The following is a 111,285-nucleotide window of genomic DNA, read 5'->3' as shown; positions in this document are numbered from 1 at the left end:
ACCTCAGGATACACGCCGCTTTTCTCTTTTTCCACACTTTTTGAGGGTACCTCCGCGCCGGTCTCTCCTTCGCCAACCTGGCCGGAGTCTTGTGCCTGATTCTCTTCTCCTGCAGGGATTTATTCTACTGGCTGCAAGAACCTTTCGATACTCCGCCGCTGGTTCCTGAATTTCGACAATTGTTACTTATGGTCTGCTGAAAAAACAATTCAGATTTTAACGGAAGCGACAGGGGATCTGGACGTGTCATTTTCTTCTCTCTTTTTCTCCTGGTCCCGATCTCTTTACGCCCTCCTCATGGCGGTTATCAGGTTCATTCCAGGGAATCCGAGCCTCACCCACGTTTCTCCGCCCTCTTCTCCCGCATACCGGATACGGTCCAGCCCATAGTACTCCTTGGCGCACCCAAACGCACCCTCGATCCGGTTGCGTTCTCGCTGTTTCTTCTTTCGCCATCGCGTATGGTTTTGGGCGTCTTCGTTTGGACGCCCCAAGGGTAAAAGGGCGCTGCGTATCCCTTTCTCTTTGAGCATCGTTCGGTTATCCCGGTTTCCATAGATCCGGTCAGTGGTTACGCTGGGAGGGCTCTTCCCGAATCGACGCTCGTAGGCTTTAACCTGCTCCGGTAGGACCGTCGCTTCAGAGAAGTTGGCGTAGACAAACTCATCCACAAAGGTAAAGCCACCCACATGACTTACCGCGACCTTGGGACCATACTCCACCTGCTTCCCCCCTCCCTTCCCCCGTACCATGGGACGGGCATAGGGCTTGTGGAGGCTTACGATCCGATCCTTGACTTCGATTACGTACGGCCGTGTACATCTCCTTCTGCTGGGCGTAGAGACGCTGCGCATCCAGAAACCGTCCCACCATCCAGGAGGCCACCGCCACACCCTTGTCCCGGGCCATCGCCACACCCTTGTCCCGGGTCATCGCCATGGCTTCCCTGACCTGCTCCAGATTGCGCCCGAGGTACTGAAGCATCGACTTCGTGGCCTTGCAGATCTCCTTTTTCGTCTTGCGCTTCTTCTTGCTGAAGGCAAGATACTTCTTCCGGGCCTCACGGGGGCGAGTCCGGAAGCTCTTCCCGATTTTCTTCCCGATCGTCTTCACGATCGCCACCATCCGCTCCCGGGCCCTATTCAACAGCCCCACATCATTGGGATAGGCGATCGATACTGAGATCACCGTTCCGTCCACCAGCATGCCCCCCGGCTTGATGACCTTCTTCTCAATCAGAACCCCGTAGCACCGCTCTTCCAGCTCCTTGAAAAACTCTACGCCCACACGCTTGCGCACACGGCTCAACGTGTTCGCATGAATCACTATCCCCGTCAGAAACTGCTCCTACCCGCAGAAGTATTGCTGGTACGGGTTTTCAAGCATCGACTGCATCACCCCCTTATCGCTCAAACCCGTCATGTGCTTTAACAAAATCAATCCAATCACCAATCGACCATCTTTCGCAGGACGGCCACGATCAGAAAAGTGACGACTGTAAACAAGAATAAGATCATCTCAGAGGATCAGCTTCTCTATCTTCAACCACCGATTGGCAGGGTCAAGGTGACCCCCTAATGGAAAAAGGTCGGAAAATAGCGATTTCGTCTTATGGTCTCTTCCGTGATACATGATCTCCACCGTTCAACTGCAAGGGTTTTTGGACTTTTGAGCTGGTTTTTGTGCATTTTGGAATCGTTTACCCGACCATGATACCACATTAACCCTATATTTACCAACTACATAAGGTTAACATTGGACATTCTCAGTGGACCCACTGATGTGACGCCTTTTGGGATAGCTATGGAGGAATTCACAAGGGAACCCCATCTGAAAATCCGGGTTTTCGCGTCCAAAACCCCTTATATTATCGAGGGGTGAAGAGAAATGTATATGTTATTTTGGACAGCACTTTATAGGGATGGAGGTATGGTACACATTCTCCTTGCTCCTGGTTTATTTAATTATGCTAATATGCAAATCATGCTAGATTGGAGTCATCCAATTAGTGGAATAATCCTTCAGCGGTTGACGGGTGCGCCCTTATACCGACAGGTGGCGGATGCCTTGGAGGATATTATTATTAAGGGTATCATGTCTGTAGGAGAAAGACTTCCTTCTGAAAGAGTAGCTTCGGAGATGTTAAAAGTGGATCGGTCCACTGTGACGGCGGCCTACCGACTGTTAAAGGAAAAGGGCCTTGTAGAGTCCAGGGTGGGTTCGGGTGTCCGGGTTGCGGAAAGCAGGGCTTCCAGCCCCCTGGTCATCAATGCGGCTACGGAACGGCTGATCGAACTAATGACTCGGCCTTCGGGATCGGTTGCTGTTCCCATGATTGCAGACTTCGAATATGTCGTTCCCAATTTGGATGCCCTGCCCATGAAGCTCATTCGCTCCATCATGGATGATGTCCTTCGAGAAGAAGGTGATCAGCTCCTGCAGTACGGTGATTCTCTCGGATATTCACCCCTTCGAAAAACACTAGGCGAACGCCTTGGTGTGCCCGCCGATCGAATTCTGATCACCAGCGGTGCACAGCAGGCACTGGCTCTGGCCTTTGGGGTTCTATCTGAATCTCAACGTACAATCGGCATTGAAGCGCCGACCTATTCAGGGGCGGTTCAGCTGGTGAAGTACCATGGTCTGCGTTCCGTGTCTGTTCCCGTGACGGATGAGGGCTGGGATATGACGGCATTGGAACAGAGGCATACAAACCTGGTTTATATCCAGCCCTGTCACCAGAACCCAACCGGTAGAACAATGGGTAAAGATGATCTGGATCGTATCTTTCATCTGGTCAGACGGCACTCCCTGACGGTAATCGAAGATGGCGGGGACGCCATTTTCTGGGGAGGAGAGCCTCTTTTCCGTCGTCTGCCCCGGAATAGTACGGTGCATATCGGAAGTCTGTCGAAGTTTATTCTTCCAGGGCTTCGGATTGGATGGCTTACGGGGCCTTTACCCTTTGTTTCAGCGGTCCGGATGCTGAAAGGGGCAACCGATGTTCACACCTCCCATCTTCTCCAGGCTGTCCTGCACCGTCTGCTTCATTTTCCAGAGTTGACAGATGCTATTCATAAGGAAATGGAACATCAGATGGAAATCTGGAAACGGGCCCGAAACCTGGCGAAACGCCTCCTTCCCGATTCGGTCCGTATCGTTTCAGGAGAAGGCTCTTCATGGATGTTTCTGTACCTCCCGGAAGGCATGACGGCATCCCATGTTGTTCAGGATCTCCTGAATCGAGGGGTTCGTGTTTCAGTGGGATCGTACTTCTTCGCCCATCGTCCGGCCCCCGAGGCGGTGAGGCTTGCTCTTGGAGCCATGGATCCAAAGTCGATGGAGAAAGGTTTTCAGATTCTGGGAGAGGTTCTTGAAGATCGCAGCCGGCAGTCCCTTACGCAGACGGCCGGATTACCCCCACTATAACAAGGAGGATTCAGATGATCAGTTTCTTACAGACAGAGGAGTTTCGAGTCAAAGTCGGCCTGGCGGAGATGCTCAAAGGCGGAGTGATTATGGATGTTACCGACGCGGCGCAGGCCAAGATTGCCGAGGAGGCCGGCGCGGCTGCCGTCATGGCGCTGGAGCGTGTACCTGCCGATATCCGAAAAGAGGGAGGGGTGGCACGAATGGCTCCGATTTCCAAGATCCGGGAAATCATGGAAACTGTTTCCATTCCTGTTATGGCGAAATGCCGTATCGGTCACCTTGCGGAAGCGCGGGTCCTGGAAGCCCTGGGTGTAGACTTCATTGACGAGAGTGAAGTTCTTACTCCTGCGGATGAGGAAAACCATGTCTGGAAGCACACCTACAGGGTTCCCTTTGTCTGCGGATGCCGAAACCTGGGAGAGGCTCTGCGGCGTATCGGCGAGGGAGCAGCCATGATCCGCACCAAGGGAGAAGCAGGATCCGGGAATATCGTTGAGGCCGTAAGACACATGCGGGCTGTCCAGTCGGACATGAAACGGATCCGTACCCTTGAAATGGATGAGCTCATGCATGAGGCCAAGGGTATGGGGGCTCCCTTTGAACTGGTCCTTTACGTCCATGAGCATGGGAAACTTCCCGTCCCCAACTTTGCTGCGGGGGGTGTGGCTTCTCCTGCCGATGCCGCGCTTGTCATGATGCTGGGAGCCGAGGCCGTATTTGTAGGTAGCGGAATCTTTAAATCCTCCGACCCTGAGAAGAGAGCCCGGGCGATTGTCCAGGCGGTTACCCATTACAGGGACCCGGAAAAGCTCATGACCATCTCTGCGGATCTCGGCGAGCCGATGAAGGGTCTGGAGATTTCTTCGATACCTGAAGGTGAGCTGCTGCAAAAACGGGGATGGTAATCCATGCCTCACCCTTCGGGGAAGGGTAACCCGGGAAAGAAGGATCTGATGGTCGGAGTGCTGTCTCTGCAGGGGGATTTTGAACGGCATATCGCCCTGCTGCGCGATCTTGGTGCAGCCACGCGGGAGGTTCGGACCCTTGAAGAGCTGACGGACCTTTCGGGTCTGGTGATTCCCGGCGGGGAGAGTACGACGCTCTTAAAATTCTTCGAGAGCGAACCCTGGATCGAATCCCTTCAGTCATTTGGTTTCAGAGCCCCCATCTTTGGGACCTGTGCGGGGGCAATTCTTCTGGGGACACGGGTAGAGCACCCGGCACAGGTCTCTCTTGGTTTGATTCCCATGACAGTCCAGCGGAATGCATATGGACGGCAGATTGATTCATTTATTACGGATCTTGAAGACCATTCTCTGGAGGGGGATCCCCTTCCCGCGGTGTTTATTCGTGCACCCCGAATTGTCGAGGTGGGTACAGAAGTGGTAATTCTTGCGCGTTATCAGGGTGAAGCGGTTCTCGTACAATATGGACATTTTCTCGCGGCGACCTTTCACCCGGAACTGACAGGGGATCACCGGGTTCATCAGCTCTTTCTCGATAGGGTTCAAAACGGGGTGAAATCATGACGGGCTCAACGAAGGGGGGTATTCCGTTGCAGGAAAAGTATGACGATATTGAAACGCCTGTTTTTATCCTGGAGCGGCTTCCCGTAGGGGATGCGGTATTCTGCAGGCTTAAGTGTCCGGACTGGATCAATGTGATTCCCCTGACCCGTGATGGGGATGTCATATTTGTCCGTCAGTATCGGCACGGCACGGATGAAGAGACACTTGAGATTCCGGGCGGTCAGATGGATCCGGATGACCGGGATCCCCTCGCTGCCGCCGTGCGGGAACTCAGGGAAGAGACCGGGTACGGCAAGGGAGAGTGGACGACTCTGGGATGGGTTCATCCCAACCCGGCCATATTAACGAACCGCTGTCATCTCTTTCTGGCGGAAGGTGTGGAAGAAGTGGGAGAGATATGCAATGATGCCCATGAACACACGATTGTCGAGCGTTTTCCTCTGCAGGATGTACCCGAGCTGGTCCTCTCGGGCAGGATTACTCACGGCCTTGTCATTAATGCGTTTTCCGCCCTGGCTCTAACCCGCCCCGGGCTCTTTCCATGGAGGATCAATTCAGAAACGCCCGTGAAGGAATGAGAACGGGTCCAATCCTGTTATCCTGATATAGATGGGTCCCAACCCCTATCCACTTCTATCTAAGGAGGCTGTGTCATGGGCCGCGTTCGAGATCTGGTAGCCAAGAGAAAAAATCATGAGACCTTCTTCATAAATGAAAACGATAATGTTCGCGATGCCATCCGTTCCATGGCGAAACTGGGTGTGGGTGCCATAGGTGTCGTGGGAGAAAGTAAGCAGCTGGTCGGAATCTTCTCAGAGAGAGACCTTAGCCGGAGAGTCGTCCTGGAAGGATGCGATCCCGATACGACGAAGATTAAGGATGTCATGACCCGCACTATCGTGGCTGTGGGGATGGATGACGATCTTGAGCAGTGCCAGTCAACCATGTTCCAGGCCGGCATTCGTCACCTTGCCGTAGTTGAGGGTTCCAACTTCCGCGGGCTGTTAAGCCTGCGAGACTTTCTGCACCACGACGTGGCGGAAAAGGAAGATACGATTCGCTATCTTAAAGACTACCTTTTCTATGTTCCGGACGATGCCCTGTAGGAGCTACTGATCCTGATCCTGTTCCGGTCGTGCTTTCTTTTTCTTCTGATCCCGGAACTTCTGAAAATCTTCGTTAGCTTTGGAATTGTTGTCCTCGGTTACCAGATCCAGCTTGATATTCGTTTTCGGCTTGATCCGCAGTTCCGTAGTCAGGAATTTCCTGAATTCCTTGTGGAGCCGGAATGAGAACTGGTCCTGTGTCATGAAAACAGCATCGGCATCATTACAGGCGGGGTTCCGCTCTTCGGCCCTGAGCACATTCTGAACCCTGCAGAGGGTATGCAGCTGGTAGTAACATTCACGGATTGAGCCCATGTTGGACTCCATCGTGGCCGCAATGGTCTCCGGTGCGGGGTCCAGGCCCGCATCCGTCATGGCATCCGTATAGGTGAGTGCAATAAGAGGTTTTGCGATCATCGTGCAGGCTGTGTCGAATTTCAGAGGTGCAAAATCTTCCCGGGTTGCCATGTCAAGCTTCAGTTTCAGGTAGAGAATCGTTAATCCGTAAACTTCCTTGTCCCGGGTCGTTGTCGCCGCCTCAAACAGTCTGATCTTGTTATTCAGCATTTCCTTCAGCGCATAGTTGTCCTGCGAATAAATCTTAATTTCCACGAGCTGGTTCACAAGGTCGTCACAACAGTCACTGAACGCCGGCAAAGCCGTAAGGGAAAGAAGAATGAAAGCAATCAGGGATCGCATGGGAACCTCCATTGGTTACTTTTTAACAATTTCACCATCGAAATCGACGGTGAGGACCTTGAATCGATCATCCGGAGCGTTGGTGTGGATTTTCAGCGTACCCAGGAACGGACCTTCGGGAGCTGTTTCTGGAAGTGTAATCTTGATCTGGTACCGGCTTTCCGCCGGTATGGGAGTGATTTCCGTCTGGATGAAGGGATTCTCGTTTTCAATGCGTATGACTGTAAAGTCGGGAATCTTTTTTGTATTATCCGACACCCAGACCAACCGGTTCACCGGGAGCTGATCCTGTGTGAGACTGCCGAAATGAATGTCGAACGGGGTTGCCATGACATCGGGACGAAGCATCGTAGATACGAACATCCGCTTGACGGGTTGTTCCTTCACATTCGTGTGGATTAAAAGGGTACCCTTCTGGTATCCAACAGGTGCGCCCGGTTTGATTTTGAGGGTCAGGAGATACTGTTTGTTGGGAAAGGGGCCGAAACGTTGATCCTGGGGGAGAACGGATGAGATGGCCTCAATAAATGGCAGCGAGCATTCTGTGGAGGTGATTTGAAATTCCTTGTCCTCCATTTCGGTCACGACGTAGACCGATTTTTCGTTTTCTTCCGACAGGAGCTGGTTAAAAACCAGGAATGGCTTGGGGAGTACCTGCACCCAGGCTTTAACGTTGCCGGAAAGGTACACATAGGTCTCGGGCGCGGATGGATCATTGGTCGATATGAGAATCCGCTTGTTCACTACACCGCTTAAATCCATCGTATCCATGGTGATGTGGATTTCTGCGGTGGCGCCCGGTGCTACCTCGGAAGGGGATTCCGCAACTGTACATCCACAATCGGGATGAACATTGTGAATAATGAGAGGTGCATTTCCGTCATTTTTAATCTTGAAGCTGTGGGTGATGGTTGTACCCTGGGATACGGTTTTAAAATCGTAAATCTCTTCCAGGAGAACAATCTTTGCCGTGCCTTCCTCGGCGGTGATGGTCACGATGGGGAAGGTCATGATCAGAGAGACTATGCATAACAGGAATGCGGGAGATTTCATCGAACGATCCTCCAATTTGATGCGTTATCGATTCAGCTTGTTCAACTGTTGTTGTACGAACGGAACATCCGGAGCGTTGGGAAACTTCCGGATATACTCCTGCATTTTCATCCGGGCATCGACCACCCTGCCGAGCTCCAGGAGGATGCCGATCATGGCCTTAATGGTCTTTCGATTGTCCGGCTCCAGTGCATAGGCCTCATCCAGCATTTTTATCGCCATCTGAGGCTGCCTTTTCAAATGGTAGAGGTACCCAAGGTTTGCGTAAGCAATGACAGAGTTCGGGCTTAGTTCGATCGCTTTCTGGAACGCAGCCAGTGCAGCGTTCAGGTCGCGATCTTCCATGTGGATCAGCCCTCTGGCAACTTCGGTATTTCCGTCCACCAGGTTGTTCTCGGTTGCAAATGCCAGAACTTTCATGGCTTCTGTCTTCTTTTTATCCATGATGAGTGCCTGCGCATAGTAGCCGAGGACTTCAATATTATACTGATTCAGTCGGTAGGATTTCTCAAAGTAGTCAAGACCTTTGCGAAGATCCCCCTGCTTGTAATAGACGACTCCCAGCTTTGTAAGGATGTAGTAGGTGTTGGGAGAGAGCTTGTCGGCTTTGGTCAGGACCCGTTCTGCTTCTGTAAGCTTGTTCTGTCCGATATAGGCCGATGCGAGAAATTTCATGGCGGAAACATTCTGACGGTCCCGGCGGAGGACCTCCAGCATCATAGGCTCCAGTTCCTCAAACTTGCGCTCATCCATTAATTCGGGAGCTAAAATAATGATCTTGTGGGAGATGTCGACAAGGTCCTTTGGATCCGGAAGGTCCCGTGCCGGTTTGGAGGAGGGTGATTTTCCTCCCTGAAGGTAGCCGAGACTCTGAAGCTTTTTGAGCTCTTCGGGAGGGAGTTCAACAGGTGCAGTTTCAACGATGCCGCCATAGGGTTCCGGACTTACCTCTGAGATCTTTGTTTTGAGCCTGGACAGAATTTCCGGCTTTTTTTCGATGATATTTTTTAATTCTCCAGGATCGTGCTCCAGATCAAAGAGCTCTTCCCTGGGAGATTCGAGATATTTCCATCGGCCGTTCGTGATTCCCCGAATCGGGGCCCAGTCAAAACTGTAATAGGGAAGAAAGGTTTCCAGGTAATACCATTCCGCCGGCGCGTTTTTCCCCTGGATCGATGACCAGAGGGATGGGACATCAAATGACTGGTCACCGATCGACAGGCCGGCGGCTTCAAGGATCGTCGGCGTCAGAGAGGTAATAGAGACCGCAGTATCAACGATATGCGGAGTTGTCACTCCCTCACCGTATACAATAAACGGAACGTGTACGGTGGAATTATAGAGAAGAACGCCGTGCTCTTCTTCTCCGTGATCCCCCAGGCCTTCGCCATGGTCCCCGAGGATAAAGATCAGGGTGTTCCTTCGTTGACTCTCGGGAATGGCCTGAATCAGACGTTTGATCTGTGAATCGGTATAAGCGATCTCACCGTCATAAGGATCGGAAAAATCTTTGTCAAAGGGAGGGGGCGGATTATAGGGGTGGTGGGGGTCATAGTAATGGGTCCACAGAAAAAAGGGAGACCGCATGCTCTTCAGGAGTTCAATGGATCGATCGGTTACAACGTCGGCTTTTCGCTGGTTTTTTCCTTCATCCATCGATTGATCATAAACATCGAACCCGCGAGCGAGGCCAAACCGCTCGTGGAGAATAAGGCTTCCAATGACGGCTGATGTCGAATACCCGGAGGATTTCAGTCGTTGGGAAAGGAGGATCACGTCCTCGGGTACGGCATTGAGAAGATTATGCCTGACCTTTGTATGAAAAGGGTAGAGTCCCGAAAACATGTTGGTATGAGAGGGCAGGGTCGTGGGAACACTGCACAGTGCCTGTTCAAAACGAACGCCTTTTTCCGCCAGTGAATCGATAAAGGGGCTCGTGGGTTTGCCATAACCATAGGAACTGAGATGATCAGCACGCGTGGTGTCCATGGTGATGACGATGATATTGGGAGATTTCGCAAAAAGCAGCGGAGCTGCAAAGAGAAGCAGGAAAAGGAATCGTTTCATTTGGACGTAAGGGTCTTCTGGATGTCCCCGCAGGACAGAGTTTGAATTCCAAAAGCGTGGTTTTGCGGATCAAAGATTTTCGCCCAGTAGGTATCCCCATTACCACGAAGCAGGTAGATGGCTTTGGATTCGAGGGCGACAAAGGTCAGCATGTGACCCTGGTCATTTACCTTTACCAGATAGGGAACGATCTTTTTTGTAGGTCGAATTCCCAGGAAAATGGCATAGGTGTCCTTCCCGCAGGAAACGTAGGAGGAGAGAGCCAGAGTGGTGACAATCGGTGTCAACTGGGTTGGTTTTATCTTCATGGAAAGGTCGCGTACCTTGCCGTTTTCCACAAAATACACGGTCTGAGCGTAGGGATCCACCAGGTAAGAGGTTTGGTCGGAGAGGGAGCCCATGGTGTAGTAGGGGAGAGCAAGAGCATATTGGCTTGATTCTACCTTTCCATACGAAACGGGGGGCATGAGATCCCGGACAAAACCGCCCTCTTTTGTGTATTCTTTCAGATAGAGGTCAAGCTCTCCTGGAGCTTCGTTACGGAGAAGGGCAAGGTAGAGCGTGGCTCCCTTCAGGTAATGAGCAACGGGGTAGGCATCCCCGGTATCCCATGAAGAAAGAAGGGTTTCGTTGGGTCCAAAAAGGGTGACAAATCCGGTCTGATGGTTTTCATCTTTCCGTATCCCGGTAATGACATAGGGGTTGGATCCGGAAAGGGAAGTTACAGAGTAACTTTTGCCTAAATAGGAGGTAATCCCCTGGAGGATCGTTCCTTTGGATGGATCAGAAGCTCGGAAAGCCAGAACGGTATGGCCATCAGAAACCAAAGCACCGTGATCGGAAATTCCGACAAGATCTCCGGGTTGAATGGGCGCAATCATACCGGCAGTGCCCAGTAGTGAGGCCAGAAACAACGCTGGGATCATCGGATAATGCTCTGGAAGAGTGTCCTCAACCGTTCTTCATCAAGGCCCTTAAGCTGGGTATAACGAGGCATGGACCAGAGTCCGCTGCAGTAGAAAACATAGGCCATACTGGATTCAGTTTCCCAGTAAAAAACGATACGGTCCGATGAGGTGTAGACACTGTGAACCGAGGTGGAAGTGTCAATGAAGGCGTTGATCGTAATAAAGGAAGCAACACCAATGTCCGGAAAGTGGGCTCTCTGGTCAGACTCAATGTCAAGGGGCAGATTATCGTAATCAACATTCAGGATTGCATAGTAGCCGCTCTGAGGGGAAGGGACTAACAGTGACACCCTGTTCCCTTCCGAGGCGGACCAGATATTAGGGTAACGGTAAGAAGAGGGGGGATAGGTGTAGTCGACACTCGAATCGGTGATGATGTACGGTGCCATGGGGTGTACGGCCTTACCGCTGTAATTCAGATCCTGATCTCCAAAGGGGATCACGCAATACACGGTATCGCCGTAAGAAGTGTCATACTCTTCCCACCAGATAACATGGAAGAATCCCGTGTTATCACGACCCGTGGTGAATATGGAATTGGCATGGAAACGCTTCACGAGAGATCGATCGGAGAGCAGAATGAAATCAGACCACGATCCCGAAGGAATGTCATAGGAAATAAGGGTGACGTTGCGAAAGTCTCCGTCTCCAAAGGTCCAGGTAATGTAAAGCTTTTTAAATCTGGGAATGTAAAGAATAAAAGGATCTTCATCGACCCTCTGATCGTAGGTGCCCGGAACAATTGTACTTTCAACTGTTCCATTGGGAGATGTTATTTCAAAGATCAGAAAGGAAGCCTGCTCATCGGCTGCAGATTTAACGGAATAAAATTTCCCTGTTTCATCGATGGCAACCTGAGCCGCCCAGATCGTTGCAGCAAACCAGAGAATGGAGGTGAAAATCAGTAACTTTTTCATAGGCGTAAATTCACCACCTTTCTGACGTTAAAGGCTAAGAGAAAATCAGACGCCGTTGTCACGCCGGGATAGAAAGAGGCAAGTTCTCCGTAATAACTCTGGGCGCTATCCATATCCTCCAGCGCCATCGTGCAGTCTCCAAGGAGGAGAAGAAGATTCTTTACAAGATTATCCTGCTTGATCGTTTCGGCTTTAAGAAGGGCACGTTCGCCGTATTCTTTTGCGCGGGCGGGTTCATCCATTTCCAGATATCCATAACAGAGATCCATTTCCGGATATACGAGATACGCAGGTCCGGCCTGCAGGCGTTCGAGACGTTCCAGGGAAGATTGAACGGCTGCAACGCCTTCCTGAATTTTTCCCTGCATCATCTGGCAATAGCCCCAATTGTCCTCGATCAGAGCAAATCGAACCGTTTCGGAGGCCTCATGGAGAATGCCCATGGCTTCCGTATAAAGCCTGGATGCTTCTTCAAAGTGACTTTCTGCGACCAGAAGGTTGGCCGTCTGGTTCAGGGAGGATGCCAGGTAATCACTGCGACCTAACAGTCTGGATTTTTCAAGTGAAATTCGGGCGTAAAAAAAGGCTTTCTTGAAGTCCTTCTGAATTTCATACATGCGGGCAAGGTGATAGGTTGCAAGACGGGCAACCTTGGGATGGTTGGTCCGCATGAACATCTCTTTAAGTTCTTTTACCTTATCGTCGTCTGAAATTCCACGCTCGATCCGGCATGCTGCAATGTTGCAGACGGCAATATCGCGCAGGTAATCGCTTCCCGATTGTTCCGCCAGATAGAGGCTCTTTTCAAAAAGGGACTCAGCCTGGCGGAAATCTCCATGGGAGACCCGGTCAAACCCGCGGGCTCTGTAATAGTAATAGCGCCCTTTAATCGTCTTCATTCTCTTGTTGTTCCTCCTTCATCCTTTTGAAGCGAATGAATTCAAGAACTTCGTCCTTGTCGCTCTCGCTGAGGGCGTTAAACGCGGAAAGAACTTTCTGCTCTTTCCGGGAAGCACCTGCAGTTACGACCTCACCGAAAAATTCAGACATGGACATCTCAAAGACCTGTAAAATCTTAAAAAGCGTATCCAGGCTGACCCTGTATTCCCCTTTTTCCATCCGGGAAAGGTCAGACTGCTGCACGCCTATTTTAGTCGCAAGCTCGACCTGTGTCAAGTGACGGGATCTGCGCAACTGACGAATCTTCTGCCCGATAAATCGGGCCTGGCGAACGCGATTCATTGTACCTCTTATTATAATCGAAATATGCTAAAATGTCAATTCGTATGCTGAAACAGAATGTATTTCTCGTAAAGCAACTTGTTCTTAAGGACTTACGCTCCCGTTATGCGGGGAGTACCTTCGGTATCCTCTGGGCGTTCGCAACACCCCTGTTACAGCTTCTTCTCTTTACCTTTGTCTTTTCCACCGTGCTGCGGATCCCCCTCACAGGGGAGCGCGGCGTGGATTCCTTCCCACTCTTTCTCTTTGCCGGTTTACTGCCCTGGATCGCCATTCAGGAATCCCTGATGCGCTCCACGACCGGTGTTCAGGATAATGCTCCGATTATTCAGAAGGCTTCCATTCCCCCCGTGATTCTTGTGGTGACGGTGATCTTTTCCGCCATCCTTCATGAAATATTCGCTCTGATTGCTTTTCTTGCCATCCTTACCATCCTTGGAAAGGCAACCCTTGCATGGTGTCTTCTTCCGCTGGTTCTTGCGGTGCAAATTGTCATGACCTTTGGAGGGGGGTTGATTCTCTTCTGTGTCCAGGTCTTTTTCCGGGATACCGTTCAGATTGTGAATTACGTGCTGATGGCGTGGTTTTACTTTACACCCATCGTTTATCCGCTCTCGCTCGTACAAAAGGGAGTGGACGGACATTCGATTCCTCCCGGTGTACTCACAGCGTTGCGCATGAATCCCATGACCGGAATCGTGGAAGCTTACCGGGACGTCATTCTGCGCGGGGAAATTTCCGGAATCGGCACGTTGTCCATCTTGACTTTAGGTGGGATTGCGCTATCATGGGTGGCCTTTCACTTATACGGCCGCCTCAGACCCCACTTTGCGGACTCGATATAGACTCCGAAGAGGTTTTGAGATCCAGATAACGCGACTCACCCTTTCTGATTGGAGGACAATCATGAGAAGTTTGGCCCTGGCTTTAATCCTTTGCGTTGTTCTGGTTGGATGTTCAACCGGAGACAAACCTTCGGGAAAGACAATGCCGCAGGACTGGAACCCTTATACGGCCACGCTGCCGGATGACCAGATTCCCCCCATCGTAGTTCCCGATGGACGCCCGGAAACCCTCATGCCAGAGGATGGAGCCCGGGTTGTGCTGACTTCGATCAGCGAAGGCCTTCCGGAATCAGGCCTCTGGAGACAAAACCTGGCCATTGCCGACATGAACGGTGACGGGCACCTCGATATCATTGCGGGTCCCCCCCGTGGTGGAACCTCGGAAAAGAAACCCTTTGTCTTTTTAGGAGACGGAAAGGGTTCGTGGAGTGCGTGGAATGTTGAAATGCCGCATGCTTACTATCAATATGGAGGAGTCGATGCTGCCGATATCGACGCCAACGGTCTCCTGGATATTGCAATAACGGGACATTATGCTCCGGTATATGTTCTTCTGCAGACGGCACCGGGTGTATTTGAACTGATGTCAAAGGGGCTTCCGGATGGGGCCGGGTTTTCCAGCCGCACCATAAAAGCCGCAAACCTCGATGATGATCCATGGCTTGAGCTGGTCCTCCTGGCGGACACCAATATCGACAAGGCTCAGCGCCCCCTGGAGGCTGCCCTTCAGCGGATCTTTGACTGGAATCCGGAGCAGGGTACCTGGGTGAGTGAACTTGAAGGATTGAACGATAGAGCCTTTGGAGATCGTCTTGTCGTCGCCGACTTTAATATGGACGGAAGACCTGACTTTGCGGTTTCCAACCACGTTCAAAAAGGAAAGAACGTGCTCTTTTACCAGACGCCCCGGGGCTGGCAGAACGCATCAATTTACTCCCTCTTCGCCAATGCCTACACATTCGATGTTTCCCTGGCCAATTTCAACGGGGATGATCGTCCAGATCTCCTTTTCTCACAGCTGGTTGTCCTTCCGGTAGTCAGCCCCAAGACGACTCGAAAGCTCTATCACCGGGCCGTCCTGGTCGCCTGTCTGAATACTCCGGACGGATGGGAGGTCCGAGAACTTGCCTATCTCTCCTCTCATCTCATGTTTGAGGCCGTGGCGGCTGCGGATTTTAACGGGGATGGAACCGATGATGTTGTCGGGTTGCAGAGGGATGGCTCCCTCTACCTTCTTCTCAGCGAAGGGGATGGGTTCACCAGGGCGAGAATTGAGGATTGGAACCTGAAGGGGCGTCCCTACTGGGCTCAGGCCGCCGATGTCAATGAAGACGGTCGCCCCGATCTCTGTGTGGCATTTGGAGGAGAAGAAGGAAAGAGTGGGATCTATTGTTACTCGCTAAACATGAAATAAAGTCTATGTTTAGAACAGGTTACGATGTTTTCATGCTTCAGGAGCATAAACGGCTTGACAAAGCCGCATAAACGGTGTATTGTAAGGACTGGAATGGCAGTGAGTCTGCCAAACCCAAGTGGAAAGGAGGTGAGGACGGACCTTTACGTCGGACGGAATCACAGTGAGATGTACCTTTACCACAACACTATAAAAATTTCGGAGGTTTAAGTATGAACAAGTGGTTTTTCATGTTCACGATTCTGGTGGCTGGCACGATGCTTGCTGTCGCGCCGACCCTTCCGCCCGCGCCCGTAGTCAATTCCGGCGCCATGTGCGATATCGGCCCCAACAATGCCGCCACCCTGTTGATCCCCTACTTTGAGGTCGATTCCATCGACACGATGGGCCTGAACACCCTGGTCGCCGTCACGAACGTGACCGCCGATCCGGCGATTGCCCACGTCACGCTGTGGAACGTGGACTCCGTCCACACCATCGACTTCAACATCTACCTGACCGGATACGATGTTGCCACCTTCAGCGTTCGTGACATCTTCACCGGCCATCTGCCCAACAACGGCTGCGCCTCTGCCACATCCTCCATCATCGATGGCTGGATTGACTGCAACCGTGATGGCTTCTACTTCAATCAGACAACGGCCAACATGGGCGGCTTCGGCCCCCTGTTCCAGCAGATCATGCAGCTGAACTGCGGCGGCGCCTGCGACTTCGCCTGCTACGGCCCGCTGGATCCCGGCCTGCTTGCCTATCTGAAGTACATGCACACCCAGTGCTCCTATGATTGGCCCACGCTCAACTACGTCGGCTACATCACCATCGATTACTCCTACACCTGCCAGGGCGGATTCCCCGACGAAGTCAGCCCCTACTGGTACCCCTACTTTGACGTGCAGCAGACTGCCAATGCCAACGCGACCTTCGAGCAGGACATCTCCGCTCCTGGTTTCTCCAATGCGTTCATCGGCGACTACTTCTACATTGACTTCTCCAACAACTTCGCTCAGGGCGAAACCGCTGTCCACATTGAAGCTTTCGGCTTCGGCCCCAACCAGAACCCCTCCGGCTTCCTGGCAGCGCAGTACTATGGTATGACCAACGCCGACTGGCTGGCCATTCCTCTGGCTACCTACTACGGCCGCGTTATGCCCTTCTCCGGCTTCCTGCCTCAGCCCGCCGGTCAGGATCAGCGCGAAGCTCTGCCTCTTTCCTGGGGCTTCCGTTACCTCGAGAACGCCGTTTTTGACGGTGGTTCCGATGCCCTGATCTGGAGAGGTCACAACTGGTATGAGGGTCCCTGGACCTTTGGTGATACACAGTACGCTGACTGCCACTCCACCATGTATGACTACTGGGGCACCTACGAGTACAAACTGCCCGATCCCTTCGTCTCCTTCTGGGATGAAGAAGAAAACACTGTGACCGCCGGCGGCGGCCCCTCTCAGCCCCCGGTTCAGATCGGTGTTGAGGTTCCCGTCGAAACCGGTCGGTATCACATTGTTGACATCCTGGGCACTCCCTTTGAGTCCGGCTGGGTTGCCATGAGCTTCGCCACCGACGCTCGTGCCAACGGCCTGCCCCTTGCTCCGAACCAGTGGTTTGGTGCATTTGACCAGTCCTGGGTCTCCGTTGTTTACCAGGCCATGGGCAAGTTCTCTGTGGGCTTCTCCGGCGTTTCCTGGGAAAACAACTGCCGTCACGATTACACCGGCGGTGTTGTTACCATCATTCCGAACGACGTCTGATCTGTCCTTGCTGTTCCCGTCAGGGGGAGGTACGCCTCCCCCTGACTTTCTTCATGATTCTTATATGCTAGGAGAGTGTCCTTCATGAGACCAAGGCTCCTTCTTTTTTTTATATGCCTCCTTCCCGTCAGCCTCATTTTTGGCCAGTGCACGATTTCCCAGGTTAAAACCATTTCTCCATCGAGCGGTACGTTAGATAAGATGGAGATCATCACCGTCAATGGGATTAATTACCTCTTTGTGAAGGAGTCGGTTCTCGTTGAGTTTTTCAACACAGGCACCGCGTCCAGTCCACAAAAGGTAGGAAGTACGTCCAACCTGACCGGGGCATGCGGTGCGAACCTTGAAGTCGTCGGAACCTACGCCGCTGGAAAATCGGATAACGCCATTTTTGTCTCGAAAAAATGTGGGGATATTCTTTCCTACGACCTTTCGAACATGCCGAATGCACGGGAAACCGCTTCAATCCCCGGCGTATCTGTGGATGCCATGGCCGTGTATCGCACCACGACGAAGCGATACCTGCTCGTCGGTGGGAATGGAATCAAATATGCGGACTACAGTTCCATGGGAAGCAGTTCCGATACCCGGAGCCTGACCACGCTGATCAGCGGTGTCATGCCCACCAGTATTCGGGTGACCGGCAACTACCTTGTCGTCGGCACGGCTTCCTCGGCGAATATCTACAACATTTCTGGCATGCCTTCCTATTCGACTGTGGCTGCCTGCAGCGGCTATTCCCCGTTTGATGTTTACTACGATCAATCCTCGGGCCTCATGTACGTCGCCGACGGAGATGGGTACCTTAAGATCGTCAATCCCTCCTCCTGCCAGACGCTCGGGGAAGTGTATCTGCCGACCTCGTCGGTATCGTTTATTGATCTGCGGGATGACCTTCTCTTCATCGCGCTGGGTACGTACATCCAGTCGACGGGACAGGGCGGGTTCAGGATTGTCGACGTAAGCAATCCGGCCGTGCCCGTGGATGTCACCGGAAACGGATCGGACTTTTTTACCGGAGAAGCCGCCATCGCGGTTCATCCCAGTGCCAATTATTTTTATGTGTCCAGCGGATCTCCCATCGTCTATTCCTTTACCAACTGTTCCGCCGTACAGGGACCGAACATCGACATGTACGGAACCCCGGTTGTGTCGGATGACCATCCCACGGGCGGACCCGCCTGTGCCACCAATCCGGATCAGGGCCCCTTCTCCTGTGATGGCAACATCGACTCCGGAGAAGTCTTCAAGCTGAAAATTGATGTGAAAAATACCGGAACAGCCTCGGCCTCCACCGTTACGGGCACGCTTGCCTACAACGGAATCGATGGTTCTGTTACCGTTACCACGCCCACGGCATCGTATGGAACGATCGCGGCGGGAGCCACGGCGACCCAGTCCCAGCTGTATGTGCTGGAAGTATCGCCCACGGCCAATACAACCTCAAGCCCCATCACGAAAAACTTTACCCTGACGGTAAAGGACGCTACGAACACCACCTGGGACCTTGGTTTTACGTTAACGATCCAGGGATCCCGCGCAGTACTGCAGCGCACCGTGAACCATACTGCAGGTCAGGTGACCGTGCAGTACGAAAATGTGGGAACCCTGGCCAGTTCCTCCTTTACGCTGGGCCTGGAAAGCTCCACCCAGGGCATTACCTATGAATCCACGGTTCGCTCCGTACCCAGCCTGGCTGCCAATGGGGGCCTGTCCTCCGTGCTTCCCTACACTTACACCAACTCCAGCACGTGCGGGTCGCTAAACTATCTGGCCACCCACTTCATTACCTCCCCGGCGACGATCGATCCCAACCCACCCTACGCGGGGGTTCCGATTGGCTCGTACTCCGGTGCGATGCCCTATGTGGTGGAGCAGAATTCCTCCGCTTTTTCCAAAGCCAAAACCACGGGGACCACCTACAACGTCTTTTTCACCCTGGCCAACAAAGGAACCGACAGCGCCTCGAATGTGACAGCCACCCTGTCAGTCGATCGGACCGATATTATTTCCCTTTCTGACAATACGGCCTCCTTCGGGACAATCTTTGCCGGGGGAACCAAAACCAATTCGGGAACCGATCCCTTTGTCCTGGATCTCTCGGATACCGCCACGGGTTCTGCTGTGTTCACCCTGACGATCACCAGTGATCAGGGTTGTTTTGAGGCGGTTTTTGCGGAAGCCGACATGGCCACCTGGCTCCAGGATCTCAATCTGGACTATATCGGCTGGAAGGCCTACGGATGTGGAACGACACCCCTGCCGGGTGCTCCAGCTCATCCCGACCTGTACGAAGGCAACTGCTACACCTTTAAATTCACCCTTCAGAACGACGGATCCTCTCCGGCAACCAACCTTGAAGCGACAGTGACCAGCAGTAATGCAAAGGCCATTGTTTTAAACTCCGTCGACTACTACAACATTGGAGCCAACGGAGACCAGGCGGAAAACCTTTCGGGGTTCAGTGTCGATCTTGCGGACGATTACTGCACGGGCACTACCTGCCCCTCCCTGACATTGACGCTCAATGTTCCGGACGCCGGTTTTTCCCAAAACCAACCTCTGACAATCCACGATTCTTCGACGACCACGAACGACCCGATCCTTGTCTACCAGAGCAACACGATTACATCGGATAACAACAGTAACGGTCAGGCTAACCCCGGTGAGACCGTGTACTTCAAGATTACGGTCAAGAATTCCGGCACAGGAAACGCAACCAACGTGCAGGCCTCCATTACTTCGTCCTCTGGCGATGCAACGGTCAATACGGGTCAGATTTCAATGGGTACCATCAACGCCGGCGCTACGGCGACCTCGACCAGTACGTTCAAGGTCACCTTTTCATCGGGCATCACAGGGAATCAGACCTTCACCTTCCCTCTGACGTTAGCCGCAACCGAGGGTAATTGGAGCGGCAGCGTCAAGATCACGGTGATCGATCCCTCCGCCGCCCCGGCATTTTCTTACGTTGGATACTCCTTTTGCGACGACACCTATGGGAATGGTGATGGAGTCTGGAATCCTGGAGAACGGGTGCCTCTGGCCGTTCGAGTCCACAATGGCGGCACAACGGCTGCCGTCAATGTGGTTATGACCCTTGCCACGGCACTCAGTGGAGTTACGATTCAGGATGACACGATAACCGTTTCCAGAATTATGCCAAATGCGGACGCCGATGCCATCTTTCTCGTGGATCTGGCCTCGGGCGTTTCCTCTACATCCCTTCCCTTCACCATTACTTCCAACGATCCCGCTTTTTCCCAGGGCTTCACCGTAAATACAACCATAGACAATAACGATAATTGTGGAAGCGGAGGCTCTACCGGAAGCCCGACCGCGAATTTTGCCTGGATACCTTCGGAACCCAAGACCGGAGAGACCGTCTATTTCACCGATCAATCTTCCGGCGGACCCACATCCTGGTCCTGGAACTTTGGAGACGGAGGAATTTCCGCGATCCAGAACCCGAACCACGTCTTTTCAGCTCCCGGATCCTATCAGGTGAATCTGACTGTGGCGAACGAATCCGGATCAAACTCCCTGACGAAAACCGTTGTGGTGAGTCAGAGCGGTACCATACCCTCGAATAAGAGTTATGTCCTTCCGGTCGTGGCCCGGTTCCACGGAAATTATGACTCTTTCTGGGTCTCGGATGTTTTTCTCCATAATCCCAATTCGAACAGCGATCTGATCATTAATTTCCGATACAGTTACATCTTTGCAAACGAAGGGCACACGGTTGAGTCTCCGTTCAGTCTGACACTTAACCCGATGCAAACCATCATCATTGAAGATGTGCTGACGCTTCAATTTCCGACATCGGGACTTCCCGAGGATATCAGTGGAATGCTGATTGTCGATTTCTCCGGATCTGCCTCTCTCCCGCCGCTAGTGGCCGGCAGAATCTACAACAAACAGGCGGATGGCACCTTCGGGCAGTACATCCCTGCCATATCCCTTCTGAATCCCATCCGGGACTATACCGATGATGTGATCCTGTACGCCCTGGAACAGAATGCCGCTTTCAGGACACAGCTGGGTACAACCAACCTTTCTTCGGAGCCCAATACCGTGACGTACACGGTATATGATTCTTCGGGGCGCGATGTAAAACAATTCCAGAGGACGATCGGCGGACTCTCCAATGACCAGGTCTCCCTCTATGCCTATATCACCGATGAGGGTCCTTTTACGGTAAAGATCCACAGCGAAAGCGTGCTGCCTTTTACATCCTATGCATCCGTTTCGGACAAGATTACCAGCGATGCTGTTTTCCAGCCCGATGTCCGGGATTCCGATGAAACCCTCTTTCTCCCGGGTGTTACCCATGCCGCCGGTTCTTTTGGCAGTAACTGGCGTACCGATCTTTATATGCATAATCCCACACCGGCTCAGATGGTCATTGCGACCCTTCTCTATCCAAATTCAGAGACGACACCACAGGGATTTACGGCAACAAAGAACTATACGCTGAATGCCGGAGAAACAATTGTGATTCATGATGTGGTCACCGATATTCTTCCTGATCTTACGGATGATTTTGTTGGATACATCATTTTTAAGAAGATTCTGGGATCTGAAGATGAAAATCCCTTTATCGGTTCCCGCACCTATAATCTCTCTCCGGAAGGGGGAACGTTCGGGCAGTACATCCCTGCGCTTTCCCAGGGAGCGGACTTTGGCGCGGGACAGATTCTTTATCTAACAGGACTACGACAGGATGATGAGTGGCGGACAAATATTGGTTTTGTTAACGTATCCAGCACTACCCCGCTGGTCATGAATCTGACCCTGTACGATCCGGAAGGGAATCCGGTTCGGATCAGCCAGGGTTATACGGTAGATCCTCTCTCTGCCCGCCAGGCAAAACTGACGGATATCTTCGGAGAAATCGATGTTCTGGCCGGAACCGTTCGGGTTGAAGTTACGTCCGGACAGGGAGGGTACCTTTACGCTTCAGTGGTGGATAACGGTGTCAATGATGGTATCTTTATCACCGCGCTGAAGGAGCCGCCAAAGGTAAACTGAGGTTGAGCGGGAGTGGTATTAGAGCTGGTTGACGTCTCGAAAACTTATCGTATCTATCCAAAGCCTCGGGATCGAATTCTCGAGGTTTTTTCTTCAGTTAAACGCCATCAGGAGATCTGTGCCCTGAAGGATGTCACATACGCATTGTCCCATGGTCGCAGTCTCGGCCTGATTGGTGTAAACGGTGCCGGAAAGTCGACGTTGCTGAAACTGATTGCGAAAACGTCATTTCCAACTTCGGGTGAAATACGGATTCAGGGGAGAGTGGCGGCAATCCTGGAGCTGGGAATGGGATTTCATGGTGAATTTTCCGGACGGGATAATGCCGTGCTGAATGGGGCCATGCTCGGTCTGACCGAAGGTGAGATCCGGAAACGGCTTCCGAGCATGGTCGAATTTGCAGAGCTTGGGGATTTCATTGACAGGCCGGTGAAAACATACTCGACGGGTATGGCTATGCGCCTTGCCTTTGCGGTGGCCACCCACGTAGATCCCGATATTTTGATCATTGATGAAGCTCTGGCGGTTGGGGACGGGTATTTTCAGAAGAAATGCGTTGATAAAATCCGTCAGTTCCGTGAAATGGGACGTTCCATTCTACTTTGCACCCATGCGCTCTACTATATTTCCCAGCTCTGCGATGAAGCCCTGTGGCTGGATGGCGGCATGGTACGCATGGCGGGGAAAAGTGATGATGTGGTGGTTGCCTATGAAACCTACCTCAACTCGCGCCGTCAGGCTCTTGAATCGGGCGGCAGGGATACGCTATCCGATCTTCCCGCAATGGTTACCTCTGTTACGATCGAAGGGGAGGGGCGGCCGGGAGACAGACTGTCCATCCATGTACAGTGGAAATCGAAGGATCCTGACCTGAATTTCCGTCTTGGCATTGTTCTTGATCATTCTGCGGGATTGCCCGTTTTCTCAACGACTACGCCTTCCGTCTATTCTGGACGAGATCATTATGAAGCAACGCTTGTGATCGATAAGGTTCCCTTTTTAAAGGGCAGTTTTGATATCACCGTCTTTCTGGTTGATGAAGCGGGCTTGAACGTCTTTCATCAGGTCAGGGAAAAGGGAATCTTTCAGGTTAAACATGAAGACTATCCCGTGGGATTTCTTACCCTTTCCCATCGATGGCTGGAGTAGCCCATATTTCTGTGTCCCGGGATGGAGTCAGGATTGCATCGCCCATCTACATGGAGGATATTGTGGCCTTTCCAATCAGGCAGGCCTATTCTTCAGTCCGTTCGACCTCTCCGATCATGGGAACAAAACGAACCGGAATGACATCCTGAACCATGGCGTCGCCCTCTTCCTTTGTGACCACTTTGAGCTCCTGAACATATCGCCCAACGGGAATTACCATTCTTTTTCCGACCTTGAGTTGTTGAAGGAGCGGTTCAGGAATCTTGGGTGAAGCTGCCGTGACGATGATCCCGTCGTAGGGCGCCGCTTCAGGGTATCCCTTATACCCGTCACCGACCAGGACCGTGACGTTGGGATAGTTCAAAGAGGCTAGAATTTCCTTTGCATGGCGTGCAAGACTTGGCAATATTTCAATGGTATAGACTTCCACACCCATCTCAGCCAGAATGGCGGCCTGATAGCCCGATCCTGTTCCAACCTCTAAAACGCGGTCTCCTTTATTTACATGAAGCAATTCCGTCATCCGGGCAACGATATAGGGCTGGGAAATGGTCTGACCTTCCCCAATAGGAAGCGGGTAATCGGCATAGGCCTCGGCCCTGAAGTTTTCCGGTACAAACCTGTGTCGGGGAACAACCTTCATCGCGCGAAGAACATCGGGATCTTTTACACCCCTGCGAATGATCTGTTCTTCCACCATTTCTGTCCGCTGTTGAATTGAAGTGTCGATCATTTTCCTCTCATGGTTGGAAGATGCCGGGCTGCACGCCATCATCAGAAGCAGGAGACACAGAAAGCGCATCACCACTCACCTCCATGGGTAATTGTACCATTAGCAAGGGTGAGCCGGCATCGGGCCACGGACACGGTCGCGGGATCAGAGACGAAATCATGGTCAAACACTGAAATGTCCGCACTGGCCCCCGATTCAATTCGTCCCCGAAGCCTTTCCTGGCGTCCGGCTGACTGGGCTGTCAAGGTGTAGGCACAGAGAGCCTGAGCGGCAGAAATCCGATGGGGTCCTTCCAGGGAAGCCTCAAATCCCTGAAGCGGATCGGGAGATTCGACGGGAGCATCGGAACCAAAGCATAGAGGAATCTGGTTTTCAAGAAAGAGATTCCATGCGTAGGCATAGTCCATCCGGTCTCCTATCCGATCCGGGGCCCAGGGACGGTCAGAGACATAGTGATAGGGTTGCATACTGGCATAGATCATCCATCGCTGAAACACGGGAAGAGCCTCGGGAGTAATCACCTGGGCATGCTCAATCCGCCATCTGGGATTCGGGTCCATTTCTTTGATGGAATCCGCGTAAATGGTAATCACTTCGTCCACAGCACGATCTCCAATGCAATGGGTTGCCACCTGGAAATTGTGCCTGGATGCCATTTCGCATACGGTGCGGATATGTTCGAGAGGAGTCACCATCAGGCCCATGTATCCCGGGCGATCTTTGTAGGATTCATGGAGCCAGGCTCCCCGGCTTCCCAGAGCCCCGTCTGCGTATAATTTGATAGTTTTGATCCGTAACCATCGATCTTCATAGGGACCTCTTTGAAACCAGGAGTCCAGGAGTTTCGGATTATCATCCAGCATGAGATTGGAAAATACCTTCATCTTTCCCTCTCGCGCGAGAGCGAAATAGGCATCCAGGATCACTTCATCTACACCCGCATCATGAACAGACGTGACACCCAGGGAGGCATAGAAATCCATAGCCTTCCGAAGGTGATCCATCCTGTCTTCGATCGTTGGAGGAGGAATAAGCATTTCAACCAGCTCCTGGGCCCTGTCAATCAGAATTCCTGTGGGGATGCCCTGCTGATCCTTAAGAATTTCCCCGCCGTCGGGAGAAGGTGTATCGGCATCGATCCCGGCAAGATGAAGTGCCTTTTGGTTTACGAGGGCAGCATGACCATCAACACGTTCCAGAAAGACGGGTAGATCCGTGATTTCTTCCGATAAAAGCCGGTTATCCGGCATCTCCGGGTTTTTCCAGAGATTCTGATCCCATCCGCGTCCGACAACCCAGTGATCGGTATCGATTGTTTGAGCATACCTGCGGGTGCGCTCAACAAGGTCCTCCAGACTTGGAACACCTCTCAGGTCCAGCTGTGACATGGCTTTTCCCAACCCTGCCGGATGGGCATGTGCGTCAACAAAGCCAGGAAAGACGGTGGCTCCGTGGAGGGATAGGACGCGACAGCCGGGAGGCGCTTCCAGATCGGAGCCCACTCTGGAAATGGTGGAACCTGTGATCAGGATGTCCAGGTTCCGGGGAGGTTCTGCGGGGTTGGTGTAAACCCTGCCATCCTGAAGGAGAAGAGTGGCCGTAGGCTCGAGCCGGTTGCATGAAAGAAAGAACATACTGCATATCCACAGGAAGGAGACCAATCGTTTCATATTCTCATCATACCCCAGGTCCCGGAGAGCGCCAACCACAGAACGAACACGAAGGGAAGGACATCGAGCGTTCCATCTGATACAATAGTTTGAATCCAATCATGGAACGATTCTACCCCGGAAGCATGGTTACAGATCTCTATGTAAGAACCGGTTCACGCCAGGTGATCCGGGGTTCTGCATCATTTCTCCTGCCCGTTTTCCCCATTTTGGGAGATGGTGCCCTGTGAAACCGTCGGAAATCAGCCCTCTGAAAATTGTCGCTTTTATTGTTGATTATTCAAACGATCCGGTACCGGAAAAAATTATTCGTGAACGATTTGATACGGATCGTGAAACCATAAAGGAACTCGTGAACCGTATGTCCCGGGAGGGTATTCTCGTTGTCAAGAAAAAGGGGAGACAGAAAATGTTCAGCCTTCCCCCCGTATCGGAACAAAAAGAGCTTTCCGTTTTTTTTAATAATCTTGTCACGCTGGAGGAGGAATGGCGTGAGCGGTTCTCCGATGAGGAATCGTCAGGGATCACTTCGCCCGTTACAGAATCCTCAGGGTCCATCTCCAGGTTCCTCGATCACATGGTGTTTCTCGAAGAAACAGCATCCATCATCCTGACCAGTCTGGAAAAATTGGACTTCAGCAAAGTATTCCTGGAATCATTCAAACGTCTCTTTTCCGCCGTGGATTATGATATTGGCATCGCTCTTACGGTAGGAGCGGAGCTGAAAGTTTACCTTCTCAGTCGGACAGGTGTTTCTCCTGAAGTCAAGAGGGAGGCAATCCGCTCAGCTCGGGAGCTGATGAACCTTGTTGTTGCTCTCCCCTTTGTACCAACTGAATTTTCCATCGAACTGGATCTTGAGGAAATGGAGCCCTGCCGGGGAAAGGCGATTGTCGATCGAATCGGCGTTTCCTTCGAGCGGGATCGGATGACACCGGGTCTGCTGGCGCTGTTTCGACTCAGTGATTCCCCATTTCTTGCGGATGAGAAACAGGTCCTCGATGTTCTCAGCTCTCAGATCTCTCTCGCATGTATCAACATAAATGCGATGGAGAAAATACACCAGCAGGCTGTTACCGACGAATTGACCGGAATCAGTAACAAGCGTGATTTCCGGCAGAGGTTTGTCTCGGAATTTGAACGGGCCAAAAGGTACAGTTACCCGCTGTCACTGTGCATGATGGACCTGGATTATTTTAAAGCAATTAACGACCGGTATGGCCACCAGCAGGGGGATGTCGTTCTTTCGGAGGTGGCCGCCCTGATCCTGCGGACGGTAAAGGTACGGGTTTCCGATATTGTCGCCCGTTACGGGGGCGAGGAATTTGTTTTGCTGCTCCCCCATACCGGGATTGACAGAGCCAGGGAGGTGGCGGAAAAAATCCGTGCGTCGATCGAAGGCTTTGATTTTCCCGGGGAAGCTGCCTCGATTCGCTGTTCGATCAGCATCGGTGTAGCATCCCTCTCCATGGGAGATCATGGTCCGGATGAGTTGCTCGCCCGTGCTGATCGTCTCCTCTACCAGGCAAAGGCCCGGGGTAGAAATCTCGTCATTTCCGAATGAATACAGCGGATCTCCTGGTCGTCAACCCAAAAGGGGGAGGGCCGTGGCGAAGGGTTGTTAAGCGGGCACGCCGGGAAGTTCCCGGGCTGACGATTGTTATTCCAGAATCCCGAGATGAACTCAGAGACGAGCTGACCCGGGCTGCGGAAAAAGGCTTGTCCCGTATCCTTATCCTTGGGGGAGATGGTACTTTTTCTGAAACGGTCAATGTGGTGTACCGGCTTCAGCTTCCCCTGTCGCTCGGGTTTCTGGCGGGGGGTCGAGGAGCCGATTTCATTCGCAGCCTTCATATTCACAGGAGGGCTGGAACACAATCCCCATTGTTTACCTGTGATTGTTTTCGTGTGGAGAGCGATCTCGGAGCCCGCTATGGATTAAACGTTGTATCAACGGGTCTTTCCGGTGCGGTTGTGGAGCGTATTCAGAGTAAGGTGCCCCATCTTCCCGCCTCTCTTCTCTATATCGTTACGGCCATTCGCTGTTCGCTGAAATTTAAAGCATGCGAATTGAACCTTCGTATCGACGGGGAGAAGTATACGCATGAGCGAAGCCTGGTTGTCGCGATTGCGAATGGACGTTTCTTTGGTGGAGGAATGCCCATTGCCCCCGAGGCAAATATCTCAGATGGTATTCTGGAGGTGGTCACCCTTCCCTGGCGGCCCTACCCCGCGATTCTCAAGCTGGCGGTCGATCTCTATCGGGCCCGTCATCCAGGACGGAATGATGTGAATGTCAGAAAAGGGAAGAGAATTTCCATCGTAACGTGTGAGGGAGCTCATCTGGAAATTGATGGGGATCCCTATGGAACGTTACCGGCTCATATCGAAGTCATTCCCGGCGCGATTTCAACCTGGAATCCATCCTGGTAGCTGAATCCTTCGGGAAACTGAACTTCCTCTACACTTCCACAGTCTTCTTTTGTTGACACTTACGGTCGAGTTTGGCATACTCAATCGAATCCTGATCTAGGAGGGCTATGTGTATCCGATTGTTCGGAAAGAGGTTTTTTCACCCGTTACCTTTCTCTGGGAAGTCCGTGACCCGGACATGGCAAAGGCCGCAAAACCCGGCCAGTTTCTCATGGTTCGCCATAAAGAAACCGGCGAACGGATTCCCCTGACCATCGCGGATTTTGACATGGAGCAAGGTACCATCACGGTTGTTATTCAGGCTGTGGGTAAGGATACCCGCGAAATGATGGAGTTCAAAGAGGGAGACTCTCTCCTGAACTTTGTAGGCCCACTGGGCATTCCATCCCATGTCGAAAATTTCGGGACCGTTGTCATGGTGGGGGGCGGACTGGGAGTCGCCCCGATATTTCCTCAGCTTCGCGCCTTCAAGGAGGCCGGAAACAAGACCATCTCCATCATCGGGTTTCGATCCAGGGATCTGATCTTCTGGGAGGACAAATTCAGGAAGTACAGCGATGAACTGATCATCACCACTGATGATGGCTCCTTCGGAGAAAAGGGTCTCGTTACAAATCCTCTGAAGCGCGTCCTTGAGGAGATCAAAGTGGACCTGGTGGTCGCCATCGGGCCCCTGATTATGATGAAGGTCTGCAGTGACGTGACAAAACCCTTTGGTGTCAAAACAATCGTTTCTCTAAATTCCATCATGGTTGACGGTACCGGAATGTGCGGAAGCTGCAGAGTCACGGTGGGAGGAGAAATGAAATTCGCCTGTGTGGATGGTCCCGATTTTGACGGTCACCAGGTGGATTTTGATGAACTCATGATGAGACAGAGACGCTTTGAGAAATTCGAGAAGAAATCCCTTGAACTCTACGAGCATGAATGCCAGCTCACGAAGAAGCACGGGATCTAGGAGGTATCATGTCTGAGAAGAAGACAATTAAGACAATTCAGCCAACTCGAACTCCGATTCCCGAGCAGCCCGCTGAAGTACGAAGGACAAATTTCGAAGAAGTTGCGCTCGGATACAGGGATGCGCATGCTGCGGATGAATCCAGGCGTTGTCTTCAGTGCCCGAAACCTCTCTGTGTTCCCGGTTGTCCTGTAGGCATTGATATCCCGGCCTTTATCAAAGCAGTGGAAGAAGGCGATTTCAAGAAAGCCTATGTCATCCTGACCGATGCAAATCTGCTTCCTGCGATCTGTGGACGGGTTTGTCCCCAGGAAACTCAGTGTGAAGCCGGTTGTATCGTGGGGAAGAAACTGGAACCGGTAGCCATAGGCAGACTCGAACGCTTTGTCGGGGACATGGCCCTTAAGAACCGGTGGGTTGAAATCCCCAGGATAACCCCAAACGGAAAGAAGGTTGCCATCGTAGGTTCCGGACCTGCCGGGCTGACCTGTGCGGCGGATCTTGCAAAGGCCGGATGCGAGGTGGTTATCTATGAGGCCCTTCATGTTCCGGGTGGAGTCCTCATGTACGGGATCCCGGAGTTCAGACTTCCAAAGGAAATCGTACAGCAGGAAATCGATACCCTCAGAAAAATGGGTGTTAAGATTGAGGTTGACCGGATCATCGGAAAGATTTTCACAATTCCCGAACTGATTCACGAGCGTGGGTTTGATGCCGTCTTTGTCGGGACTGGAGCCGGTTTCCCGAAGTTCATGGGAATTCCGGGTGAGTCTCTGAACGGTGTTCTTTCCTCCAACGAATTCCTGACCCGGGCAAACCTGATGAAAGCCTACGAATTCCCTAAATATGACACTCCGGTGGATATGGGAGAGAATGTCGCCGTCATTGGATGTGGAAACACGGCAATGGATGCTGCGAGGATTGCCCTTCGACTGGGTGCGAAAAACGTCTACATCGTGTATCGGCGATCTGAAAAGGAGAGCCCTGCCCGTATCGAAGAATTACACCACGCAATGGAAGAAGGCGTTCAGTTCCATTGGCTGACCGCCCCCGTTGCTCTTCATGGAGAGAACGGATGGGTGGCCAGGATGGAGAACATTAAAATGGAACTGGGTGAGCCGGATGACAGTGGACGAAGACGTCCCGTACCCAAGGAGGGCTCCAATTACTTCCTTGACGTGGACACGGTGATCTATGCCCTGGGCACCAAGGCCAACCCGATTATTGCCCAGACCACACCGGGTCTGAATCTGAACAAATGGGGCTACATCGAAGTCGATTCCGACACGCAGATGACATCCTATCCCGGTGTTTTTGCTGGAGGAGACATTGTCACCGGGTCCGCTACCGTCATTCTGGCCATGGGTGCGGGCCGCAGAGCCGCTGCCGGCATCCTTTCTTATCTAAAACTCAACTAGGAGGCAAACCATGGCTACCCAGTGTCCAAAGTGCCACGAATTTGTAGATGATGATGCAATCTGTTGCGCGGGAATTACCTTTACCTGGAAGTGTGACCAATGCGCAAAGGTATCTGAAGGTTTTTCCGTCCCTTACGGTCGTTGCCATCTTTGTGGCGGGAAGCTTACCGTAATTCAGAAGCCACAGGATGTCGATTATGAAAAGATGGAGCCCATTCAAAAGGGATTGGAGCTCGAAAGTAATGCCTACCATTTCTACCGCATTGCGGCTGGAAAGGTGTCCGACCCTGAGGTTCAGGAAGTCTTTAAGGACTTTATGGAAAAGGAAATCGAGCACTTTAACACGATCGCTCGACGGTATCACGTGCATGAAGATCTGGATATTGATCGACGATTCGATGAGAGTGTTATCAACTGGTTAATGGATGGGATCGATTTTTCCGACTCGAAGGGATCCATCCGGAGCCTCTACAACAAGGCCATCCAGATGGAAATCAAAACGCGTGATTTTTACCGGGAGTGCCAGGCCATCGTGAAGAGTGAGGTGGAAAAGGATATTTACAGGGAGCTTGCGGCAGAAGAAGATGATCATGCCGCAATCCTGGAAACGGAACGTGATGCCTTTTTTGGACGGGAGAGTTAATCGATTTCGTTCTTTTCTTCTGGCAAGCCAGGCAGGGACCCGCTCTCGCGGGTCCTTTTTTTATTCCTGTACATCTGCTGATCGGCCTTTTTCAGAGCTTCCTCAGGGGAATCCGGACTTTGTGGATTCCAATAGGCTCCACCGAGCGAGAGGGTGACGGGGGATCCGGCAATATCCGAGAGCAGGGAATTGTTTTTCATTTCGTCCAGAATATTCTGTCGTACCACCTCCACGGCATCCCCTGTATCTGGAAGAATGACGAGAAACTCGTCTCCGCCGTATCGGACAACCGTGTCCACCTTTCTGACCCGTTTCAGGATTACAGCAGCTACCGCTTTCAGGATTTCATCTCCTGTATGGTGACCGTGGCGGTCGTTAATGTCCTTGAAGAGATCGATATCTGCCATAAGAAATGCGAGAGGTCTTCGATTTCTCATGGCCCGTTCGACTTCCTTTTGAAGGATGTGGAAGAAATATCTGCGGTTGTAGACACCGGTGAGAGGATCCCGCACGGCCTGGTCTCTCAGTTCCTGTTCCAGCCTTAACCGGTTCAGGGCTTCTCCTGCGTGACCCAGGAGAAGGGCTACCGTGCCGCGGTCCTGTTCTCCAAGGAGCCTCTCTTCCCGGGCCAGGACAAAGAGAATCGCATCTTCACCCAGGAGTCCCGATATCATAGATCGAAATTCCGGCCAGGGTTCAGGGCCCGCCAGGCGCTTGCGGATATCCTCGAAATAGGTCGTATCCTCTTCATCGGAGGGAAGAAGATCTTTCACGTCCTTCAAAAAGATCGTTTCAGGCGAGAGAAGTGAAAGATCGGACGATACGGCTGTGCGCTGGAGGATATCAACTTCGATCCAGTAGACCGAAACGTAGTTCAATCCCAGGATGTTCTGTACTGCAGAGATTACGAGATCATAAACCTTCTCTTCGGATTCAGCAACTTCCAGCTGACGTGCTACGCTCAGGAGCTGTTCCAGGGTGATCTTGGCCTGGGTCAGGGCCCGCTCGGCATTCCGCATTTCAGTGATGTCCCGGAAAAACCACACGCGTCCATGATACCGCCCCTCCTCATCTACGAGAGGTGACGAATACCGATCAAATACCCTGCCGTCGTTGAATGGAATCTCATCCCGGCTGCAGAGTTCTTTGTCGCCGTACAGAGCACGGACCTTTTCCAGAAATCCCTCCCGGTCCTTCAGCTGACTCTGAACATGGTCCAGGAGTTTCTGATCATCCCGGGTGGAAAGAATTTCCTCAGGAATATTCCACAATTTTGCAAATTGTGAATTGCAGGAAATGACGCTTCCATCCGGAGCAACGACAAGAATCCCTTCGATCGAGGTTTCGGACTGAGCCTTCAATAGAGTGGTTTTGAATCGCAGTGTGGTTTCAGCCCTCTGGCGTTCTTCGATCTCAAGATTCAACTGCTGATTGGCCCGTGCAAGTTCCCGGGTTCGTTTCTCCACCGTTGCTTCAATATCCGCACGGGTTCGCTGCAATTCAGCTTCTGCTCTTTTTCGATCCGTAACATTGAGAATTGTGGCCACGACAATCCCGGGAGAGGTTTGGAAGGCATGAATTTCGCACGCTTTGACAATGGACCCATCCTGTTCTTCAATATGCTCCACCTTGAGCGGGGTTCCCTCTCTGGCGATCTTCAGATAGGTATCGGGCAGAGATGTATCTGAAAGGCCCGGAAAGGCTTCCAGGATCGGTTTTCCAATCAGATTGTCGTGAACGACTCCGAGAATGCAGTCTGCTGCAGGATTGGCGCCCATAAGGATAAGCTCACCGGATGACGTGAGTTTGAACATCTGCATGCCCATAGGGGCTTCGTTAACGATGTTTCTGAATCTCCGCTCAGAGTCACGAAGACTTTCCAACATGAGCTTATGGGAGATCATAAATGTCCCTGGCTTCGATCCGCTGGTCGGTCAGTCCGGTTCTGTCCCATTTCAATCCTTTTATCGCGTCGTTGACTCGTAGGGCTTCGCAGTCCATTTTCCCAGAATCGCACCATTCCGTCAAACTTCCTGCGCTATAATGAAAACATGGACGAACATAATTCTTTTCAGGGAATGGTGGCCCTGGTTACAGGGGCATCCTCCGGCATTGGGAAGGCGACAGCCATCGCCTTCGCCCATAGAGGAGCTGACCTCGTGATTTCGGGACGGAATCGGGGGCGCCTTTCGGATACGGAAGCGAGGATTCGAGCAATGAAACGCGAGGTAATCGCCCTCGCGGGGGATCTGAAGGAAGCCTCCTTTCGCCAACAGTTGGTCGGGGAATGTGAATACCGATTTCACCGGCTGGATAGTGTCGTTAATGCCGCAGGCATTATTGGGAGCGGTACCCTGGAATCGACTTCCATTGGCGTTTTTTCTGAAATGTTTGAAATCAATACCACATCGGTTTTTCACATTATGCAGTTAGCCCTTCCACTCCTGCAACAATCATCAGGGTCCGTCGTCAACGTTTCAAGTGTCACAGGCCTGAGATCCTTTCCCGGAGTCCTGGCCTACTGTGTTTCGAAGGCCGCCGTCGACCAGCTGACCCGGTGTGCCGCACTGGAGCTGGCTCCTCATGGAGTGCGAGTCAACGCTGTCAATCCCGGAGTGGTAGTCACCAACCTCCATCGAGCAGGGGGAATGGACGAGCCGACGTATAAGGCATTTCTGGAACGATCCAGAGATACCCATCCATTGGGCCGGGTTGGAAGCCCGGAAGAGGTCGCGGAGCTGATCCTGTTTTTGGCATCCAGAAATGCGGGGTGGATCACGGGTGAGACGATTTCCATCGATGGAGGCAGAGCTCAGACCTGTGCGCGTTGACCTGCACAGAAAGGATCAGCAGCTCAAGAGAAGGCTGAGAAGAGCCAGGAGAAAGCCCGAGCAACCGCAGCAGGAACAACAACCGCACGGCTTTTGGACCGGTATGGGGGATCTCCCCCTTTGCGTGGTCGGTGAAGCAATTTTTTTCGTTCTTCCGACGACTTCATTACCGCGAAGCAGGGAAGGATCGACGGGGTGTTCATGCAGAAAGGAACGCACCGCGTTCCTACGGTCGAGGGGAGAGGGGTGGGAGGCCAGAAACGCCATATATTGAGATGAAGGCTGTAGAGCCGCGAGGCGGTCAAAAAAGATTGCCGCGTGGGTGGGATCATATCCCACATCCAGCATGAGCCTCATCCCCATCTTGTCGGCCTCCGTCTCATGCTGTCTTCCATAGCCCATTTTCTCTGCATCCAGGAGAACATTGACAAAGGGGATCAGAAACCAGGCTGCACCGCCCGTTATCAGAAGAACGGCAAGGTTAGCCAGAAAACGGATGGGAGCCATCTTTTCCCTGTGCTCCAGGTTCAGGAGCCCGTGGCGCATGCAGATATGGCTCACCTCATGGGCCAGGACAAAGACGATCTCTCCCTCCCGCTCAACGAAGTCGAAAAGCCCCGTATTTACAAGAATGATACCGCCCGGAATGGAGAGTGCATTGGGTTCCGGATCCTGAACGAGAATGCAGGAATAGGGAAGGTCAGGTCTTGGGGATTCACTGCCGAGAAGGGAAACAACGCGATTTAACCATACGACAGTCGGACCCTGAGGAATTACGGTTTTGTTTTTCAGGATATTCCGGGCCGCTTCGTTACCCAGTGTGATTTCCCTGGCACGGGAGAGCTTGTCCAGGAGGGGAATCAGGAAGGCCGGGGCCCTTCGCTTTTGTACCCTGCAGTCCGGACAAATCTCTTCTCCCGGCCCCAGTCCCGTTGGAGAAGCAAAGGGAGCTGCGCAGACATCACAGATCAGCACATATCGGGGGCCATCCTGTGTGATGAGATTGATCGTTCCGCAATGTCGGCACCGGCCCGCGTCCGTTCCGGGAAAGGTCTGTGTTGAAACCAGGTCCTGCTGTTCCAGGTTGGCTCCGCACTGGACACACTGCATTAATAAAACCCGGGTCTTCGGTCCTTAAAGAGATGATTGCGGGAAGTCACCTGCTTGTTTCGGGCAAGAGCCGGATCAATCCAGGACCGAAGAATTCGATCTCCGACGCCCGGTGCCTCGCATAAAATTTCTCCATCCGGACCCACAATCAGGGATCCTCCCGTAAAACGAAGATCGTCTTCCACGCCATATCGGTTGGGCAGGACGACATAGATCCGGTTATAAAGAGCGTGCCCGATGACACCCTTCTGACCCTTTCCAGGAAGGACGAGGTTGGATGGACACACAACCAGATCGGCTCCCTGCATCGCCAGAGAACGCCAGATCTCCGGAAAAGCCCAATCGAAGCAGATGAGAACCCCCACCTTCAGGTCGTCCAGTTCAATTAGTCCAGGAGCATCCGGGCCCGGATCGAAAACGTTTTTTTCACGATCAAAGAGGTGAACTTTGTGGTAGGAACGCACGCTCCCGTCGGGGTGGAGGATCAGGGCGCTGTTATAGAGATGATCTCCTTCCCGGATCGGGGTTCCGAAGGTGATCATCTTTCCGGATCGTTCTGCCGTTCGACGCAGGGGGTCCAGCCTCGGATCATCCGGTGTAAGGGAGAGGAGAAGCGCTTCTTCGCGGCTCTGAAAAAGGTATCCGGTCGTGGCAAGTTCGGGAAAAAAGACGGCACGTACCTCTCCCGCACGGTCCGTCCACTGCAAAATTGCTTCAAGGTTTACCTGAAGATCCTTCCAGGCGGGTTGAAACTGGATACAGGCTACCGGATACATACCGCCCGGACCTGCTTCATGTCCGTACTTCCCTGGAGAACTTTGATGATCCCGTCCTGCATCAGCGTGGTCATACCGTCACTGATCGCCTGGTTTCGGATTTCTTCCACGACCGATTTTTGCTGGATCAAGCGCTTGACCTCGTCGGTTCCCACAAGAAGCTCGTGGAGTCCCATTCGTCCGCGATATCCCGTTCCCGCACACTCGGGACAACCGACCGGTTTATAAAGTGTCATGTCGGGGCTCCATTCGATCTGTCTGGCTGCCAGAGCCTCTCGTCCAAAGGAGGCAGCCATGGACTCAAATTCTTCCCTGGAAGGATTGTAGGACTCTTTACAGCTCTTGCAGAGGGTCCGGATCAGACGCTGGGCAAGAATGCCCAGAAGAGAATCGGCAAAGTTGAATGGATCGATATCCATATCCAGCAGACGGGTAATTGTTTCCGGTGCGGAGTTGGTGTGAAGTGTGGAAAGGACAAGGTGACCGGTCAGGGATGCTTCCACGCCGATGTGGGCCGTTTCCTGGTCACGCATTTCACCGACCATGATCACATCCGGGTCGGCACGGAGAAACGAGCGCATCGCAGCAGCGAAAGTAAATCCGATCTTCGGATGAACCTGAACCTGACGCAGCCCGGGCTGCGTAATTTCCACGGGGTCTTCCGCTGTCCAGATTTTTCGTTCCGGGGTGTTAATGTATCCCAGGGCCGAGTGCAGGGTTGTTGTCTTTCCCGATCCGGTAGGACCTACACATAGAACGATTCCATAGGGTTTTGAAACAACTTCGTAAAAGGCGGAGAGATTTCGTTCGGAAAATCCCATTTTCTCCAGAGGGATCGGTTTGGATGCCGCCAGGATTCTCATGACGATGTCTTCTTCACTGCCGGTAGTGGGAATGGTGGCCACACGAAGCTCGATCGTACCCGTTTTCATGCGGAATCTGATTTTCCCGTCCTGAGGTTTTCGACGTTCAGAAATATCAAGATTGGACATGATCTTAAGCCTTGATATCACGGCATTGCGATGTGTGGCTGGAATTTCCTGGTACACATGGCAGACGCCGTCAATTCGAAAACGAATCCTTGTGGGCATCTTCTTCCCATAGGGCTCCACGTGGATGTCCGAGGCGCCCTGCTGATACGCATCCTTGATGATCTGGTTGGCCAGTCGAACGATGGCGTTGTCGGCTTCGTCGACACCCAGAGCATCCTCATCCACCACCTCTTCGGTTTCGGCTTCCAGTTCACCCAGAATTTCAGCCAGATCGGATTTTACCTCGGTTTCCTCGATCCCATAGGAGGTGTTGATGTAATCCTGGATATCCCTGGGTATGGCAACAAGACATTCATGCCGGGGGGCCAGCTGCATCATTCGGACAATGTCAATTTTGGCCAGATCTGTGGGGTCCTCCATGGCGACCTGAACCGTTCCGCCTTTTTTGGACAGCGGCGCGACAAGGACTTTTTTCAGATATTCGGGGTTGAGTCTCTGGCGAAATTCTTCAGGCATCATCTGGGTTCCGTCGAAAACAAAGTGGCCGGAATTGAAAAATTGCCCCAGGCTTTTCAGGACTTCCTCTTTTGCGATCCGGTACTTTTCCACCAGGACATGGCTGATTTCCTGGTTATTCATTCGAGCATAGCTGACGGCATCTTCAAGGTTCTTCTCCGAAATCAGCCCCTTGTCGATCAGGTATCCATACTTGTTGGGCTGCTGAGCCCGGGTTATCCGTCTCTGGTTGTAAAAGGCGATTCCCAGGGTTTTCGCAATCTCCTGTGCCGCCGCCTGATCCGCATTGGTAAATTCTCCGCCTCCCTTTTTATTCAGGAGCTGAAGAACTCCCATGATGTACTTATCGTAAAGAATCGGTGCCGCCAGGACCTGGGCGGTTGTAAACCCCGATTTTTTATCCCAGGAAGAGTCAAAGTCCAGCTTGGGGTGAAGGGCCTTTAATTCTTCAGGATCATAGGCATTTTTAAGACGAACGGTCTGTCTTGAAAGAGCACAGAATCCCACAATCGATGCAAAGTTACGGGGTACCCGAATCTCTTTCAGTTCTTCACCTTCTTTGTAAAGGCTGTACAACTGCTGGTTCTTTGTGTCGATGGCGTATATGGTAATCCGCTCGGCGCCCAGGAGGTCCAGAATCCGGGTCTTCAGATCCACGATGATTTCTTTTATATTCTGGGCTCCATGGATCTGGTTAATGATTTCTGTGAGACTTTCTTTGAATTGAAGAAGTGATTGGACTTCATTCGCTTGCGCAGTCATACCCATGTACCTCCTCCATCTGCTTGAGTCGTCTGGTGATTTTTTTTATGAATCCCCTTCGATCCCCTGGTTCACCGGTCACTGCTACGAAAACGTTTTCTCCGGAAAGGATTTCAAAGGGTAATTCTGACATTTTCAGGTAATCCTTCAATGCGGATTCCGCTTCTTCCCTGTCCGATCTGGAATCCCATCGGGAAAGCCAGACCGTGACTTCATTTTTCCCTCGCGTGAAGAGTCCAACACGATCTCCATCCCATCCTGCGGCTGCCCGTTCCGCCCTTTCTTTATCGCCGGTTGTATGAAAGATATAACTCCAGGTGGATTCTCCCAATGTGTCACCGAATGTGAGATCCCAACTCCCGGGAGCAGTTTTGTTGATCATCCTGCTGAAATCAGCCGGGAAAGATGTCTTCTGGTTCGGATGAAGAATGGCTTCTGTCGAACAGGGAGGTGAGGCATACCACTGATCCAGGGCCTTGAAATTCTTTCCTCCATCGGTTTTTTCGATGACAAACCGCGCTCCCTGGAGATAGGGAAAGACCATTTCGTGAATCAGATAGGGTGGGAAATCTCCCATGATATCCGTCATGGTCGGGGCGAAGAGGTCCAGAGAATCAGAGAAAGCTCGAAGATCGCCCCCTCCAAGCTTTCCAAACTGGTCAGCCATCATGAGTATGGTGGCTTCTCCTTCCAGGACCGATTGAAGGGCCATCTGGGCATCATGGTTCCCCATGAGACGGGTCATCCGGGAGTCCAGGTTCATATACTGATCCTGGAGTGCATGAGTGAATTCGTGGAGGGCAACCATGTCGGCTACCATGCCTTCGTCTCCGACGCCCCGAATTACGTAATAGACCTGATCTTTGGGATCGTAGAATGCCGCGACCTGCGATTTGTATAGATTGAGAAGATCGGCAACCATGTCCGTGTTCTCTGGAATGAGCCTGAGGGCCTTCAGCCAGCGTTCCAGTCCCTCGACATGATCTCCGTATGTGTCCTTCAGGGCCCGCTGAATGAATGGATCGAGAGCCTCCCGATCCATGGATTTTACGGTTACGGAGTGCTTAAAGGGCAGGCCCCTGATTTCCGTTATTCGGCTTTGCACCTGCTGGGCATCCAGTGTTGGGAAAAAAAGAAGGGCCCACAGAATCAAAGAAATCATTGACTCACTATACACCAAATCCCATGCATGGTAAAGAAAAGTCTTTCATTTCAGCCATTCAGGACACTCTGGCAAACGGTATTCCTCCCGGCTCGCTTGGCCTCGTACAGGGCATCATCCGCAGCAGACAGCAGAGCTGTTGCGGAAGTGGAGGGCGAAGGACGAAAGGTTGCAGTACCAAGACTGATGGTCACGACGGTATCGATTGGAGAGGATGGGTGAGGAAGTGCCTGTTTTCGTACGGCATTCCTCATGGTTTCCGCAGTGTAAAGCGCACCCTGTTCGTCGCTGTTGAAGAGCACCGCGACAAACTCTTCTCCGCCGAATCGTGCCAGAAGGTCCCCGGGACGTCGTAAACATCCCGATAACGTATCCGCGACGATTTTGAGGCATTCATCTCCCTTGATATGTCCCATACTGTCGTTATAAGCCTTGAAATGATCGATATCAATCATGATGATGGACAGGGGAGTTTCCGTTCGAAGAGAGCGCCGCCACTCCCCATCAAGGGTCTCCTCGAAGAGACGCCGGTTGGGAATTCCCGTGAGACCATCCTGAGAGGAGAGGCGCTGGAGTTCTTTGTTAGCTGATTCCAGTTCACGGGTCACGCTCAGGAGATCTCGGGTCCGGTCATCCACCAGGCGTTCGAGTTCTCTCTCCCTGCGGCGCAGGTGGTTGACGCGAATACGATACAGCCCCAGGACTCCCAACCCGATAATAAGAGAAAGAAGAAGGTAAAACCAGACGGTTTGTGTGAAAAAGGGCAGCAGGGTCAGGGATACCGTGGCGCCCTCTTCATTCCATATTCCGTCACTGTTGCATGCAATGACCCGAAAGGTATAGCGCCCCGGCTTCAGCCCCGTATAAAATGCCGTCCTCCTTTTCCCGGCTTCGACCCAGGAATGGTCATAGCCTGAGAGCATGTATCGAAACAATACGCGGTCAGGGTCGAAAAAAGACAGGCCGGTATAGTGGAATTCACATTTGTCATACCCGGGCTCCAGTACGATTGGTGTCCGCCCTGAGTAAACCCTGTCTCCCGATTGGACCTTCTGGATGACGACAGGGGGAGGAATGGTATTGGTGACCGTATGCTCAGGGTCCACGACCACAGCTCCCTTCAGCGTCGGAAACCAGAGCCTCCCATCTTTTGATCTGCAGCCGGCGGGCTGAACACCGCCGTTACATTCGTTACTCTTCATCCCATCCCGGGTTCCGTAGGTTTTACACCCGACACGGTCCAACCTCCCACGGGCCACGTCGTCCAGCTGGGATTTTGTGACGGAAAAGACACCCTTATTTGTACTCATCCATAGATGGGATGAATCATCTTCAAGAATTTCAAAGATTGCGTCATTGAAAAGGCCTTCCCTCATCGTCCAGTGTTGAACCTCGCTTCCAGAAATACGATAGAGTCCATCTCCAAAGGTCCCGATCCAGATATCACCTTCCCCATCCTGGTACAGAACCATGATCATTCCCTCTGCAAGTCCATCCCGATTGTCATGATGAATTTTCCCGTCCTGAAGATAATTGAGACCCCCCCCATCCGTTCCAACCCATACTGTTCCTTCCCGGTCCTTAAGAACCGTTGTGACAATCGGATGGCTCAGTCCATCCTCCAGGGACCAGGTTGTGAAACGGTCTCCGGTCAGATGACTCAACCCTCCACCGTCTGTCCCAATCCAGAGCTCTCCCTCATGGTCTTCATAAATGGCTGTGATCGTATTGCTTTTCAGTCCATCCCGTACCGTGTAGGTACGAATACCGTGATTGTCCAGCCGGTTCAGACCTTCCGCCGTGCCGATCCATATGCTTCCATTACGGGAAGCCTGAACGGAAAGGACAACATCGCTGGATAGTCCATTTATTGTTGAGACAGAAGTCAGGATATTCTGGTCCAGTCGATAAGCTCCCCCGCCGTAAGTCCCGAACCACATAGCTCCTTTCCCATCCTGGCAGATGGAAAATACATCGTCATTTTTCATCCCGGAAGCCTGCGTCAGCGTGGTGAACGTCCCATTTTTAAACCGATGCAGACCCCCGGCGGAAGTTCCCACCCAGAGATTCCCCTCGAGATCTTCCTCGAGGCTCAGGATTACATTCGTGGCACTTCCCTCCATAACCTGAAAAGAGTCCATTGATCCATCCTGTCGAATCCGGTTCAGGCCCCCAAAGGTGCCGATCCAGAGATTTTCGTCTCGATCGACAAGTAGAGTTGATACGATCTCATCGCATAGCCCGTCCCGTGTTCCAATCTTTCGGATCCTACCCTTATGAATCGAAACAAGCCCCTGTCCGGATGTTCCGAACCATAAGGCTCCGTTCTGAGCCTCCGCAATACAGCGGATCGGGACGTTTCGGAGCTCCTTCTCTGAATCCTGGATCAGTTCTCCTCTGGAATTGATCTGTCCCGCTCCCTGGCGAACCGTACCGATGTGCAAGATGCCGGAACGATCTCTGAAAATCGTACGGATTGAATCATTCGGTTCGAGAGTGCCCTGAATTACGGGTGTGAATCGATTCGATCCAAATTGAAACAGATTGCCGGAATCTGTGGCGGCAAGGATGGATCCATCCGGTTCAGACCACAGGCAGTTTACCGTTCTTCCTGGAAGGCCCTCTTTTTCACCAAAGTGCTGAAATGAATCCGAACGATACCTGAGCAGGCCATCGGTCGTTCCAATCCATAACGAACCTTCCCGGTCTTCCGCCAGGCAGGTTACGCTGTTGGAGGCGAAAGCCTTTACATTGGATTTGTCGAAAATATCAAATCGAACACCATCAAAGCGAACCAATCCTTCCTGAGTTCCGAACCAGATATACCCGAGGCGGGTCTGGAGAATTGCAGTGACTGAATTCTGAGGCAGACCATCTTCGGTATTCCACATGGTGTGGTCATACTGGTCGATCGATTTCATCGGATCGAGAGCCTGAAGAGGTATTGCCGGAAACAGCAGGAGAATAAGCCCTGCCGCTCGAAGGATGTGCATGAAAAATATTATACCCGTCAATGGAATATACAATAGCCCCGGGATGCCGGAAGAACTCCATAATCATCCTTTGAGGCCCTTTGTCGGCAGGGTAAAATGGGAATATGGTGAACTCGGGGTCGATTACAATCTGCCATCTCTTCGAGCAGCCTCAACATGTCAAGGCCGTTGCTGGATGGATTCACAGGGAATGGTGGTCTCAACGACCCGGTCACACGGAGGCCACAATGGAGCTTCGGCTCCGACAGGCCTGCTCCCCCGACCGGGTACCCCTCTCTCTTCTGGCCATGGAAGGCTGCACGCCCATTGGAACCGTGAACCTCGTAGAAAATGATGCCGAGCAGAGGCCGGACTGGACTCCCTGGCTTGCCGCTCTCCTGGTTCTTCCCGATTACCGTGGGCGTGGAACTGGAACGGATCTTGTGAAAAGATTGCTCCGCTATGCCTCGAGGCTGGAGATAAAGGAACTCTACCTCGGGACTGATATCCCCTCCTTTTATAACCGTTTCGGATCCGTGGATCTTGAGGTTTTTCCAAATGGTTTTCGGTATATGACATTGCCTGTTCCACCATGAGTCAAAGCTTACAGGTATGGGGGCGATGAGTTTCTGCTGCGGGTCGGGAAGATCATGTGAAAAAGAAAAAATGCCCCGGGAATCCCGGGGCTGCTCAATGGAGGCGGCCTGAAATCAGATGGCCGGTTCGTCTGATTCGATGCGGTGAATCACCTTCACGTTCTCATCGTTACGATCATCGACGATGACTCTGATGTTTTTCATTTCCACTTCAGGAGAATCGGGTTCACCCGTAACGTGAACCTGGATGAACTTTTCCTCGCCGTCATCTCCCGGGGAAAACACCATCTCCTTTATCATTTTTTTATCACAATGCTCTGTTCTTTCAGCCGGACCCAGCTCGGCCTTTACCTCCTGTTTCTTTCGATCGCGGATGATCTTAATCGTAATGCTCCCTTCGTCCTTATCCATAATGAGGGATTGAAGGTCGCTCGAATTCTCAACCACTTTGCCGTCAATCGCCACGATGATGTCGCCGGCTCGAAGCCCTGCTTTTTTTGCGGAAGAGTCATCCAGGACGGCGGCGATCAGGACTCCTTTCCCATCCGTTACTCCGAAATATTCTGCCAGCTGACCGGAGAGGTTTTGAAGCTCGACGCCCAGCCTGGGTTTTCCCGTCGTCAGAAACACCATTTTTTTCCCGGGGAAGGAGAACTCCTTTCCCTCTGCGTTCATCCACTTCATGATATCGTCATGATCCCTGTCTCCCTCGTGGATGCGGAACAGATCCGGCACATCGGGGGCCGGGGGCCTTGTTCCCAGCGCGGGCCGAAGGGATAGTTCCTTTCCGTCCCGGACCACGTTCAGTGTGACTTTTCGGCCCGGAGGAGTTTCCCGGACGAACCGTTTAAGCTGCAGGGCACTCTCCACCGGCGTCCTGTTCCATTGAACGATGACGTCACCTTCCTTGAAATCTGCTTTGGCGGCGGGGCTCCCTTCCTCCACACGGATTACGACAGCTCCAGCCTCTTCTTTCAAGGATGAATTCCGAAGGTCATCTGCGGTCACTTCCCGGAGGACGACTCCAAGATAGGCCGTTTCCTGAGAGGCATGGCTCCAGATTAGGGGTTCTTCACCGGGGAAAGGAACCGGTGCGGCGAGCAGGGTTGCGGCAAGAACAAAGGGCATGATGAATAGAGCTTTCCAATGGATCATTGTTATTCTCCTTTTGGGGGGTAAATGATTGACTCGTTACCGACCACAACGGCGGTTCTGTATGCGGTCCGGGTTGAATCCACAAGAGAAAGAAGTTCTTTCCAGCGAGGGTCACGGCTCTGATCCCTCGACAGCGCCATTATCTTTTGATAGAGGTTTTCAATCTGATCCTTCGGATCCTTAGACGTTTCCCGAAGGATCATACTGTATTCTGCGGCCAGGGATGGGAGTTGAAATTCCAGAGGTGCCTTTTCCCAGGAAGTGGAAAGATCGTCAAAGTAGATCTCTCTTCGGATTTCGATCTTCGTCCGTGGATGGTCGGAGGGACGGTAGGTCAATGTTACGGTGGCGAGGGGTTTGTGGTCCGACCGATCAGGACGGATTCTTAGTTCGTACATCGCAGCCGAAGTAAAGTTGCCCGGAAGAGTTGTTCCTGGAAGGATGGAACTTCGAGCGGCCGTTTCCTTTCCCCTGACGCTCGAGAGTGATCGATAGGATTCAACAGCTGATGGCTCAAAGTGAATTTCGACCCGGGCATCCCGGGCGACCGGTTCTTCCATTTCGGAGATTTTTCGAAGAACCCGCCGGGCCGCTTCCTGAGTGATAAAAAGTTGAGCGTCGGGACCTTCTTCGATTCTGGGAATGTCGCGGGTAATCCTGGAGAGATCAATCTGTGTTGTGGGGTCCGGATTTTCCGAGCCCGAGGCAGGGAGTTTCCGATTCACTTTCTGCGTCACGATAAAGATTCGATGAGGGCCCTTCCCGGACTCAGGGATTGGAGAAATTTCTTCATCCAGGGTCCCGACCCGGGGAAATGGAGCCGTACCGGTCCTAGGATCTCCGGGATCCAACGCCTTGAATTCAATGATCTGGCGGGATGCAATCAATTCAAAACTTGTGCCGGGTCCCATCGTAGCGATGAATTCAGGAACGGCTCCTGCGACGGCTTCGGAGATATTTCGCTGCTCGGCTTCGTCCAGGTTGAGAATGAGAGTACAACGATCGGGTTCACTGCTGGAAACCGTCTTTCCCCGGCTGGAGATGCGAACCAGGATCAGCCTGTGCTCGGGATCTGAATGAAAGGGAGAAGCAGCTCCGGTTACGTCGAGGGATACCGGGCTGTCTCCTTTCCATACCGGCTGAACGAAGTGATTGATGAATGCAGCCGGATCGACAAGATCTCCGGGAGGACGGTATCCCCGTTCCAGAAGATATCGGGACAACCTGAAGGGTGCCGCATCCACGGTGAGGTTAACCTCGGCCACAGGAAAATCCCTGGAGGAGACAAAGCGAGCCGGCGTCGAAAAGAAAGAGGCGTTCCGGACAGGATCTGGTGCGGAGTGAAGGGGAACCTGTGAAGCTGATGATTCATTCAGGGAATCGGGGCTTACGTTCATCACGGGCCGGTCCGGGGAGTTGGATGAATTGAAGGCTCGCTGCAGCGAGGATCGAATCGGTTGAATTCGACCCAGAACGAAACCCGCAAGGATTCCCAGAGCACACAGGATCACTACGGCTGCAGCTGCCCTCAGAGGGGTTGGAGTGGGGCTTCCATCCTTTGAGGGGCGAGACACGCCAAGCACTTCATCCGGAATATTAAGGAATATTCGAGAGAAGAGGTCCCTGGAAGGGGGAGGGAAATCCCCTTTCCTGAGATGTTCCTGCAGGGTTTTTCGCGTGATCCGTTTCATGATTCCGCTTCTCCGAGGAAGGCTTCAAGGAGCTTCAGCGCACGTTTCAGCCGTTTTCGAATGGCCATGGAACTCAATCCTTCCATCCGTGCTATCTCCCGAACCGGAATCTCAGCCCAGAAATGGGCTGTCAGAGAAAATCGAAGATCGTCGGGTAACCCCATGACGGCCATTCTCAAACGCTCCTGGAGATCCTCTTTCTCCAATAGCCCCTGTGGTTCATGCTCCTCGTTTGCTGGAATTGCAGAATAATCCTTCACGGAAATCAGGCGTGCAGGTTTACGGATGTGATTTAAGAAGGTGTGGTAAGCGATCTGATAAAGCCATGTGGAAAGTTTTGCCTTTCCTGCATATGAGGAAAGCCCCTGCCAGGCTTTACGGTAGGTCTCCTGCGTCAAATCTTCTGCCGTTTCCCGGTCTCCCCCACAGAGACGGATCAGAGCGGAGTACACCATGGTGTAGGTTTCTTCAACCCATGCTCCCGCATCGATTTTGTTCCAGCTCTTGCTTTCAGGTTCCGGAGAGCGGAAAACAGTTGATTGGGATTCAGGAGGATCGGGGATATGAAAGGCATAGAGCATCAATCTAATTAGACACACTCCCTTCTGAAAAGTAAACCACAATCCCGGACAGGTTCCCGGACTTGACGCAGAGTTCTTTTTTCCCATAATAGTTTCATGGTTTCCACGATTGCCGCATTCTCTCTATATTTTGCAGCGGTCCTTCTCATCGGGTTCCTGGTATCCCGTTTTTCATCCAAAGATCTGGATCACTTTTTTCTGGCAAACCGAACGCTGGGAGGTTTCGTTGTGGCCCTGAGTACCGTGGCGTCCGGGCGCAGCGCATGGCTTCTTCTTGGTTTCTCCGGTATGGCGTTTTCCATGGGTGTGGCGGCTGTGTGGGCCACGGTGGGTTATATTTCAATTGAGGCCATCCTTTTTCTCACCGTCGGGAAGAAACTCAGGAGAGAAACGGGTCGGATGGGAGACATTACCATCCCGGACTACTTTGCCTCGCGCTACCCGGGCCACAGCCAGAGTCTCCGGCTCCTTTCTGCGGTTCCCATTGTTGTCTTTCTTACCGCCTATGTTGCGGCTCAACTCCTGGCAGCCGGGAAGGCCTTTCAGTCTGCCTTTACCCTTCCCGTGAATGAAGGGATGGTTCTGGCGGCTGCCATCATCCTGGTCTATACACTCCTTGGCGGATTTCTTGCCGTAGCCCTGACCGATGTTATCCAGGGGCTGCTCATGATTCTTGCCCTGATCGGGCTTCCCCTGACGGTACTGGTGCAAAGGGGAGGATTCTCATGGCTTGCCTCCTCACTGATGTCACTGGATCCTGGGCTTATCGCTCCCATGAACCTTTCCGTGGCGGTTCTTGCCGGGTTTCTCGGAATAGGGCTGGGCTCGGCAGGGAATCCGCATATCCTGGTGCGATACATGGCCGCCAGAGAGGAAAAGGACCTTGTACGGGCGGCCATGTATGGAACCGTGGCGAATATTCTTATGGCGGTCGGGGCTACGTGTACCGGTCTGGTGGGGCGCGCCGTCTATCTGAGTGCGGACCATCTTCCCTCCGGTGATCCGGAAATGATCCTTCCCTACCTTGCGAGAGACACGTTCCATCCCTTTCTTTTTGGAGTTGTCCTCGCGGCAATCTTTGCCGCCATCATGTCCACCTGTGACTCCCAGCTTCTTGTGGCCTCTTCAGGCCTGATCCGTGACATCTACCAGAAAATACTGCGCAAAAACCGGCAGGTTTCCACCGATGATCTTGTACGGCTCAGCCGGCTGGCCATTCTGATTCTGATGGTTCTTGCCGTCCTGCTTGCCGTTTCCGCAAAAACCATCGTCTTCTGGTTTGTACTCTTCTCCTGGAGCGGCCTGGGTGCCGCCATCGGACCTGCCGTGATCGTGAGCCTCTATTCCAGTAATGCCTCGGGCCGCGCCATCCTCGCGGGCATGGTTGTGGGTGCTGTGGTGACGGTTGTCTGGAACCAGGTTCCCCTTCTCAAGAGTTCCATGTACGAACTGGTCCCCGCCTTCTTTCTATCCCTGATTACGATTCTCCTCATCTCAGGGAGGAATGGAACGAATCAGGTGTACGCGAAACCAGAATAAGAATCAGCCCCATGTTACCGGGCTGATGGTAAATCAAGAAAAGAAGCCCCGGAATGATGTCGACCTGTTTGTGTTTCATTCCGGGACTTCGCGAACCGATTACGTCAGGGCATTTCAGGGGCCCAGGAACCTTCGAAGGGTCGGGGATAGGGGGGCCGTCGATCGGGAAAATCGTAAAACAGAATGACCGCCTGACCGATCTGATACATGCCTGTGTCATAGTCGAAGCGGACCTGGCGGACCGGATGCGTCTCTCTCTCTCCCATCCCGGTTCCGGCCTTCTGTCTCTTCTCCATACATTCGGATTTTCTCTGACTCATGGCAGAGGGAGCTTCATCATAGGCGTTGTGACCGCTCAAACCGTACCGGGTGTACTCGATGATGGGATTGGATTCATAATATTGTTCCATTTCCCTCTTTGACCAGAAGAAGGCCGCCCCGATTACACCGCAGTTGACAGAAAGATCTTTTCCCCAGCGATTTCCCTGCCAGGTCGCATAGGAGTCTTCCCGGGTGGTAAAGAAGAATCGACGGGCATCATGGGATGAAACCTGCCAGCCGCGGATCGTGACGTAGGAATAAGGATCGATGATCCACTTCTTCCCTTCGTCCGGTTTTCCGGGATCTCCCGTGATGGAATTGAGGCCGTCGATGGCAAGGTTGACGGCAACGGGAATCGGCATGGGGTTGTGGATCCGAATGGAGTATCGCTCCCCGGGTTCGGCGGAAACAAAAGGCCGGTTCCATTTCCTGCTTTCTCTCAGAACCCCGCGCTCGTCGGAAATGATCTCGATCGTGAAGGTGTAGGTCTGGGGTCGGTACTCATAGTAGGTGTACCCGTCCCGGATGATCTTCGTGCGACACGTAAAGGTAAAGGATTGTCCTGCGGCAAAGGTTCCTGCGGCCACCGCCAGAACCAGGGCTGTGATGATCAGGGCATTTCGTTTCATAAGGCACCTCCGTGGAATGGGTGAGGGATTGAACCTCTCAACCATGGAGACGATGGAGATGCGGCTTTTCTTAGAACCCCCATTTCCTTACGCAGTGCATGTCCGGGCGGTGAAGATGGTCGGAAATGCAGGGAAGACAATTGAAATATGTAGAAGGCGCAGCCCTTTGCCTGTGTTGAGGATTGTTGAGTGACTGTAAAACGGCGCGGTCCTATGTGTCGCCGCAGCCACAGGGAGTGTGAAAAGAACGGGTCAGGTTCAGGGGATGAAGAAAAATCCTGCGGCCAGGATGGCGTATACACCCAGAAGAAGAGCGCCTTCAAGCCAGTGGGATTCACCGTCATGGCAGATGCTCGAAACCATGAGGACCGAAAAGGTTACCGCTACGACCTCAAGGGGATTGAAGTCAAGATTCATTCTGTGAGTGGAAGTGCCGGTCCCAAGGATTAATCCGAAGAGGACAAGGACGGGAGCGACAAAGAGGGCGATCTGCTTGCTGGATTCCATGGCAATGGTGAGGGAAAGGTTCATCTGATCCTTCCACGCCATGAGGACCGCTGTGGAATGTTCGGCGGCGTTACCGATAATCGCGATAATAATAACCCCGACAAATGTTTCCGTAAATCCGATGGTGGAAACGGTTTCATCCAGGGAGTGGACCAGGATCTCCGCCATTGCACCCACAAAGACCGTGGAACCTACAAGCACCCAGACGGCACGCCGCAGAGTCCAGGAAGTTTTTGCCGGATGTTCCGCCTTTCCCCGGTAAAGGTGGCTGTGGGTTTTCAGGCTGAACAGGAGGCTGCATCCATAGAGAAGAAGAAGGATGATGGAAATGGTGACGCTGAGATGGAGCTCGATGGGTTCCAGTCTCTCCGTGGGAATGAAGAGATGAAAGAGAGCCGGGATGGCCAGTGCACACACTGAGAGGAGAAGGGTGCTGGAGGAGGCGCTCGCCGCTGTGAGGTTGAAGGTTTGCCGTCCGTTTCGGATTCCCCCGATGAGTACGGAAAGTCCAAGTACGAAAAGGATATTTCCGATAATGGAGCCTGTAATGGATGCTTTGACAATTACAATGTTTCCTTCCTTCAGGGCAATCAGCCCGATAATGAGTTCCGCCGCATTTCCAAACGTTGCATTCATGAATCCACCAAGACCGCTGCCGAGCCGATGGGCGATCTCCTCCGTGGCCTTTCCCATCAGGTTGGCCAGGGGGATGATCGCGATGCATGCGCAGGTGAAGATAAGGACGTGATACGTTGTGAGAAAGAAGAGGAGCATGGCGGCCGGGATACAGAGAAGCAGAGAGTTCAGGATCCAGTCCGCCCGTGACCAGCCGCCCGGCTTGGTTCCTTCCATGGAATCGTTCACGCTCTGGCTCCAACAATCGTATTGGAGGGATCCCGGCTTTCGCCCGATGAAATGACATAAATGGCCGGATCCGCGAGGACGGGACACTTGTTTTCACAGATCCCGCAGCCGATGCACCGTTCCAGAACCACCCTGGGTTGAAGGATTTCCCGTGATTCAGGGCCGCTTGCGATGAGAATCCGGTCAAAAAGGATGGCCTTGGGATCTGTCGGGCACATCTCCTCACAGACCGTGCAGGGGCGATTGTTCGCCCAGGGAAGGCATCGGCCCCGATCGATCATGGCGGCACCGATGACGATGGGTTTTCCGATTTTCTCCTCAACGGTAAAGGCGCCGATCGCACCGGTCGGACAGACCCTTGAGCAGAGGTTGCAGTTATATTCACAGTACCCAAGGCGGGGAACCAGTACCGGAGACCAGAGACCTTCGATTCCAGCCTCATCCCAGGCTGGATGGAGGGCGTTGACGGGACACACCTTCATGCATTCACCGCATCGAATACAGAGATCGAGAAAATCATCCTCCGGTAGCGCTCCGGGAGGCCGGATTCTCCGCCTGGACGGGAAGAGTGTTCCTCCTGCCGATGCCTTGATTGCAAAGGGCACCGCAACGGCGGCGAGGGAAGCCTTCATGATGGTTCGGCGGGGCATGCTTGTGGGAATGGAGGAAGCGGAAGGGGGGAGGAGGTGATAGGTGATGGCAGAATCCGGACAATGTTCTGTACAGTTCAGGCATACAAAACATTCCATGACCCGATGATCTCCCAGGGGTTCATCGGCACCCTGGCACCCGATGACACATAGAGAACAGCCGGAACAGAGTGAATCCTGCCGGTGAATCTTGAAAAAAGGGTATCGGGAAATCAGTCCGAGAAGGGCACCCAGGGGACAGAGGGCCCGGCACCACAATCGGGGGACCCATAGGTTTGCGGCCAGGATGGCGAGAAAGAGCACGGCGAGGATCCATCCTCCCTGAAACGCCGGCTGTTTGATGTAGAGGAATCCCGTGGCTTCGCCCAGGGAAGGAAAGATACCGGTGGAAAGGGACCGTACCAGCAGGGCGATCGGATCCAGCCACCCCGCGGCATTGACTCCCAGAAGGGCCAGCACGATAAGAACCGCCAGGATGACATATTTCGTGACGTACCAGGATCTCCAGCGGTTGATGGAGAGATTCTCCCTCTTGCTTCTCCGGGACAGAAGCCACCCGGTTGCCTGGTTCAATGTCCCCATCGGACAGATCCACCCGCAGAACACGCGGCCGAAGATGACGGTCAGGCCGATTGTGGCAAGAGAAAGCAGCATTCCGGTCGCCAGAGTGGCCCCGGCAAGGATGGAAGAGAGCGCGAGAAGGGGGCTGGCTTCCAGAAAGAACTTCACGGGAAGAGATCCCAGGCCAAAATAGGATGTGGCTGCGAGTAGCAGGATGAAAAGGAGAAGAAAGAAAGCCTGGTAGATCCATCGAACCGATTTAAGCCTCAAGGTCGATTTCCTCCCGCATGATGGTCCCGTATTCATGGGTTCCCAGCCCCGCAGCCCTGCCCAGGCGGATGAAGGGAAGGTCTAACGGGGTCAGGCCAAGAAGCCCGGCACCCCAGGCGTCCAGGGCCACCGGATCGGTTCCCGCGGCGATGAGCCCCATGGAACGCACATTGTCCAGGCTCCCTCCCTGAGGCCCGTTGGCAATAAGAACCCGGGTCGCATCCATAAGAGTGAATGTGGGTTTGATCGCAACGGCAAGATCCACTACCGATTCGTGAATCATCTGGTGGAGCTTGTGCCTCCGTCCTCCAAGGAGGCCGTACCAGTTCTTCAACCCGAGGGTCGCTCGGGTCAGGGAATGGTGTTTGACGATGGGCACATTGATGATTCGATCGGCTTCGAGAAAGACCCGTCCCGTGGGAAAGGACTGGATAAACGAACCGTGATAGGCTACGTCCACAAAGGTGTCGGGAATCACGAGAGAGGCTCCCGAGCGTTCCGCAGCATCACGGATCCCGGAACGGTCAAAGGTCTTTCTCGGATCATTACAGGCGATATCGGCCACGATGACGCTGCCGGCCCCCGCCGCCAGGCCCATGGTGACAAGCGCGGCAACGATTTCAGGATGGGTGTTGGCCGCCTGCTCCGGCGTACGGTCCCAGGCGGCATTGGGCTTGATGAGGAGGATTTCCCCTGGTCGGATTAATGCTTCCATACCCCCGAACGGCTTGAGAGCTATCTCGACCATCGAGGGGATGTCCTTTCCATGGACCTGTACGATTCCTCCTGGAATTTGTAATCCCGATCGATGATCCCGAAAGGTCGGAAGAGGTCCACTACTCTGCCTGCGGTCCCGAAAGTAAAGGGCGGCCCCCGAGGAGATCCCCAGCGTGCCGACTGCCCAGAGGCACCTCTGCAGAAAGGTTCTTCGGTCCATGTTTGTCAAGGGTTGGATTCCTTTCCCAGTGATTGAAAGACCTGTCTGGACAGAGCTTCATCCTCCGGATACAGCGTGGCCTTGAAATAATCGGGCCCGGAGATGAAGGCCAGGGCCTCAGGGGATTGAAATTCTCCGCCTTCCCGCTCAAGCATGGCCCGGGCGGAGGCTTCGCTCTCCATGGTATATCGCTCCAGGATAATCTCCGTGCCTCCTTTTGTGCCTTCCCAGACGGTGCACAGGGTAAATCCTTCCTCGATATAGGCATCGGCAGCACCATCGATATAATCGGCAAGGGTTTCCCGGTCAAAGGTACGTGTGGATGTCAGGGCGATCGAAAGGGATTCGGGAATGGACAGGGCCGGCTGCACCGTTTCCTGTTCCATGGGAGGGTGAATCCTGAAGGCCAGATAGAGAAGAATCAGGGGGATGGGGATCAGCAAAAGAGCATAGGCCGGATGCTTCATGGCTTTATTGTAACAGAGCCATCACCATGCTATCCTAGATCCATGCTGAGCCTTTCCGTGCTCTGTCCCCGCTGCGGGGAATCCCTGATGGATCCATCCCATACGATTGAAGAATACCCGGGAATTCAGGTGATCCTTCGCTGGAATGAGAGGGAAGAGAGAATTCACCTGAGCAGCATTTACGGGTCGTACCGTTTTGACAGCCCCTTCCCCATCCCTGAGGGAACGGTTACGGAATTTGTCTGCCCGGCCTGCCGTGAATCCCTCAGGGAGAACGTTACCTGCTCTCTCTGTGATGCTCCCATGTGTACATTCAGGGTAGAAGACGGTCCTTTTGTCTCGATCTGTTCCAGGCGTGGATGCCCCAACCATGCGATACGTTTCGGGACCTGGACCGACATTCCAATCTCTTCAATCATGAGGCGGGGAATCGTAACGGTCACCCGCAGTACGCCCCTGAAACAGATTCTCACGATTCTTCTCAATACCGACATGCATATTCTCCCCGTTGTGGATGAAGAACAAAAGCTGCTCGGGGTCCTTTCCGTCTTTGATCTTCTCCACCATCTCATCCCGCAGGAAGTCGGAGAAATCGATTTTGTGACTTATCGAAAGCTGCTCCATTGCCACATGGATTTTGATCAACTCACCATTGGAGACATCATGACATCGGATGTTCCCACCCTTCCGCCTGAATCCTCGCTGGAAGATGCGGTCGTGTTAATTCAAAAGTCCTGCAAGCCAACTCTCTTTGTTGTAAAGGAAGGCGCCATTCTTGGTATTATCGATATTTCCGACCTCTGCAAGGCTTTGATTGAACGCAGGCGGGAAGGAAACTGAATTTAAACTCTCTCAACCGTGTTCACCCTTTCACTGACTCTCCTTACTGGGGAAAGACCCGGTAATAGACTGAGGTCAGGTTATCCAGCGCACCGTAATCGATGTACGTGGGCGAATTCAGGGGACCGCTGATATCCTGGAACGAACCGCCGGGAGTAAGAGATGTTTTTACAAGATAAGTACACATGCCGGACGGTCCCGACCAGGAAAGACCAAGATCTGACTCCGAGGCCTTTTCCAGGAGCAGTCCGGCAACGCCCCCCGGAGGTGCGTCCGATAGGTAGGGATCGTAGTCCACAAAACCGTCAATGGCGATCGGCGGAAGGGGGCTCCAGAAGTTGTTCTCCGCCATTACCGTTGAGGCCGGGTGGAGGTTGATCAGGTTCATGGACTGGTTGCAGAAGATCTGATTGGTACCGTCGTCAAGGGGATCCGGATTTCCGAGATTTCCCAGGTCCAGGGTGGAGAGCGTGTCAACCTGCACCCCGGTCCCGTTGTAGGAAATGAATGTCCCTGTAATGGTGCCGCTGCCGCTGTTTCCCACGTTCAACGCTGTTTCTGTAAAATTAATTCGGGAGGAATTGGAAAAAACGGACCCTCCGCTTACGACAATCCCAACCCAGTCTCCGGGAGATGGCAACGACGATGACCCGTCCCCGTTTGTATCTCCGCCAATATCGTCAGGCAGAGAAGTCAGGTGCGTGTTCGGTTCAAGGATCAGGGTCCCCAGCACCTGAAACGACCCGTAGGTGGTAAATGTGTCCACATATTTTCTTGTCTTTACGATCGTACCTTCCTTGAGCGTCAGACTGTGTCCTGGCGGGATCGTAAAATCTCCTCCGTCATTGACAAAGGGAACGCCGGTAGAGGTCCACTGGAGGTTGGAGGACCAGTCCGCGCTGAATATCACGAACCCGTTGATGGGAGAACCGGAGGCGAAGTTGCCCTGGAGGGTGGCCTGGGCCGAAGAATCCAGACCGCCGGGGAAATAGGTGTGGTCCGTAAAAGTGGAAGAAGTGACGAATAGATTTACCTGCTGAGGAGCCATGGCGCCTGCCGTGAATCCATAGTCATTTGTGTCGAATATGCAGGATTCAACCAGGGCTGTTCCTCCGCTGAGCCTCAACCCCGTCCGGTGATGGCTCAGTGTGGATCCGGTGAGGCTGACAAGTGAAGTGGGTGCCGTGTCCCTGATCTGGACCCCGTAATCCGCATAGGAAAGTTGGGATCCCATGGCCGAAAAACCGGTAGCTGAATTTTCCAGAACGACCCCGATCCAGTCCCCCGACGCGGGAAGGGATGCCGAACCGTCCCCGTTGGTGTCGCCTCCCGTGTCATCCATGAGGGAGGTAAGAAGGGTGCCGGATTGAAGAACCATGCTCCCCTCCACCTTGAATGAACCGTAGACATTCAATCCGTCATCGTATGTTCGGCTCTTCACGATTGTGTTGCTTCCCAGAGTAAAGGTTCGGCCTGACGGAATTGTAAAATCCCCTCCGTCGTTGACGAAGGGTACGCCGGTAGAGATCCACTCTAGATCTGCGGGCCAGTCGGCGCTGAAGATGACGAAACCGTTGACCGGTGAACCCGATGCCGAGTTATCTGTCAGCGTGGCCTGAACCGTTGTGTCGAGTCCTCCCGGAAAGTAGGTCTGGTCCGTGAAGGTGGAAGAAGAGACAGAAAGGGTAACCTCCCCGGGGGACATTGTTCCCGCCGTAAATCCGTAATTATTGGAAAGAAAAGAGGTCGACACAATGGACGCGCTTCCCCCTCCCACACTGATGCCACTTCCATTGTAAGCAAGGTTGGAGCCCGTAAGGGTCAGGATGGTATCGGGAGCCGTTTCACGGATCTGAATTCCGTGATCGGCATAGGCAATGGCCGTACCGGTTGCACTCATTGCCGTCGCGGAATTTTCAAGAATAATCCCGATCCAGTCTCCGCGGGCGGGGAGCGATGCAGATCCATCTCCATTCGTATCTCCTCCGGTATCGTCTTTCAGGGAAGTCAGGCGTGTTCCGGACTGAAGCACCAGACTCCCTTCCACTGTGAGGGATCCATGGGTATCAAATCCGTCGTTATACTTCCGGGTTTTCAGGATCGTTCCGCTCTTCAGAGTGAGGGAACGTCCGAAGGGGATGGTAAAGTCCCCTCCGTCGTTGACCAGGGGGACACCGGTGGAAACCCATGAAAGGTCTGAAGGCCAGTCGGCGCTGAAAATGGCAAATCCGTTGTTCGGGGAACCCGATGCCGAGTTATCTGTCAGCGTGGCATGAACCGTTGTGTCGAGTCCTCCCGGAAAGTAGGTCTGGTTCGTGAAGGTGGAAGAAGAGACAGAAAGGGTAACCTCCCCGGGGGACATTGTTCCCGCCGTGAAGCCGTAATCGTTCGAGATGAAGGAACAGGAAAGCACCGAGACCATTCCTCCGGCGGCGGAAAGACCGGAGGAATTATATGAAAAAGTGGTATCCGACACCATAACGACGGCTGAGGAAGCCCCATCCTTGATCTCGATAGCGTGGCTGGCGTACGAGATGTTGCTCCCCGATACGGTAATCCCGGAGGCAGAACTCTCATGGACAATTCCGATCCAGTCTCCCGGAGCGGGGGAGGAGGTGGACCCGTCTCCATTCGTGTCTCCCCCGGTATCGTCTTTCAGGGACGTGAGTCGGGTTCCCGATTGAAGCATCAGGCTGCCCTGGACGATCAGGGAACCATGGGTGTCGAACCCGTCGTTGTAGGTCCGGGTCTTCATGATGGTCCCATTTCCAAGCGTTAGAGATCGTTCCGGGGGAATCGTAAAATCCCCGCCATCGTTGACGAAGGGAATCCCGGTGGACGTCCACTCCAGATCAGCGGGCCAATCTGCGCTGAAAATGAGGAAACCATTGACAGGAGATCCTGTTGCGGAATTTCCAAGGAAGGTCGCATGAACCGTCGTGTCCAGACCTCCCGGATTATAAGTCTGGTCTGTAAATGTGGAGGAAGAAATGGTAAGGAATATTTCACCGGGCGACATGGAACCGGCATAAAATCCATAGTCGTTATTTTCGAAGAGAGAGGAAGTTACCACTGCGGTCCCGCTGGATAGATCAAGGCCAGAGTCATTCTGGGACAGGGTGGAATCGGTCAGGGTCAGGCTGGCGGTTGGGGAATTCTGCAGGATGTGAATCCCATATTCTGCGTATGAAATCGAGAGGTGATCTCCGGTCAGGATGGCACCGTCTTCCAGAATAATCCCGACCCAGTCTCCTTTTGCGGGAGAAGGGGCGTTGGAGGTCAGGGTGACCCCGGTCGCTCCGGACGCCTGGGTGATGAGCTGGCCATAGATGGTCAGGGAATAGGATCCATTGGAACGGACCACGGTGCCTGGTTCCATTGTCAGAGTCTCTCCCGAAGGAACTGATGTGTCGCCTTCCAGAATATAGGGGCTTTCCCCGGCCGTCCAGGTTCCGGACACGGGACCCATGACCGGGGTGTCTGCATATAGGAATGAAGAGATGCATACAAGTAGAAAGAGAAATCGTGACATGGACGCCTCCATCCAAAAGGGAATCATACCAATGTAGGGAATTCCTGACAACCCCGATTCAGCTGAGGGCTGACATCCTCTCCATGTATTGATCGCGGAGACCCTCAGGGATGGAGGAGGATGGCTTTCCGTAAAGAGAATTCAGCTCCATACCGTTGACAACCGCCTGTCCTTTGTAATGGTTGTTCATCACAACGTAGGTCTCCTCCGCCGATTTCACGATCTCATCAATACGGGATTTCCATTGGCGGAGTTCGTCCAGCCGGTACAGGTAGTCATATCTCTGCCAGGGCTCATCATGCCGAATCCAGTGTTTGTAATTTCTTCCGTGAAATCGAACGTAGCCGAGTTTTGATGTGACGAGGGAAGACGGCCGCAGGGCCTTACCCAGGAGAGGCTGATCGATATTGGCAAAGCCCAGGTTCTCTTCTGTAAGAAAGGTCAGGAAAGATGGATCTTCGAAGGATCGATGACGAACCTCGATCACAATCGGGTAAGGCCTGAAGGGATCGACAGCTCTCAGGATCTGGTCGCGATGGTCCCGGGAATCGAAGAAGGACCAGGGGTATTGAAAGAGGATGGCTCCAAATTTTCCGGCGGCCGTCAGTTCGCGGATGAAGGCCAGATAAGATCCCGTGGCTTCGGGGGAGGATCCTCCATGGGTCCAGGTCCGGGAAGCCTTCATCGTGAAATGAAACCCTGGATTGTGGTCAGTTTCCTCGATCCATCGCTTTGACATTCGGAGCGTGGGGGGACGATAGAAGGTAACGTTGATTTCAAGGGTGTCAAAGAGGGTGGAGAGTATCTTCAGGGCCTCTCCCGATTGGGAAGGGTAGACGATACCCTCCCAATCCTTGTAGGACCATCCCGCGGTTCCGATTCGCACCATACCTGAACTATAGTTCAGATGATCTTCGGGCGCAACGATAATCAAAATTGACATGCAACCCCAATTCCGACACAATGAAACATTACGCAGATAGGAGGAATACATGTCTTCCATGATCACCGGAACCGGAATCCATCTGCCAGGCAACCGAGTGGATAATGAGAGACTTTCCAGGATCATGGACACGTCCCATGAGTGGATCGTGCAGCGGACGGGGATCGAGACCCGTTATTTTGCCGATCCTGATGAAGCGACAAGCGACCTGGCGCTTCAGGCGTCGATCCGAGCGCTTGAGGATGCCGGCCTTTCGCCGAATGATGTCGATTACATCATCATGGCTACCATGACCCCGGACTATTACCTTCCGGGGGCCGGGCCTTACCTTCAGCGTAAATTGGGGATTCAAAACGTACCCTGCCTCGATATCCGGCAGCAATGTGCCGGGTTTATCTTCGGTGCTCAGCTCGCCGATTCCCTGGTGCGCACCCATCAGGCCCGGAATGTTCTTCTCGTGGGGGCAGAGGTCCACAGTTGCCTGATGTCGTGGGATTCCTGGGATATCGTTCTCGGGCATTCAGATCGGGCCGTGGATGAAGAGGAGAAGGAATGGAATACGAGGTTCCGGGACCGAACGGTGCTCTTCGGAGATGGAGCGGGGGCGTGCATCTTTTCCGAATCCGAGGACAATGGGAGAGGAGTCATGGACACCCTACTCTTCACCGATGGGGAATTGAGTGACCGAATCTGGGCCAATGCGGGCGGAAGTGCCTTTCGTCCTTTTTTTAACCCCTCCATGACCGAGAAGGGAGATACCGTGCCGATGATTCGCGGAAGGGAGGTCTTCCGTCTGGCAGTCACCCTGATGCCCGATGCCGTGATAAAGCTTTTGGAACGAAACCGGCTGACGTTGGACGATGTCGATCTTCTTGTCATGCACCAGGCCAATCTGCGAATTAACGAAGCGATCCAGCAGCGGTTAAACCTTCCTGATGAAAGGGTATTCAACAATATTCAACGCTACGGCAACACCACAGCTGCCACGATTCCGATTGCGTTTCACGAAGCCCGCATTGACGGAAGGGTTAAACCCGGGTCCCTGGTCTGTTTTGTGGCGCTTGGAAGCGGACTTCACTGGGGGGCTGTTCTGTATCGTGCATGAAGAGGATGATGCCCCTGCCATCGTTCAACCTCTCTCTCTTCAGGATCTTCCCTTTCTGATCCATCTGGATTCCCTCTGCTTTGATCATGAGAACGCCTATTCACCAGAAGCCATGCAACACTTCCTCTCTCGGGAGGGTTCACGGGGTTTCAAGGCAATCCACAGAGGAATCCCAATCGCATTCATCTTATGGGTACGGGATCATATCATCACCCTTGACGTTCATCCGAAGTGGCGCCAAAGAGGGCTCGGAACGAAACTGATGTCCATGGCATTGCGGTACATGGCCTCATCAGGGTTTAACCGGTGTGTCCTGGAAGTCGATCAGGTAAACGAAAAAGCACTTCTTCTTTACAGGAAGCAGGGATTTTCCGTGGAAGCCCAATTCGTGGAAAATGGAAAACCCAGGTTTCGAATGATCTGTCCCAATATCGATGTCCGGTTTTCCGGGATCATGCCGGAAGGTTCGGAAGTCCTTCCTCCTCAAGGTTCATCGTAATATAGCGGGTAAAGACATCCACCAGCCATGGATCGTAAATGCTGCCCCTGTCGTTGTGAATGATCTCAAGTGCCGTCATGATGTCGTACTTCTCATGGTAGGAACGGAAGCAGAACAGGGCATCGAAGGAGTCGGCAATGGCAATCAGCTGGGAGGGGATGGAGGGCCTGCGCGGGGGTTTGCATACCGGATAACCCCCGAGACCGTTGTAGTGAAGGTGATGTTCGAAGGAGACGACAACGGCCAGGTGATTCACGTTCTTCTGCTTCATAAGAAATCGGGATCCTTCGATCGGGTGGCGGCGTATAATGTTCCACTCTTCTTCGTTCAGCCTGGAGGGCTTGTTCAGAATTGTAACGGGGACAAACTGCTTGCCCACATCGTGAAGCAGGGCGGCAATTCCAAGGTGGTAGAGATCCTTACCCTTCAGTCCGAGGCCGAGGCCGAAGCCGATAGCCAGGTTTGCGACATTGGAAGAGTGGAGGTAGGTGTACTTGTTGTGATGGCGGATCTCCCCGAGATGAATGAACGGATTTGCCTGCCGGGCAAACCGGCTTAAAAATGACAGGACGACTTCGTCAAAATTTTTCAGCTTGACTTCCATGTGTTCACGGACACGCTTATAGAGAATTTCCAGGTCGGAGACCTCCTTGGAAACAGCATCGGTTCGGTCTCCGCTGGCGTCCATCACCCTCATCGCCTCCAGCTGGGAGTGGAGTTCCTTCGGGGCGATTTGAATTTCTCCGAGCTTTAATCGAGTCTGAGACTGCACTTTCCCGCCCCTGGGGTCAGCCAGCTGGGTGCAGAACGCAAGAACTTCTTCCCTCGTGATCCCCGGTGTAAATTCGAGAAAACCGATTTTCTTATCGGACATTCGTCTGGCGAGACTGAAAAGGCTTCCAAAACCCAGAGGAAAGGACTGATCATTCACGTAGAGGAGATCTTCCTGGACGATCAGTTTGAGCTGTCCGTGTTCCGAGAGAAGCTTTTCCAGCAAATTCATCAACTTCCCCGAGGATCGACTGGTAATCAGATGGTCGGGTCCGTACAATCGGCACCGGGTCGTCGTGGCCACAAAGAGAGTACAGAATTGTTCCAGTTCGGCTTTCATGTCCGGGTTTCCTTCATGAGCTTCCGCACGTTTTCCTGGTACCTGGCAGTCTGCCAGGAAAAGACACCACGCTTGTTAATGACGGAGGCGGTGACGTAGGATTTGGCCTTCTGATTCCGGCTCTGAAGAAGAAGCTTTACGAGATCCAGATGGAAGGAGGAACCCACGGCCCAGCGGGGAAGCTGTTCGATGCGATCGACAACCATCTGAACGACTTCATCCCATCGCACCTGAATCACCATTCGAGCCGCTCCCAGAGCCAGATCCTTCGATTTTGAAAAGATGGCCTCCTTGAGGTAGACGAGCCAATCCTTGTTCCGCACGGAAAAGAGATATCGGATCGTCTCTGTCTGCACTTTGTGATGGGCCTCTTTCCAGTGAGAGAGAACAACATCCTGTCCGGATGGATCCTGCCGCTTCCGGAAGATGTAGATGATGTTCCTCTTCGCGTACCAGGGGATGTCGGATTGGAAAAGGTCAAGCAGATGGAGGGAGGGACTCTCCTCCATGTCAGTAAGAATGTTGACAGCCTGGCGTCGAACGCCAATTTCCTGGCTCGACACCAGGAGAGGAACCAGTTTGTCCAGGACTCTCTTTCCTATGGTGGCCAGGATCATCCGGGCATAGGTCCGGTTGTCCTCCTCCGAATCGGAGAGAAAGGAGAGGAGAAGGTCCTGTACCTCCGGCTTTTCCCACGTGTAGGGAAAGAGTTCCCGCTTCGGATCGATAGCCGCAGCCCGTTTCCCTGCGACGATACACTGAAAACAGTCCGCCAGCATCGTTCGATCCAGAAAGATGGCGAAGGCCTTGTCCACCTGTCTTCCGGCGCTGGAAGCCGCCTCGATGTCTTCCGGGTATCGATCCATGATTTCCGAGCAGATGCCTACGAAGTGCTTTTCAATCTCTCCCCGTTCAAAGTAGGTCTCGGAACTCCCCAGGCTCTGACTCCGGGCAAGTTCTTCCGCATAGGCCTGGAGAGATTCGATCTTGGCTTCGTATTCCTGCGACATGTAAGAAAAGCGGTTATCTTCGGTAAGGAGGGTGTCCAGAAGCGCCTGGAAGTTTTCCTTTTCGGTCTCTTCGAGGTTGATCTCGTCGTCCTCGGCTCCCATGATTTCGTCTTCCTCCTCGCCAAGAAGGCCCACGATCGAAAGGGTCCGATAGACCGTGACGGGAAGGGCTCGGCCCTGGGCATTCAGAGCCTTCAGGGAGTCTACGAGATAGTCGTAGTCCACGACACGGGAGAATTCCTGGATCATCGTCTCGGACAGGTCGGGTGTCGTAAGGGTCGCGCAGAGAATCTGCTGGCGGAGCTCCGGGTTGATATGGGCAATGAAATCCCCGATCTTCTTTCCAAGGTCGGTCTGGGACAGGATCCCCTGTTCCCGGTGAGACCGGTCGAGGCCTTTCAGATAACTCACGACGGCCTGATCGTATTCGACAACGTCCTTTTGAGTCGGAGCCTGAGACGATATCTTTTTGGCCAGTTCCATGACGGAACGGGAGATCGGAGATTCTCCATCCGATGCGGTCCCGCCCGCGCCAAGCGAAAAGATAAAATCTTCCCATAGGCCCGTTTCTTCATCTTTTGAAACGGAGGAGACCTGATCTTTCTGGCGCAGGACAAAGAGATCCTTGCTGATCAGATCAAAGTGAATATGCTCCGGCATTCGGCCCTTATATTGATCCTTTACATCATCCAACCGTTTCCGGGCCAGCGTAAGCTCATTCACGATCGTCAGGATTCGGTTGATATCCGAGGAAGTAACTCCCTTTTCAATCGTTATCCCTAATATTCCGGCATGCCACATGGATCCGGCAAGCTGTTGATAGATCGGACTGGTCTTGGACAGGAAGTTTTCCCCGAAAATGATCGTCTTTCGGGTGAAATGGATCGGGATGGTGGACTGGTAGGAGAAGCCCCTGGCCAGACGTTCCAGGACTTTCCGTATATTGGATGCGACCACCGGGTGGTCTTCCCCGTAAAGCCGGTTGTTTTTCAGAGTGATATTCAACTCAATGGCCAATTCGGCCACGATCGTGGTTATCGGGGAAACCGAGCTGCTGCTAACCGTTTCAGGAGCCATCCAGACCTTCGCTTTCTGCCTCTAAAGCTACCATATCACAGGTTGGAGCCCGTACAAAGAAGGCGCGGAGACAGAAAGTCTCCGCGCACATCGAATGAGTGATCCAGCCCGGATGTTCAGGAACGAGTGGCTTCCGCAAATCGTCGTCCTACCTCGTCCCAGCGGACCACGTTCCACCAGGCCTTCACATAGTCCGGCCGGCGGTTCTGGTAGTTCAGGTAGTAGGCGTGTTCCCAGACGTCGAGACCCAGCAGCGGCGTGTCGCCCTTCATCAGTGGGCTGTCCTGATTGGGTGTGCCATAGACGGCGAGGGATCCCTGCGTATTGAGGACAAGCCAGGCCCATCCGCTGCCAAAGACGCCCAGGGCCGCATCGGTGAAGAGCTGTCGGAAGGAATCGACGGATCCGAAGGTCCCGGTAATTGAAGAGGCCAGATCCCCCGCAGGTTCGCCACCGGCCTCTGGACCCATGATCGTCCAGAAGAGCGAGTGGTTGGCGTGTCCGCCGCCGTTGTTTCGAACCGCCGTGCGAATCGAGTCCGGCAGTGAATCAAGCTTCGCCAGGATGGACGCGATCGAAAAGGACTGGAGGGATTCCTGGTTTTCCAGGGCCGCGTTCAGTTTGGCTACATATCCACTGTGGTGTTTGGTATGGTGGATTTCCATGGTCCGGGCGTCGATGTGGGGTTCCAGAGCCGCGTAGGGATAGGAAATTTCAGGCAGGGTAAACATGATCAACCTCCTTGGTTTTTTCTAATTGAGATTACGATTCATTTAACATATTGATCTGGAAGTCTATTCCACAGGAACCATTTTCCCTGACTGTACTTCGGCTGAGAATAACCGGCTCGAAATCGACGAAAACGTACCGGTGACCCGGTCGAAGTATGGTAGACTAAGGCTCTATGGAACAGTTTTTTCTTACATCCACGCTCAAGAGGATGTACGATTGGGCACAAGGGTGGGCCCAGGGAAATTCGATGTGGCCCCTGCCCTTCGGAACGGCCTGTTGTGCGATCGAATTTATGTCCATCGTCTCCTCTCACTACGATCTTGCGCGGCATGGAGCCGAGGTTGTGAGATTTTCTCCAAGGCAGGCGGACCTCATGATTGTCGCCGGAACGATTGTTGACAAGCTTGCGCCGACCCTGAAGAGAGTCTATGAGCAGATGGCCGAGCCCAAGTGGGTCATCTCCATGGGAGTATGCGCCTCCACGGGCGGATTTTATCGCGCCTACCACGTCATGCAGGGAATCGATGAGATCGTTCCCGTCGATGTCTATGTGCCGGGATGTCCGCCCAACCCGGAGGGTCTGTACTACGCGATTCTGAAACTTCGGGAAGAAGTTCTGAAACGAAGAATGAAAGGGGAGGAACCCGGTGTCGATTTCTGAGCGACTTCTTCAGGCCCATGGAACCGATCTGGTAGAGGAACCATCCAGGGACGGCGTTCCGACCTTCCGCGTGGCCCGGGAAAAGATCGAGGATGTCTGCCGGTTTCTCCGAAAGGACGAAACCGAGCCCATGGACATGCTCATGGATCTGTGCGGCGTGGATTACAGAGACCGGCAGGACCGGTTCGAGGTCGTCTACCAGCTTTTCAATACACCGAACCATGTCCGGATTCGTTTGAAGACCTCCTGCCCGGAATCCGATCCCTCTGTTCCGTCGGTCTACGGGGTCTGGAAGGGTGCCGACTGGTTCGAGCGTGAAGTCTTTGACATGTACGGGGTATCCTTTTCGGGACACCCCGATCTCCGACGGCTTCTCACAGGCGAGTACTTCAAGGGACACCCCCTTCGAAAGGACTACGAGCCGGGAAAGAGATTTCCCGTCACCGAAGCCGATATCTATCGCCCTCCTGCCGGAAAGGCCGACGAGGGAGACTTTGAAACGATGCTGGTGAACGTGGGACCGACACATCCCGCGATGCACGGCACCTTCCGCGTCATGGCCCGCCTGGACGGGGAAAAGATCGTCTGGGCCGATACTGAAATCGGGTACCTCCACCGCTGCTTTGAGAAGATGAGCGAGACCCACAACTACCAGCAGGTCATTCCCTACACCGACCGTCTGAACTACTGCTCTTCCTTCCTGAACAACGTGGCCTATACCAAGACGATTGAGGAAATGATGGGGCTGGAGATTCCCGAGCGGACCCAGGCCGTCCGCGTGATCCTGGGTGAGTTTTCCCGGATCATGGACCACTGCGTCTGCCTGGGCACGAACCTCGTCGACCTTGGAGCTCTGACCAACTACTGGTACTACTACCAGATCCGTGAAGAGATCTACACCCTCCTGGAAAAATGCTGCGGAGCCCGCCTGACGACCGCCTACACCCGGATCGGGGGACTCTCCAAAGACATTCCCGAGGATTTCGGGGAGATGGTGGACTATCTCCTGAAGATCATTCCTCCCCTGATCGATGACGTCGACAAGATCGTCACTAAGAACCGGATCTTTCAGATGCGCACGATGGGAGTGGGCGGCATTACGCCGGAAAACGCCATCGAATGGGGATGGACGGGACCCTGCCTGAGGGCCGCCGGCGTTCCCTACGATGTCCGGAAGGCCTTCCCCTACTACGGGTACGACCGCTACGATTGGGAGGTCCCGGTGGGAACCACGGGAGATACGTTCGACCGTTATACCGTGAGGATGGAAGAGATCCGCCAGAGCCTCCGGATTATCCGCCAGGCGGCCGATTCCCTTCCCGGAGGCCCCATCATGGTGGACGATCCGCGTGTCCACCTCCCCGGGAAGGACGAGGTGTACAACACGATGGAGGGCCTGATCTATCACTTCGAAAAGGTCATGTTCGGACTGACACCGCCCGAAGGAGACTGGTACGGTTTCAGCGAGGGAGCCAACGGGGAACTCGGCTTCTATGTCGTATCCGACGGGACCCCCAATCCCTACCGGGTACGCTGCCGGCCGCCCTGCTTCGCGATCTACCAGGCCTTCCGCGAGATGCTGGAAGGCCACATGGTGGCTGATATCGTTGCCATTCTTGGAAGTCTGAACGTCATTGCCGGGGAGCTGGACCGATGATTACGATGCCGAGACCCAGTAAGTCCGAGAAGTGGGCCATCCCTGCGATCATTGTGGGTCACCTGACCACGCTGAAGCACTTCATGCGGAACATCCTGGGCCGCAGGGGAATCCCCAACAAGGGGATCGCGACGATCGAATACCCCGATGAGCGGCGCCAGTACTCCGATCGGTTCCGCGGCCGCCACTGGCTCCGGACCCGGGAGGACGGATCGGTCGCCTGCGTGGCCTGCTATATGTGCTCCACAAACTGCCCCGCTCAATGTATCCGGATCGTGGCTTCGGAAGATGAAAACCTTTCCCAGGAGAAGTATCCCGTCGTTTTTGAAATCGATCTTCTCCGCTGTGTCTACTGCGGCTATTGTGTGGATGCCTGTCCCTGCAACGTGATCTACATGACCCGGGATGACGAGCTGGCCACGATGACCCGGGAGGAGAGCATCATCACCCTCAAGGAGCTGACGGAAGAGCCGAAGAGCGAGAGGATCAAGGGCGACATCATGGGGTACCGCCCCTGGTACGGCGAACGCCCTGTCTGGAAGGACGACATCGACCGGATGAAGTACTGATCCCAAAATGGGGTCAGGTCTTGAAATACGACATTCTTAATGCTGATTGTGGCCATCGATTATTAAAATGTATGATTTCAAGAACTGACTATGCCGGGGTTTATGAGGGAGCATGAAGAACGTGGTAGCTGAAAAATTGATGATGGTGCGTTCAAATGATAAAAACTGTTAAACATACTTGGAAAAAGATTTCATGGGTAAAGCGAATGGAATGTGTGTTCAATGTTTAAAACAATAATTAGAATTCTGTTACCATTTTATGTAATTCCGATCATAATAGGCTCTATATCTAAAACAGGGACTGGGTCTTGAAATCATACGTTTTGAAGACTGTGATTACTACCAGTGCATAAATGTCGTAATTCAAGACCTGACCCCTTGGGTGTGGATGACCGTATCCGGCTTCCCGGGCTCGTTCTCTTCGTTTCGTTCCTGCTCCTGGGATTGAAGGTGTACCGGGTTCTTCACCTGGGTCTCTGTGACAGCCCAGCGGGATGCCTGGACCTCATCAAGTCGGATTTCTTCCTCTATCTCGGTCTCTTCCTCCTGGTCCGAGCCGCGGCCGGGTCGTGGAAGGCCATCGTTCCCCGGATGATCCTTCGAATTCTGGTCCAACTCGTTTTCCTGGTTCTCCTTGCGTCGGAGTTCCTGAACCACCACTACTTCCTGTCCACGGGTTCGATCCTGGACTGGAACCTGGTGGTCTATTCCCTGCAAAGATTTGGGCAGGTCTGGCAGATTGTCCAGGCTGAGCTCTCCTATGGCCTGATTGCCCTTCTTGGCGGTTTGATTCTTGTTCTCATGCTCTTTCCATGGATTCCCCTCCCGTTGTACGGAGGAGTACCCCGGGAAAACCGGAAATCCAAAAGTTGGATTCCCATCCTTGCGGGGCTTTGTCTCATCCTCCTGGCCGTGGTTCTCCCGCCCCTGGTCCGCTCCAATGGAGCCATCCTGGCCCGGAACTTCACGATTACACTTTTGGAACAGGCAGTGTACGACCCAGGAGAGACCCGGGTCGAATCCGCTTCCCCTTTGCCGTACTCCCATGACGTCACGGTCACGCGGGAATCCTCCGACCCCCCGTTGAATGTGGTTCTGATCGTTATGGAAGCCGCCCGTGCCAGCGCGGTGACTCCCTACAATCCGGACCTGGACACGACGCCCTTTTTAGATCGGCTGTCAAGGGAGAGCCTCATCGCCCGGCACGCCTACACGGTCGTCCCCCATACATCCAAGGCGCTTGTTCAGATTCTCTGCGGGATCGAGCCGAACTTTTCGCTGGAAATTACCGAGGCGCTCCCCGGGGGTCTCCCCTCGGCAGGACTTCCGGAGTACCTTGGCCGGGTGGGTTACGATACGGCTTTTTTTCAGGGGGCCACCAAGCTCTTTGAAAACCGGGAACAGCTCGTGAAAAACCTTGGATTCTCCGAATTTTTCCCTCTGGAAGCCTTTTCATTCAAGGGATTTGAGCGGGTGAACTGGTTCGGGTATGAAGAGGACATCATGCTGGAACCCACCCGGGCCTGGCTGGAAGGGCACAGGGATCATCCCTTTTTTCTTACCTACCTCACGGTTTCTTCCCACTACGAGTACCTGGCTCCGAAGCGATACGGCCTGAAGATCTACTCAAAGGAGAACCGCTTTCTGGACGGTTACCTCAACACGATCCGTTACCAGGACCGCTTCATCTCCAACCTCTTTGACGTCTTCCGGTCGGCGGGGCTCTATGATTCAACCCTCTTTGTCATCACCGGTGACCATGGAGAAGCCTTCGAGGAACACGGTCAGATCTTCCATGATAATGTCATGTACCAGGAGGGAATCCAGGTTCCTCTGCTGTTCCACCTTCCCGGTAAATTTTCAGGGGGAGAAGATATCCAAATCCCGGTATCTCATCTCGATATCCTTCCGACAGTTCTTGAACTCACGGGAGTGAGGCTCTCGGGCTTTGCGTACCCGGGAACGTCCCTCTTCCAACTTCCTGCGGAACGTACGGTCCGGGTCCACAGCTGGTTCGATCGCAGGGACATGGCGCTCGTAGGGCTGGGGTGGAAATTTATTTACAACTTCGGCCTGATGGGCGATGAATATTTCGATCTTGTCAAGGATCCCGGAGAGAATGACAACCGGATCGAAGAGGTGGAAGACCAAACGGAAACATGGCGGGCCGGACTACTGGACTGGGATGCCCGGGTACGGAAAACCTATCGGAACCATATCGAGACCCTTCTGAATCGATATGTGACGGCCTCGGTTCCGGAAATCGCCCATCCCCTTCACCTGGCCTATGGAGACCAGGTGGAGCTTCTCGGCTATGATACGCAGATCCGCCGGGACGCCCTAGCCGACTGGCTGGAAATCACTACGGTTTACAGGGTTCTAAAACCCCTGTCTTCCTCCGTCGAACTTTCCATGGATCTGAACGTGGAGGGAAGAGGGCTTCGGATGCTGGATCACGAACCGGTGGACGGGCTCTATCCGGTGTACCAGTGGGAGCCCGGGAAGATCGTGCGGGACGACTTTCTCTATGAGATCCCCAGGACCTGGTCCACAGAGACCTTTGACCTTTTCGTGGGATTCCGCAAAGGATCGGAATCTTTTCCCCCGGTCAAGGGAGATCATCGTCTCAGTGAGAGGGGACTCCCCTTTGTTACGATGCTTCAGTATGAACGGAGTCCCCAACCTGTAACCTCCAGGCCGGCTCCGTGATTTTCTCTCCGCGACCGCTCCTCTGAAAGGAACGCCCATGGATGTTGTTAGATTAACCGAAGAACTGATTGCCATCGATTCGATCAATCCCTTTGAATGCAGGCCTCCCGGTGTGGAGGGGAATTCAGACTGGATTGTGGAGGGAAACGAATTTGCCATCGCAGAATACCTCGAAACCCTTCTGCTGGAACGAAACTGGCAGGTGCAGCGCCAGCCGGTCCACAGGGACAGCCGGGGCCGGATCCTCCATAACCTGCTGGCGGAACGGGGCACGGGAGACCGTTCCATCCTTTATTACGGCCACATGGATACCGTCACCGCAAAGCCCTGGCCGTCAAGGGAGCGGGCCCTTACCCCCGAACGTCTCTCGATCGATGTACATGGAGAAAGGGTAGAAGCCATCACGGGTCTGGGGGCCAGCGATATGAAGGGTGGGATCGCCGCCATGGTTACGGCCCTTTCCGATCTCCAACCTGCAGACCACAGGATCAAACTGGCCCTTGCCGTCGATGAGGAGTTCTTTTCCCTGGGCGGAAATGTCCTGGTGGAAAGCTCATTCCTGGACGATGTTCATGCCTGCCTGGTGCCGGAGATCGATGACGGACCCAATGCCGGCCTGGGCCCCTCGGCGATCTCCCTCGGGCGCCTGGGCCGGTGTGAGCTGGAAATTTCCGTTCCGGGGACCGGCGGGCACGGTGCGGAAGCCGGCCATGGACTCCTCATCAGCGCGGCGCGCAATGCGGCACGGATCGTAGAACGAATCGAAGCTCTCTGGGACAACTTCCGGGATACCTTTACCTTTTCAGTTTCTGCAGTTCCCGACGTCCGTGCGGCTCGTTCGATTGAGGGGTCCTTTTACGTCAGCCGGATCGAGGCGGGAGACGGAACTCTCTCCATTCCCGTGTACGGAACGGTCCGCGTCAGCTGCTCATACACGCCGTCGATGACGGACCGGGATGTAAAGGCTGTCTTCGATAACCTGATGGATGAGATGGTAAAAGATGGAAGCCTGCAGATTCCCCGGAGGGATGGAAGTCTCCTGCCTGTCAGCGTGGTCTTTGCTTCCCGTCCCACGCCCGGAGGCCCGGCCTTTGCAACCTCGGAGGATCACCCCTTTACGTCTCTGGTGCGGGACTCGGTTCAGCGGGTGGCGGGATTTCGCGCGTACACAATGGGATACTCGGTGGCGGATGAAAATGTCATCCATCGGAACCGCCCCGGTCTTCCCATTCTCAACGTCTGTCCCAGGGGAGGGAATTTTCACCGGGAAGGGGAGTGGGTAGGAGTGAAGAGCTTACATCAGCTTGTGGAAATCTATCGGGATGTCGGTGAACGTTTTTCCGAACCGGGATAAGGGGCAGGAAACCTCAGCGGGGTTCATCCAGGAGAAACTTGAAGAGGGCAAAGAGAAAGGCGCCCTCCCGGTTGTCCGGAGCCATGCGGCGGAGCATCCGCCTAAGGTGGGTCGGGCCCGGCAGGTGATCTTCTGCTGAAAAGAATTTACGCTGATAGAGAGCCTTTTCCAGGAAGTCTTCCAGCGCCGCCAGCTGGGCCGTGTCGGGTGAGCGGGTCTCCTCTTTCCGGGACAATTCGTAGGCGACCACGGCCACCGATTGCGCCAGGTTCAGGGACCCGGCCTTTCCCTCCACGGTGGGAATCGTGGTGGCAAGGTCCACACTGTGAAGCTCCTCCGGCCGCAGTCCGCCTCCCTCCGAACCGAAGAGAACGGCAACCCGGGGCCGGCCGGCCAGGTGTTCCGCCAGGTCGGGCAATGGGATGAGAAGGGGTCGGGCCTTTCCTCCGGTGTGGGTCGTTGCGACCGTGATGTCGAAGCCAGCAGTGGCTTCCTCAATGGAAGAATAAACCGGTGCTTCCTCCAGGATGCTCTTTGCCGTCATGGAGTACTGGAACGCCTGGGGGTGGCAGGGACTGCTCTCCGGCTCGACAAAGGCCATGTCGTCGAAGCCGAAGTTCTTCAGGGTACGGGCTGCCATGCCGATGTTGATGGCGTAGAGGGGGCGGACCAGGACAAACCTTACGTACATTGCACCATCATACCATCCGGGGAGAGCGGGATTGATTCGATAGTGTAGAATGGAACAACTCCATACAGCATGGAGATGATTGTTTCACGAAGGAGAACCGATGACCCATTCCGCCACAACCTGGCGATTCCCCGCCATCTTCTGGACGGCCAATTCCGTTGAACTCCTCGAACGTGCGGCCTTTTACGGTATGTACATCTCCCTGGCCCTTTACCTGAGCCGAGTCGTAGGGTTCACCGATATCGAGGCGGGATGGATCGGGGCCGGGTACTCCGCCCTGATCTACTTTTTTCCCATGATCGTCGGTGCCATCTCCGATCGAATCGGGTTCAGGGCGGCGCTGATGCTGGCCTTTGCACTCCTGGGACTGGGCTATGCAGGCCTGGGTTTCTTTCCCACCAAGCTCCTCGTCATCGTTTCTCTCTTTCTGGTTTCCGTGGGGGGCGCATTCATTAAGCCCCTGATTACAGGGACCGTCGCCAAGTCGTCCGACACGGTCAACCGAGCCCGGGCGTACAGCCTCTTTTACATGGTTGTGAATATCGGATCCTTCACGGGGAAGACGATTGCAAAACCGGTCCGGGTCTCTCTGGGCCTCGAGTACATTCCCCTCTACTCCGCAGGAGCCTGTTTCCTTGCCCTTCTGGTTGTTGCCTTCTTCTACTGGCCGAAAAAAGCTGACCATGACGAACGCCCCAGATCAATCGGGGAAACGCTGCGGGGCATGTGGGAAGCCCTGACCAATTTTCGCTTTCTTTCCCTTATCCTGATCACTGCCGGGTTCTGGATGATCCAGGGACAACTTTACGCCTCCATGCCCAAATACGTTCTCCGCATGGTGGGTGAGGCGGCAAGCCCGGAATGGTATGCCAACGTCAATCCCCTGGTGGTCGTCAGCCTTGTCGTCCCTATCACTCACCTGGTTCGAAAGCTCCGGCCGGTAACCTCCATCGGGATTGCCATGGCCATCATTCCCTTCTCGGCACTGACCATGTCTCTATCCTCCCTCTTGTCGGGGAATGTGAACGTGGCAGGCTGGTCCGTCCATCCGATCACTGTCATGATGGTAATCGGGATCGCTTCCCAGGGCCTCGCCGAATGCTTCTTAAGCCCACGTTACTATGAATTCGCCTCGCGTCAGGCTCCAAAGGGCCAGGAAGGGTTATACCTGGGCTATGCCCACCTCAATACCTTCTTCGCCTGGTTTATTGGTTTTGTTCTGTCCGGATACCTGCTGGATGCCTTTTGCCCCGAACCCACCACTCTCTCCCCGGACGTGCAGGCTCTGTACCAGACAGCCCTCGCGGGAAAGGGTACCATGCCTGCGGCCTACGCCCATGCTCACTACATCTGGTATGCCTTTTTCGGTGTAGGGATGCTTGCATTTATCGCCCTGCTGGTCTTTCGAACCGTCACGGACAGAATGGACAGGAAGAAGGAGTCCGTCGGAGAAGCTGCGACACCCTGATCCTGTTCATCCGGTTCCAGGTTAAGAAGAAATTGCAGCTTTTTCTCTTTTTCTATCCGGATTCCTCTATCCTTCCTTCTCTTCAGCAATGCCCGATTCAGAGTATAATCACGGGGTCAGGAGGTTTCTATGAAAAAGATTCTCATGCTTTCCCTGTGTGTCATTCTGGCCATGGGCTCTACGGCCTGTTTCAAGAAGGTCATTCAGAAGTTTATCGGCGGGTCCGATCAGAGGGCCTCCAGCCAGAAGGAAGAAAAATCCGACACCGCGGAAAAGAGTGACACGAAAAAGACTGAGGAAGCCAATCCCTTTGAAGCGATGCAGGAATTTGCCAAAGGTATGAAGGAAGCGTCTGAAAAACAGCAGGGCGGAGAGATCGTCGTCGCCGATGAAGCCACGCTCATGAAGGCTCTTCCAGATGTCGGCGGCTGGAGCCGGGGAGAACCCTTCTATTCCCGTGATGCCATGGGCTCCGTTGAGTCTTCTCACGTGGAAGCCACATATGAGAAGGGGGACACCTCCGTCTTTGTCAAAATCTCCGATTCCGGAACCATGAGTGCCCTGCTGGCCGGAGCGCGCATGTTTATGGCCATGAATGTCAGGCATGAAGATTCAAACGGGTACGAAAAGGTCTTCGAGTTCAAGGGGCACAAGGGATACGAAAAGTGGCAGAAAGCGGATCAGGATGGGGAACTGACCTATATCTTTGACGACCGATACCTGGTTGAAATTAACGGATCGTCCGGGGTCCCCATGGAGACGATCAAGGACTTTCTGGGAGACATCGACTTCGATGTTCTCAAGTAGATCGTGGAGCCGGAAGAGTACAACCGGCTGAAGCGGCAGTTTTCCAGACTGTCGGATGAGGTTCTCCTCGATTACCTGTCCAGGGGATCCGAAGAATTCCGTCCGGAAGCGTACGATCTGATCCGGGCCGAAGCGGCATTGCGGGGGTTGAAGGCTCCTTCACCCTCTCACGATCTTCCACCTTCCACCGTATCGGACGTTCCTCGATCCGTCGATCCATATGGGAAAGTTACGATCCTGGAGAAATTCGAAGATCCCTTTCTCCTTCAGCAGGTCATGGCAGCGCTGGAGGAAGAAGGGATTGTGGCCTTTACCAAGGAACTGGACCCTGCAATTATCGGAGCGGTGGGGACGTACCCGGCTCCCTTGAAGATTCCTCTCTTCGTTCATGAGAGGGATGAAGCACGGGCAAGGGAAATCCTGGAATCGTTTTATCCTGTCGAAGATGCAGAGTGGGCAGAGGAAGAAGATCCTCAAGACTGAAACCGTTCCGGCGTAAGGCCGCTCAGTTCAATGAATCGATAAACTCGCGGACGCCGGACAGGATCTGGTCCGAACCAATTGTATCGATATCGTTGTGGCCTGCTCCGGAAATTTCCAGAAACGTTGCCTTTTCTCCTGCGGCTTTCCAGAGCGCTTTCCCCATCGACTCGGGGACAATATCATCCTTCGTACCGTGGATCACCAAGATGGGGCACCGTACGAACGGAATTTTTCGAACCGTATCCATCCGGGTACGGATCAGGAATGGGGGAACCCAGGGCATGGCTGCGGCCGCCATGTCCCGGATGGACGTGAAGGTGGACTGAAGGATCAGGCCCCCGGGATTTTTCTCCACGGCGACCTGGGCGGCTACCGCGCCGCCAAGCGATTCGCCATAGAGAAGAATGCGGTTCGCAGGGATGGAGCGTCTCTGTGTCAGGTCGTCAAAGGCGGCCGCACCGTCCCGGTAGAGACCCTTTTCAGAAGGTTTACCCTGGCTCCGGCCGTATCCCCTGTAATCATAAATGAATACATCGGCAGGCAGGCGGAGGAGAGTGGAGAGGATTTCCAAACGGTGGGGCAGATTTCCCGCGTTCCCGTGGAAAAAGAGAACGACGGGCCGGTTCCCCTTTTCTCCCCGTGCACTGCAATACCAGCCGTGAAGAAGAAGGCTGTCGGCTGTTTCAAAGGTGACATTTTCCACCGAAGAGACCGTGGATGACCTTGAAAGGATATCGAAATTCCGGTCCAGGTCGGTTGTGGAGCGGTCCGGGAAGTAGATAAACCATGACTCCATGAGGGAAATGAGAATCAAAACGGCTCCAAAAACAAAAACCAGAATGAGTGTGGTCTGAACCAGCCAATGGAACCCGGAAGAGTGCAGCTCAGTCATGAAGTTGTCTCTGGATCATGTAGAGTTTCCGCCGAAGGATCGCCATGGAGCCATTGTATCAGTTCGAGGATACCCGCAGAGGCCGGAAATCCTGACAACATCTGTGTTCTTTGGGACGTAAAAGAGGGGAACGTCAGCCGTTCCTGTGTTATCATTAGGTTTCGTACCTGAGGAGGTTTTGTATGCAACGCAGATTTCTCCGGCTCGGTGCCGCCCTTCTCTTCGCGGCAGGAGCCGTTACAGCCGATCCAGCTTCCGTGGACCTTAACCTTGAAGGTCGTGTTGCTCTCAGGGCGGCTGTTGAAAAGGTTTACCAGGACCACCGAATTGATCATGGTCCGTGGGTTCTGAACCACGACGTGCTGAATATGATTCGCACCAGGGTAATCTACTCTCTTGCCGAGTGCAGGATCCTGAAGGATCGCTGGAATGATCCCGTCACCCAGGCCGACCTGGATGCGGAATGGGATCGCGTGCTCCGGGATACCAACGACCCGGCCATGCTGAATGATCTTTATCGAGCACTGGAATACAATCCGATCCTGATACGGGAAATTGTCCTCCGTCCTCTCGTCGCCGAAAGGCGTTTTCTTCGTCACTTTTCAGCGGATGCTGAAATTCATGCTGCCAGGAGGCATCTGCTCCATACGCTCATGGCTCGAGCGGACAGTGTCGACCCCGAGTTTCTTGCGAAGCTCTATGGTGTTGAATACTTCAGGGACAATGTCGTCCTTGTCGAGCCCGAGGTTCTTCCCTATGACACGGACTCCGATGCCATCACCCTGCCTCCAACAGCCTTTTACAGCTTTTTTTCCGGGCTGCCCGGAGATGACCGCGTATGGTCGGCCTCGGAGTATCGGGACTCTTTTATGCTACGCCGTGTTCTTCGACGGGGTACATCTTCTGCGGAAATGGAGACGATACAGGTGTCCAAAATCCATCCCCGGCCCTGGCTTGATCGTCAGATTCAGGCCATGAAGCCCGGGGATCTTCTGAGGGACCTCCCGGAAAAAGCTTCCAGGATTGTCTCCCAGGTTCCGCCCTCGATCTTTGAATCCTATGATTGCGAACCGGATCAGTGGCATGCGATGTCCATTGATGGAGCCCCTGAAGGCAGGGACCGCCATACCATCGTTTGGACGGGAGCGGAAATGATCGTGTGGGGTGGGATGACCTATCGCTACGAATATTCAGGCGGCCGATACAATCCGGCGCTCGACGCATGGTCCCCCACTTCAGAGGAAAACGTCCCCACCGCGCGATACTATCACCGGGCCTTCTGGACCGGGAGCCGAATGCTGGTCTGGGGCGGCCGGGGATATGCGTCCAACATTGAAAGCACCTTTAAACAGTCTGGCGGACTCTATGACCCGGTTTCCGATACCTGGACCTTCACCAGTGTGGAAGACGCTCCGGATGCACGGGCGGCCTTCTTCGCGGTATGGACCGGAACGAAGATGATTGTATGGGGCGGCTGGAATGGTGCCGATTACTTTGAGACGGGCGGCATCTACGATCCTGTTGAGGATACCTGGTCGTCCGTTCTGGATACAACGGCGCCTCCCGGACGAAATGGAGACATGGCCGTGTGGACGGGTACCGAAATGGTGGTCTGGGGCGGCTATGGGGAAGGTCTTTACCAGTACACGGGCGGACGATATGATCCTGCGAATAATTCCTGGTCCGCCATTTCGGTAGACAATACGCCTTCTCCCCGAACATCCATCGGAGCCTTTCTGACCGGGAACGGAGTTCTTATCTGGGGAGGATGGGATGGCACCTTCTCCCAGACCGGTGCTCTCTACGACCTGAGAACGGACACATGGTCAGAAATTTCCACCGAAGGTGCACCCACGGCCCGTGACGTCCACACTGCCTGTTACACGGGGCGTGAACTCTTCGTGTGGGGTGGCTGGGGGTGGGTCGATGCTTCGGACAATCCGGACGATGACTTTCTGGACACGGGCGGACTTTATCGTCCCGGTCTCGATACGTGGACACCTACGTCTATGAACGGAATGCCCACCGCACGATACTGGGCCAGGTGCGTATGGACCGGTTCCAGGATTCTTCTGTGGGGGGGATTTCCCCATACGACGGATGGGGCCGCCTACACACCCAGCTGTTACACAAACCAGAAAGAATTCGTTGACCCCGTCGCCGGCCGCTGAGTAGCATGGCGCGTACCCTGTGTTTCGTTGCCCGGTAAATCCCTGATATGAAACGGATCGCGGTATTCGCATTCGTTGTATTGCAGATTGCAACCCTTTCAGGATATGGGGCGGCGAAGGAACCCGCCTCACCGCAGGCCATCCACGAGAAGGCCCTCGTCTTTGATACCCATGTCGACTCTCCCCTGGCCATGTATTACGGACACGTCGATATCGGGACCCGGGAACCCCGGGCGGACCTTGATCTCCTCCGCATGGTGGAAGGAGGTCTCGATGCTGTTTTCTTTGCCGTTTTTGTTCCCAACGATCAGGACATGGACCATCCTTCCGAACGGGCCTTTACCCTGCTGGATGAAATCTGCAACCAGGTTGGACGGTACGGGGAGAGAGCTGAAATTGCGCGAAATTCAAGCGATATTCTTCGACTTCACAGGGAAGGACGCAGGGCAATCCTGATCAGCATGGAAAACGGGGGACCGATCGAGGGGAAGCTTTCCATGCTTCGTACGTATTATCGTCTCGGAGTTCGAGCGATCACCCTTACCCATGTAAAGCACAATTCGATCTGTGATTCCTCGACGGACAGCCCGCCGAAATGGGGAGGGCTGAGTCCCTTTGGAAAAGAGGTAGTCACGGAAATGAACCGTCTGGGCATGGTCGTCGACGTGTCCCACCTGTCCGACGATGCCGTCCGGGATGTCCTCCATGTCTCCAGGGCACCGGTCATGGCGTCGCACTCCGGCGCACGGGCCGTTTGTGATACGCCCCGGAACTTACCCGATGACCTCCTGCGTGCCATCGCGGAAGCAGGAGGCACCGTACAGGTGAACTTCTATGCCGAGTACATCGATAGTGACTATGCGAAAAAGGCAAAGGAATTTCGAACCTCCATGGAACCCGTGTATGAAGAGCTGAAAAAGACTTACGCGGACGATAAGGGGGCCTACTGGCAGGCGATCGGTCAGTTGTGGAAGGAGAAGGGGCCCGACCGGCCCGGCCTGGATCGGCTGATCGATCACATTGACCACATCGTTCATGTCGCAGGCATTGATCACGTTGGCCTGGGTTCGGATTATGACGGTGCCGGCTCCTTCCCCATCGGTCTGGAAGATGTGACCGGGTATCCCAAAATTACGGAAGCTCTTCTGGACCGCGGGTACAGCCCGGAAGACGTTGCAAAGATCCTTGGAGGTAATATTTTCCGTGTTCTGCGCGAAGTGGAACGTACCTCCCGGACCTGGCCCAAGAACTAATTCATTCTTTTTCTCTGATCCGTAACAATCAGGCGATAGAACCCCTGGACAGGAGTCGATCCAGGTAACGGGATTTCACCTGCTTTGAGGCCATGACCTGTTTGACGGGAGGCATCTTCAGGATCACCCCCAGGATGGCAGCCATGGCTCTGTGGCTGGACATGGCACCGTTGTCGAAGATGAGGTTCTGGAGTTTGCCCCGCTCAATAGCCATGGCGACGACCCTGTGAGCTGAATTCACCGGAGTGATGACCTGTTCGTCCCGTGTCTTCAATTGAAGCGCCCTTTCGGAACATTCGGTGACGCAAACTCCGCATCCGAGACAAATGTTCTCATCCAGCTTTGCAACTTTGCGTCGTGTCTTTCGGGGATCGTTGGCGGATACCATCGTCATCGCCTCCACGGGGCAGGCATCCGCGCACTTTCCACATCCGGTACAGAGATCACTCCGCACGGACGGCAGATAGTTTGTGGTGTGTACGGGGTGAAGGTGGGCAAAGCGCCGAGCGGCGATCATGGCCTCACAGCAGCAGCCGCAGCAGTTGCAGATAAAGCTTACATTTTCTCTGACGTTTTCGGCGAAATGGACCAGTTTCCGATCCCGCGCCTCCTGAAGAAGGTCTATCCCTTCCGAGTGATCGACTTCCCGGGTGATGCCGTGTTTGATCAGGGATCGTGCGACGGAACCGAAGGTCATGCAGATATTGAGCGGTGCCTTGCACGCCCGATCAAGATGGAGCATCTTGTGGCGGCAGTAACAGATACCGACTGCCATGGTTGAGGAGTGCCGAACAACATCACTGGCCCGCTCGTAGTCCATCACATGAAAGGAAAGGTCCGGAGAAAGGGATTCTTCGTGGACCATCACGCGTCCCAGCTGGGTGTCTCCGGTTGTGAAGAGAGTCCGGATGAAATCCTCCTCGACATTGAGATACTGGAAGAGTAGCTCGGACAAATTCTTCTGATCGATATCGGCTCGAAGGCGCATGAGAGAGAATTCGAAAAAACCGGCCATCGGAGGGGGGAGGACGTAATGAGATTGTCCCCTGAGTTCCACATCCAGAAGAATCCCCCGTCCCGCGAGGGCATCAAGAATCTTTTCGGCGTCCGTGATCTTCATGTTCCAGATTCGTGCCGCCTGTTTTGAAGTGAAGGGACGAATGGGCAGGTGGGCGACCCGGGAAGCTTCTTCTTCGGAAAAAAGGAGCTTCAGAATTGCGTAAAGTGTGTCAGAAGGTGGGGCTCCCTGTGGAAATCGATTGATTCGATCGACGAGGGACCGGTATCCGTCCCGTGTGGTCATGTGTCCCATGCGTTCCTCCCTGCCCCATTCTACCATCGGGAGTATAATGGGAGAGGAAAGCGCGGGAGAGACGAGGAAAAAAGGAGGCATGGAACATGACTCCACGATTGAGATGGAAACGGGGACACAGGAAATCAGGCATTCAGGCGGTGCTACCGTGAGCATCGAGGGCCGTCTCCTCATCACCGGTGCAACGGGATTCGCGGGGAGGCATATCGTCGATGCACTCAGGCAGGACTGGGACATTTCGGCCTTCGGCAGACGTCACCCCTCACAGATCGATGTACCCATTTCCAGGGAAATTAAATATTTCCAGGCCGACATTTCCGATGAAGAACCCCTGGTTAACGCATTTCGCGAGGCTGCGGAAGGGGGAACCATCGACACGGTTCTCCACATGGCGGCCTATTATGATTTCAAACAGGATGAGAATCCGGCCTACCAGTCCACCAATGTGACCGGTACACGGAATGTCCTGAACGCGGCAAAGCAGATCGGAGTGCGGCGATTTATCTTCATTTCCTCCCTGGCGGCCTGTGACTATCCGGAAGCCGACCAGTCTCTGGATGAATCCTCTCCTCCCGATGGAAAGCATATCTACGCCCGCACCAAGGCGATGGGAGAGCGGATGCTGCCGGAGTACAGGGATCATTTTGATTCGATGATTATCCGGTTTCCCGCCATCTTCTCCGACTGGTGCGATTATCCGCCGCTCTATCACTTTATGACGACATGGCTTTCCGGACGGTGGGCTTCGAGAATCATGGCCGGACGGGGAGAATCGGCCATACCCTTCCTGCATATGAGAGATCTGGTACGGTTTATTCGCCTCCTGTTGCAGAAGCGGGAGATCATCCCTCCCGGTTCGGTTCTGATTCCATCGTGGGATGGAGCGGTAACGCACAGGGAACTCTATGAATCTTCGACCCGTGCCTACTACGGGCAGGTGGTTCCGCCTCGTCATATGCCGATTCCGTTATGCAGACTGGGTATCTCTCTCCGATATCACCTCTATCGTGCGTTCCATCGCCTTCCCTTTGAATGTCCCTGGATGGCCGGTCACATCGACCGCCAGCTCTGGATCAATGCCTCCCGCACCCGCCATCTCCTGGGATGGGAACCCTCTCCGCGTCTGCAGGTATTGCGGAGAATTCCCTTCATCGTGGAAAACATGAGGTCCGATCCCCTGGAGTGGACACAGAGGAACTACGCATTTCTGCACAAAGATCGCTCTGCCGTGAACCTTAAGATCCACCACCGGCTTCGAACACTGGAGACAAAGATCCTGACCCGAATTGCCGCGGATGTTCTTCAGGGCCATGGAAATATCATCCTGAGCCACTATCGGTCCATGAATCCCGATACGATGATCTGGGAGGGAAAGATGCTGCTTCACTCCCTGATGAATTCTATCGTCTCCGATCGGCGCTCGGTCTTCATGGATCATTGTGCCGATATGGCGGAAAAGAGGTTTGCGGAAGAAGTTCCCGCAGAGGAAGTGGTGGAAGCCCTGAGCCGTTTTGGCCACTCCGTGATGGACGTCCTGGAGGACGATCCTCCCTTATCCAGGCACCGGGATGAGCTCCGCCGGTATATCGAAACCACGGTGGCCTTCGGGAAGGACCGCGTCCACGAAGTATATGAGTGCCGGGCACTCTTCCCGTGATGCGGTCCTTCTGAACAAACCCGATTCCAAACTCACGGGAAATCCGCTATTTGAAGGGAGTTTTGCCGTGATGCGGGAGAGAGGATGAAGGAGATCCGTGCCTCCAGCGGGGTGCGGTGCTCTTCGGACCGTCCATGGGTCGCAGGCGGCGGCGTCCATGGAGAACAATTCCCGGCGGATGGAGAACCGGTTTCCTCTGCCACGGAAAGGCCCTTTTCCCGGCCCGGGCTTCGATGGCGCCTTCTTTGAGTTTGTCCACGGAGACCTTGAGCTCCGCTGTCGAAATCCCGAGGACATCCTGCGGCATCGATTCGAGATAGGCGGAGACCCGGGTGAGAAGCCTGATGACGGAATTCCACTTTTTTCTTCCCGCATGGAAAAGAGCGGCGTTCAGCTGGACCATAGCCTTGGAAAACGTGCGCTCCGGTTCGGCACTCCCCAGCCAGAGTTCCTCGAAGGCTTCATGGGAACACCAGTAATCGGCGCGATGGTAGAGGTTGACTCCCCGAACAAAGCTATCCGGATAGGACGGGTTCCGAGAGTCCTGCTCTCTGGAATCTTTTCTCCTCATCTTTGAGAACCCGCCTCTTCGTCCCTTCCTGCTTCCTGAGCCGGGATCTTCCATTTCACGCGATAGAGGGGTGCGGGAGTCAGTGCAACGTCAATCTTTGTCCTGAGATCAGGCGCTGTGGCAGGAGGGTGAACAGATCGCGGCTCTGCAATCACAGGATCCAGATCGAAAGACGACCGGGTCCGGGAGAGATGCGTTTCAATCAGAATAGAGAGGGGATCGGGATGGGCCAGTTCATCCTGGAGTATGCGGTAGCTGTTCCAGATGGAAAGGCCCGGTGTGGTAAGGGTTCCATCCGGGTCAAGGGTGAATCCTTCGGTTTCCAGAATTTTCCCGGGTACGGAGACATGAAACTCTGCGGGAAAGGGATTGAAGACCCGGTCGGAAAGTTCATTCAGGGTAAAGGCTTCGCCCTGGTTCACCAGGAGAACCCGGTACACATCGGCCATAGCGTCCTCGACGGGTTGGACCATCTCCTGCTCGACTTCAGTTAAATCATCCAGCCCGCTTCGTGTCTCTGCTGAAAGGATATCGTTCAGAAGATGTCCCATGCAGGTCCGTGCCCGTTCTGGATTGGACTCTACATAGCGATAGAGCGTACGAAGTCGGTCGAGATAATCGACAATCGATACACACCAGGGATCGAGCACGTCGTCGACTCGTTTCCGCTGTTCACGGGTTGCCCGGGTGGAGTCGGCGGCAACGATGGAAAATTCAGCATTTCCCTCCCGTTCCGAGTAATAGGTTCGAAGATCGGTGTAATCAAAAAAACCCCGAAGGCTTTCCGGACCGGATATGACCACTTCATGCTCGTACCTGATAAGCTTTCCTCCGGTCCGTTCAAAGACGGTTCTTTCCCTCAGGGCAGCCATCCGTTCAAAGCGGCGGGTCCACAAATCCCATCCCTCCAGAATTTCTTTCCTGGACTCCTGGAGCCGTCGCGTGAGGGTCTCATTATCAGCCGTACCGGCCGGTTCTTCGATTCGAGAGGTGACACGAAGCGTGATGAGGTGATCGGGAAGGAATATGAGGTCGAGGCGTTCCTGTACGGGAGGTTCAAAACATGCGGTTATGATCAGGACAAGTGGGAAAAAGAGGATCACTCGTTTTCCGGACGGCCATAGAGAAGAGAGGAATCGGAAACAGCCCATGGAACCAGTATACCAGCCGAATCCTGCCGTTTCCGTCCGGAACGGGTCGAAAGCGGGAGTGCGATATGGTAAGATTTTCAGGTGCCATTGGATGAAAAAGACCGGCCTGAGCTGCCTTCCGCTCCATCTTCCCCGACCTTGAAGGATCGGAAGAGCGATGACTTCGATCTTCTCGGCATCAACACGATCCGAACCCTGACCATGGACGCAGTTCAGCAGGCCAATTCGGGCCACCCCGGAACTGCGATGGCCATGGCACCGGTTGCCTACTGTTTGTGGAAGGATTTTCTTCGCTACCATCCGGACGACCCCCTGTGGGCGAACCGGGATCGTTTTGTTCTCTCCATCGGCCATGCTTCCATGCTCCTCTATTCCATTCTGCACCTCTTTGGTGTTCGTCGTCTCGATGAACGGGGACAGCCCACCGATCGAGAAGCCGTAACCATGGAAGATATTCGAAATTTCAGGCAGCTCGGAAGCGTCTGTGCCGGCCATCCGGAATTTCGCCTGACATCCGGAGTTGAAACCACCACAGGACCTCTGGGCCAGGGTGTCGCGGTCAGTGTGGGGATGGCCATGGCGTCGAAATGGATGGCAGCCTCATTCAATCGACCGGGACATGAACTGTTTTCCTATGATGTCTTTGCCCTCTGCGGGGATGGATGCCTCATGGAGGGTGTCTCTTCGGAAGCGGCCTCCCTGGCCGGCCATTGCAAGCTTTCGAATCTTTGCTGGGTGTATGACAACAACCGAATTACGATTGAAGGATCCACGGACCTTACATTTTCCGAAGATGTCGCGGCCCGGTTCATGGCGTATGGCTGGAACGTGACACGGGTCGGAGATGCCAACGATCTGGATAAGCTGAGGCGAGCCTTTACGAATTTCCGCAATACCATGGATCGGCCGACTCTGATCATTGTGGACAGCCATATTGCCTATGGCTCACCCACGAAACAGGATACGCCGGCGGCGCATGGTGAGCCTCTGGGTGGCGAGGAGATCCGAAGAACCAAAAAGAACTACGGATGGCTGGAAGAAGCCTCGTTTTATATTCCCGATGGTATTCGAGAACATCTTCGGGCCACAGCCGGTGCCCGGGGTCGGGACCTGTACGGAGCCTGGCAGAAGGCATGGCAGGATTATGAATTGACCTATCCTGAGCTCTTCGCCCATTTAAAGACAATGAAAAACCACAGCCTCCCGGAGGGCTGGGAGCACGGATTACCCACCTTCCCTCCCGACGAGAAAGGCCTTGCAGGGCGGGCGGCGTCGGGAAAGGTCCTGAACGCGCTGGCCCGGCAGGTACCCTGGATCATTGGAGGATCCGCTGACCTTGGGCCTTCCACCAAGACACTCCTCACCTTCGAGGGTGCAGGAGACTTCTCAAGCGCAAACTACGCGGGAAGAAATATCCATTTTGGTGTACGGGAACACGCCATGGCCTCGATTCTGAATGGGCTCGGGCACTGCTGCCTGAGGCCCTACGGCTCAGGATTTCTAATCTTTTCCGATTACGCCAGGCCCGCCATTCGCCTCAGCGCCATGATGGAGCTTCACGTCATTCATATCTTTACCCATGACTCCATCAGCATAGGGGAAGATGGTCCCACCCACCAGCCCGTAGAACATCTGGCTTCTCTGAGGGCCATTCCGGGTCTGATCACCCTTCGACCCGCCGACGCCAACGAAGTCGTGGAGGCCTGGAAATTTATCCTTCAGCTTAAAAATACCCCCGTGGCCCTGGTCCTTTCCCGCCAGGCCGTGCCCACCATAGACCGCACAGCATACCGGTCTGCCTCCGGACTTCACCGTGGAGCCTATATTCTTGCGGACCCGGAGGAAGGACCGCCGGATCTTCTGCTCCTGGCCACAGGAAGCGAGGTGATCCTCTGCCTGAAGGCCTTCGAAGCGTTGAAAGAGGAGGGAATACAAAGCCGGGTCGTGAGCATGCCGTCCTGGGAGGTATTTGAAGACCAGGATCAGGAATATAAAGATACTGTATTACCGCCGGATATTACGGCGCGCATCTCTGTTGAGCAGGCATCGACACTGGGATGGCCCAAGTATGTGGGTCCCCGGGGTATCAGCATTGGGATGGCAACCTTCGGTGCATCGGCTCCCCACGCCGCTCTTCAGAAGAAGTTCGGTTTCACGATCGATAACATTGTTTCATCCGCAAAAGCTATCCTGACAAAGAAAAAAAATTCCTGACCCGTTTTTCGGTGGACATCCATCGTACGGGTGGTATAGTTAGGATATGAGCCATCTGACCCCGGCCCGGATGATTCAGGCCATGCGTGATAATGATGCTGATTTCGACGGACATTTCTGGGTTGGTGTACACTCCACCGGGATCTATTGCCTTCCTTCCTGCCGGGCCCGGCAGCCCCGGTTGGAAAATGTCATCTTCTATCGCTCAAGGGAAGAAGCTGTCACGGCAGGATTGCGGGGATGCAAGCGGTGTCGATCGGAATTCTACCCGCGAACGGAACCGGATTGGTTTCACGCAGTCCTCGAAGTTCTGAACCATGATCTGACTCGTCGAATTGATGAAAACGAACTGAGCGCCCGGACTGGTGTGGACGCAACCACGATTCGACGGTATTTTCGTGCCTACCTGGAAACCAGTCCCGCATCCTACCATCGCCGTCTCCGGTTGAATCGGGCCCGGACCCTTCTCCAAAAGGGCGCGGACATCCTTGATGTGGGCTATTCCTGCGGCTTTGAGTCGGCGAGCGGATTCAGGTCCGCTTTCGTTAGAAACTTCGGCTTTCCTCCGGGAAAGGAAAGGCGAAACAGACTGTCGGAAAGAGAGAATCAGACATGGATCGAAATACCCTGATAACCGTGCACCTGGAAACCCCCATCGGGTTTCTCCGCCTTGCGGGGAGCCCGGACGCCATCCTGTACCTGGATTTTACCAACGAAGAGCCGGAAAAGACGAATCAGAAAATGACAGGGGCTCTGGCCGAAGCTTCGTCTCAGCTCCGGGCCTACTTTCGAGGTACGCTCACGGTCTTTGACCTGCCCCTCCAGATTGAGGGTACTCTCTTTCAAAAGGCCGTGTGGGAGGACATGGTTTCGATTCCCTACGGTTCGGTCCGTTCCTATGGTGAGCTTGCACAAAGGATCGGCCGTCCAAAGGCCATGCGGGCTGTCGGTCAGGCCTCCCATCGAAATCCGATCTCCATCATTGTGCCCTGCCATCGTGTTGTGGGAGCGAACGGCTCCCTCACCGGGTATGGGGGAGGTCTGTGGAGAAAGGAATGGCTCCTGAACCATGAACGCCGGTTCGAGGGGAAACAATGAAATCGATTCTGTGGATCGCACTGGCCTTCACGATTGCCTCTTTTGTGCGTTCGGAAAACCTCTTTCCCGCTGATGAAGACACCCCCCGTTTTCTCTCCCCCGATGGTACAAGGGTGGTTCGTCTCTACTTTCTGGACACAGAGGCCTCTTTTCCTGGCGGAAAATCAGCCCCAATACTCCAGGTTGAATACTCCATGGTGATGGGTACCCGGGAAATTCTGATCCGCACCTTTACGCCGCCGACCGATAGCGACCCCGAGGCACGCTTTAGCGTTCGATGGAAAAATGATGGCCGTGGATTCCTGGTTCTGAGTGATCAGACTGCTCATAGAAGGAATGGAAAAGAGCTGGAGAAGTGGGAGGATGGAAATTTTGTTGTCTTTTTCTTTGACCGGGTATCCGGGGTCTTTCCACCCTCCGGCCGCTTTCGACCCATCGAGTGGAAGGTGTCCCATCTTTCCGCGCAGGGAGACCTTCATGCACTGCCCGTTCGCACTGCTCCGGACAATACAAAAGACAGTGAAGTCCGGATCGGCGAAACTGGATTCCTGAACTTTCGACTCAGCAATCTTGAGCGGCAGGATCGCATTCTTAACTTTACGCTCCATCCCAATACCCAGAAACTGCGCATGAACACCGATGGATATTTCTCCATGCCCGATGATCAGGTCTCTCAGCCTTCACCCGATGGAAGATTCACAGCCCATGTGTCGAAAAAGATCTCCCGTATGGTTCTCCTCTCCGAGGGAACCCGGTTTCTGGACCAGATCTGGGTTCTTCTCTATCCCCTGCGCTACGACGGAGAGTGCCAGCTTGCCTGGTCGAAGGATTCACGATATCTGCTCCTCGTGACGAATGATTCGGGGATGAAGGGCCTCACGATAATGCCTGATGGTGAAGAACTCTACCTTCTTTTTGATACCAGGGAGTGGAACGGAGTTCTGGGACCGGAAAAACGGGCCGTCGATCCGGTTCTCTTTCCCGATCTATTAAAGCCGCGGCCTCCGGCCCGAAAGCCATGAGATCTCCGATTGATGCCGATAAGAATTCTGAGGATGAATCTTCGGTCAGGAATAAGGGATTTACTCTTTCACTTCCCAGGTTGAATCGTCTTCGTCAAAGGGCGGAAGGGCCGGCTGGCGTCCGCGTTTCGCATTCTGGTAAAACTCCCAAAGAATGGCCCACTTGAGATAGGTCCCGAAGCTCTGGAGCATGCAGAAGACCAGACCGTGCATGCCATCCAGGAAGCCTCCCTGGAAGACGTACATTCTCAGGAATCGCCAGATAGGACGGATGAAGACTTCAAAGACACCCGCACGCTTTCTGGTCTTCCAACCCTGCCCCGCACCCCAGAAGCCATAGTTGACGATCCTGGGCAGATATTGATCAAAGGATTCGATCATATAGTGAATCAGGGAATACTTCAGGACCGTCGGCTTACACTCGGTCTTCATGTCGGCATGGACGCGCTTGTTGGGATATCGGCCCGCACCCCGCCTGATGAGGCGGACGACCCGGTCGTGCTGCCACCCGGAGAACCGAAGACGCTTATCCATGAAATAAACCTGCCGATTGACAATGTAGGCCTCGTTATCCGGTCCACGTTCCAGGAGACGGAGGATCTCGTCCCGGAGTTCAGGCGTTACACGTTCGTCGGCATCAATGATGAAAATCCATGGATGGGTTGTCTGATCCATTGCCCAGTTCTTCTGGGATGCCGCTCCGTAATAACGTCGCTCGAAGAGCTTGACCGTGGGATATTTCCTTACAATCTCCACCGTTCGATCCGTCGAGAAACTGTCCACGACAATGACTTCATCAGCCCAGAGGATCGATTCGATGCATTCCCCGATATTTTGTTCCTCGTTAAAGGTCGTAACCAGGGCGGATATAAGGGGACGAGATGGTTTCTCCATGCCCGTTACCTTACCACATTCACCTTGACTGCCGGAAGATGGGCGGAGCCTTACCGCTGCGTACAGGCTGTGCTATGATGAAGACAGCATCCAGACCAAAGGATGTAAATTATGCCGGGGGGCACTATGGTACAGGAAGAGCATCAACTGGGTGACTTCATCAAGGGTCGTCTTCAGTTTATCCAGGAGTACAGTGAAGGGAATGGTCTGGATCCAAAGAAGATGCTGGACAGGATTCACGAAGAATCTCTGACTCTTGCCGGAACAAAGGAGAGGGCCGATTTTCTGGAAAAACGGTTCTTTCGAGGGGCCGTCCTGGCCACCTCCTATCTGCCGGACTGGGTGGATAAGGTCCTCCTCGAGGCCATGACCCATGTTCTGAAAGGGCCTGACGCGCCTCTCTTTACCTCCTCCTCCCGGGATTCATGCATTCCCTTTGAGGCGGGCCGTTTCAACGCCCGCCGTCAGGCCAGGTCCGTCTTTCGGCTTCTCTATGCCGGAAAGACTCCCGACCACTGGATTGGAAGCACCTTCCGCGTTCTCTATCAGAAATGTTACGGTGAAGAAGCCGCGCGCGATCTGAAGATCGAACCCATCATGGACGGCCACTATCGCATCTCGGTCGATCACCACCATCTGGAAAAGGCCACACCCGTCGACTGCTCTACAATCGTGGGCTACCTCTATGGTTCACTGGAGGAACTGGGGGCGAAACGGATTCAGGTAGACCACACCGCCTGCGCCACAAGACCCGGAAGCGCCAAAAGAGCCTGTGTCTTTGAGGTTACCTGGGCCTGATTGATTTCGAGTTGCGTCCCCGATTCCGGGACCCTAATCTTCCACGACATGACGCATTGCCCTTAACACTACGGTGTTCGAAATTTTGTCGTGTGCCAGGCGCCGATTTGAATCCCGCCACAGATCAAGGAAGCCGAGTCCAAAGGTGCCCACGCTGGCCAGATATCCACCGAACCGTTCAAAACTTTCCCACAGGCTCAAGGGTTTTCCATCCAGACGTGCGACTCTGAGACCCAGTAATCTCTTCCCGAAGGTACCCGGTCGTCCTCCCATGGTCAGGAGGGTGAAATAGAGAGCGGAGAGGCCGTAGAGCGTGATTCCGCGAATCGTGTTGGGAATCAGACGCTGGACGTCGATCCTGATGTGACCGGGCAGGAGTGGTGGCGGGTTGCTTCCCACTGCAAGGGAAATATCGAAGTCGTAGAGCGACAGGATCTCTGCCGCTCTTTCAGGATCTTTGGCTTCCATGGCAGCCTTAACAGAGGCAGGAATTCCGGGTGCATCGATCTCGACCAGTATCGGAGCAAGGCAGGATAAAGCTGCAAGTCGTGCCGCCGGGTCCATCTGCTTCGAAACGATATCTTTCAGGGAACGGAAGGCGTCCGGATGAAAAATGGAAAGGGAAATGGCCGCAACGAGGAAGGTAATCAGCATTGTGGGAATCGCGAGCAGGGAACAATCGATGAAAAAAGCGGACAATCGACGGATGGGTGATGCCAGGGGCTGCGCCTTCAGGGTCGTGGAAACCTCAAGGACGGATAATTCAAACCCGCGGGAACTCATGCCCTGCACCGTTGCGGAGAACCGGCTCTTTCTGTCAGGTTTACGGATGGGCGGATTGGGTGATACGTTTTACGCATGTGACCTCCATGACCGGGGCCCGGAACAGGGACATCTTCGCCGGGCAATTCTGTTCCTCGATCTCTCTGCCGGGGACCATGGTACCACGATGGTCGTATGATGGGATGAAAACAATGCCGGAATAAAGAGTTTTACAGGGGTACAGCCTGGCTATGCCCGATTCACGGGTTCGAGCCGATCGGGAGAGACGAGTCCCTTCTGAATCAGCTCCTTCATCCCGACTTCCGTCATTTCAGTAAGAAAGGGAAACTCGAACCGGAGATCCAGAACATAGGCCTTGAGGGAAAGTTTCAGGATGGACCGGCCGTGGTGGACCTCGTTTCGAACTACGATAGCAATGGGTTTCCTCAAGTATGCGTAACGGGAAACCGCTGCCGTTCTCAGAAGGACATGTTTGACTGCAGGAAGATCGATATCGGCGGGCAGGTAGAAGGAAGCCACGACCTGGCAATGAGAGGCACCGGAATTGGCGTTGGAAACGGATTGGTTTACGATTTCCGCATTGGGTATGGAGACCGTGGAGTCATCGGGTGTGACGATTCTGACAGTGCGTAAACCGATGTGGATCACCTCTCCGTAGTGGTCTCCAACCTGGATCTTGTCGCCCACCTGGAAGGGGTGATCGAAAAGGATAACAATTCCCCCGAAAATGTTCTTGAGTATGTCCTGGGAGGCGAAGCCCACGGCAATGCCCGCCGAAGCGGTCAGAGCTACGAGGGTTTCGATCGGCGGAGCAAAGATACCCACAAGGGTAAAGTACAGAACAGCCGTCCATCCCACGATCCGAACGATTGGAATAAACCCCTTGATCGTCAGGCGAAACCGGGGCCACTGCTCAGCCAGAGATTCCAGAATCTTTGCGAGGTACCGGATAACAAGAAAGGCCAGGGTGAGAATGATTACGGCCCAGAAAATCTTTGCAAACGAGAGACTCCAGGGAATATCGGGTTTGGCGTTCTTCAGTGAATCCGCGATCGATCGGCTTTCAGAGGTCGTAGATGAGGAGTGAAGAACCGATGCGGCCAGGTTTGCGAACAGGAAGGAGAAATGGGAACATCGAAAGCTTAGAGTCATGGTCGGCGGCTCAATGGAGTACGTTCCTGGCCCGAAGGATGTGGATAACGGGCCGGTAAAGGAAAGGGTGAATTCGGTATCCACGGGGTGTCAAATCGAGGATACCGAAGTTGTGCATACGTGTAAGGAGGCTCTGGCTCTGTGAACGACCCTGATGGAAAATGAGGGCATGGTTCTCCGATGTGAGGGTTTCATGCTGGAGGAAGGCGGCAAGGGTAAAGATCTCCTCAGCGGGTAGATTCATCAGGAAGGAGTCGTCCAGGTCGATGACCGGGGAGACGCGAAGGACTCCGTCGGCAACCTCCCGGATCGCACGTAACCAGAAAAGGATAGCCACGCCAACGTTCCCTGCGGCCAGGGCGGACAGCTGGTCAATGAGGCCGGCAAGAAGGATGGACTGTCGCTCTTCCTTTGCTGAAGCCTGCTTCAGGGCCTTGAATTTTTTCACATCCTCCGGTTCGTCACAAACGATGCGAAATCCAGTGACACCATGACGACTCATGAGGATGGCTGAGAGCTCATCCCGATCAAAAACATCCAGTTCCAGCGCCTTATGAAAATAACTGGAGATATTGAGAACACGGTCAAGATATTCCCAGCTGTAAAGAGTGCAGGTAACGATCCAGAATACACGGGCCTGGGTTCGGGACATGAAGAGGAGGAAGTGTTCGAGTGTGTCGAGCCCGCTCACGGTCCGTAAAAACATATTCTGCAGATCCTCCACCGCTACGATGTACATGCGGTCCATACCCAGCAGTTCCTTCTCCAGCATGTCCAGAGAGTCAAAGGTAATATCGGGAAATGCCTCATGAAGAACCTGGAGAAGATCCTCTGGTTCAGGCAGGGTCCCGGTAAGACGAAGAACCCGCGCTCTCGCGGAAAGATGGGAACGATTCAGAAAGACATTGAGAAGCGTCGAACGCCCTGACCCCCGTTCTCCCACCACTGCCGTAGAGGAAAAATTTCCCTGCTTCCAGGTCTCCATCTGCGTGGTCAGGACGGTAAGTTCATGGTCTCTCCCCACAAAAAAACGTTCATCCTCCAGGGCTTCGAATCGGAAAACCCTCTGGTATACGAAGGGAAGAGCATCCAGTTTGCGTTGTGTCTCCCGCAGAAATCTGGAGAGCTCTTCTCCGATTCCGCCCTCCTTCCTTTGAAGACCCGTTATGGTCCGAAACCGACGGACTCCGGTTAGAAGGCCCTGTGTGATTTTATTTGCATGGTCCTTCCATGAGGCGGTTTTTGCCCGGACTCCTGCCACGATTCTGCGGAATCGTCTGGCCAGGGACGTAACGGCCCTGGCCTGAATCAGGCGAATCCGCATGGCACCCGCCCGGGTTTCCCTGCCCAGGTTGTCCAGCTCGTCAATGACACTCAGGATAAGGTCGGAAAGAGAGGTGTTCACCTCTTCTCCAAGTCTGGCTATGTCCCGGGTCTGGTCCTGCGCCAGGCCAAAGGCCCGCTTGAGTCCCTCCGCCGCAATCTTTCCCGATGTTTCTTTTCCCTGAACCTGCGTTCCGCTTTCCAGATGTCGAATCGCCGACTCCAGGGTGAAGGAGACAATATCATCGATTTCAGAAAGGTGGTTGAGGATGGTACTGATCCGGTCCCGTGTCACACTATGGAGTTCGTGAATATCCTGAATAAATGGACCATAAAACTCTTCCGTGGCCAGGGATCGAAGGGGAATATCGGTAATTTTTGAGGACGGTCCCGAATGGGAGATCTCCCGTGTCACAAAGATGGTGTGCCGGTCACGCAGTATTTCCGCCGCTTTCTCGATGCTTCTGGGAATGGAGCGGAGAAGACCGGGAAGAGATGACTCCACGATAGCATCCACGGCCCGGGGAAGGGGTTTATTCATAAGGAGGTTCAGGATTTCGGCTCTCTCCCTGCGAAGAACCTCTGCGAGGGTGTCGGTTCCATCGGTATGAGCCTGGATGCGTTCCATGACTGAAGGAAAAACTTCTGCCAGTGCGGACAGGTTGGGGAGAATTTTATTCTCGGTACGATCTCGAAACTCTTCCATGGTTTCAAGGGCAATCGCCAGGATCCGGAACTGAAGTGTGCGAATTTCCAGGTCCTTGGCCAGTTCTCCCAGATCGGCGGACAGGTGCGTTCTCCATTTTTGGGATGTCCGATTAAATTCACGATCGAGATCATGAAATACCTGCCCGGTTGAGTCAGAGGAGTAGGCTTCTGCGGGAAGCAGGACGGTGCCTGCCTCGATCCATGCCCGGTCCATGTCCTGAAGAAGTGCTTCCCTGTGGGTATAGAGGGAGTCGTGGGTTGCTCGAAGATCATTTTCATGCCGCTCCAGGCATGCCTCTACCCTTTTTCGAGCCGATTGAATGGATGGAATATCGAGAAGGGGAATCTCCTCGCTCTTTACAAAAGCTTCGGGGAGCCCAAGGTCCTCGAAAATGGTGTGGATCGTGTGCAGATCCTCCGAGACGATTTTCATGGCCTCAGTCCAGCGCAGGGCGATTTCCCGGGTCAGAGGTGCGAGGACAAAGTGGTGAAGATATTCGGAGGTGTAAAGTGTGCGTTCAAGTGCGGGTTCGTGGACCTCTTTTCTGCCGACGACGGTCAGCACCGCCCTCTTCAGACGATTTCCGGCCGATCCGATTCCAAGCTCGCACCGTCGGACTGCCTTGCGGAGCCTCCGGTTCCATGGGTCCTCCGGAACCTTCCGGTAAAGCTCTCGACTCTCTTCCAGAGTTATGATCTTTGGAAGATCCTGAAGCCATCCCTGGATTCGTTCCTGAAGATCTGAAGCAACCGATTGCCTCGTCATCCCTTCCGGGACCGGGTTTAATTTATCCATTTCAAGGAGCAGGTCTTCCAGAGTCCCGGCTGCTTTCCTGCAATGCTCAGGACTGAAGGAGGTGCCGCTACCCATGAGATTCTCAAAGGTGGTAAGGGCAGAATCCAGAAGGCGAAGGAGGTCCGAAGACCCCTCAGTGAACCGCCGGAGGACATCGGTCATGACCGTCGCGTGAAGCTGGGCGGCCTTCTGCTTGATGTCTTCGAGGATTCGGGTCGGCATCGTACCTCCGGGTTAAGATCCGGACCTATTATATCGCAGGGAAGACTGTGGCGCAGGGTGATTCGCTGTGCTATCGTTACATCATGGGTGCAACGACACTCGGTATCGACCTTGGGGCTACAAAAACAGCCTGTGCCATTGTGGATCCATCGGGAAATGTCCTCCACCGGGTCTCACTTCCCACGCGACCGGGCGAGGGTGTGGAGGGATGGCAGGAACGGCTCCAGGAGGCCCTTTTCGTGCCGTTGAGAGAATATTCTCCCGCATCGATGGGAATCGGTGTGGCCGGCCAGGTGTCGAAGGATGGAGTTCTCCTGAAGGGCCCAAATCTGGGATGGGAGGACATTCCTCTACAAACGTTGCTCTCCGATCAGTTTCAATTCGAAGTCGCTGTCGATAACGATGTGCGCGTGACGGCCCTGGGGGAATGGACCTATGGGGCGGGAAGAGGCTCCGATCCGATGCTCTTTCTCTCCCTGGGAACGGGAATCGGCGGGGGATGGATTCAGGGTGGAACCCTCATAAGAGGGGCGGGGAATACGGCAGGTGAGGTGGGCCATCAGATAGTCGTCACGGGGGGGCGGAAGTGTACCTGCGGGGGAAGGGGGTGCTGGGAAGCCTATGCCGGAGGGTGGGGGATCGCGTCGGGAGTCGTCCGCGCTTTGAGGCGCAAACCTGTTCTTTCTCCACGCCTCGCAGCTTGTCTTAAGGAAAAGGGAACGCTGGAGGCACGGGACATCGTCGCGGCCATGCGAAGGAAGGATCCCTTTGCGGTGCAAACCCTGGAAAAAGCAGAAGAATATCTTGTATCGGGCGCGGTGACCCTTGTCAACATTATGAATCCAGCCCGAATCGTGCTTGGAGGAGGACTGATTGGAGGAGTCCCCGAATGGGTCTCCTCCATAGAAAAGGGAGTTCGTCGTTACGCTCTGAACGCGGCGACCCGGGAGTTAACCATAACAGTTTCTTCCCTGGGCGCCGACGCCGCCGTCATCGGCGCCGCGGTCTTAGCACAACTGAAATAGGATTTTCCAAAGCCAATTGAACCGGGATGGTTACTTTTAAACCAATAATTTTAAGGACATTTGTGATTGATGCAGTAATTGGGATGTTCCTTGTTATCGATAAGTAGAATGTCTTCTTTACTGTTGTATGGTATCTCAAATTGTGACATGTAGAAATTCACGTAATCCTTTTCCCCCAATAATTTTTCTAATCGGGAACGGATGATGGGATCCATGTCCGATTCTGTGGCGATCTCATGTGTTTTTCTGTAATGATCGTAGAATATATCTTTCAATTTCTCCATGTTTTCTTTAACACTGGCTACCGCTCCTTTACGAACAACTACATAGTAAGTATTCAAACGCATCCTCCCCGTATCACTGTTGTATCTTCCATAGGCGGTATTTTGGAACGTAGCTATGTATATAAAAGAGTAACTGCACTTTTCGCTGATACATAACTCCTCGACCTGTGCCATGGAGCAACTAGTAAAAATCAAGCTGACGAAAAAAAATGGAGAATTCTATTCATGATCATCTACCTCCTGAGGATGTTGATGAAATCAATCCAGTTCTCCGGACCATAATTCTTCGATAAAGTCTCTGTAAGGAATAATTTCAACACCATGGATGGTTCTTCTGGAACTCTCACGACAGACGCAGATCTGGCGCCGGGTAGTATTTTCCTCCTTCAGTGCCAGAAGAGATTTGATATCTCTGGGTGAAACTGTTGAGGAGGCTTTCACTTCAATGGCGGTATGGTCACTCAGGAGAAAATCCACTTCGAATCCCGATGTGGAACGCCAGAAATAAAGTGGTTCATGCGTTCTGTAATCAGTATAACTGATCAGTTCGTGGAAGATATATGTTTCGAAAGCTTCTCCAAATTCTGTTGTTCCATCCGTATAGATGCGCCCTTGCAGCTGCCTGACGACGCCAGGATCAAAGAAATAATACTTGCTTGACGCGATCGGCTTTCTTTTCCTTGACTGTTTCCATGCAGGAAGTTCGTGAAGGATGAGGGTATCCTTGAGAATCTGGAAATATTCATGTACGGTAGTGCGCGGTACCTGGGCGTCGTTGGCAACCTTTGTGAAGTTAACAATGGTACTGTTGCAATGGGCGGCTACCTTTAAAAAGCGGCTGAATGCTGGGACGTTTCGGGTTGCACCCTCGGCCACTACTTCCTCCTGCAGATAGGTGCCGGTATATGCTTCAAGGTCCAAATCCGGCTCATCCGAAAAGTAATGGTTGGGCACCATGCCGTGGTTCAGTGCTCTGGTGAGCTCAAAATGCTTTCCAAGTTCCAGGGTTGTAAAGGGATGGAAACGAAGCATGCGTGCCCGGCCACCCAGGAGATTTACACCACCCCGTCGTAATTTTCTGGCACTGGAACCTGTTAGCAGAAAACGGATACCCTTTTCCTCAATTAGAAGATGTACCTCGTTAAGAAGTTCAGGGAGACGCTGAATCTCATCAATAATGATAAGGTTGTCCGATGGTCGGAGTTCTTGACGCAAGCGTTCCGGGGCTCTGCTAAGAAGTAGATAAGTTGAAGAATCAAGCAGGTTGTATATTTTTACCTCGGGGAGAGTATAGCGAATCAGCCAGCTTTTTCCAGTCTGTCTTGGTCCCAGCAAAAAGTACGATTTGCGTGCCAGCAGGGAAGGTAGATCGAGTGCCCTGGGTATATAATTCTGTCTGAAATTCATGATAAATGACCCCTTTGTCGTCATATATCATGACATATGACGACACTCTTGTCAAATATCATTATTTCTCGTGGATTCTCCACCCGATTGATATATCTTTGAATTCCTTTGTTCAGAACATGGATGCAGGAAGATTCTCCCGAAAATTGTGTGTGATTTTCTTCGGGAAGGATGTTTACTCTGTCAGCTGACCTTCCTTGAAGAGGTTGCTCATGGCTTTGAAGGCCGGGTGGTTCTTGTCGCGGGCCCATTCAAACCCCACCGATTCGTGGTTGGTGATGACGGCGCCGGCCTGGGCCATACGTTTCAGGGCATAGTCCCGGTATTCCTCTCCCCGGCCGCTCACGCATTCCCAGCAGACATGGACGTCGTGGCCCAGGTTCAATAGCTCGATCACCGTCTGCATGACGCACACGTGAGCTTCGATCCCCGCGACGACGATCTGCCTGCGTTTCGGATCCAGGCCCGGTCTGGCCTTTTGAAGAAGGACTTCGAACCCCGGGTCCCCGCAGCATCCCATGGACGTCTTGTCCAGATATCCGGTGGGGACTGAAAGGGTTTGAAAAACCTCCAGTACTTCTGGATGGGTGCCTCCCAGACCCTTCGGATACTGTTCCGTCAGGACGACGGGGACCTGGAATAGGTCGGCCAGTTTCATCAGCCGACAGGTCGAGCCGATGACCAGCCGGGGACGGTGGATCATCTCCATCAGTTTCCCCTGAAGGTCGATCACGGCGACGATGCTTCGCTCGGTCTGTAAGAGTTCCATCCGGGCACCTTCCTGTTTTGAGATCAAAAAGTATTGTATCATCCGGTCCATGTTCTTCCGGTGCGTCGCCTTATTATGGACTTTTTTCACAGTCGTTCCCCTCTTCTGCCAGTTTGGAACGACGGTAGAAGTCCGTGCTCCGGGGGAACCCGGTACCCTGGTGGTCGTGACACGGGAAGAGATCGAATCCTCACCGGCCGTGGATCTCCAGGGCCTTATAAACCTTTACCTTCCCGATGTTCTGTCTCTCCGGGCTCCCTTCGGTGTTCAGGCCGATCTTCAGGGGCGGGGTGCGGGGTACGAAGGGATCCGGGTGTACCTCGACGGCATCCCCCTCAACGATCCCCAGACCGGTCACTTTACCCTCGACCTGCCTGTGGATCTGGACAGTGTCGAGAGGGTGGAATATACCCCCGGAGGTTGGGCTTTTTCGCCGTCGGGGCCCATTCCGGGCGGAGCCGTACGGATCGTGACCCGATCCTCTGCGAGTCATGAAGCCCGTATCCTGGCGGGAGATCACAACCTTGCAATGGGGTATATGGAAACAGGATTCGCGGGGGAGAGCTTTTCTTCCGCTTTCTCCCTTTCACGAACCGTTCACGGGGGATGGAGCTATGGAACTGAGCTTTCAAGAGACGTGTTAGGGCTCCGGGGCCAAGCAGGGAAGTGGAAATGGATGGCCGGCATGGAGGATAAAAGCTTCGGTGCGCTGAACTTTTACACGACGGCCTATCCCTATCAGAAAGAATCCACGTCCACGACGGTCGGTTCTGTCTCAGGAACGATTCTCGGCGCCAACCTTCAGGTGTACACCCGCCGCCACACTGACGACTTCTTCCTGGACCGAAGAAATCCCGAAGGGTATCGAAACCGGCACACGACTTTGAGAACCGGTGCGAACCTGTCCGGCACGGAGCGATCCGTTGCATGGCAGATGTACGGGTTTTCCGAAAGCATAACCGACAGTCCCCTGGGTGACCACGACCGGAACCGCGCCGGGGGAACCCTGGCATGGACGCGGACGTTCGGAAAGAAAAATTTATCCCTTTCTCTCGGGCTGGAGGGAGGATCAGGAACCATGCTCCTCCTTCCTTCTCTGAGTGTCGAGCGCACTATGGATCTGATTTCCACCTCTTTTACCCTTCGCCGGGGAAGCCGGCTTCCCTCCTTTACGGAGCTCTATTACGCCAGTCCCGCTAACCTCGGGAACCCGAACCTTGAATCCCCGGACATGGTGGAAGCGGAGTGGAACGTGGCGGGAAAGAACTGGACCGTTTCCCTCTGGGGCCGTCACCACTCTGACGAGATTGAGTGGGTATCCGATGACGGCCGTGCAACTTTTCACGCCGTCAACCTGGAACCGTTCTTTTCTGCCGGCCTGGAATTCAGGATTCGGCTGGGCACCGTCACGGTTTTTGCCGCCGCCCGGGATGTCGACGCTCCCCTTCCCCCGGACCGGCTGAAGTACCTGTCCGACTACTCCGCCCTGGAGGCCGGGGGCCTGGTCCACTTTCGTTTCAGCCAGGTACGGGGAACTCTTTCGGCGCGCTGGGAGGATCCCGAAACACTGGACTCGCGGTTTCTGGCCGATCTTCGCGTTCTCTGCAACTGGAAGGACATCACGTTCTTTCTGGATATTCAAAACCTGACGAATACGTCCTACCAGGATCGCCTCGATATCGCGATGCCGGGCCGCTGGATCTCCTCCGGTCTGCAGATTCCTCTTACGGGGGAATGAGACATCCGAATCGTGCGTTTCCTTCCAGAAAGGAGATTCGATTATGAAAACTCTGCTGGTTCTCATGGCCCATGGAAGCCCCGATCCGCGCTGGAGGCAGCCTTTTGAAGATATGGACCGACACCTTGCTGAAATACTCGGAAGGGATCGTGTGACTTTGGCTTACATGGAGTTTGTTTCTCCAACCCTTCTGGAACGGGCCGAAGAAGCCCGAGCCCGGGGAATTGAACGACTCGTGATCTATCCGCTCTTCATGTCGGGAGGGGGCCACGTGTCCCGGGATATCCCGGGACAGGTTCTTGCCGTATCCTCCCGATACTCCGATCTGAAAATCGAGGTCCTTCCCCCCCTGGGAGAGGATCCCGTGATCCTGGATCTTGTGCTGTCGAAAGCCCGGACAGCCCTGGAAGATCCACTTGACTGACCGGGTTTCCTTAACCAGTTACCTGCGGGTGTAGAAAAGCTCCATGCTCTTGAATTCAGGAGTGTCCGGGTAAGTGGAGTAGGTTTCCATCACGATGGTATTCTTATCCTTCCACGTTGTGACGGTTCGGACGGCGACCTTCTGCTCGGTCACCGCGTCGTCCCAGATTCCCGTCTCCGTGCAAACTTTTCCGGCATCGTCACAGGTTCCCGAGGTGAGGTAAAACCCCGTTCCCATGGAATCAAACCAGATGCTGGTGTACTTCTTCGTGTAATTGTCGTATCCCAAAAGATTCCGGCCTTCGAAGGGCATTCCCATGAACGAACCGGTATAGGTCATCTGGAGGAAACGGTCGCCAAGGATCGAGGTGACTTCCGCCGTCGCCTCGCTCAGCTGGGGCTCGGTCCCCGGCTGCATCCATAATTTTGCCCTAACATTCCACGATCCCACAAAGCGTGCCATCTTCAGATGTTCGGGTCCCGGGGTCATGTAGGTCTGCCATTTTTCCATCATGGCCTGCTCTTCGGGGGACATCGCCGGCTGTCCCGGTTTTTCTTCCTGACCTGTAGCAAGGGCAAACGCGGCAAGGATGGTCAACAGTACGAATGCGGACAGGGTTCGAATCGTGCGGTTCATGGTCTCCTCCTGGGAGTCATTAAATGATACTGCGTATCAATATTCATCATATCACAGATAATTCATGAAGTTTCGGGATGGGGGCCGACTTACCAGCCGTAATCCTGAACAAGCTGAACCGGCTCCCAGAGGCGGGGGCTGACCTCGCCGATAAAGCGGGAAACCCTCTGGATTGTGTCCCGATTTCCCCGCTGGTGTCCCATCTGTGGGTAGGCCAGGACGAGCTCATCCCTGGCGCGTGTGCAGGCCACGTAGAAGAGCCTTCTCTCCTCCTCCTCTCCGTCGGGGCTTTTCAGGGCCCAGTGAGAGGGAAACTGGTGTTCCGCCAGACCGATCACGATGACGGCGTCCCATTCCAGGCCCTTCGCCTGGTGGACGGTGGAGAGGATGATGCGGTCCCCTTCCTTATCCCCTGCGGCCACATCCTCTCCCGAGAGCTCCGAAAGGAGGGCAAGTTCCCGGAGGAAATCCTCAATCGTCCCGTAGCGGGAGGCAAACTGGGCCATCTCTTCCAGGTCGTCCAGGCGCGCCTGGGCGTTGGGAAAGGTATGGACTGCGTAATCCCGGTACATGACCTCCACGATGGTCCGGATCGCCTCGGCCGGATCACCCTGGTGGCGAGGTCCCATGAGGTCCTTGACCAGTTCCTGGAAACGGGCGGCGGAGGCCTGACTGCGTTTGGGGGCTGCCTTGATGAAGTCGGATGAGATAGCCGCGCGCAGGGGATCCGAGGCTTTTGAAACATGGGCGTGGAGGAGCGCAGCCGTTCGATTTCCCACGGTTGGATACAACTTCAGCGCCCTCTTCCACGCCGGCTCGTCGGACGCGTTCACGGTGATCCGAAGGAAGGCCATGATGTCCTTGACGTGCTTCTGCTCGAAGAAGCGCATGCCGGAGCGGATTTCGTAAGGGATACCGCGCCGGGTGAACTCCAGCTGAACTTCCATGCTCTGAAAGTGGGACCGATAGAGGATGGCGATCGATTGGGGGTCCAGCCCCTCCTCCATCAGCTGAAGGATTTTCTGCGCGCAGAATTCAGCCTGAATATAGACATCGGGACAGGGAACGATCGTGACGGGAACCCCGCTGGATTCCCTCACGGGATGCAGTTCCTTTTCGAACTGCCGCTGATTGTGCCGGATGGAGTCGTTGGCGAAATTCAGAACCTCGGGTGTGGAGCGGTAGTTTGTTGTAAGGTAGAAGATTTTCGCGTCCCTGAACCGGTCAGGGAAGGTAATGATATTTTCGAAGTTTGCGCCCCGGAAGGAATAGATGCTCTGGGCGTCGTCACCCACCACCATCAGGTTGCGCTGAGGACCGACGAGGAGGTCGACCAGGTCGGCCTGAATCTTGTTTGTATCCTGGTATTCATCCACCAGGATGTGAAGGAAGTGGTTCTGGTAGTGGGTCCTGATTTCCTCATGTTCCAGAAGGCCGCGGAGCATGAGGCTCTGCAGGTCGTCGAAGTCAACCAGGTTTTCCGCGAGCTTTCGTTCGTTATAGGTGATGAGGACCTTCTGGATCTCCGTGAGCTGTGCCGTGAACTGGGGATATCGGTCGTGGACGAGTCCCTCCACGTCGACTTCGGTGTTGACGCTGAGGCTGTAGAGCTCCACGAGGACGTCCGTGGACACGAAACGCACCGGAAGGTTGGAATACCCGAGGTCTTCCACGATGGCATCCAGAAGGTCCTTGGTGTCCTCACGGTCCATGATGGAAAAATTGGGTTTCAGCCCAAGGGATTCCGCATGGCGGCGCAGGAAGAGGTTCCCCATGTGATGAAAGGTACCGCTCCAGCCCCGGGGACACTCCATGCCGCAGAGAGCTTCCACGCGCATGAGCATTTCCCGGGCCGCCTTATTGGTGAAGGTCAGGAGCAGAATCCGGTTCGGCGGTATCCCGTCCTCGATCAGGCGGGCCACCCGGTAGGTCAGCGTCCGTGTCTTTCCTGATCCCGCCCCGGCAATGACCAGCATCGGCCCGCCGGGAGCCATCACGACGTCATGCTGTTCGCTGTTCAGCTCCCCTGCATAGTTGACTCTGTAACTTTTCGGGCCCGAGTCCCGGGACAGCTTGAACGTCCGTGTCATGGAGCCTCGAGGTCCAGGCGTTTCCCGGTCTCGGTGTCAAAGACCCGGTTGGCAACGAAATCCTTCACGCTCCAGGGCGGGCCGTCCCCGCCCAGGTAGGTCTGGAACCATTCCAGGTGGGCCGTATAGTAGAGGATCATATCCCACCAGGACGGCCAGTGCCCCGAGTTCTTGAAGATGATGAGCCGTGAGGGCACGCCCTGCTTCTGGAGTGCCGTAAAGAGCTGGAGGCTCTGGGTGTAGGGAACCCGGAAATCCTTCTCCCCCGAGATCACCAGGGTTGGAGTTTTGAAACTGGAGGCATAGAAGGAGGGAGAGAAGGTCGCGTACTGCTCCGAATCCCAGGGTGTGCCCTTCAGGTCCCATTCGGGAAACCATAGCTCTTCGGTGGCCCCGTACATGGAGCGGAGGTCGTAGACCCCCATCATCGAGGCAAGGCACTGATAGCGGTCGGTGTGTCCCAGGATCCAGTCCATCATGTAGCCGCCGTAGGACCATCCCATGGCTCCGATCCGTTCGGCGTCAACGTAGGGCAGGGAGGCCAGGTAATCGGTCACCTTCAAGACGTCTTCGTACACCTTTCCGCCCCAGTCTCCCGAAATTTCCGCGCAGTATTCCTGCCCGTAACCGGTGGATCCGTGAGGATTGGGGAAGGCGACGATGTATCCGGCGCCCGGGTAGACCTGCCAGTCGCCGCGGAAGGAGTCCTGCCACATCATCTGCGGACCGCCATGAACGTTAAGAATCAGGGGGTATTTCTTCGATGGATCGAAGCCGTGGGGTTTTACGAGAAAAACCTGAAGCTCTTTTCCGTCGGCTCCCTTGATCCACATACGCTCTGCGGGGCGGACATCCACTTCCTGAAGGAGCCTTTCACTGAAGGAAGTCAGCCGTTTGGGTGCGGTGTCTTTCTTGAGGTCCTTTACATAAATTTCAGTGGGTTCTCCCACGGAACGGTGAATATAGAAAAGATGAGTTTCGGAAGGATCCAGGATAAAGCTGTCGATAGCCTCATGGGTAAAGATCTTTGTGAACTTTACGGATTCGATGTCTACCCTGTAAAAGGGGGTGTCACCCTCCACCTGCGCCGTGGCATAAAGCTCCCTTCCGTCCTTTGACCATTCCACGTGGTTGATCCAGTTGTCAAAAGAATCGAGATCGGTGAGAAGCCGGACCTTCTTTGATGCCAGGTCCAGGATGGCCAGGCGAAAGAGGTCCGCTTCATATCCGGGAATCGTCTGGGTCAGAAAGGCCAGACGCGTGCCGTCGGGAGAAATTACGGGTTGTCCGTCATAGGCCGGATTCGTTGTAAGCCTTTGCGCTTTCATGGTTTCAGGATCCTTCAGGCCGATCCGCCAGATGTCCACGTTGGTAGACTCTGCGGGATTATCGACCCGCTTGGAGGTGAAGTAGAACGCAGAGCCATCGGGAGTGAACCCGTAACGCGATCCCCCGAGTGAAAATTCAGGCGAGTCCCAGTCTCCGGGGGTCAGGTCAGTCAGACCTCCCTCCATATCGATGCGGATGAGATGGGTCCGCTTTCCGTCCTTCCAGTCGTCCCAGTGGCGGTAGAGAAGGCTGTCGGCCAGGTGGGCCTGAGAGGGACCTTCATCCGCGTCTTTCTTCCGCTTGTCATTGCATTCGGCTGTGGGACCGCATTCGGGATAGAGGTCTGAAGCCACCACGATGAATCGTCCATCGGGCGACCAGACCGGGTCGGAGGCGCCAAAAGTCAGTTTTGCCAGGCACCGTGCTTCACCTCCGGAACGTGGAATCACGTAGAGCTGAGTGGATTTTTCTCTTGTCGAGGTGAATGCCAGAGTCTTTCCGTCTGGGGACCAGCGGGGAGTTCGATCCAGGGCTTCACCCGAAGTGAATTTTCTGAGGTTACTTCCATCGGTATTCATGAGCCAGATCGCCGAAGTTCTCTTTGCGCGGGGAAGGTCATATTCCGATACGGTAAAGGCCAGTTCCGTACCGTCGGGGGAGATCTGAAGGTCCGAAAGGTACTGGATGGAATAGAGGTCGGGAATCGTGAAGGCCCGTTTTTCCGCGGCCTGGAGGGTACAGGCAGCGATCAGGCTGAAGGCCAGAAAAAGCAGGGTGAATCGATGGTTTCGCATGGGTGGTCTCCTTTCTACAGCACGTTACGGAAAGGGTTGTGAACTTTGATTATATCAAATAAAACGGCATATTTTTCTGGTTCAGGGTAAGGATAATCCATGAAACGAAGCAAGAAGCCTGTGCCATCCGGGAGCCAGAATGATCTTCATAAGAACGTCCAGGACCGTACCGCCCATTCCCAGCCAGAGCCAGCGGGAGGGGGGAAGAGAATCGATCTTTTTTGTCAGCCGCAGAAAAACAGCGGAGAGATAGACTCCCAGGGCCAGGTAGGAGGCGACACGGATCAGTGCCCAGGGATGCCAGGCCAGGATCCAGCCGATCCATCCGGTCCCGGACGATGCCGCGTAGGTCGCGACATAGACGTTCATGTAATTGAGAAGATAGGCGCCGGCGACAAGCCCCAGGAGTCCCGCGGAACCCACGGTGGCCGCGGAAAAGAGGCCCAGGTGAAGTGCGTGCTGGGGCAGAAAGGCGGAGGGAGTCGATTCCCTGCCGGTCCCCGTTTCCATCCATTCCATCATTTCGACTCGATAGGCACGTCCGTTCAGAATCGATGCGTCGGCTTCCCGGGGTGCCAGAGTCGTGAAAATCAGAACGGTAAGGGTCCCGGAAAGGGCCCAGAGGACCGAAAGACGAAACGCGGACCCGAAATGTCCCCTGAGGAGGGTCCGGATAAAGGCGGGGTAGAAAAGGAGTGCCGCGGCGAAGGGAAAAAGCAGAGGAGCGTTCGTCAGTCGGGTGAAAGCAAGGGCGGCCGGGAAGGCGGCAACGCTAGCGGGAATGACCCAGATCTTTGAGATCGGCATCCACCATCATCCTGACCAGCTCGGGAAAGGAAACCCGGGGTGTCCAGCCCAGTCGGCTGCGGATTTTCGAGGCATCGCCCACAAGGAGTTCCACATCGGCGGGACGAAGGAGGCCCGGGTCGGTACGAACGTGGTCCTCCCAGTTCAGGTCGACATGAGAGAAGGCCTCTGCACAGAATTCCCTCACCGAATGAGTTTCCCCCGTTGCGACCACATAGTCCTCTGGAGTGTCGGCCTGGAGCATCTTCCAGATGGCTTCCACGTAATCCCCCGCGTAGCCCCAGTCTCTTTTTGCATCGAGATTTCCCAGGGTAAGGGTGGATTGAAGACCCGATTTGATTCTCGCCACGGCATGGGAAATCTTCCGGGTCACGAATTCCAGGCCCCTGCGGGGAGACTCGTGGTTGAACAGGATCCCGGAACAGGTAAACATGTTGTAGGATTCACGGTAATTCACAGTGATGAGATGCGCATAGACCTTAGAAACCCCGTAAGGAGAGCGGGGATGGAAAGGCGTTGTCTCATTTTGCGGGACTCGATCCACCTTCCCGAACATCTCCGAGGAGGATGCCTGGTAAAACCGGACCGGTCTTCCATTTCCGCGGATGGCTTCAAGAAGCCGGACAGGGCCGAGGGCCGTGATATCCGCCGTCAGGACCGGCTGGTTCCACGATGTCGGAACGAAGGACTGGGCGGCCAGGTTGTACACTTCGTCGGGCTGGATCGCCTTCAGTGCCTGGAGAAGCGAAGCCAGGTCGGTCAAATCTCCCGAAACCAGCTCAATGGAATCGACAAGGTGTTCGATCCGGTCCAGACGGCTGTGGGACGTGCGGCGAATAAGCCCGAACACCTCATAGTCTTTTTCCAGCAGGAATTCGGCAAGGTAGGAACCGTCCTGGCCCGTGATCCCCGTGATAAAGGCTTTGCGTTTCATGAATTTATCATAGCAGAAGCAGGAGAGATCGATGCGGGGACGATCATCTTCTTCTTTCCCGGGTTGTCCATCCGTGGTACATTGTGGGTCAATGACGAAGGACGATTCGAGAACCCGATCCTCTGAACATCTCTTTCGATGCAGGGGCTGCGGAGCCCAATTTGCCTTCGATCCCGCTTCGGGAACCCTGACCTGCCCCTTCTGCGCGCAGCAGCAGGTGATCGATTCCCCCGACGGGGCCAACATCGAGGAACTTGACTTCGAGGACTTTCTCTCGAAGGAAGAGACACAGGAAACGGTTGAGGCACAAACCATCCAGTGTCGGGCCTGCGGCGCTTCTTCCACCCACGACCCGAAGCTGACCTCCCTATCCTGTCCCTTCTGCGGAACCCATATCGTGGAGGAAGGGAAAACTCAAAAGCTGATTCAGCCGCGGTCTCTGCTCCCCTTCAAAGTTACACGCGATCAGGCGGTCAAATCCTTTCGAACCTGGCTTCGCGGCCTCTGGTTTGCCCCTTCTCGGCTGAAACGGGATGTGCACTACCCCCAGGCTCTTCAGGGTCTCTACACGCCTTTCTGGACGTACGATGCCGACACGACATCTCTCTATAAGGGACAGAGGGGAGACGATTACTGGGAGAATGAATCCTATTCCACGACGGAGGGGGGGCGGACCGTTCATAAGACACGCCGTGTACGAAAGACGCGCTGGTCATCGGTTTCCGGAACCGTGCGAAAGGCCTTCAATGATACGCTGGTGCCGGCAAGCCGGTCTCTTCCCGAACGGCTGGCGTGGAAGCTCACCACGTGGAATCTAAACCAGCTGGTTCCTTTTTCCCCCGATTATCTGAGCGGATTCAAGGCGGAAACCTATACCGTTACCCTGAGCGAGGGATTTGACCAGGCCCGGGAGGTGATGGATGGAGCGATCCGTGAGGCGATCCGGAACGATATCGGCGGAGATCATCAGAGAATCCAAGACGTCAAAACACGATATGACGACGTGACCTTCAAGCACATCCTGCTCCCCATCTGGATCAGCTCCTATAAGTTCGGAGAGAAGGTTTACCGGTTTCTGGTCAACGGTCAGACGGCGGAAATCCGGGCGGAGCGGCCCTGGAGCTGGGTGAAGATCGCCGGTGCTGTTCTGTTTGTGATCGCAGTGATTCTTCTTATCTTTGCTGTTACGGGAGCTTTTAAGTAAAGGGAATCCTGGAAATCAGGGGGCGGGTTCCCTAAGGGAATGGACGAAGGCCTCCAGTTTTTTCCTGTCATTCTTTTCCATATCAAAAAACTCGATGCCGGTATCAAAGGATAGGGGACGACTGTCGGAAACTTCCCCGCTGTAGGCAATTCGTCCCATAAAGGTCACGTGGTCCCCGTTTCCAGGAAAGATGAGTTCCATCTTGAATCGCTCTTCGGGAACAAAAGCCTGGTCCGATACGATCAGCATTCCCCCGATGCTGAGCTTTTTTACCTGGTAAATCTTATGGTGATCCAGGATCGTGGCTGATTCCATCCCCAGAATTTTGACACGAAGACCCTGGAGTCGGACATGGAACTGGTGCTCCGCTACGTTGCGCTCCATGAAATCAACAAGATCGGCTCCCGTTCCTGTAAGAACATCTTTGAAACGAACGCCCGCTTCGTAGGTTGGAAATTTGTTACCCTTTTCATCCATGCGAAGGTAGGCCACCCGTTCCCATACAACGTTTCCTTTCAGGACCAGTTCCCGATCCTGACATTCGATACGCAGTGTGTATTCGGATCCGATGTTCAGCCGGGTCATTGTGGAAATAAAGGCACCACCCAGGCTGATATTGATCAGCCGCGCCTCTGCCGTAATGAGCATCTTACATTGAACGTCGAGCCCCTCGACGACAAACCTCTGGTGTCGGCGCCGTTCGGCTGCGCTGTCCCCCAAATCGGGGTTTTTCGGTTTCTTCTTTCGAACCACCATGCCCGAATCCACGATACCACAAAAAACCCTTTCGGCGCAACGAGAATCAGCCGAAACCGGAGGGGCTGGGGTATAATCAGGCCATCGAAGGTTGACAGGGAGGTCCCATGACAGATCTTTCCGGATCCCACGTACTGATTACCGGCGCCGCGAGCGGGATTGGACGGAGCCTGGCCCGGTTCTGCGCCCGGCACGCGTCCAGTGTCATTCTTTGGGATATCGACGGAAGAGCCCTTGAAGAGGCGGCAGTCGAGATTTCCGCGGAGGGAGGACAGGCCCATCCTTATACTGTCGATGTTTCAAACAGGGAGGCTGTCTACTCGGCGGCTTCTACGGTACGGAAAGAGGTGGGAGACGTCCGAATCCTTGTGAACAACGCAGGAGTGGTCACGGGAAAGTCCTTTCTGGATTGCTCCGATTCGGAAATCCAGAAAACGATGGAAGTAAATTCCCTGGCTCACTTCTGGACGGTCAAGGCCTTTCTGCCGTCCATGATCGAGGCCGATGGGGGCCATATTGTAACGATTGCATCAGCGGCGGGATTGATGGGCGTAGCCCGTCTGGCTGACTATTCCTCCAGCAAGTTCGCCAATGTGGGATTTCACGAAGCCCTGCAGCAGGAACTGAGACTTCGTAATTCTCCGATCCGGATGACCCTTGTCTGTCCCTACTTTATCAACACGGGGATGTTTGAAGGAGTCCGCACCCGGATTCCCTTTCTCCTTCCCATCCTGGGCCAGGAGAAGGTCGCAAAGAGAATTTACAAGGCCATCCGCTCCAACCGAAAGAGGCTCTTCATGCCCTGGCTGGTATACACGGTCGGTCCACTTCGAATCTTTCCCGTGGTAGTCTTCAACCTGGTTGCCGATATCCTGGGGGTTCATCACACAATGGACGCCTTTCTGGGTCGAACCGATCCTGCACGATCCGAACCGGGAGCTCGTCATGAATCATGAACCCGCCGTTACCCTTTCGAAAGATCCTGCCACCGGAGAAGTTATCGGGAACTCCCCCCTCCATTCAACGGACGAAGTGAAAGAGGCGGTGGCCGCCTCCCGTACAGCTCAGGAGCGGTGGCGAACCATGCCTCTCCGGCATCGTGTGGCGGCCATGAAGAGGGTGAGAAAAATCCTCCTGGAGAGGGCCGATGAGCTGGCTGAAATCATTGCCAGAGATAACGGAAAGACCCGGATCGATGCCCTGGCAACGGAAGTCCTGCCCGCCGCCATGGCGTTAAGCTATTACTGCCGGAAGGCAGGGGCCTTTCTTACAGTCAGAAAGCCGTGGCCCTCCACGCTGGTTCTGGCCAACAAACGATCCCTGGAGCTTCGCGTTCCCTGGGGGGTGGTCGCCATAATCTCCCCTTGGAATTATCCCTTCAGCATACCCTTTTCCGAAGTGGTCATGGCTCTCCTCGCGGGCAACGGGGTGCTCCTGAAAACCGCGACGGAAACTCAGCAGGTTGGCCTGGCTCTCCGGGCCCTGTTCGATGAGGCCGGCCTTCCCGGGGGCCTCTTTCACTTCGTCAACCTGCCCGGGCGGGAAGCGGGGCAGGCTCTTTTGGGTGCAGGGGTCGACAAGCTTTTCTTCACGGGCTCCGTACGGGCCGGCAAGGAACTCATGGCCCTGGCGGCGCAGACCCTGACTCCGGTCTGCCTGGAACTCGGCGGCAATGACGCCATGATTGTCTGTGAGGATGCGGATCTGGAGAGAGCCGCGGCGGGGGCGGTCTGGGCCGGATTTCAAAACGCGGGCCAGTCGTGCGGAGGGGTCGAGAGAATTTATGTCCATGAGAGCGTGTACGACACCTTCCTTTCGTCGCTGAAGCGCCGGACCGAGGCCCTCCGTGTGGGGAGGGATGTTGATTTCACCACAGACATGGGAGTTATGACGACCCTCCGGCAGGCGGAACTGGTTGAAAGCCATGTGGAGGACGCATTGAAAAAGGGAGCGAAGGTCTATGCCCGATCCCGGTGTCCGTCGAAGGAAGAGATGCCCCACGCTCTTCCCGCCATGGTCCTCACCGACGTGACCCACGAAATGGACGTGATGAAGGATGAGACCTTCGGTCCTGTCCTTGGCGTGATGAAGGTTCGGGACATGGAGGAAGCCGTATCCCTTGCCAATGATTCCTACCTGGGCCTGACGGGATCGGTCTGGTCAAAGAACCGGGGCAAGGCCCGAAAGATTGCACGAAAGATACGGGCCGGGGTCGTCACCATCAACGACCACCTGATGAGCCATGGCCTGGCGGAGACGTCGTGGGGCGGATTCAAGGAGTCCGGGATCGGCCGGACCCATGGCAAGCTGGGTTTCGACGAAATGACGCAGTCGATGACGATCGTCGACGACTGGCTCTCCTTTACACGAAAGGACCTCTGGTGGCATCCCTTTTCCCATGGAATCTATCAAGGACTCAAAGGGATTCTTCATCTCCTCTATGGTCCGGGCCTCCTGAAGCGAATTTCGGGAGGGTGGGCCATGATGAAGATCCTTCCCCGCATCTTCCGCACGAAGTAACATTCATCTGGATTGCAGAAAAGAACAAAGCGAAGTCAGATATACACTCAACGATAAAAGCATCCATGCACAAAGAGTAAGCGTTGCAAGATCTACGCCGGTGGTTTACAGGCAATTGTCATGGGCTGTGCAGGAGGGCAGGAATCCCGCCGGAAGCCCCGGACAGTTGCCGACGGTGCACATGAGGACGTAGGCGGCGTCTAGGCTGGAAACGAGACCGTTTTCATTCACGTCTGCCAGGCATTGCTGGACGGGGTCTAGACTGATCAAGCCTACGACGGCCTGGAGGATGAGACTCGCATCTAACGCGGAGATCTGTCCGTTCAGGTTCACATCACCCAGGTTGCTCAGGCAGTCCACGA

General features: G+C 54.1%; 95 protein-coding genes. 45 read left to right on the top strand and 50 right to left on the bottom strand.

Translation table 11 applies throughout. The features are described from left to right. Positions 1–284: 284 nt before the first annotated feature. From PLD04_07380 to PLD04_07370, 3 genes are read right to left on the bottom strand one after another with little or no spacing between them, the layout of a single operon-like run. Complete coding sequence (locus PLD04_07380; protein HXK68153.1) at positions 285–689, bottom strand: transposase; 405 nt, start codon at positions 687–689, stop codon at positions 285–287. Next, complete coding sequence (locus PLD04_07375) at positions 664–1,326, bottom strand: hypothetical protein (GenBank protein ID HXK68152.1); 663 nt, start codon at positions 1,324–1,326, stop codon at positions 664–666. The genes PLD04_07380 and PLD04_07375 overlap by 26 nt, the downstream gene beginning before the upstream one ends. A 21-nt stretch (positions 1,327–1,347) precedes the next feature. After that, entirely contained in the window at positions 1,348–1,422 is a 75-nt protein-coding gene (locus PLD04_07370; protein HXK68151.1) for a hypothetical protein, read from the bottom strand. Positions 1,423–1,983: 561 nt separating this feature from the next. Between PLD04_07370 and PLD04_07365 the strand changes: the two genes are divergently transcribed. The 5 genes from PLD04_07365 to PLD04_07345 all read left to right on the top strand — a co-directional run bounded on the left by PLD04_07365 (position 1,984) and on the right by PLD04_07345 (position 6,067). Continuing rightward, on the top strand, positions 1,984–3,429 hold the full coding sequence (locus PLD04_07365; protein ID HXK68150.1) for a PLP-dependent aminotransferase family protein: 1,446 nt from the start codon (positions 1,984–1,986) through the stop codon (positions 3,427–3,429). A 14-nt stretch (positions 3,430–3,443) separates the two neighbouring features. Next, entirely contained in the window at positions 3,444–4,337 is an 894-nt protein-coding gene (gene pdxS, locus PLD04_07360; protein HXK68149.1) for a pyridoxal 5'-phosphate synthase lyase subunit PdxS, read from the top strand. A gap of 3 nt (positions 4,338–4,340) precedes the next feature. Beyond that, positions 4,341–4,961 carry a pyridoxal 5'-phosphate synthase glutaminase subunit PdxT gene (gene pdxT / locus PLD04_07355; protein ID HXK68148.1) on the top strand — a complete coding sequence of 207 codons (621 nt, stop codon included), beginning with the start codon at positions 4,341–4,343 and terminating at the stop codon, positions 4,959–4,961. Beyond that, a complete protein-coding gene (locus tag PLD04_07350; protein HXK68147.1) occupies positions 4,958–5,539 on the top strand; it encodes an NUDIX hydrolase in 582 nt (193 codons plus the stop codon). The genes pdxT and PLD04_07350 overlap by 4 nt, the downstream gene beginning before the upstream one ends. 75 nt (positions 5,540–5,614) lie before the next feature. Continuing rightward, a complete protein-coding gene (locus PLD04_07345; GenBank protein HXK68146.1) occupies positions 5,615–6,067 on the top strand; it encodes a CBS domain-containing protein in 453 nt (150 codons plus the stop codon). A gap of 3 nt (positions 6,068–6,070) precedes the next feature. Here the strand turns inward: PLD04_07345 and PLD04_07340 are convergent, their stop codons facing one another. From PLD04_07340 to PLD04_07310, 7 genes are read right to left on the bottom strand one after another with little or no spacing between them, the layout of a single operon-like run. Continuing rightward, positions 6,071–6,766, bottom strand: a complete 696-nt coding sequence (locus tag PLD04_07340; GenBank protein HXK68145.1) for a hypothetical protein — start codon at positions 6,764–6,766, stop codon at positions 6,071–6,073. A 15-nt stretch (positions 6,767–6,781) separates the two neighbouring features. Continuing rightward, positions 6,782–7,819, bottom strand: coding sequence for a DUF1573 domain-containing protein (locus PLD04_07335; protein HXK68144.1), 1,038 nt, complete (start codon positions 7,817–7,819; stop codon positions 6,782–6,784). Between the two features lie 24 nt (positions 7,820–7,843). Beyond that, complete coding sequence (locus PLD04_07330; GenBank protein HXK68143.1) at positions 7,844–9,886, bottom strand: sulfatase-like hydrolase/transferase; 2,043 nt, start codon at positions 9,884–9,886, stop codon at positions 7,844–7,846. Beyond that, positions 9,883–10,812: a hypothetical protein gene (locus PLD04_07325; GenBank protein HXK68142.1), complete on the bottom strand. Its 930-nt coding sequence runs from the start codon at positions 10,810–10,812 to the stop codon at positions 9,883–9,885. Before PLD04_07325 ends, PLD04_07330 begins: the two co-directional genes overlap by 4 nt. Then, the gene (locus tag PLD04_07320) at positions 10,809–11,771 is read right to left on the bottom strand and encodes a hypothetical protein (GenBank protein ID HXK68141.1); all 963 of its coding nucleotides are present in this window, start codon (positions 11,769–11,771) and stop codon (positions 10,809–10,811) included. Before PLD04_07320 ends, PLD04_07325 begins: the two co-directional genes overlap by 4 nt. Next, complete coding sequence (locus PLD04_07315; protein HXK68140.1) at positions 11,768–12,670, bottom strand: hypothetical protein; 903 nt, start codon at positions 12,668–12,670, stop codon at positions 11,768–11,770. The genes PLD04_07320 and PLD04_07315 overlap by 4 nt, the downstream gene beginning before the upstream one ends. Continuing rightward, positions 12,657–13,013 carry a helix-turn-helix transcriptional regulator gene (locus PLD04_07310; protein ID HXK68139.1) on the bottom strand — a complete coding sequence of 119 codons (357 nt, stop codon included), beginning with the start codon at positions 13,011–13,013 and terminating at the stop codon, positions 12,657–12,659. The genes PLD04_07315 and PLD04_07310 overlap by 14 nt, the downstream gene beginning before the upstream one ends. 32 nt (positions 13,014–13,045) lie before the next feature. Here PLD04_07310 and PLD04_07305 point away from each other — a divergent pair, with 32 nt between their 5' ends. The 5 genes from PLD04_07305 (at position 13,046) to PLD04_07285 (ending at position 23,197) form a co-directional block, all read left to right on the top strand. Beyond that, the gene (locus tag PLD04_07305; protein HXK68138.1) at positions 13,046–13,858 is read left to right on the top strand and encodes an ABC transporter permease; all 813 of its coding nucleotides are present in this window, start codon (positions 13,046–13,048) and stop codon (positions 13,856–13,858) included. Positions 13,859–13,919: 61 nt separating this feature from the next. Further along, positions 13,920–15,272: a VCBS repeat-containing protein gene (locus tag PLD04_07300; GenBank protein HXK68137.1), complete on the top strand. Its 1,353-nt coding sequence runs from the start codon at positions 13,920–13,922 to the stop codon at positions 15,270–15,272. Between the two features lie 311 nt (positions 15,273–15,583). After that, positions 15,584–17,017 (top strand): hypothetical protein, encoded by a 1,434-nt coding sequence (locus tag PLD04_07295; GenBank protein HXK68136.1) that lies wholly within the window; start codon positions 15,584–15,586, stop codon positions 17,015–17,017. Positions 17,018–17,101: 84 nt separating this feature from the next. Next, on the top strand, positions 17,102–22,048 hold the full coding sequence (locus tag PLD04_07290; GenBank protein HXK68135.1) for a PKD domain-containing protein: 4,947 nt from the start codon (positions 17,102–17,104) through the stop codon (positions 22,046–22,048). Positions 22,049–22,060: 12 nt separating this feature from the next. Beyond that, complete coding sequence (locus tag PLD04_07285) at positions 22,061–23,197, top strand: ABC transporter ATP-binding protein (protein ID HXK68134.1); 1,137 nt, start codon at positions 22,061–22,063, stop codon at positions 23,195–23,197. An 85-nt stretch (positions 23,198–23,282) separates the two neighbouring features. On the opposite strand, the gene PLD04_07280 is transcribed toward PLD04_07285, so the two are convergent. Further along, a complete protein-coding gene (locus PLD04_07280) occupies positions 23,283–23,999 on the bottom strand; it encodes a protein-L-isoaspartate(D-aspartate) O-methyltransferase (protein HXK68133.1) in 717 nt (238 codons plus the stop codon). Further along, complete coding sequence (locus tag PLD04_07275) at positions 23,999–25,600, bottom strand: amidohydrolase (protein HXK68132.1); 1,602 nt, start codon at positions 25,598–25,600, stop codon at positions 23,999–24,001. Before PLD04_07275 ends, PLD04_07280 begins: the two co-directional genes overlap by 1 nt. A gap of 101 nt (positions 25,601–25,701) precedes the next feature. On the opposite strand from PLD04_07275, the gene PLD04_07270 reads away from it, so the two are divergent. The 6 genes from PLD04_07270 to PLD04_07245 all read left to right on the top strand — a co-directional run bounded on the left by PLD04_07270 (position 25,702) and on the right by PLD04_07245 (position 31,052). Continuing rightward, the gene (locus PLD04_07270; GenBank protein HXK68131.1) at positions 25,702–25,830 is read left to right on the top strand and encodes a hypothetical protein; all 129 of its coding nucleotides are present in this window, start codon (positions 25,702–25,704) and stop codon (positions 25,828–25,830) included. Next, entirely contained in the window at positions 25,827–27,164 is a 1,338-nt protein-coding gene (locus tag PLD04_07265) for a GGDEF domain-containing protein (GenBank protein ID HXK68130.1), read from the top strand. The genes PLD04_07270 and PLD04_07265 overlap by 4 nt, the downstream gene beginning before the upstream one ends. Next, positions 27,161–28,033, top strand: coding sequence for a diacylglycerol kinase family protein (locus PLD04_07260; GenBank protein ID HXK68129.1), 873 nt, complete (start codon positions 27,161–27,163; stop codon positions 28,031–28,033). The genes PLD04_07265 and PLD04_07260 overlap by 4 nt, the downstream gene beginning before the upstream one ends. Before the next feature lie 109 nt (positions 28,034–28,142). Beyond that, entirely contained in the window at positions 28,143–28,991 is an 849-nt protein-coding gene (locus PLD04_07255) for a sulfide/dihydroorotate dehydrogenase-like FAD/NAD-binding protein (GenBank protein HXK68128.1), read from the top strand. A gap of 8 nt (positions 28,992–28,999) precedes the next feature. After that, a complete protein-coding gene (gene gltA, locus PLD04_07250) occupies positions 29,000–30,409 on the top strand; it encodes an NADPH-dependent glutamate synthase (protein HXK68127.1) in 1,410 nt (469 codons plus the stop codon). A gap of 10 nt (positions 30,410–30,419) precedes the next feature. Further along, positions 30,420–31,052 (top strand): ferritin family protein, encoded by a 633-nt coding sequence (locus PLD04_07245; protein HXK68126.1) that lies wholly within the window; start codon positions 30,420–30,422, stop codon positions 31,050–31,052. Here PLD04_07245 and PLD04_07240 read toward each other — a convergent pair. Next, on the bottom strand, positions 31,049–32,938 hold the full coding sequence (locus tag PLD04_07240; protein HXK68125.1) for a diguanylate cyclase: 1,890 nt from the start codon (positions 32,936–32,938) through the stop codon (positions 31,049–31,051). The two genes, PLD04_07245 and PLD04_07240, sit on opposite strands and share 4 nt — an antisense overlap. Positions 32,939–33,103: 165 nt before the next feature. On the opposite strand from PLD04_07240, the gene PLD04_07235 reads away from it, so the two are divergent. Next, the gene (locus PLD04_07235) at positions 33,104–33,883 is read left to right on the top strand and encodes a glucose 1-dehydrogenase (protein HXK68124.1); all 780 of its coding nucleotides are present in this window, start codon (positions 33,104–33,106) and stop codon (positions 33,881–33,883) included. A 15-nt stretch (positions 33,884–33,898) separates the two neighbouring features. Here PLD04_07235 and PLD04_07230 read toward each other — a convergent pair whose 3' ends face one another. The 5 genes from PLD04_07230 to PLD04_07210 are packed head-to-tail and all read right to left on the bottom strand — an operon-like array spanning position 33,899 to position 42,194. After that, positions 33,899–34,993 (bottom strand): M48 family metallopeptidase, encoded by a 1,095-nt coding sequence (locus PLD04_07230; GenBank protein HXK68123.1) that lies wholly within the window; start codon positions 34,991–34,993, stop codon positions 33,899–33,901. Continuing rightward, positions 34,993–35,769, bottom strand: coding sequence for a nitrilase-related carbon-nitrogen hydrolase (locus PLD04_07225; GenBank protein HXK68122.1), 777 nt, complete (start codon positions 35,767–35,769; stop codon positions 34,993–34,995). The genes PLD04_07230 and PLD04_07225 overlap by 1 nt, the downstream gene beginning before the upstream one ends. After that, complete coding sequence (locus PLD04_07220; protein ID HXK68121.1) at positions 35,757–38,039, bottom strand: GspE/PulE family protein; 2,283 nt, start codon at positions 38,037–38,039, stop codon at positions 35,757–35,759. Before PLD04_07220 ends, PLD04_07225 begins: the two co-directional genes overlap by 13 nt. After that, positions 38,020–39,201 carry a hypothetical protein gene (locus tag PLD04_07215; GenBank protein HXK68120.1) on the bottom strand — a complete coding sequence of 394 codons (1,182 nt, stop codon included), beginning with the start codon at positions 39,199–39,201 and terminating at the stop codon, positions 38,020–38,022. Before PLD04_07215 ends, PLD04_07220 begins: the two co-directional genes overlap by 20 nt. A 50-nt stretch (positions 39,202–39,251) precedes the next feature. Then, entirely contained in the window at positions 39,252–42,194 is a 2,943-nt protein-coding gene (locus tag PLD04_07210) for a two-component regulator propeller domain-containing protein (protein ID HXK68119.1), read from the bottom strand. Between the two features lie 104 nt (positions 42,195–42,298). On the opposite strand from PLD04_07210, the gene PLD04_07205 reads away from it, so the two are divergent. Next, positions 42,299–42,769 (top strand): GNAT family N-acetyltransferase, encoded by a 471-nt coding sequence (locus tag PLD04_07205; GenBank protein HXK68118.1) that lies wholly within the window; start codon positions 42,299–42,301, stop codon positions 42,767–42,769. Positions 42,770–42,883: 114 nt separating this feature from the next. Here PLD04_07205 and PLD04_07200 read toward each other — a convergent pair whose 3' ends face one another. From PLD04_07200 to PLD04_07190, 3 genes are read right to left on the bottom strand one after another with little or no spacing between them, the layout of a single operon-like run. After that, positions 42,884–43,924, bottom strand: a complete 1,041-nt coding sequence (locus tag PLD04_07200) for a PDZ domain-containing protein (GenBank protein ID HXK68117.1) — start codon at positions 43,922–43,924, stop codon at positions 42,884–42,886. Between the two features lie 2 nt (positions 43,925–43,926). Beyond that, positions 43,927–45,615, bottom strand: a complete 1,689-nt coding sequence (locus PLD04_07195) for a hypothetical protein (protein HXK68116.1) — start codon at positions 45,613–45,615, stop codon at positions 43,927–43,929. Further along, positions 45,612–46,196, bottom strand: coding sequence for an RNA polymerase sigma factor (locus PLD04_07190; protein HXK68115.1), 585 nt, complete (start codon positions 46,194–46,196; stop codon positions 45,612–45,614). Before PLD04_07190 ends, PLD04_07195 begins: the two co-directional genes overlap by 4 nt. Before the next feature lie 96 nt (positions 46,197–46,292). On the opposite strand from PLD04_07190, the gene PLD04_07185 reads away from it, so the two are divergent. Beyond that, on the top strand, positions 46,293–47,735 hold the full coding sequence (locus tag PLD04_07185) for a sodium/proline symporter (GenBank protein HXK68114.1): 1,443 nt from the start codon (positions 46,293–46,295) through the stop codon (positions 47,733–47,735). Positions 47,736–47,839: 104 nt separating this feature from the next. On the opposite strand, the gene PLD04_07180 is transcribed toward PLD04_07185, so the two are convergent. The 5 genes from PLD04_07180 to PLD04_07160 all read right to left on the bottom strand — a co-directional run bounded on the left by PLD04_07180 (position 47,840) and on the right by PLD04_07160 (position 52,941). Beyond that, entirely contained in the window at positions 47,840–48,685 is an 846-nt protein-coding gene (locus tag PLD04_07180) for a hypothetical protein (GenBank protein HXK68113.1), read from the bottom strand. A 258-nt stretch (positions 48,686–48,943) separates the two neighbouring features. Further along, entirely contained in the window at positions 48,944–50,056 is a 1,113-nt protein-coding gene (gene cax / locus PLD04_07175) for a calcium/proton exchanger (GenBank protein HXK68112.1), read from the bottom strand. Further along, entirely contained in the window at positions 50,053–51,537 is a 1,485-nt protein-coding gene (locus tag PLD04_07170) for a 4Fe-4S binding protein (protein ID HXK68111.1), read from the bottom strand. The genes cax and PLD04_07170 overlap by 4 nt, the downstream gene beginning before the upstream one ends. Continuing rightward, entirely contained in the window at positions 51,527–52,474 is a 948-nt protein-coding gene (locus PLD04_07165) for a DUF362 domain-containing protein (protein ID HXK68110.1), read from the bottom strand. Before PLD04_07165 ends, PLD04_07170 begins: the two co-directional genes overlap by 11 nt. A 5-nt stretch (positions 52,475–52,479) precedes the next feature. Further along, positions 52,480–52,941, bottom strand: a complete 462-nt coding sequence (locus PLD04_07160; GenBank protein ID HXK68109.1) for a hypothetical protein — start codon at positions 52,939–52,941, stop codon at positions 52,480–52,482. Positions 52,942–52,983: 42 nt separating this feature from the next. On the opposite strand from PLD04_07160, the gene PLD04_07155 reads away from it, so the two are divergent. Beyond that, a complete protein-coding gene (locus PLD04_07155) occupies positions 52,984–53,781 on the top strand; it encodes a CBS domain-containing protein (GenBank protein ID HXK68108.1) in 798 nt (265 codons plus the stop codon). Between the two features lie 43 nt (positions 53,782–53,824). Here PLD04_07155 and PLD04_07150 read toward each other — a convergent pair whose 3' ends face one another. Both PLD04_07150 and PLD04_07145 read right to left on the bottom strand, forming a co-directional pair. After that, positions 53,825–57,313 carry a hypothetical protein gene (locus PLD04_07150; protein ID HXK68107.1) on the bottom strand — a complete coding sequence of 1,163 codons (3,489 nt, stop codon included), beginning with the start codon at positions 57,311–57,313 and terminating at the stop codon, positions 53,825–53,827. A 58-nt stretch (positions 57,314–57,371) separates the two neighbouring features. Further along, complete coding sequence (locus PLD04_07145; GenBank protein ID HXK68106.1) at positions 57,372–58,202, bottom strand: DUF72 domain-containing protein; 831 nt, start codon at positions 58,200–58,202, stop codon at positions 57,372–57,374. Positions 58,203–58,305: 103 nt separating this feature from the next. Between PLD04_07145 and PLD04_07140 the strand changes: the two genes are divergently transcribed. Both PLD04_07140 and PLD04_07135 read left to right on the top strand, forming a co-directional pair. Then, positions 58,306–59,361, top strand: a complete 1,056-nt coding sequence (locus PLD04_07140; protein HXK68105.1) for a beta-ketoacyl-ACP synthase III — start codon at positions 58,306–58,308, stop codon at positions 59,359–59,361. Further along, positions 59,354–59,860, top strand: coding sequence for an N-acetyltransferase (locus PLD04_07135; protein ID HXK68104.1), 507 nt, complete (start codon positions 59,354–59,356; stop codon positions 59,858–59,860). The genes PLD04_07140 and PLD04_07135 overlap by 8 nt, the downstream gene beginning before the upstream one ends. Here the strand turns inward: PLD04_07135 and PLD04_07130 are convergent. The 3 genes from PLD04_07130 to PLD04_07120 all read right to left on the bottom strand — a co-directional run bounded on the left by PLD04_07130 (position 59,814) and on the right by PLD04_07120 (position 63,792). Continuing rightward, positions 59,814–60,971, bottom strand: coding sequence for an HD domain-containing protein (locus PLD04_07130; GenBank protein ID HXK68103.1), 1,158 nt, complete (start codon positions 60,969–60,971; stop codon positions 59,814–59,816). The genes PLD04_07135 and PLD04_07130 overlap by 47 nt on opposite strands. Beyond that, on the bottom strand, positions 60,968–63,058 hold the full coding sequence (locus tag PLD04_07125; GenBank protein ID HXK68102.1) for a hypothetical protein: 2,091 nt from the start codon (positions 63,056–63,058) through the stop codon (positions 60,968–60,970). The genes PLD04_07130 and PLD04_07125 overlap by 4 nt, the downstream gene beginning before the upstream one ends. A gap of 116 nt (positions 63,059–63,174) precedes the next feature. Beyond that, a complete protein-coding gene (locus tag PLD04_07120; protein HXK68101.1) occupies positions 63,175–63,792 on the bottom strand; it encodes a superoxide dismutase in 618 nt (205 codons plus the stop codon). A gap of 206 nt (positions 63,793–63,998) precedes the next feature. On the opposite strand from PLD04_07120, the gene nuoB reads away from it, so the two are divergent. The 5 genes from nuoB (at position 63,999) to PLD04_07095 (ending at position 70,740) form a co-directional block, all read left to right on the top strand. Then, positions 63,999–64,451 (top strand): NADH-quinone oxidoreductase subunit NuoB, encoded by a 453-nt coding sequence (gene nuoB / locus PLD04_07115; GenBank protein HXK68100.1) that lies wholly within the window; start codon positions 63,999–64,001, stop codon positions 64,449–64,451. Next, entirely contained in the window at positions 64,438–66,108 is a 1,671-nt protein-coding gene (gene nuoD / locus PLD04_07110; protein HXK68099.1) for an NADH dehydrogenase (quinone) subunit D, read from the top strand. Before nuoB ends, nuoD begins: the two co-directional genes overlap by 14 nt. Continuing rightward, on the top strand, positions 66,105–66,677 hold the full coding sequence (locus PLD04_07105) for an NADH-quinone oxidoreductase subunit I (GenBank protein HXK68098.1): 573 nt from the start codon (positions 66,105–66,107) through the stop codon (positions 66,675–66,677). Before nuoD ends, PLD04_07105 begins: the two co-directional genes overlap by 4 nt. Positions 66,678–67,061: 384 nt before the next feature. Further along, positions 67,062–69,386, top strand: a complete 2,325-nt coding sequence (locus tag PLD04_07100) for an LTA synthase family protein (GenBank protein ID HXK68097.1) — start codon at positions 67,062–67,064, stop codon at positions 69,384–69,386. 37 nt (positions 69,387–69,423) lie between these two features. Further along, positions 69,424–70,740 carry a M20/M25/M40 family metallo-hydrolase gene (locus PLD04_07095; GenBank protein HXK68096.1) on the top strand — a complete coding sequence of 439 codons (1,317 nt, stop codon included), beginning with the start codon at positions 69,424–69,426 and terminating at the stop codon, positions 70,738–70,740. Positions 70,741–70,753: 13 nt separating this feature from the next. Here the strand turns inward: PLD04_07095 and PLD04_07090 are convergent, their stop codons facing one another. After that, a complete protein-coding gene (locus PLD04_07090; GenBank protein ID HXK68095.1) occupies positions 70,754–71,431 on the bottom strand; it encodes an RNA methyltransferase in 678 nt (225 codons plus the stop codon). 100 nt (positions 71,432–71,531) lie between these two features. Between PLD04_07090 and PLD04_07085 the strand changes: the two genes are divergently transcribed. From PLD04_07085 to PLD04_07075, 3 genes are all read left to right on the top strand, one after another. After that, positions 71,532–72,899, top strand: a complete 1,368-nt coding sequence (locus PLD04_07085; protein HXK68094.1) for an MFS transporter — start codon at positions 71,532–71,534, stop codon at positions 72,897–72,899. A 129-nt stretch (positions 72,900–73,028) separates the two neighbouring features. Continuing rightward, entirely contained in the window at positions 73,029–73,706 is a 678-nt protein-coding gene (locus tag PLD04_07080; GenBank protein ID HXK68093.1) for a hypothetical protein, read from the top strand. A 3-nt stretch (positions 73,707–73,709) separates the two neighbouring features. Further along, a complete protein-coding gene (locus PLD04_07075) occupies positions 73,710–74,189 on the top strand; it encodes a DUF2007 domain-containing protein (GenBank protein HXK68092.1) in 480 nt (159 codons plus the stop codon). A gap of 22 nt (positions 74,190–74,211) precedes the next feature. Here PLD04_07075 and PLD04_07070 read toward each other — a convergent pair whose 3' ends face one another. Beyond that, positions 74,212–75,081 (bottom strand): alpha/beta hydrolase, encoded by an 870-nt coding sequence (locus PLD04_07070; GenBank protein HXK68091.1) that lies wholly within the window; start codon positions 75,079–75,081, stop codon positions 74,212–74,214. A gap of 182 nt (positions 75,082–75,263) precedes the next feature. Between PLD04_07070 and PLD04_07065 the strand changes: the two genes are divergently transcribed. Together PLD04_07065 and PLD04_07060 are read left to right on the top strand one after the other, a co-directional pair. After that, positions 75,264–77,252 carry a hypothetical protein gene (locus tag PLD04_07065; GenBank protein HXK68090.1) on the top strand — a complete coding sequence of 663 codons (1,989 nt, stop codon included), beginning with the start codon at positions 75,264–75,266 and terminating at the stop codon, positions 77,250–77,252. A 47-nt stretch (positions 77,253–77,299) separates the two neighbouring features. Continuing rightward, positions 77,300–78,505, top strand: a complete 1,206-nt coding sequence (locus PLD04_07060) for a dipeptidase (GenBank protein HXK68089.1) — start codon at positions 77,300–77,302, stop codon at positions 78,503–78,505. A 28-nt stretch (positions 78,506–78,533) separates the two neighbouring features. On the opposite strand, the gene PLD04_07055 is transcribed toward PLD04_07060, so the two are convergent. Continuing rightward, entirely contained in the window at positions 78,534–79,817 is a 1,284-nt protein-coding gene (locus PLD04_07055) for a 4Fe-4S dicluster domain-containing protein (GenBank protein ID HXK68088.1), read from the bottom strand. 79 nt (positions 79,818–79,896) lie between these two features. On the opposite strand from PLD04_07055, the gene PLD04_07050 reads away from it, so the two are divergent. Continuing rightward, on the top strand, positions 79,897–81,474 hold the full coding sequence (locus PLD04_07050) for an NAD-dependent epimerase/dehydratase family protein (protein ID HXK68087.1): 1,578 nt from the start codon (positions 79,897–79,899) through the stop codon (positions 81,472–81,474). A gap of 46 nt (positions 81,475–81,520) precedes the next feature. Here PLD04_07050 and PLD04_07045 read toward each other — a convergent pair whose 3' ends face one another. Both PLD04_07045 and PLD04_07040 read right to left on the bottom strand, forming a co-directional pair. Further along, entirely contained in the window at positions 81,521–82,045 is a 525-nt protein-coding gene (locus tag PLD04_07045) for a DUF309 domain-containing protein (protein ID HXK68086.1), read from the bottom strand. Continuing rightward, a complete protein-coding gene (locus PLD04_07040) occupies positions 82,042–83,196 on the bottom strand; it encodes a hypothetical protein (GenBank protein ID HXK68085.1) in 1,155 nt (384 codons plus the stop codon). The genes PLD04_07045 and PLD04_07040 overlap by 4 nt, the downstream gene beginning before the upstream one ends. A 138-nt stretch (positions 83,197–83,334) precedes the next feature. Between PLD04_07040 and tkt the strand changes: the two genes are divergently transcribed. The 4 genes from tkt to PLD04_07020 are packed head-to-tail and all read left to right on the top strand — an operon-like array spanning position 83,335 to position 87,530. Then, entirely contained in the window at positions 83,335–85,410 is a 2,076-nt protein-coding gene (tkt, locus tag PLD04_07035) for a transketolase (protein HXK68084.1), read from the top strand. Between the two features lie 46 nt (positions 85,411–85,456). Beyond that, complete coding sequence (locus PLD04_07030) at positions 85,457–86,041, top strand: Ada metal-binding domain-containing protein (protein HXK68083.1); 585 nt, start codon at positions 85,457–85,459, stop codon at positions 86,039–86,041. Continuing rightward, positions 86,023–86,508, top strand: a complete 486-nt coding sequence (locus PLD04_07025) for a methylated-DNA--[protein]-cysteine S-methyltransferase (protein HXK68082.1) — start codon at positions 86,023–86,025, stop codon at positions 86,506–86,508. Before PLD04_07030 ends, PLD04_07025 begins: the two co-directional genes overlap by 19 nt. Then, positions 86,505–87,530 carry a hypothetical protein gene (locus PLD04_07020; GenBank protein ID HXK68081.1) on the top strand — a complete coding sequence of 342 codons (1,026 nt, stop codon included), beginning with the start codon at positions 86,505–86,507 and terminating at the stop codon, positions 87,528–87,530. Before PLD04_07025 ends, PLD04_07020 begins: the two co-directional genes overlap by 4 nt. 60 nt (positions 87,531–87,590) lie before the next feature. Here the strand turns inward: PLD04_07020 and PLD04_07015 are convergent, their stop codons facing one another. Continuing rightward, positions 87,591–88,424 carry a glycosyltransferase family 2 protein gene (locus PLD04_07015; GenBank protein ID HXK68080.1) on the bottom strand — a complete coding sequence of 278 codons (834 nt, stop codon included), beginning with the start codon at positions 88,422–88,424 and terminating at the stop codon, positions 87,591–87,593. A gap of 111 nt (positions 88,425–88,535) precedes the next feature. Between PLD04_07015 and PLD04_07010 the strand changes: the two genes are divergently transcribed. Further along, entirely contained in the window at positions 88,536–89,222 is a 687-nt protein-coding gene (locus tag PLD04_07010) for a hypothetical protein (GenBank protein HXK68079.1), read from the top strand. Positions 89,223–89,255: 33 nt separating this feature from the next. On the opposite strand, the gene PLD04_07005 is transcribed toward PLD04_07010, so the two are convergent. Then, complete coding sequence (locus tag PLD04_07005; GenBank protein ID HXK68078.1) at positions 89,256–90,005, bottom strand: RDD family protein; 750 nt, start codon at positions 90,003–90,005, stop codon at positions 89,256–89,258. On the opposite strand from PLD04_07005, the gene PLD04_07000 reads away from it, so the two are divergent. Beyond that, positions 90,004–90,183, top strand: a complete 180-nt coding sequence (locus PLD04_07000; protein HXK68077.1) for a hypothetical protein — start codon at positions 90,004–90,006, stop codon at positions 90,181–90,183. The genes PLD04_07005 and PLD04_07000 overlap by 2 nt on opposite strands. Positions 90,184–90,233: 50 nt before the next feature. Here the strand turns inward: PLD04_07000 and PLD04_06995 are convergent, their stop codons facing one another. Both PLD04_06995 and PLD04_06990 read right to left on the bottom strand, forming a co-directional pair. Next, positions 90,234–91,241: a mechanosensitive ion channel gene (locus tag PLD04_06995; protein ID HXK68076.1), complete on the bottom strand. Its 1,008-nt coding sequence runs from the start codon at positions 91,239–91,241 to the stop codon at positions 90,234–90,236. Beyond that, entirely contained in the window at positions 91,168–94,206 is a 3,039-nt protein-coding gene (locus tag PLD04_06990) for an ATP-binding protein (protein ID HXK68075.1), read from the bottom strand. The genes PLD04_06995 and PLD04_06990 overlap by 74 nt, the downstream gene beginning before the upstream one ends. Before the next feature lie 83 nt (positions 94,207–94,289). On the opposite strand from PLD04_06990, the gene PLD04_06985 reads away from it, so the two are divergent. After that, entirely contained in the window at positions 94,290–95,231 is a 942-nt protein-coding gene (locus tag PLD04_06985) for an ROK family protein (GenBank protein HXK68074.1), read from the top strand. 50 nt (positions 95,232–95,281) lie between these two features. On the opposite strand, the gene PLD04_06980 is transcribed toward PLD04_06985, so the two are convergent. From PLD04_06980 to PLD04_06970, 3 genes are all read right to left on the bottom strand, one after another. Beyond that, positions 95,282–95,689: a hypothetical protein gene (locus PLD04_06980; GenBank protein HXK68073.1), complete on the bottom strand. Its 408-nt coding sequence runs from the start codon at positions 95,687–95,689 to the stop codon at positions 95,282–95,284. Between the two features lie 84 nt (positions 95,690–95,773). After that, positions 95,774–96,922, bottom strand: a complete 1,149-nt coding sequence (locus PLD04_06975) for a DUF4143 domain-containing protein (GenBank protein ID HXK68072.1) — start codon at positions 96,920–96,922, stop codon at positions 95,774–95,776. Positions 96,923–97,097: 175 nt separating this feature from the next. Beyond that, positions 97,098–97,691, bottom strand: coding sequence for an isochorismatase family protein (locus PLD04_06970; protein HXK68071.1), 594 nt, complete (start codon positions 97,689–97,691; stop codon positions 97,098–97,100). Between the two features lie 49 nt (positions 97,692–97,740). On the opposite strand from PLD04_06970, the gene PLD04_06965 reads away from it, so the two are divergent. Beyond that, positions 97,741–99,429, top strand: a complete 1,689-nt coding sequence (locus PLD04_06965; GenBank protein ID HXK68070.1) for a TonB-dependent receptor — start codon at positions 97,741–97,743, stop codon at positions 99,427–99,429. Positions 99,430–99,472: 43 nt separating this feature from the next. After that, a complete protein-coding gene (locus tag PLD04_06960; protein HXK68069.1) occupies positions 99,473–99,853 on the top strand; it encodes a CbiX/SirB N-terminal domain-containing protein in 381 nt (126 codons plus the stop codon). A gap of 18 nt (positions 99,854–99,871) precedes the next feature. Here the strand turns inward: PLD04_06960 and PLD04_06955 are convergent, their stop codons facing one another. From PLD04_06955 to gmd, 5 genes are all read right to left on the bottom strand, one after another. Continuing rightward, a complete protein-coding gene (locus tag PLD04_06955) occupies positions 99,872–100,489 on the bottom strand; it encodes a DUF1579 domain-containing protein (GenBank protein ID HXK68068.1) in 618 nt (205 codons plus the stop codon). A gap of 89 nt (positions 100,490–100,578) precedes the next feature. Beyond that, positions 100,579–102,579, bottom strand: coding sequence for an ATP-dependent helicase (locus PLD04_06950; GenBank protein ID HXK68067.1), 2,001 nt, complete (start codon positions 102,577–102,579; stop codon positions 100,579–100,581). Continuing rightward, positions 102,576–104,702, bottom strand: a complete 2,127-nt coding sequence (locus tag PLD04_06945) for a S9 family peptidase (protein ID HXK68066.1) — start codon at positions 104,700–104,702, stop codon at positions 102,576–102,578. Before PLD04_06945 ends, PLD04_06950 begins: the two co-directional genes overlap by 4 nt. A gap of 81 nt (positions 104,703–104,783) precedes the next feature. Continuing rightward, positions 104,784–105,509 carry a hypothetical protein gene (locus tag PLD04_06940; protein ID HXK68065.1) on the bottom strand — a complete coding sequence of 242 codons (726 nt, stop codon included), beginning with the start codon at positions 105,507–105,509 and terminating at the stop codon, positions 104,784–104,786. Then, positions 105,475–106,443, bottom strand: a complete 969-nt coding sequence (gmd, locus tag PLD04_06935) for a GDP-mannose 4,6-dehydratase (protein ID HXK68064.1) — start codon at positions 106,441–106,443, stop codon at positions 105,475–105,477. The genes PLD04_06940 and gmd overlap by 35 nt, the downstream gene beginning before the upstream one ends. Positions 106,444–106,534: 91 nt before the next feature. Between gmd and PLD04_06930 the strand changes: the two genes are divergently transcribed. Further along, positions 106,535–107,647 (top strand): hypothetical protein, encoded by a 1,113-nt coding sequence (locus tag PLD04_06930; GenBank protein HXK68063.1) that lies wholly within the window; start codon positions 106,535–106,537, stop codon positions 107,645–107,647. A gap of 15 nt (positions 107,648–107,662) precedes the next feature. Here PLD04_06930 and PLD04_06925 read toward each other — a convergent pair whose 3' ends face one another. Then, positions 107,663–108,403 (bottom strand): PilZ domain-containing protein, encoded by a 741-nt coding sequence (locus PLD04_06925; protein HXK68062.1) that lies wholly within the window; start codon positions 108,401–108,403, stop codon positions 107,663–107,665. 107 nt (positions 108,404–108,510) lie between these two features. Here PLD04_06925 and PLD04_06920 point away from each other — a divergent pair, with 107 nt between their 5' ends. Both PLD04_06920 and PLD04_06915 read left to right on the top strand, forming a co-directional pair. After that, positions 108,511–109,359 (top strand): SDR family oxidoreductase, encoded by an 849-nt coding sequence (locus PLD04_06920; protein ID HXK68061.1) that lies wholly within the window; start codon positions 108,511–108,513, stop codon positions 109,357–109,359. Further along, positions 109,349–110,923 (top strand): aldehyde dehydrogenase family protein, encoded by a 1,575-nt coding sequence (locus PLD04_06915; GenBank protein ID HXK68060.1) that lies wholly within the window; start codon positions 109,349–109,351, stop codon positions 110,921–110,923. The genes PLD04_06920 and PLD04_06915 overlap by 11 nt, the downstream gene beginning before the upstream one ends. 105 nt (positions 110,924–111,028) lie before the next feature. On the opposite strand, the gene PLD04_06910 is transcribed toward PLD04_06915, so the two are convergent. Beyond that, the coding region (locus tag PLD04_06910) for a dockerin type I repeat-containing protein (protein HXK68059.1) at positions 111,029–111,285 on the bottom strand (257 nt) is incomplete at its 5' end.

Source organism: Thermoanaerobaculia bacterium, assembly GCA_035593605.1.
In the GTDB taxonomy this organism is placed as follows: domain Bacteria; phylum Acidobacteriota; class Thermoanaerobaculia; order UBA2201; family DAOSWS01; genus DAOSWS01.
The sequence above is the reverse complement of the archived record's forward strand: the minus strand, read 5'-3'. Positions and strand labels throughout refer to the sequence as shown.

Coding starts and splice junctions, on each gene's coding strand:
- PLD04_07365 (HXK68150.1), top strand. CDS start 1,984: ATGCTAGATTGGAGTCATCCAATTAGTGGAATAATCCTTCAGCGGTTG.
- pdxS (HXK68149.1), top strand. CDS start 3,444: ATGATCAGTTTCTTACAGACAGAGGAGTTTCGAGTCAAAGTCGGCCTG.
- pdxT (HXK68148.1), top strand. CDS start 4,341: ATGCCTCACCCTTCGGGGAAGGGTAACCCGGGAAAGAAGGATCTGATG.
- PLD04_07350 (HXK68147.1), top strand. CDS start 4,958: ATGACGGGCTCAACGAAGGGGGGTATTCCGTTGCAGGAAAAGTATGAC.
- PLD04_07345 (HXK68146.1), top strand. CDS start 5,615: ATGGGCCGCGTTCGAGATCTGGTAGCCAAGAGAAAAAATCATGAGACC.
- PLD04_07340 (HXK68145.1), bottom strand. CDS start 6,766: ATGCGATCCCTGATTGCTTTCATTCTTCTTTCCCTTACGGCTTTGCCG.
- PLD04_07335 (HXK68144.1), bottom strand. CDS start 7,819: ATGAAATCTCCCGCATTCCTGTTATGCATAGTCTCTCTGATCATGACC.
- PLD04_07330 (HXK68143.1), bottom strand. CDS start 9,886: ATGAAACGATTCCTTTTCCTGCTTCTCTTTGCAGCTCCGCTGCTTTTT.
- PLD04_07325 (HXK68142.1), bottom strand. CDS start 10,812: ATGATCCCAGCGTTGTTTCTGGCCTCACTACTGGGCACTGCCGGTATG.
- PLD04_07320 (HXK68141.1), bottom strand. CDS start 11,771: ATGAAAAAGTTACTGATTTTCACCTCCATTCTCTGGTTTGCTGCAACG.
- PLD04_07315 (HXK68140.1), bottom strand. CDS start 12,670: ATGAAGACGATTAAAGGGCGCTATTACTATTACAGAGCCCGCGGGTTT.
- PLD04_07310 (HXK68139.1), bottom strand. CDS start 13,013: ATGAATCGCGTTCGCCAGGCCCGATTTATCGGGCAGAAGATTCGTCAG.
- PLD04_07305 (HXK68138.1), top strand. CDS start 13,046: ATGTCAATTCGTATGCTGAAACAGAATGTATTTCTCGTAAAGCAACTT.
- PLD04_07300 (HXK68137.1), top strand. CDS start 13,920: ATGAGAAGTTTGGCCCTGGCTTTAATCCTTTGCGTTGTTCTGGTTGGA.
- PLD04_07295 (HXK68136.1), top strand. CDS start 15,584: ATGTGCGATATCGGCCCCAACAATGCCGCCACCCTGTTGATCCCCTAC.
- PLD04_07290 (HXK68135.1), top strand. CDS start 17,102: ATGAGACCAAGGCTCCTTCTTTTTTTTATATGCCTCCTTCCCGTCAGC.
- PLD04_07280 (HXK68133.1), bottom strand. CDS start 23,999: ATGCGCTTTCTGTGTCTCCTGCTTCTGATGATGGCGTGCAGCCCGGCA.
- PLD04_07275 (HXK68132.1), bottom strand. CDS start 25,600: ATGAAACGATTGGTCTCCTTCCTGTGGATATGCAGTATGTTCTTTCTT.
- PLD04_07270 (HXK68131.1), top strand. CDS start 25,702: ATGGAACGATTCTACCCCGGAAGCATGGTTACAGATCTCTATGTAAGA.
- PLD04_07260 (HXK68129.1), top strand. CDS start 27,161: ATGAATACAGCGGATCTCCTGGTCGTCAACCCAAAAGGGGGAGGGCCG.
- gltA (HXK68127.1), top strand. CDS start 29,000: ATGTCTGAGAAGAAGACAATTAAGACAATTCAGCCAACTCGAACTCCG.
- PLD04_07245 (HXK68126.1), top strand. CDS start 30,420: ATGGCTACCCAGTGTCCAAAGTGCCACGAATTTGTAGATGATGATGCA.
- PLD04_07240 (HXK68125.1), bottom strand. CDS start 32,938: ATGTTGGAAAGTCTTCGTGACTCTGAGCGGAGATTCAGAAACATCGTT.
- PLD04_07235 (HXK68124.1), top strand. CDS start 33,104: ATGGACGAACATAATTCTTTTCAGGGAATGGTGGCCCTGGTTACAGGG.
- PLD04_07230 (HXK68123.1), bottom strand. CDS start 34,993: ATGCAGTGTGTCCAGTGCGGAGCCAACCTGGAACAGCAGGACCTGGTT.
- PLD04_07225 (HXK68122.1), bottom strand. CDS start 35,769: ATGTATCCGGTAGCCTGTATCCAGTTTCAACCCGCCTGGAAGGATCTT.
- PLD04_07220 (HXK68121.1), bottom strand. CDS start 38,039: ATGACTGCGCAAGCGAATGAAGTCCAATCACTTCTTCAATTCAAAGAA.
- PLD04_07215 (HXK68120.1), bottom strand. CDS start 39,201: ATGATTTCTTTGATTCTGTGGGCCCTTCTTTTTTTCCCAACACTGGAT.
- PLD04_07210 (HXK68119.1), bottom strand. CDS start 42,194: ATGCACATCCTTCGAGCGGCAGGGCTTATTCTCCTGCTGTTTCCGGCA.
- PLD04_07205 (HXK68118.1), top strand. CDS start 42,299: ATGGTGAACTCGGGGTCGATTACAATCTGCCATCTCTTCGAGCAGCCT.
- PLD04_07200 (HXK68117.1), bottom strand. CDS start 43,924: ATGATCCATTGGAAAGCTCTATTCATCATGCCCTTTGTTCTTGCCGCA.
- PLD04_07195 (HXK68116.1), bottom strand. CDS start 45,615: ATGAAACGGATCACGCGAAAAACCCTGCAGGAACATCTCAGGAAAGGG.
- PLD04_07190 (HXK68115.1), bottom strand. CDS start 46,196: ATGCTCTATGCCTTTCATATCCCCGATCCTCCTGAATCCCAATCAACT.
- PLD04_07185 (HXK68114.1), top strand. CDS start 46,293: ATGGTTTCCACGATTGCCGCATTCTCTCTATATTTTGCAGCGGTCCTT.
- PLD04_07180 (HXK68113.1), bottom strand. CDS start 48,685: ATGAAACGAAATGCCCTGATCATCACAGCCCTGGTTCTGGCGGTGGCC.
- PLD04_07165 (HXK68110.1), bottom strand. CDS start 52,474: ATGGACCGAAGAACCTTTCTGCAGAGGTGCCTCTGGGCAGTCGGCACG.
- PLD04_07160 (HXK68109.1), bottom strand. CDS start 52,941: ATGAAGCATCCGGCCTATGCTCTTTTGCTGATCCCCATCCCCCTGATT.
- PLD04_07155 (HXK68108.1), top strand. CDS start 52,984: ATGCTGAGCCTTTCCGTGCTCTGTCCCCGCTGCGGGGAATCCCTGATG.
- PLD04_07150 (HXK68107.1), bottom strand. CDS start 57,313: ATGTCACGATTTCTCTTTCTACTTGTATGCATCTCTTCATTCCTATAT.
- PLD04_07145 (HXK68106.1), bottom strand. CDS start 58,202: ATGGTGCGAATCGGAACCGCGGGATGGTCCTACAAGGATTGGGAGGGT.
- PLD04_07140 (HXK68105.1), top strand. CDS start 58,306: ATGTCTTCCATGATCACCGGAACCGGAATCCATCTGCCAGGCAACCGA.
- PLD04_07130 (HXK68103.1), bottom strand. CDS start 60,971: ATGAAAGCCGAACTGGAACAATTCTGTACTCTCTTTGTGGCCACGACG.
- PLD04_07125 (HXK68102.1), bottom strand. CDS start 63,058: ATGGCTCCTGAAACGGTTAGCAGCAGCTCGGTTTCCCCGATAACCACG.
- nuoB (HXK68100.1), top strand. CDS start 63,999: ATGTACGATTGGGCACAAGGGTGGGCCCAGGGAAATTCGATGTGGCCC.
- PLD04_07105 (HXK68098.1), top strand. CDS start 66,105: ATGATTACGATGCCGAGACCCAGTAAGTCCGAGAAGTGGGCCATCCCT.
- PLD04_07095 (HXK68096.1), top strand. CDS start 69,424: ATGGATGTTGTTAGATTAACCGAAGAACTGATTGCCATCGATTCGATC.
- PLD04_07090 (HXK68095.1), bottom strand. CDS start 71,431: ATGTACGTAAGGTTTGTCCTGGTCCGCCCCCTCTACGCCATCAACATC.
- PLD04_07085 (HXK68094.1), top strand. CDS start 71,532: ATGACCCATTCCGCCACAACCTGGCGATTCCCCGCCATCTTCTGGACG.
- PLD04_07080 (HXK68093.1), top strand. CDS start 73,029: ATGAAAAAGATTCTCATGCTTTCCCTGTGTGTCATTCTGGCCATGGGC.
- PLD04_07070 (HXK68091.1), bottom strand. CDS start 75,081: ATGACTGAGCTGCACTCTTCCGGGTTCCATTGGCTGGTTCAGACCACA.
- PLD04_07065 (HXK68090.1), top strand. CDS start 75,264: ATGCAACGCAGATTTCTCCGGCTCGGTGCCGCCCTTCTCTTCGCGGCA.
- PLD04_07060 (HXK68089.1), top strand. CDS start 77,300: ATGAAACGGATCGCGGTATTCGCATTCGTTGTATTGCAGATTGCAACC.
- PLD04_07055 (HXK68088.1), bottom strand. CDS start 79,817: ATGGGACACATGACCACACGGGACGGATACCGGTCCCTCGTCGATCGA.
- PLD04_07050 (HXK68087.1), top strand. CDS start 79,897: ATGGAACATGACTCCACGATTGAGATGGAAACGGGGACACAGGAAATC.
- PLD04_07045 (HXK68086.1), bottom strand. CDS start 82,045: ATGAGGAGAAAAGATTCCAGAGAGCAGGACTCTCGGAACCCGTCCTAT.
- PLD04_07040 (HXK68085.1), bottom strand. CDS start 83,196: ATGGGCTGTTTCCGATTCCTCTCTTCTCTATGGCCGTCCGGAAAACGA.
- PLD04_07030 (HXK68083.1), top strand. CDS start 85,457: ATGAGCCATCTGACCCCGGCCCGGATGATTCAGGCCATGCGTGATAAT.
- PLD04_07025 (HXK68082.1), top strand. CDS start 86,023: ATGGATCGAAATACCCTGATAACCGTGCACCTGGAAACCCCCATCGGG.
- PLD04_07020 (HXK68081.1), top strand. CDS start 86,505: ATGAAATCGATTCTGTGGATCGCACTGGCCTTCACGATTGCCTCTTTT.
- PLD04_07015 (HXK68080.1), bottom strand. CDS start 88,424: ATGGAGAAACCATCTCGTCCCCTTATATCCGCCCTGGTTACGACCTTT.
- PLD04_07010 (HXK68079.1), top strand. CDS start 88,536: ATGCCGGGGGGCACTATGGTACAGGAAGAGCATCAACTGGGTGACTTC.
- PLD04_07000 (HXK68077.1), top strand. CDS start 90,004: ATGCCCTGCACCGTTGCGGAGAACCGGCTCTTTCTGTCAGGTTTACGG.
- PLD04_07005 (HXK68078.1), bottom strand. CDS start 90,005: ATGAGTTCCCGCGGGTTTGAATTATCCGTCCTTGAGGTTTCCACGACC.
- PLD04_06990 (HXK68075.1), bottom strand. CDS start 94,206: ATGCCGACCCGAATCCTCGAAGACATCAAGCAGAAGGCCGCCCAGCTT.
- PLD04_06985 (HXK68074.1), top strand. CDS start 94,290: ATGGGTGCAACGACACTCGGTATCGACCTTGGGGCTACAAAAACAGCC.
- PLD04_06980 (HXK68073.1), bottom strand. CDS start 95,689: ATGGCACAGGTCGAGGAGTTATGTATCAGCGAAAAGTGCAGTTACTCT.
- PLD04_06975 (HXK68072.1), bottom strand. CDS start 96,922: ATGAATTTCAGACAGAATTATATACCCAGGGCACTCGATCTACCTTCC.
- PLD04_06970 (HXK68071.1), bottom strand. CDS start 97,691: ATGGAACTCTTACAGACCGAGCGAAGCATCGTCGCCGTGATCGACCTT.
- PLD04_06965 (HXK68070.1), top strand. CDS start 97,741: ATGTTCTTCCGGTGCGTCGCCTTATTATGGACTTTTTTCACAGTCGTT.
- PLD04_06960 (HXK68069.1), top strand. CDS start 99,473: ATGAAAACTCTGCTGGTTCTCATGGCCCATGGAAGCCCCGATCCGCGC.
- PLD04_06955 (HXK68068.1), bottom strand. CDS start 100,489: ATGAACCGCACGATTCGAACCCTGTCCGCATTCGTACTGTTGACCATC.
- PLD04_06950 (HXK68067.1), bottom strand. CDS start 102,579: ATGACACGGACGTTCAAGCTGTCCCGGGACTCGGGCCCGAAAAGTTAC.
- PLD04_06945 (HXK68066.1), bottom strand. CDS start 104,702: ATGCGAAACCATCGATTCACCCTGCTTTTTCTGGCCTTCAGCCTGATC.
- PLD04_06940 (HXK68065.1), bottom strand. CDS start 105,509: ATGCCGATCTCAAAGATCTGGGTCATTCCCGCTAGCGTTGCCGCCTTC.
- gmd (HXK68064.1), bottom strand. CDS start 106,443: ATGAAACGCAAAGCCTTTATCACGGGGATCACGGGCCAGGACGGTTCC.
- PLD04_06930 (HXK68063.1), top strand. CDS start 106,535: ATGACGAAGGACGATTCGAGAACCCGATCCTCTGAACATCTCTTTCGA.
- PLD04_06925 (HXK68062.1), bottom strand. CDS start 108,403: ATGGTGGTTCGAAAGAAGAAACCGAAAAACCCCGATTTGGGGGACAGC.
- PLD04_06920 (HXK68061.1), top strand. CDS start 108,511: ATGACAGATCTTTCCGGATCCCACGTACTGATTACCGGCGCCGCGAGC.
- PLD04_06915 (HXK68060.1), top strand. CDS start 109,349: ATGAATCATGAACCCGCCGTTACCCTTTCGAAAGATCCTGCCACCGGA.